114 protein-coding genes and 2 tRNA genes (2 of these 116 only partly in view) are annotated in these 112530 nt (G+C 55.5%); 41 read left to right on the top strand and 75 right to left on the bottom strand.

Translation table 11 applies throughout. The features are described 5' to 3' along the window. From V5T82_RS00875 to dapB, 4 genes are all read right to left on the bottom strand, one after another. A protein-coding gene (locus V5T82_RS00875) for a hypothetical protein (protein ID WP_332893685.1) crosses the window boundary here: on the bottom strand, positions 1 to 176 show its 5' end (the start). 358 nt of this gene lie to the left of the window's left edge; the window shows 176 of its 534 coding nt (coding positions 1–176); it begins with the start codon at positions 174 to 176; its stop codon lies off the left edge, out of view. 88 nt (positions 177 to 264) lie between these two features. Then, positions 265 to 546, bottom strand: a complete 282-nt coding sequence (locus V5T82_RS00870; RefSeq protein WP_332893684.1) for a hypothetical protein — start codon at positions 544 to 546, stop codon at positions 265 to 267. Between the two features lie 15 nt (positions 547 to 561). Next, positions 562 to 894 (bottom strand): hypothetical protein, encoded by a 333-nt coding sequence (locus tag V5T82_RS00865; RefSeq protein WP_332893683.1) that lies wholly within the window; start codon positions 892 to 894, stop codon positions 562 to 564. Positions 895 to 896: 2 nt separating this feature from the next. Then, positions 897 to 1694, bottom strand: a complete 798-nt coding sequence (dapB, locus tag V5T82_RS00860; protein WP_332893682.1) for a 4-hydroxy-tetrahydrodipicolinate reductase — start codon at positions 1692 to 1694, stop codon at positions 897 to 899. A gap of 222 nt (positions 1695 to 1916) precedes the next feature. Here dapB and V5T82_RS00855 point away from each other — a divergent pair, with 222 nt between their 5' ends. Beyond that, positions 1917 to 2576 carry a hypothetical protein gene (locus V5T82_RS00855; protein WP_332893681.1) on the top strand — a complete coding sequence of 220 codons (660 nt, stop codon included), beginning with the start codon at positions 1917 to 1919 and terminating at the stop codon, positions 2574 to 2576. Between the two features lie 100 nt (positions 2577 to 2676). Here V5T82_RS00855 and dnaJ read toward each other — a convergent pair whose 3' ends face one another. The 4 genes from dnaJ to hrcA form a co-directional block, all read right to left on the bottom strand. Next, entirely contained in the window at positions 2677 to 3843 is a 1167-nt protein-coding gene (dnaJ, locus tag V5T82_RS00850) for a molecular chaperone DnaJ (RefSeq protein WP_332893680.1), read from the bottom strand. A gap of 133 nt (positions 3844 to 3976) precedes the next feature. Continuing rightward, positions 3977 to 5920, bottom strand: a complete 1944-nt coding sequence (gene dnaK, locus V5T82_RS00845) for a molecular chaperone DnaK (protein WP_332893679.1) — start codon at positions 5918 to 5920, stop codon at positions 3977 to 3979. A 204-nt stretch (positions 5921 to 6124) separates the two neighbouring features. Continuing rightward, positions 6125 to 6862 (bottom strand): nucleotide exchange factor GrpE, encoded by a 738-nt coding sequence (locus V5T82_RS00840; protein WP_332893678.1) that lies wholly within the window; start codon positions 6860 to 6862, stop codon positions 6125 to 6127. 121 nt (positions 6863 to 6983) lie between these two features. Next, positions 6984 to 8018, bottom strand: coding sequence for a heat-inducible transcriptional repressor HrcA (hrcA, locus tag V5T82_RS00835; RefSeq protein ID WP_332893677.1), 1035 nt, complete (start codon positions 8016 to 8018; stop codon positions 6984 to 6986). Positions 8019 to 8129: 111 nt separating this feature from the next. Between hrcA and rph the strand changes: the two genes are divergently transcribed. Further along, on the top strand, positions 8130 to 8849 hold the full coding sequence (gene rph / locus V5T82_RS00830; RefSeq protein WP_332893676.1) for a ribonuclease PH: 720 nt from the start codon (positions 8130 to 8132) through the stop codon (positions 8847 to 8849). A 5-nt stretch (positions 8850 to 8854) separates the two neighbouring features. Then, positions 8855 to 9463, top strand: coding sequence for an RdgB/HAM1 family non-canonical purine NTP pyrophosphatase (rdgB, locus tag V5T82_RS00825; protein WP_332893675.1), 609 nt, complete (start codon positions 8855 to 8857; stop codon positions 9461 to 9463). On the opposite strand, the gene V5T82_RS00820 is transcribed toward rdgB, so the two are convergent. Beyond that, positions 9460 to 9948 carry a hypothetical protein gene (locus V5T82_RS00820; RefSeq protein WP_332893674.1) on the bottom strand — a complete coding sequence of 163 codons (489 nt, stop codon included), beginning with the start codon at positions 9946 to 9948 and terminating at the stop codon, positions 9460 to 9462. The two genes, rdgB and V5T82_RS00820, sit on opposite strands and share 4 nt — an antisense overlap. 134 nt (positions 9949 to 10082) lie before the next feature. Here V5T82_RS00820 and hemW point away from each other — a divergent pair, with 134 nt between their 5' ends. Next, a complete protein-coding gene (hemW, locus tag V5T82_RS00815; protein ID WP_332893673.1) occupies positions 10083 to 11327 on the top strand; it encodes a radical SAM family heme chaperone HemW in 1245 nt (414 codons plus the stop codon). A 21-nt stretch (positions 11328 to 11348) separates the two neighbouring features. On the opposite strand, the gene V5T82_RS00810 is transcribed toward hemW, so the two are convergent. Continuing rightward, positions 11349 to 12776 (bottom strand): penicillin-binding protein activator, encoded by a 1428-nt coding sequence (locus V5T82_RS00810; protein ID WP_332893672.1) that lies wholly within the window; start codon positions 12774 to 12776, stop codon positions 11349 to 11351. 95 nt (positions 12777 to 12871) lie between these two features. Here V5T82_RS00810 and V5T82_RS00805 point away from each other — a divergent pair, with 95 nt between their 5' ends. From V5T82_RS00805 to V5T82_RS00780, 6 genes are all read left to right on the top strand, one after another. Then, positions 12872 to 13264, top strand: coding sequence for a YraN family protein (locus V5T82_RS00805; RefSeq protein WP_332893671.1), 393 nt, complete (start codon positions 12872 to 12874; stop codon positions 13262 to 13264). An 86-nt stretch (positions 13265 to 13350) separates the two neighbouring features. Continuing rightward, positions 13351 to 13995: a BON domain-containing protein gene (locus tag V5T82_RS00800; RefSeq protein ID WP_332893670.1), complete on the top strand. Its 645-nt coding sequence runs from the start codon at positions 13351 to 13353 to the stop codon at positions 13993 to 13995. Beyond that, on the top strand, positions 13992 to 14825 hold the full coding sequence (locus V5T82_RS00795; protein WP_332893669.1) for a transglutaminase family protein: 834 nt from the start codon (positions 13992 to 13994) through the stop codon (positions 14823 to 14825). Before V5T82_RS00800 ends, V5T82_RS00795 begins: the two co-directional genes overlap by 4 nt. Then, on the top strand, positions 14822 to 15772 hold the full coding sequence (gene gshB / locus V5T82_RS00790; RefSeq protein WP_332893668.1) for a glutathione synthase: 951 nt from the start codon (positions 14822 to 14824) through the stop codon (positions 15770 to 15772). The genes V5T82_RS00795 and gshB overlap by 4 nt, the downstream gene beginning before the upstream one ends. Before the next feature lie 23 nt (positions 15773 to 15795). Next, positions 15796 to 16407 (top strand): LysE family translocator, encoded by a 612-nt coding sequence (locus V5T82_RS00785; RefSeq protein WP_332893667.1) that lies wholly within the window; start codon positions 15796 to 15798, stop codon positions 16405 to 16407. Positions 16408 to 16483: 76 nt separating this feature from the next. After that, positions 16484 to 18034, top strand: coding sequence for a YifB family Mg chelatase-like AAA ATPase (locus V5T82_RS00780; protein ID WP_332893666.1), 1551 nt, complete (start codon positions 16484 to 16486; stop codon positions 18032 to 18034). Positions 18035 to 18055: 21 nt separating this feature from the next. Here V5T82_RS00780 and V5T82_RS00775 read toward each other — a convergent pair whose 3' ends face one another. The 8 genes from V5T82_RS00775 to hisB are packed head-to-tail and all read right to left on the bottom strand — an operon-like array spanning position 18056 to position 22464. After that, complete coding sequence (locus tag V5T82_RS00775) at positions 18056 to 18574, bottom strand: GNAT family N-acetyltransferase (protein WP_332893665.1); 519 nt, start codon at positions 18572 to 18574, stop codon at positions 18056 to 18058. 2 nt (positions 18575 to 18576) lie between these two features. After that, complete coding sequence (locus V5T82_RS00770) at positions 18577 to 18939, bottom strand: histidine triad nucleotide-binding protein (RefSeq protein ID WP_332893664.1); 363 nt, start codon at positions 18937 to 18939, stop codon at positions 18577 to 18579. Positions 18940 to 18953: 14 nt separating this feature from the next. Further along, positions 18954 to 19286, bottom strand: coding sequence for a phosphoribosyl-ATP diphosphatase (locus V5T82_RS00765; RefSeq protein ID WP_332893663.1), 333 nt, complete (start codon positions 19284 to 19286; stop codon positions 18954 to 18956). 20 nt (positions 19287 to 19306) lie between these two features. Continuing rightward, the gene (gene hisF / locus V5T82_RS00760; RefSeq protein ID WP_332893662.1) at positions 19307 to 20086 is read right to left on the bottom strand and encodes an imidazole glycerol phosphate synthase subunit HisF; all 780 of its coding nucleotides are present in this window, start codon (positions 20084 to 20086) and stop codon (positions 19307 to 19309) included. Positions 20087 to 20089: 3 nt separating this feature from the next. Continuing rightward, positions 20090 to 20815 carry a 1-(5-phosphoribosyl)-5-[(5-phosphoribosylamino)methylideneamino]imidazole-4-carboxamide isomerase gene (gene hisA, locus V5T82_RS00755; RefSeq protein WP_332893661.1) on the bottom strand — a complete coding sequence of 242 codons (726 nt, stop codon included), beginning with the start codon at positions 20813 to 20815 and terminating at the stop codon, positions 20090 to 20092. Between the two features lie 3 nt (positions 20816 to 20818). Beyond that, a complete protein-coding gene (gene hisH / locus V5T82_RS00750; protein WP_332893660.1) occupies positions 20819 to 21460 on the bottom strand; it encodes an imidazole glycerol phosphate synthase subunit HisH in 642 nt (213 codons plus the stop codon). After that, complete coding sequence (locus tag V5T82_RS00745; RefSeq protein WP_332893659.1) at positions 21454 to 21849, bottom strand: DUF2628 domain-containing protein; 396 nt, start codon at positions 21847 to 21849, stop codon at positions 21454 to 21456. Before V5T82_RS00745 ends, hisH begins: the two co-directional genes overlap by 7 nt. Before the next feature lie 15 nt (positions 21850 to 21864). After that, entirely contained in the window at positions 21865 to 22464 is a 600-nt protein-coding gene (hisB, locus tag V5T82_RS00740) for an imidazoleglycerol-phosphate dehydratase HisB (protein ID WP_332893658.1), read from the bottom strand. A 158-nt stretch (positions 22465 to 22622) separates the two neighbouring features. On the opposite strand from hisB, the gene hslV reads away from it, so the two are divergent. Both hslV and hslU read left to right on the top strand, forming a co-directional pair. Further along, positions 22623 to 23171: an ATP-dependent protease subunit HslV gene (gene hslV / locus V5T82_RS00735; protein WP_332893657.1), complete on the top strand. Its 549-nt coding sequence runs from the start codon at positions 22623 to 22625 to the stop codon at positions 23169 to 23171. 2 nt (positions 23172 to 23173) lie between these two features. After that, positions 23174 to 24484, top strand: a complete 1311-nt coding sequence (hslU, locus tag V5T82_RS00730) for an ATP-dependent protease ATPase subunit HslU (RefSeq protein WP_332893656.1) — start codon at positions 23174 to 23176, stop codon at positions 24482 to 24484. On the opposite strand, the gene V5T82_RS00725 is transcribed toward hslU, so the two are convergent. The 11 genes from V5T82_RS00725 to V5T82_RS00675 form a co-directional block, all read right to left on the bottom strand. After that, entirely contained in the window at positions 24481 to 24888 is a 408-nt protein-coding gene (locus V5T82_RS00725) for a hypothetical protein (protein WP_332893655.1), read from the bottom strand. The two genes, hslU and V5T82_RS00725, sit on opposite strands and share 4 nt — an antisense overlap. A gap of 99 nt (positions 24889 to 24987) precedes the next feature. Beyond that, positions 24988 to 25488 carry a hypothetical protein gene (locus V5T82_RS00720; RefSeq protein WP_332893654.1) on the bottom strand — a complete coding sequence of 167 codons (501 nt, stop codon included), beginning with the start codon at positions 25486 to 25488 and terminating at the stop codon, positions 24988 to 24990. 489 nt (positions 25489 to 25977) lie between these two features. Next, the gene (locus V5T82_RS00715) at positions 25978 to 26925 is read right to left on the bottom strand and encodes a class I SAM-dependent methyltransferase (protein WP_332893653.1); all 948 of its coding nucleotides are present in this window, start codon (positions 26923 to 26925) and stop codon (positions 25978 to 25980) included. Between the two features lie 124 nt (positions 26926 to 27049). After that, positions 27050 to 27433, bottom strand: a complete 384-nt coding sequence (locus tag V5T82_RS00710) for a helix-turn-helix domain-containing protein (RefSeq protein WP_332893652.1) — start codon at positions 27431 to 27433, stop codon at positions 27050 to 27052. Between the two features lie 33 nt (positions 27434 to 27466). Further along, entirely contained in the window at positions 27467 to 27796 is a 330-nt protein-coding gene (locus V5T82_RS00705; RefSeq protein ID WP_332893651.1) for a DMT family transporter, read from the bottom strand. An 18-nt stretch (positions 27797 to 27814) separates the two neighbouring features. Beyond that, positions 27815 to 28387 (bottom strand): Smr/MutS family protein, encoded by a 573-nt coding sequence (locus tag V5T82_RS00700; RefSeq protein ID WP_332893650.1) that lies wholly within the window; start codon positions 28385 to 28387, stop codon positions 27815 to 27817. After that, positions 28356 to 29066 carry a LutC/YkgG family protein gene (locus V5T82_RS00695; protein WP_332893649.1) on the bottom strand — a complete coding sequence of 237 codons (711 nt, stop codon included), beginning with the start codon at positions 29064 to 29066 and terminating at the stop codon, positions 28356 to 28358. Before V5T82_RS00695 ends, V5T82_RS00700 begins: the two co-directional genes overlap by 32 nt. Then, positions 29067 to 30491 (bottom strand): LutB/LldF family L-lactate oxidation iron-sulfur protein, encoded by a 1425-nt coding sequence (locus V5T82_RS00690; RefSeq protein ID WP_332893648.1) that lies wholly within the window; start codon positions 30489 to 30491, stop codon positions 29067 to 29069. Continuing rightward, positions 30488 to 31255: a (Fe-S)-binding protein gene (locus V5T82_RS00685; RefSeq protein WP_332893647.1), complete on the bottom strand. Its 768-nt coding sequence runs from the start codon at positions 31253 to 31255 to the stop codon at positions 30488 to 30490. Before V5T82_RS00685 ends, V5T82_RS00690 begins: the two co-directional genes overlap by 4 nt. Positions 31256 to 31303: 48 nt before the next feature. Further along, positions 31304 to 32500, bottom strand: a complete 1197-nt coding sequence (mltA, locus tag V5T82_RS00680; protein WP_332893646.1) for a murein transglycosylase A — start codon at positions 32498 to 32500, stop codon at positions 31304 to 31306. 11 nt (positions 32501 to 32511) lie between these two features. After that, on the bottom strand, positions 32512 to 33219 hold the full coding sequence (locus V5T82_RS00675; RefSeq protein ID WP_332893645.1) for a Tim44/TimA family putative adaptor protein: 708 nt from the start codon (positions 33217 to 33219) through the stop codon (positions 32512 to 32514). 197 nt (positions 33220 to 33416) lie between these two features. Between V5T82_RS00675 and V5T82_RS00670 the strand changes: the two genes are divergently transcribed. Continuing rightward, positions 33417 to 33992, top strand: a complete 576-nt coding sequence (locus V5T82_RS00670; protein WP_332893644.1) for an FxsA family protein — start codon at positions 33417 to 33419, stop codon at positions 33990 to 33992. A gap of 100 nt (positions 33993 to 34092) precedes the next feature. After that, on the top strand, positions 34093 to 34614 hold the full coding sequence (secB, locus tag V5T82_RS00665) for a protein-export chaperone SecB (RefSeq protein WP_332893643.1): 522 nt from the start codon (positions 34093 to 34095) through the stop codon (positions 34612 to 34614). Between the two features lie 57 nt (positions 34615 to 34671). Here secB and V5T82_RS00660 read toward each other — a convergent pair whose 3' ends face one another. The 6 genes from V5T82_RS00660 to V5T82_RS00635 form a co-directional block, all read right to left on the bottom strand. Continuing rightward, positions 34672 to 35121 (bottom strand): ligand-binding protein SH3, encoded by a 450-nt coding sequence (locus tag V5T82_RS00660; protein ID WP_332893642.1) that lies wholly within the window; start codon positions 35119 to 35121, stop codon positions 34672 to 34674. A gap of 120 nt (positions 35122 to 35241) precedes the next feature. Then, positions 35242 to 35931, bottom strand: coding sequence for a DNA polymerase III subunit epsilon (gene dnaQ / locus V5T82_RS00655; RefSeq protein ID WP_332893641.1), 690 nt, complete (start codon positions 35929 to 35931; stop codon positions 35242 to 35244). A 13-nt stretch (positions 35932 to 35944) separates the two neighbouring features. Continuing rightward, positions 35945 to 36568, bottom strand: a complete 624-nt coding sequence (gene coaE, locus V5T82_RS00650; RefSeq protein ID WP_332893640.1) for a dephospho-CoA kinase — start codon at positions 36566 to 36568, stop codon at positions 35945 to 35947. Positions 36569 to 36571: 3 nt separating this feature from the next. Next, a complete protein-coding gene (locus tag V5T82_RS00645) occupies positions 36572 to 37444 on the bottom strand; it encodes a shikimate dehydrogenase (protein ID WP_332893639.1) in 873 nt (290 codons plus the stop codon). 18 nt (positions 37445 to 37462) lie between these two features. Continuing rightward, positions 37463 to 38053, bottom strand: coding sequence for a Maf family protein (locus V5T82_RS00640; RefSeq protein ID WP_332893638.1), 591 nt, complete (start codon positions 38051 to 38053; stop codon positions 37463 to 37465). Beyond that, positions 38053 to 38871: a pyruvate, water dikinase regulatory protein gene (locus V5T82_RS00635; protein ID WP_332893637.1), complete on the bottom strand. Its 819-nt coding sequence runs from the start codon at positions 38869 to 38871 to the stop codon at positions 38053 to 38055. The genes V5T82_RS00640 and V5T82_RS00635 overlap by 1 nt, the downstream gene beginning before the upstream one ends. A gap of 441 nt (positions 38872 to 39312) precedes the next feature. Here V5T82_RS00635 and hemE point away from each other — a divergent pair, with 441 nt between their 5' ends. The 4 genes from hemE (at position 39313) to rho (ending at position 43486) form a co-directional block, all read left to right on the top strand. Further along, positions 39313 to 40374, top strand: coding sequence for a uroporphyrinogen decarboxylase (hemE, locus tag V5T82_RS00630; RefSeq protein WP_442917127.1), 1062 nt, complete (start codon positions 39313 to 39315; stop codon positions 40372 to 40374). Between the two features lie 28 nt (positions 40375 to 40402). Beyond that, positions 40403 to 41470, top strand: a complete 1068-nt coding sequence (hemH, locus tag V5T82_RS00625) for a ferrochelatase (RefSeq protein ID WP_332893635.1) — start codon at positions 40403 to 40405, stop codon at positions 41468 to 41470. Positions 41471 to 41530: 60 nt separating this feature from the next. Next, positions 41531 to 41983 (top strand): protoporphyrinogen oxidase HemJ, encoded by a 453-nt coding sequence (gene hemJ / locus V5T82_RS00620; RefSeq protein ID WP_332893634.1) that lies wholly within the window; start codon positions 41531 to 41533, stop codon positions 41981 to 41983. A gap of 246 nt (positions 41984 to 42229) precedes the next feature. Beyond that, positions 42230 to 43486: a transcription termination factor Rho gene (gene rho, locus V5T82_RS00615; protein ID WP_332893633.1), complete on the top strand. Its 1257-nt coding sequence runs from the start codon at positions 42230 to 42232 to the stop codon at positions 43484 to 43486. 73 nt (positions 43487 to 43559) lie between these two features. On the opposite strand, the gene V5T82_RS00610 is transcribed toward rho, so the two are convergent. The 3 genes from V5T82_RS00610 to V5T82_RS00600 are packed head-to-tail and all read right to left on the bottom strand — an operon-like array spanning position 43560 to position 47060. Continuing rightward, positions 43560 to 44540, bottom strand: a complete 981-nt coding sequence (locus tag V5T82_RS00610; protein WP_332893981.1) for a quinone oxidoreductase family protein — start codon at positions 44538 to 44540, stop codon at positions 43560 to 43562. Further along, positions 44540 to 44998 (bottom strand): methylated-DNA--[protein]-cysteine S-methyltransferase, encoded by a 459-nt coding sequence (locus tag V5T82_RS00605; protein WP_332893632.1) that lies wholly within the window; start codon positions 44996 to 44998, stop codon positions 44540 to 44542. The genes V5T82_RS00610 and V5T82_RS00605 overlap by 1 nt, the downstream gene beginning before the upstream one ends. Before the next feature lie 10 nt (positions 44999 to 45008). Continuing rightward, positions 45009 to 47060, bottom strand: a complete 2052-nt coding sequence (locus V5T82_RS00600) for a thioredoxin domain-containing protein (RefSeq protein ID WP_332893631.1) — start codon at positions 47058 to 47060, stop codon at positions 45009 to 45011. Between the two features lie 176 nt (positions 47061 to 47236). Between V5T82_RS00600 and V5T82_RS00595 the strand changes: the two genes are divergently transcribed. The 6 genes from V5T82_RS00595 to V5T82_RS00570 all read left to right on the top strand — a co-directional run bounded on the left by V5T82_RS00595 (position 47237) and on the right by V5T82_RS00570 (position 53513). Further along, positions 47237 to 47581 (top strand): (2Fe-2S) ferredoxin domain-containing protein, encoded by a 345-nt coding sequence (locus V5T82_RS00595; protein WP_332893630.1) that lies wholly within the window; start codon positions 47237 to 47239, stop codon positions 47579 to 47581. Beyond that, positions 47578 to 48936: a tRNA uridine-5-carboxymethylaminomethyl(34) synthesis GTPase MnmE gene (gene mnmE / locus V5T82_RS00590; protein ID WP_332893980.1), complete on the top strand. Its 1359-nt coding sequence runs from the start codon at positions 47578 to 47580 to the stop codon at positions 48934 to 48936. The genes V5T82_RS00595 and mnmE overlap by 4 nt, the downstream gene beginning before the upstream one ends. Before the next feature lie 165 nt (positions 48937 to 49101). Next, positions 49102 to 50985, top strand: a complete 1884-nt coding sequence (mnmG, locus tag V5T82_RS00585; RefSeq protein ID WP_332893629.1) for a tRNA uridine-5-carboxymethylaminomethyl(34) synthesis enzyme MnmG — start codon at positions 49102 to 49104, stop codon at positions 50983 to 50985. Between the two features lie 102 nt (positions 50986 to 51087). Continuing rightward, on the top strand, positions 51088 to 51711 hold the full coding sequence (gene rsmG / locus V5T82_RS00580; RefSeq protein ID WP_332893628.1) for a 16S rRNA (guanine(527)-N(7))-methyltransferase RsmG: 624 nt from the start codon (positions 51088 to 51090) through the stop codon (positions 51709 to 51711). Positions 51712 to 51793: 82 nt separating this feature from the next. After that, complete coding sequence (locus V5T82_RS00575; protein ID WP_332893979.1) at positions 51794 to 52588, top strand: ParA family protein; 795 nt, start codon at positions 51794 to 51796, stop codon at positions 52586 to 52588. A gap of 34 nt (positions 52589 to 52622) precedes the next feature. Continuing rightward, positions 52623 to 53513, top strand: coding sequence for a ParB/RepB/Spo0J family partition protein (locus V5T82_RS00570; protein ID WP_332893627.1), 891 nt, complete (start codon positions 52623 to 52625; stop codon positions 53511 to 53513). Between the two features lie 161 nt (positions 53514 to 53674). Here V5T82_RS00570 and holA read toward each other — a convergent pair whose 3' ends face one another. The 4 genes from holA to V5T82_RS00550 all read right to left on the bottom strand — a co-directional run bounded on the left by holA (position 53675) and on the right by V5T82_RS00550 (position 58431). Next, positions 53675 to 54727 (bottom strand): DNA polymerase III subunit delta, encoded by a 1053-nt coding sequence (gene holA, locus V5T82_RS00565; protein ID WP_332893626.1) that lies wholly within the window; start codon positions 54725 to 54727, stop codon positions 53675 to 53677. Further along, positions 54724 to 55197, bottom strand: a complete 474-nt coding sequence (gene lptE / locus V5T82_RS00560; RefSeq protein ID WP_332893625.1) for an LPS assembly lipoprotein LptE — start codon at positions 55195 to 55197, stop codon at positions 54724 to 54726. Before lptE ends, holA begins: the two co-directional genes overlap by 4 nt. Before the next feature lie 82 nt (positions 55198 to 55279). Further along, complete coding sequence (gene leuS, locus V5T82_RS00555; RefSeq protein WP_332893624.1) at positions 55280 to 57844, bottom strand: leucine--tRNA ligase; 2565 nt, start codon at positions 57842 to 57844, stop codon at positions 55280 to 55282. Positions 57845 to 57879: 35 nt separating this feature from the next. Further along, on the bottom strand, positions 57880 to 58431 hold the full coding sequence (locus V5T82_RS00550) for a DUF3576 domain-containing protein (protein WP_332893623.1): 552 nt from the start codon (positions 58429 to 58431) through the stop codon (positions 57880 to 57882). A 380-nt stretch (positions 58432 to 58811) separates the two neighbouring features. Here V5T82_RS00550 and V5T82_RS00545 point away from each other — a divergent pair, with 380 nt between their 5' ends. Then, entirely contained in the window at positions 58812 to 59933 is a 1122-nt protein-coding gene (locus V5T82_RS00545; protein WP_332893622.1) for a porin, read from the top strand. A 111-nt stretch (positions 59934 to 60044) separates the two neighbouring features. Here V5T82_RS00545 and V5T82_RS00540 read toward each other — a convergent pair whose 3' ends face one another. Continuing rightward, positions 60045 to 60650 (bottom strand): thiamine phosphate synthase, encoded by a 606-nt coding sequence (locus tag V5T82_RS00540; RefSeq protein WP_332893621.1) that lies wholly within the window; start codon positions 60648 to 60650, stop codon positions 60045 to 60047. Positions 60651 to 60702: 52 nt separating this feature from the next. On the opposite strand from V5T82_RS00540, the gene V5T82_RS00535 reads away from it, so the two are divergent. Continuing rightward, positions 60703 to 61404, top strand: a complete 702-nt coding sequence (locus V5T82_RS00535; protein WP_332893620.1) for a YggS family pyridoxal phosphate-dependent enzyme — start codon at positions 60703 to 60705, stop codon at positions 61402 to 61404. Here the strand turns inward: V5T82_RS00535 and V5T82_RS00530 are convergent. The 3 genes from V5T82_RS00530 to ribA form a co-directional block, all read right to left on the bottom strand. Further along, the gene (locus tag V5T82_RS00530; protein WP_332893619.1) at positions 61401 to 61913 is read right to left on the bottom strand and encodes a L,D-transpeptidase family protein; all 513 of its coding nucleotides are present in this window, start codon (positions 61911 to 61913) and stop codon (positions 61401 to 61403) included. The two genes, V5T82_RS00535 and V5T82_RS00530, sit on opposite strands and share 4 nt — an antisense overlap. A gap of 26 nt (positions 61914 to 61939) precedes the next feature. Beyond that, the gene (locus V5T82_RS00525) at positions 61940 to 62593 is read right to left on the bottom strand and encodes a hypothetical protein (protein ID WP_332893618.1); all 654 of its coding nucleotides are present in this window, start codon (positions 62591 to 62593) and stop codon (positions 61940 to 61942) included. A 210-nt stretch (positions 62594 to 62803) separates the two neighbouring features. Then, positions 62804 to 63943, bottom strand: coding sequence for a GTP cyclohydrolase II (gene ribA / locus V5T82_RS00520; RefSeq protein WP_332893617.1), 1140 nt, complete (start codon positions 63941 to 63943; stop codon positions 62804 to 62806). Between the two features lie 259 nt (positions 63944 to 64202). Between ribA and V5T82_RS00515 the strand changes: the two genes are divergently transcribed. Then, a complete protein-coding gene (locus V5T82_RS00515) occupies positions 64203 to 64907 on the top strand; it encodes a response regulator transcription factor (protein WP_332893616.1) in 705 nt (234 codons plus the stop codon). A 38-nt stretch (positions 64908 to 64945) separates the two neighbouring features. On the opposite strand, the gene V5T82_RS00510 is transcribed toward V5T82_RS00515, so the two are convergent. The 3 genes from V5T82_RS00510 to V5T82_RS00500 all read right to left on the bottom strand — a co-directional run bounded on the left by V5T82_RS00510 (position 64946) and on the right by V5T82_RS00500 (position 69401). Continuing rightward, entirely contained in the window at positions 64946 to 65629 is a 684-nt protein-coding gene (locus V5T82_RS00510) for a LolA family protein (protein ID WP_332893615.1), read from the bottom strand. Positions 65630 to 65663: 34 nt separating this feature from the next. Continuing rightward, positions 65664 to 68054 carry a DNA translocase FtsK gene (locus V5T82_RS00505; RefSeq protein WP_332893614.1) on the bottom strand — a complete coding sequence of 797 codons (2391 nt, stop codon included), beginning with the start codon at positions 68052 to 68054 and terminating at the stop codon, positions 65664 to 65666. Between the two features lie 129 nt (positions 68055 to 68183). Continuing rightward, positions 68184 to 69401 carry an ammonium transporter gene (locus V5T82_RS00500; protein WP_332893613.1) on the bottom strand — a complete coding sequence of 406 codons (1218 nt, stop codon included), beginning with the start codon at positions 69399 to 69401 and terminating at the stop codon, positions 68184 to 68186. Positions 69402 to 70062: 661 nt separating this feature from the next. Between V5T82_RS00500 and V5T82_RS00495 the strand changes: the two genes are divergently transcribed. After that, positions 70063 to 71337: a UbiH/UbiF/VisC/COQ6 family ubiquinone biosynthesis hydroxylase gene (locus V5T82_RS00495; protein WP_332893612.1), complete on the top strand. Its 1275-nt coding sequence runs from the start codon at positions 70063 to 70065 to the stop codon at positions 71335 to 71337. Between the two features lie 2 nt (positions 71338 to 71339). Here the strand turns inward: V5T82_RS00495 and V5T82_RS00490 are convergent, their stop codons facing one another. The 5 genes from V5T82_RS00490 to V5T82_RS00470 form a co-directional block, all read right to left on the bottom strand. Continuing rightward, positions 71340 to 71723 carry a gamma-butyrobetaine hydroxylase family protein gene (locus V5T82_RS00490; RefSeq protein WP_332893611.1) on the bottom strand — a complete coding sequence of 128 codons (384 nt, stop codon included), beginning with the start codon at positions 71721 to 71723 and terminating at the stop codon, positions 71340 to 71342. 44 nt (positions 71724 to 71767) lie between these two features. Further along, positions 71768 to 71953, bottom strand: coding sequence for a Trm112 family protein (locus tag V5T82_RS00485; protein WP_332893610.1), 186 nt, complete (start codon positions 71951 to 71953; stop codon positions 71768 to 71770). A 17-nt stretch (positions 71954 to 71970) separates the two neighbouring features. Beyond that, on the bottom strand, positions 71971 to 72639 hold the full coding sequence (locus tag V5T82_RS00480) for an LON peptidase substrate-binding domain-containing protein (protein WP_332893609.1): 669 nt from the start codon (positions 72637 to 72639) through the stop codon (positions 71971 to 71973). Between the two features lie 16 nt (positions 72640 to 72655). Continuing rightward, positions 72656 to 73642 (bottom strand): thioredoxin, encoded by a 987-nt coding sequence (gene trxA, locus V5T82_RS00475; protein WP_332893608.1) that lies wholly within the window; start codon positions 73640 to 73642, stop codon positions 72656 to 72658. Positions 73643 to 73732: 90 nt separating this feature from the next. Next, positions 73733 to 74251: a prolyl-tRNA synthetase associated domain-containing protein gene (locus V5T82_RS00470; protein ID WP_332893607.1), complete on the bottom strand. Its 519-nt coding sequence runs from the start codon at positions 74249 to 74251 to the stop codon at positions 73733 to 73735. A gap of 122 nt (positions 74252 to 74373) precedes the next feature. Here V5T82_RS00470 and V5T82_RS00465 point away from each other — a divergent pair. Next, a tRNA-Gly gene (locus tag V5T82_RS00465) sits at positions 74374 to 74448 on the top strand. Between the two features lie 70 nt (positions 74449 to 74518). Here the strand turns inward: V5T82_RS00465 and V5T82_RS00460 are convergent. Beyond that, entirely contained in the window at positions 74519 to 74818 is a 300-nt protein-coding gene (locus tag V5T82_RS00460; RefSeq protein ID WP_332893606.1) for a hypothetical protein, read from the bottom strand. 188 nt (positions 74819 to 75006) lie between these two features. Here V5T82_RS00460 and V5T82_RS00455 point away from each other — a divergent pair, with 188 nt between their 5' ends. Then, positions 75007 to 79881, top strand: coding sequence for an NAD-glutamate dehydrogenase (locus V5T82_RS00455; RefSeq protein ID WP_332893605.1), 4875 nt, complete (start codon positions 75007 to 75009; stop codon positions 79879 to 79881). Positions 79882 to 80002: 121 nt separating this feature from the next. Here the strand turns inward: V5T82_RS00455 and V5T82_RS00450 are convergent, their stop codons facing one another. Continuing rightward, entirely contained in the window at positions 80003 to 80398 is a 396-nt protein-coding gene (locus V5T82_RS00450; protein WP_332893604.1) for a response regulator, read from the bottom strand. A 142-nt stretch (positions 80399 to 80540) separates the two neighbouring features. On the opposite strand from V5T82_RS00450, the gene V5T82_RS00445 reads away from it, so the two are divergent. Together V5T82_RS00445 and V5T82_RS00440 are read left to right on the top strand one after the other, a co-directional pair. After that, the gene (locus tag V5T82_RS00445) at positions 80541 to 81287 is read left to right on the top strand and encodes an ABC transporter ATP-binding protein (protein ID WP_332893603.1); all 747 of its coding nucleotides are present in this window, start codon (positions 80541 to 80543) and stop codon (positions 81285 to 81287) included. Then, complete coding sequence (locus V5T82_RS00440) at positions 81284 to 82483, top strand: ABC transporter permease (RefSeq protein WP_332893602.1); 1200 nt, start codon at positions 81284 to 81286, stop codon at positions 82481 to 82483. Before V5T82_RS00445 ends, V5T82_RS00440 begins: the two co-directional genes overlap by 4 nt. Here the strand turns inward: V5T82_RS00440 and V5T82_RS00435 are convergent. The 6 genes from V5T82_RS00435 to rsmB all read right to left on the bottom strand — a co-directional run bounded on the left by V5T82_RS00435 (position 82480) and on the right by rsmB (position 90877). Further along, positions 82480 to 83343, bottom strand: coding sequence for a DMT family transporter (locus V5T82_RS00435; protein ID WP_332893601.1), 864 nt, complete (start codon positions 83341 to 83343; stop codon positions 82480 to 82482). The two genes, V5T82_RS00440 and V5T82_RS00435, sit on opposite strands and share 4 nt — an antisense overlap. Positions 83344 to 83458: 115 nt before the next feature. Further along, the gene (gene purH, locus V5T82_RS00430) at positions 83459 to 85027 is read right to left on the bottom strand and encodes a bifunctional phosphoribosylaminoimidazolecarboxamide formyltransferase/IMP cyclohydrolase (protein WP_332893600.1); all 1569 of its coding nucleotides are present in this window, start codon (positions 85025 to 85027) and stop codon (positions 83459 to 83461) included. Positions 85028 to 85147: 120 nt separating this feature from the next. After that, positions 85148 to 87001: a polysaccharide biosynthesis protein gene (locus tag V5T82_RS00425; RefSeq protein WP_332893599.1), complete on the bottom strand. Its 1854-nt coding sequence runs from the start codon at positions 86999 to 87001 to the stop codon at positions 85148 to 85150. A 114-nt stretch (positions 87002 to 87115) separates the two neighbouring features. Further along, entirely contained in the window at positions 87116 to 87829 is a 714-nt protein-coding gene (locus V5T82_RS00420) for a glycosyltransferase family 2 protein (protein WP_332893598.1), read from the bottom strand. Positions 87830 to 87842: 13 nt separating this feature from the next. Further along, entirely contained in the window at positions 87843 to 89498 is a 1656-nt protein-coding gene (locus tag V5T82_RS00415; RefSeq protein WP_332893597.1) for a heparinase II/III family protein, read from the bottom strand. Between the two features lie 101 nt (positions 89499 to 89599). After that, positions 89600 to 90877 carry a 16S rRNA (cytosine(967)-C(5))-methyltransferase RsmB gene (gene rsmB, locus V5T82_RS00410; RefSeq protein WP_332893596.1) on the bottom strand — a complete coding sequence of 426 codons (1278 nt, stop codon included), beginning with the start codon at positions 90875 to 90877 and terminating at the stop codon, positions 89600 to 89602. 167 nt (positions 90878 to 91044) lie between these two features. Here rsmB and V5T82_RS00405 point away from each other — a divergent pair, with 167 nt between their 5' ends. Then, on the top strand, positions 91045 to 91278 hold the full coding sequence (locus tag V5T82_RS00405; protein ID WP_332893595.1) for a DUF1674 domain-containing protein: 234 nt from the start codon (positions 91045 to 91047) through the stop codon (positions 91276 to 91278). Positions 91279 to 92248: 970 nt separating this feature from the next. Here the strand turns inward: V5T82_RS00405 and acs are convergent. From acs to tsaD, 7 genes are all read right to left on the bottom strand, one after another. Beyond that, complete coding sequence (acs, locus tag V5T82_RS00400) at positions 92249 to 94189, bottom strand: acetate--CoA ligase (RefSeq protein WP_332893594.1); 1941 nt, start codon at positions 94187 to 94189, stop codon at positions 92249 to 92251. Between the two features lie 197 nt (positions 94190 to 94386). Continuing rightward, positions 94387 to 94716: a Rieske (2Fe-2S) protein gene (locus V5T82_RS00395; protein ID WP_332893593.1), complete on the bottom strand. Its 330-nt coding sequence runs from the start codon at positions 94714 to 94716 to the stop codon at positions 94387 to 94389. After that, entirely contained in the window at positions 94713 to 95129 is a 417-nt protein-coding gene (locus tag V5T82_RS00390; RefSeq protein ID WP_332893592.1) for an EVE domain-containing protein, read from the bottom strand. The genes V5T82_RS00395 and V5T82_RS00390 overlap by 4 nt, the downstream gene beginning before the upstream one ends. A 12-nt stretch (positions 95130 to 95141) precedes the next feature. Further along, positions 95142 to 95426, bottom strand: coding sequence for a YciI family protein (locus tag V5T82_RS00385; RefSeq protein ID WP_332893591.1), 285 nt, complete (start codon positions 95424 to 95426; stop codon positions 95142 to 95144). Then, positions 95426 to 95704, bottom strand: coding sequence for a YciI family protein (locus V5T82_RS00380; protein ID WP_332893590.1), 279 nt, complete (start codon positions 95702 to 95704; stop codon positions 95426 to 95428). Before V5T82_RS00380 ends, V5T82_RS00385 begins: the two co-directional genes overlap by 1 nt. A gap of 38 nt (positions 95705 to 95742) precedes the next feature. After that, positions 95743 to 96732 (bottom strand): NAD(P)H-dependent glycerol-3-phosphate dehydrogenase, encoded by a 990-nt coding sequence (locus tag V5T82_RS00375; RefSeq protein WP_442917027.1) that lies wholly within the window; start codon positions 96730 to 96732, stop codon positions 95743 to 95745. 65 nt (positions 96733 to 96797) lie between these two features. Continuing rightward, on the bottom strand, positions 96798 to 97868 hold the full coding sequence (gene tsaD / locus V5T82_RS00370) for a tRNA (adenosine(37)-N6)-threonylcarbamoyltransferase complex transferase subunit TsaD (protein ID WP_332893588.1): 1071 nt from the start codon (positions 97866 to 97868) through the stop codon (positions 96798 to 96800). Positions 97869 to 97964: 96 nt separating this feature from the next. Between tsaD and hemC the strand changes: the two genes are divergently transcribed. The 6 genes from hemC (at position 97965) to V5T82_RS00340 (ending at position 104546) form a co-directional block, all read left to right on the top strand. Further along, entirely contained in the window at positions 97965 to 98963 is a 999-nt protein-coding gene (gene hemC, locus V5T82_RS00365) for a hydroxymethylbilane synthase (protein WP_332893587.1), read from the top strand. Between the two features lie 9 nt (positions 98964 to 98972). Beyond that, the gene (locus tag V5T82_RS00360) at positions 98973 to 99677 is read left to right on the top strand and encodes a uroporphyrinogen-III synthase (RefSeq protein WP_332893586.1); all 705 of its coding nucleotides are present in this window, start codon (positions 98973 to 98975) and stop codon (positions 99675 to 99677) included. A gap of 48 nt (positions 99678 to 99725) precedes the next feature. Beyond that, a complete protein-coding gene (locus V5T82_RS00355; RefSeq protein WP_332893585.1) occupies positions 99726 to 101003 on the top strand; it encodes a COG4223 family protein in 1278 nt (425 codons plus the stop codon). A gap of 20 nt (positions 101004 to 101023) precedes the next feature. Beyond that, entirely contained in the window at positions 101024 to 102370 is a 1347-nt protein-coding gene (locus tag V5T82_RS00350) for a heme biosynthesis protein HemY (RefSeq protein WP_332893584.1), read from the top strand. 71 nt (positions 102371 to 102441) lie between these two features. After that, positions 102442 to 102517, top strand: a tRNA-Thr gene (locus tag V5T82_RS00345). 187 nt (positions 102518 to 102704) lie between these two features. Continuing rightward, a complete protein-coding gene (locus V5T82_RS00340; RefSeq protein WP_332893583.1) occupies positions 102705 to 104546 on the top strand; it encodes an ATP-binding protein in 1842 nt (613 codons plus the stop codon). A gap of 12 nt (positions 104547 to 104558) precedes the next feature. On the opposite strand, the gene V5T82_RS00335 is transcribed toward V5T82_RS00340, so the two are convergent. The 4 genes from V5T82_RS00335 to V5T82_RS00320 all read right to left on the bottom strand — a co-directional run bounded on the left by V5T82_RS00335 (position 104559) and on the right by V5T82_RS00320 (position 108608). After that, on the bottom strand, positions 104559 to 105395 hold the full coding sequence (locus V5T82_RS00335; protein WP_332893582.1) for a UDP-2,3-diacylglucosamine diphosphatase: 837 nt from the start codon (positions 105393 to 105395) through the stop codon (positions 104559 to 104561). Between the two features lie 112 nt (positions 105396 to 105507). Continuing rightward, complete coding sequence (gene fabF / locus V5T82_RS00330) at positions 105508 to 106785, bottom strand: beta-ketoacyl-ACP synthase II (RefSeq protein WP_332893978.1); 1278 nt, start codon at positions 106783 to 106785, stop codon at positions 105508 to 105510. A gap of 160 nt (positions 106786 to 106945) precedes the next feature. Further along, the gene (locus tag V5T82_RS00325; RefSeq protein WP_332893581.1) at positions 106946 to 108289 is read right to left on the bottom strand and encodes a (Fe-S)-binding protein; all 1344 of its coding nucleotides are present in this window, start codon (positions 108287 to 108289) and stop codon (positions 106946 to 106948) included. 133 nt (positions 108290 to 108422) lie between these two features. After that, complete coding sequence (locus V5T82_RS00320) at positions 108423 to 108608, bottom strand: Flp family type IVb pilin (RefSeq protein WP_332893580.1); 186 nt, start codon at positions 108606 to 108608, stop codon at positions 108423 to 108425. Positions 108609 to 108729: 121 nt separating this feature from the next. Between V5T82_RS00320 and rarD the strand changes: the two genes are divergently transcribed. Both rarD and V5T82_RS00310 read left to right on the top strand, forming a co-directional pair. After that, the gene (gene rarD, locus V5T82_RS00315; protein ID WP_332893579.1) at positions 108730 to 109656 is read left to right on the top strand and encodes an EamA family transporter RarD; all 927 of its coding nucleotides are present in this window, start codon (positions 108730 to 108732) and stop codon (positions 109654 to 109656) included. 1067 nt (positions 109657 to 110723) lie between these two features. Then, positions 110724 to 111425 carry a J domain-containing protein gene (locus tag V5T82_RS00310; protein WP_332893578.1) on the top strand — a complete coding sequence of 234 codons (702 nt, stop codon included), beginning with the start codon at positions 110724 to 110726 and terminating at the stop codon, positions 111423 to 111425. A gap of 68 nt (positions 111426 to 111493) precedes the next feature. Here V5T82_RS00310 and V5T82_RS00305 read toward each other — a convergent pair whose 3' ends face one another. Continuing rightward, positions 111494 to 112216, bottom strand: a complete 723-nt coding sequence (locus V5T82_RS00305) for a Bax inhibitor-1/YccA family protein (RefSeq protein ID WP_332893577.1) — start codon at positions 112214 to 112216, stop codon at positions 111494 to 111496. A 98-nt stretch (positions 112217 to 112314) separates the two neighbouring features. Next, positions 112315 to 112530, bottom strand: the 3' end of a protein-coding gene (locus V5T82_RS00300) for an ABC transporter permease (RefSeq protein ID WP_332893576.1). The gene runs 2334 nt beyond the window's last position; 216 of the gene's 2550 nt are visible here — the last part of the coding sequence; the start codon falls outside the window, past its right edge; it ends in the stop codon at positions 112315 to 112317.

Below are 112530 nucleotides of genomic sequence, written 5' to 3'. Positions count from 1 at the left end.
CGAGTGCCATCCATGGAAACGGCAAAAACGGTTGGGTGGCTTTCAGCCATATATTTTTCCAACCCACGAACCGTGCTTCCCGCCAGCCGGAGTTCACCCTGGCCATAGTTCGATTGGCACGCGGATAGAAGAATGGCCGTTACAGCGATCAGCACGGATGACCTGAAGTTCAACATATAAATCCCCCCCGGTAGACACCCTTAATACTACTCATAAGTTGAGACGAAAATTAACGCACCCTTTTGCTCTTTACAAGGAAACCTCTTAGTCAAAAATCCACGGCATAAATATAAAATGCAAGCTCAACACAATTTCGGGCAACAGCGCGATAGATAACAAGACCGCTATGGTGCGGTTGAGCTTACGTTCGATAAAGCGCATCATCGGCAACACGATCAACCCCGCAAGCCCCAACGTCGCCACCACGCGAAACCAATACAAAAACACATCTGTGTTGAAGCCGGACAGCCACCACGGCACACCCACCACCACACACGCGATGAAGCCGAGACCCCAAATATTTTCTGTGTTGTTTTGGTTTTTCATACAAAGGGATAGGACTTAAGTGTGTTTCGGTAAAATGCCTTCGTCACGCAGCCGTGCCTTAAACGCTTTCATGATCGGGCGCGAAATCATCGTCTCAGCCAACACGCGTTTTTCATAAATCGCCAAGCGCATGTCTTCGTCCAGATCCTCTTGGGCCTTGGCAATCACGTCATGTAAAGCGGGGTCAAGCACCTCTCCCGATTGACCCAAAACGGCGTGATAAAGCGCGGACATGACGTCTTTTTCCGCCGCGCCCATTTTGCACTTACCGTCCAAAATCTTCAGCATCACCGACGTGATGCAATCGATTTCAACGGGGGCAAAGTCTGGCAACGGACGGGGCAGCATGTCTAGAGACCCAACACATCTTTCATATCGTACTTGCCGGGTTGTTGCGAACAGCCCCAAATCGCCGCGCGCACCGCGCCGTTGGCGAAGACTTCACGGCTTGACGCTTTGTGCGTGATCTCAAGACGCTCGCCAGGGCCGGCGAACATGGTGGTGTGATCGCCGACCACATCACCGCCGCGCAGGGTGGCGAAGCCAATTTCACCTTTGGGGCGGGCCCCGACGATGCCATCGCGCGCTTTGCACGCCACATCGTCCAAGTTGACTTCACGACCCGCCGCCGCCGCGTGGCCCAGCGCCAAAGCGGTGCCGGACGGAGCGTCAACCTTGTGATAGTGGTGCATTTCGACGATTTCAATGTCATAAGATTCGGGCAAGATGGCAGCCGTTTTTTCAACCAATCCGAGCAACACGTTGACACCAACCGAAAAATTCGCCGCCTGAACAACAGCTGCTTTTTGCGCCGCTGCATCGACCGCGCCTTGTTGGGCCTCGTCCATGCCGGTTGTGCCGACCACCAAAACCGTGCCGGTCTCAGCCGCCAAAGCCGCATGCGCCGCCGTGGCCGTCGGTATGGTGAAATCGATGACCGCATCACTGACGTCAAACAGCGCACGCGGATCGGTTGAAAGCTCAACGCCTGCCGCTTCTCCACCGGCCAACAGACCTAAGTCCTCACCCCTATTGGGATGGGAGGCAAACTCCGTTCCGCCGGCCAACGAAGCCCCGTCTGCAGCCTGAACAGCCGCCACCAACATTCGACCCATGCGCCCGGCCGCGCCCACTATTCCGATCTTCATCAATCGTCTCACTTTTCACGTTCCAACTGAGCCGGGTTCTGCGACCCGCCCAAGATTTTCAGATGTAACATTATCCTCAGCCAAACACCACAATCTTGCCCAATACCCGTATTAGTCGTGTATAAAGTACACCAACAATAATAAAGGGTGATTTTTGGTACATCTTTTGATACTAATGCTGCTCTCGCTACAACCATATGTCTAAACAAGGGTGGAACATAAATGAGAGGTATACCGAAACAAGAACTGATCCGGGCTGCATTCTCAGGATTGGATTTGGCGGAAAAGAAATTCAGCAAGCTGACGTCCAATACTTTGCATTTTAACCAAGCACCGGAATATCTTTTAACCGTTAGTGTTGCAGAACGTCTCAATCGTTCCGCGCCCAATCATCTCACATGGCTGGAATTCCAGTTGTCACAGGCGCGCTCGGCCGCACGGGGCAAACAGCCGCCCATTGACCAGAAAATGGGGCGTGGGCGCTGCGACATCTTGATGTGTTGGGCGTCCAGCAAAGAGCCGCAGGCGGCCTTTGAAATCAAACGCGACGTGCAGTTCTTCAGCACCGTTCAATCGGATTTGGAGCGCATTTTGTATTTGATGAACGATGGCGTCGACGGCAACACGTTACAGTTTGGCGCGGTGATGTTTTCCACCATGGCCGAAAGTATCCATGGCCGCCAAGTGATCCGGTCGCGCACAGACGATTTTCGCGAACGCTTGATGACGTGGCAGAACGATATGGGGCTCAAAAAAAATCGCCTCAATATCATTCGCGGCAAAATCAAAAAACGACGTGCGGGGGATTATTGGGCCCCCATGGCGGTGATTGCGGAGCGCGAAACACGTACCCAACCCAAACGCATGGCGGCGGCGGAGTGAGAAATCCACCGCCAAGACATCATGATTTTGCCGCCCTACGTTTTACAATATTCTAGCATCAGGAGAGAAATACGGGGCACCAATTAAGTGGTGTCCCCGTTTAATCCTTCAAGTCTTCCCACAGCTCTTTGACTTTGGAGAAGAAGCCGCCGGATTCGGGGGAGTGTTTGTTTTCATCTCCACCTTCGGCGCGGAATTGGTCCATCAATTCTTTTTGCTTCTTAGTAAGGTTCACCGGTGTTTCAACGCTGAGTTCCACAAACATGTCGCCAAAAGCAGGGGAGCGCAGAACGCTCATACCTTTGCCGCGCAGGCGGAACTGTTGGCCCGACTGGGTGCCTTCGGGAATGTTGATGCGTGCGCGCGAACCGCCCACCGTGGGGACTTCCAAAGACCCGCCCAAGGCCGCTGTGGTCATGGGCACCGGTACACGTACATAAATGTTGGCACCCTCGCGTTGGAAGATGTTGTGCGAACGAATGTTCAAGAAAATATAGAGATCACCTGACGGAGCGCCGCGCAGGCCAGCTTCGCCTTCGCCGGACAAGCGGATGCGTGTGCCGTCTTCGACGCCGGCGGGAATGTTGACGGACAAGGTTTTTTCTTTGTGCACACGGCCAGAGCCCGAGCAATTGCGGCACGGCTCTTTGATCATTTTGCCTTGGCCGTGACACGTGGGGCACGTGCGCTCAACCGTGAAGAAACCTTGTTGCGCGCGAATGCGGCCATGGCCCCCACACGACGAACATGTGGTCGGTTCGGTGCCTTTTTTCGCACCCGTGCCGCCGCAGTCGTCACATTGTGCAGAACCGGGGACACGAATTTCCGTGGACTTGCCCTCAAAGGCTTCTTCCAAGGTTATGTCCATGTTAAAGCGCAGGTCCGACCCACGGCCGGATTGTTCCGCGCCGCCGCGACCGCGTCCACCGCCAAAACCGCCGCCGCCACCGCCGAACATTTCTTCGAAGATGTCGGCAAAACCGCCGCCGAAGCCGCCTTCGAAACCACCGCCAAAACCACCGGGGCCACCGGGGCCGCCTTGTTCGAAGGCCGCATGACCAAAGCGGTCGTAAGCCGCGCGCTTCTCATCGTCTTTGAGGATTTCATAGGCCTCGTTAACGTCTTTGAAGCTTTGCTCAGCGCTTTTGTCATCCGGATTGCGGTCCGGGTGATACTTCATGGCAAGTTTACGGTATGCCTTTTTGATCTCGTCGCCGTCGGCGTCTTTCGAGACTCCCAGCAGATCGTAATAGTCTTGCTTCGACATAGGTCTTGTCCCAGTTACATCTAACCCGCTTCGTCATTGCGAGGAGCAAAGTGACGAAGCAATCCATGTATCAACATTCTGGATTGCTTCGCTTTGCTCGCAATGACGGCTGGGGTCATTCAGTCGTTACGACTTACTTCTTGTCTTGGTCGGGGTCGACTTCTTCAAAGTCGGCATCGACCACATTGTCGTCAGCGGGTGCCTCTGCACCCCCGTCGCCACCCGGCGCCGCGCCCATATCCGGACCTGCTTCACCGGCTTCGGCTTGCTGGTCTTTATACATGGCTTCGCCCAGTTTCATGGCGGCTTGCATCAAAGTGTCGGCCTTGCCATTGATGGCTTCGGCGTCCGCACCTTCGTCTTCCAACACCGCTTTGGTGTCGGCGATGGCGCTTTCGATGGCAGCTTTATCGTCCGGGCTGACTTTATCGCCATGCTCAGCGACGTTTTTCTCGGTGTCGTGCACCAAGCTTTCGGCCTTGTTTTTCGCGTCCACCAATTCGCGACGCGTTTTGTCTTCTTCCGCGTGGCTTTCGGCGTCTTGGACCATTTTTTCGATGTCGTCGTCGGACAGACCACCGGAAGCCTGAATGGCAACTTGCTGTTCTTTGCCCGTCGCTTTGTCTTTGGCCGACACGTTGACGATACCGTTGGTGTCGATGTCAAAGGTGACTTCGATTTGCGGCATGCCGCGCGGAGACGGGGGAATACCGATCAGATCGAACTGACCCAGATGTTTGTTGTCCGCCGCCATTTCGCGTTCCCCTTGGAACACGCGGATGGTCACAGCCGACTGGTTGTCTTCTGCGGTGGAGAAGACTTGAGACTTGCGGGTCGGGATCGTGGTGTTGCGATCGATCAAGCGGGTGAACACACCGCCCAGGGTTTCGATGCCCAGCGACAACGGCGTCACGTCCAACAGCAAAACGTCTTTGACGTCGCCTTTCAACACACCGCCTTGGATGGCAGCACCGATGGCCACAACTTCGTCGGGGTTCACACCTTTGTGCGGCTCGCGACCGAAGATGTCTTTGACGACCTCTTGGACTTTCGGCATGCGGGTCATGCCACCAACCAATATCACTTCGTCGATTTCGGACGCTTTGAGGCCGGCGTCTTTCAACGCGGCTTCACAAGGGGCAACCGTGCGTTTGATCAGATCGCCCACCAACGCTTCCAACTTGGCGCGGGTCATTTTCACGTTCAAGTGTTTCGGGCCGGAGGCATCTGCCGTGATGAACGGCAGGTTGACTTCGGTTTGCGTGGAAGACGACAGTTCGATCTTGGCTTTTTCCGCAGCTTCTTTCAGACGCTGCAGGGCCAAGCGGTCTTCGCGCAAGTCGATGCCGTTTTCTTTTTTGAATTCGTCGGCCAAGTATTCGACGATGGAGTGGTCAAAGTCTTCACCGCCCAGGAACGTATCGCCGTTGGTGGACTTCACTTCGAAGACACCGTCGCCGATTTCCAAAATAGAAACGTCAAACGTACCACCGCCCAAGTCATAAACAGCAACCACACCGCCGTCTTTTTTCTCAAGGCCATAAGCCAGAGCCGCAGCGGTCGGTTCGTTGATGATGCGCAGCACTTCCAAACCGGCAATCTTACCGGCGTCTTTGGTGGCTTGGCGCTGGCTGTCGTTGAAGTAAGCCGGAACGGTGATCACGGCTTGCGTGACTTCTGCGCCCAAGTAGCTTTCCGCCGTTTCTTTCATTTTTTGCAAAATGAACGCGGAGACTTCAGACGGGCTGTAATCTTTGCCCTGAGCTTCCACCCATGCGTCACCATTTTTGCCTTCGGTGATGTGATACGGCACCAAACCTTTGTCTTTTTCGGTCAGCGGGTCGTTGTAGCGACGGCCGATCAAACGTTTGATGGCGAACAGGGTGTCCGTGGGGTTGGTGACGGCTTGGCGTTTGGCGGGCTGACCCACCAGGCGTTCACCATCATCTGTGAAGGCGACCATGGACGGCGTGGTGCGCGCGCCCTCGGCATTTTCGATCACTTTCGGATCGGAGCCTTCCATCAAGGACAAACACGAGTTCGTGGTGCCCAAGTCAATACCGATAACTTTGCTCATGTCTTTCAATCTCCGTCTCAGGCGGACTTTAGCGGCCTTATCCTCAAGCTCCGCGTCGGTCCCCTCGGGTTAAAGAGGCTGTCGCCTCAATGGTTAATGTTCAAATGCCCCGTTAAGGGCTTTGGTTGCGAGGTATATAAGCCTGGGATTTGGCCCCCGCAACGCTTGAAATGGCGAAAAACCGGACTAAAGGTCGGGTTTTTCTTAGGTTTCTTGGTCCACTTGCTGACCGGGCTCGGCACCGTCGCCTTCATAAGCCTTTTGGGCATCGTCCGGGGCTTGGTCCAAAGTGTCCGCCTCTGACGCCGCATCCGGGTTTTCCGGTTTCGGGCCACCGGTGGCGACAACCACCTGGGCGGGACGCAACAAACGGTCTTTCAAGGTAAACCCACCGCGCTGAGCGCGCAGGATGGTGCCTTTGGGCACGTCCGGGTTTTCTTCTTGGCTGATCGCTTCGTGCAGATTGTGGTCGAACGTCACGCCATCGGTCTTAATCGGCTTGATGCCGTGGCCTTCAAAGACGTTCAACAGTTCCTTCATGGTCATGTCGATGCCGACACACAGGTTGTTGAGGTTGGAATCCGCATCGCGGGCTTCCTGGGTCACCGCCATGGTCGCCATGGACAAATAATCCGCCACACGCAGCATATCGCGGCCAAAGTTGGTGACCGCGTACTTTTGCGCGTCGGTTTTTTCACGCGCGGCAATGCGGCGCGTGTTTTCGGCTTCCGCCATGGCGCGCAGCAGCTGGTCTTTCAGCTTGGCGATTTCACCTTCCAAATCAAGCTCTTCGGGCTGTTCGGCGGCAGCCTCTTCTTGCGCGTCGGCGATTTCGATCTCGATTTCGCGCGCGGCTTCGGCTTGGGCATCGGCTTGAGCAGCCGCGACCTCTTCCGGCGTTTCCGGAACGTCTTCGGCTGGCACTTCGTGTTCTGTGTTCATCGGGTGTGTTTTCCCACTGATCCTCGGTTGGGAGGTATGTAACCGATTTGACGCACGAATCAACCCGCGAAACGCGGAAAAGTCGTTCTTTTGATATGGAAATGTGACATTCGCCGAGCTTTTAGCCGATCAAGCGGCCCACCATCTTCGCTGTGTAGTCCACCATGGGAATGATTCGGGCGTAATTCATACGCGTCGGACCGATCACGCCGATGGTGCCGATGATGCGTTCTTGGGTGTCGCGATAGGGCCCCACCACCATGGAGCAGCCCGACATGCCAAACAGGTTGTTTTCCGCACCGATAAAAATTTGCACACCGTCGGCGATGTCGGCACTTTCGATGAGCCGCGCCATGGATTCCTTGGTTTCCAGCGCTTCGAACAAAGACCGGATGTGCTCCAAATCCGCAGCGGCGTCCATGTCTTCCAACAAATTCGCCTGTCCGCGCACGATCAGAGAGCTATCCCCGTCCCCGCCCGCCCAAACGGCCAAGCCTTCTTCCACCACTTTGGCGGTGAGCGCGTCCAATTGCGCCTTGTGAGACGTGAGTTCGGCTTGGATCGCCCCAAAGGCTTCGTTCAAGGTCCGCCCCACCAAGCGCGCCGACAAATAATTGGTCGCTTCCACCAAGGCGCTCGGCAAGATGTTGGCGGGCACTTCTATAATGCGGTTTTCCACCACCCCGTTTTCGGTGACCAAGACCACCAAGGCCCGACCCGGCGACAGGCTGACGAATTCAATGTGCTTCAAGGGGGCCTGGGTTTTGGGCGCAACCACCAAGCCCGTCAAATGCGACAGGCCCGACAAGGCTTGGGTGGCATTTTCCAACATCCCCTCGACCGAGGTGCCGGACGCTTTGCACTCCCCCTCGATGGATTGGCGCTCGTCCTTCGTCAGATTGCCCACCTCCAAAATGCCGTCCACATAAAGCTTCAGCCCCAACTCGGTCGGCAGGCGGCCTGCAGATGTGTGCGGTGAACACAACAAGCCCGCGTCTTCCAAGTCCGCCATGACGTTGCGGATGGTCGCGGGCGAGATATCCAGCCCCGACTGACGGCTCAGCGTGCGCGAGCCCACCGGTGCTCCTGTGTCCAGGTAACCGTCGACAATGCGGCGAAAGATTTCGCGGGAGCGTTCGTTGAGTTCGGTGATCATGAACTCCAAGGTAATCACGTGGGCAAATTCCGTCAATTGCGCGCTTGTTCTACGCTCCCAGCCCGTTTAGCTTGGGGGCCAATACATTTTAAAGACTTGAGGATAATTCATATGAGACCCAGCGGCCGCGACTTGGACCAAATGCGCACCGTCACCATTGAACCCGGCTTCGCCAAACACGCCGAAGGTTCGTGCCTGATCAAGTTCGGCGACACCCACGTGTTGTGTGCCGCCACCTTGGAAGAGCGCGTGCCGCCGTGGATCCGGGGTCAGGGCAAAGGCTGGGTCACGGCGGAATACGGCATGCTGCCGCGTGCCACCAATTCGCGCATGAACCGCGAAGCCGCACGCGGCAAACAGTCGGGCCGTACTCAAGAAATTCAACGCCTGATCGGCCGCTCACTGCGCGCCATCACCGATTTGGAAGCCATGGGCGAAATGCAAATCACCGTGGACTGCGACGTCATCCAAGCCGACGGCGGCACGCGCACGGCATCCATCACCGGGGCCTATGTGGCGCTCCACTTGGCGCTGCGCCAAGCGGTGGAACGCGAACTGATTGAAAGTGTGCCCCTGGTCGATCAAGTCGCCGCCGTTTCGTGCGGACTTTACCAAGGCGCGGCTGTTTTGGATCTGGACTATTTGGAAGACAGCGCAGCGGAAGCCGACACCAACTTCGTGCTGACGGGGGCCCAAGGCATCGTCGAAATTCAAGGCACGGCGGAAGACTATCCGTTCTCCGAAGACCAGTTCATGGAGCTCATGAGCCTCGCCAAAAAAGGGGTGAGCGAACTGGTTGAGCTGCAACGCGACGTTTTGGAGCTGGAGTAACCGCAATGCCCCGTAAGTTTGAAGGCGGTAAGCTGGTCATCGCCAGCCACAATCCCGGCAAAGTGCGCGAAATCGGCGAATTGTTGGAACCGTTCGGCGCGGATGTCGTCTCGGTCGGCGAACTGGGCTTGCCCGAACCTGTCGAAGACGGGGAAACCTTCATCGATAACGCACAAATCAAAGCCCTGGCCGCCGCCACCGCTTCGGGTCACGTGGCCTTGGCCGATGACAGCGGGCTTTGCGTGCATGCCCTGGGCGACAACCCCGGTGTCTATTCCGCGCGCTGGGCCGGGCCGGACAAAGATTTTTCCGTCGCCATGGAAAAGGTCGAAACCGCCATCATCGATGCCGGCGCCGAAGACCGCTCCGCCCACTTCGCCTGCGCTTTAACGCTCGCATGGCCGGACGGACACACGGAAAGCTTCGAAGGCCAAGTGCACGGCCACATGACCTGGCCGCCCCGGGGCGAGAAAGGGTTCGGCTACGACCCAACCTTCATCCCCGACGGCTTCGAGACCACATTCGCAGAAATGGAGCCCCAAGCCAAACACGCCATGAGCCACCGCGCCAATGCGTTCAAACTGCTGGTCGCCGCGTGTTTTGAGGACGCTTAACCCCCCGCTGCAGCGACGGCACATTGTCGAATAAAAACGGCGCGCTTAGACCCCGTCATATAGTTGACCGCTTGGCCGCCGCGGCCGCGGCCGACTTGGGACACTTCGTTGGTGATGACACGTAAATCATAGCTGCTGATGCGAAAACGCCGCACCATGTCTTTGGCCCCTTGGCAATCGGCCTGTTGCTCTTTGGTCGCTCGCGCCTGAGCCTTTTGTCCGGTAAAATGGCCGAGCTTTTGATGCGCACATTCGTGGGACAGCCAAAACAGCTGGGTTTGGGTCGAAAACTTTTTCAACACGGTCCTGTTAAACACAATCACCGGACCGTTGATGGTCGTGCGAGCCACGGCGATGTTGTTCAGTGTGACATCTTGCACCAGGCGCACGGTCGTTCCGTTCACAAGGGTGCACGAAAACGACACCGCCTGCGCGCGGCCCGGTGCAAATATGACAAACGCCGTGACACCCAACAAAACAGACAAGGTCCACAAAATCTTCACAGGCCGTGTTTTCTTCCTCTGTTGTGCAATGAAGCAAATGGATCAATACTGTTTTAAAGACGGGGCGTGCCCGCGCCTGTGTCACACGAATTTGATCTGCAAACGTGAAAGTCCATATGGCCAAACGTCCTCCCCCTTTGGTGAGCCCGCCGACAGCTGACAGCTTAGCGCTTTATGTGCACTGGCCCTGGTGCTTGTCCAAATGTCCGTACTGCGATTTCAACTCCCGCGCAAACGTGCCGTCCAGCGTCGATCAGGACCACTATCGCACCGCAATTTTGCAGGATTTAAAACATTACGCAAGCCAAACAAGTAGCCGCACGCTCACATCCGTGTTCTTCGGCGGCGGCACGCCCAGCCTCTTGGACCCCGACACCGTGCACGCAATTTTAGAGACTGCCAGCGATCAATGGGCGGTTGATCCCAGCTGTGAAATCACTTTGGAAGCTAACCCCACATCCGTCGAAGCCGCCAAGTTCCGCGCCTTTCGCGATGCCGGCGTCAATCGCGTTTCGGTTGGGGTACAAGCTCTAAATGATGAAGATTTACAACGCCTTGGCCGCGAACACAGCGTCGAGGAGGCGCTTGGCGCCGTGGATATCGCCCAAGCGGTTTTTGACCGTTACTCTATCGATTTAATCTATGCCCGCCCCGGTCAGGGCGAAGGCGATTGGGCCGATGAGTTGGAGTACGCTTTGGGTTTGGTGACCGATCACATTTCGCTTTATCAACTGACCGTCGAACCCGGAACGGATTTTTTCCGTCAAAACGTTTCGGAAGCGGAAGAAGATATGGCCGCCGACCTTTATCAACTCACCCAAGAGATGTGCGACGCCGACGGTTTGCCGGCCTATGAAGTGTCCAATCACGCCCGTCCGGGTGCAGAAAGCCGCCATAATTTAAGCTATTGGCAAGGTGGTGATTACATCGGTATCGGCCCCGGCGCACACGGTCGGATCACGCAAAATGGCACAACCCATGCCACCCACCAAATCGCCGACCCAGCGCGCTGGCTTGCCAAAGTCGACAGCCAAGGTCACGGCACGGCAAAATCGAGCGAGCTGACACGCTCCGAGCGTGAAGAAGAGCTGATCTTAACCGGCTTGCGCCTATCTGAAGGCCTCAATTCTGAGCAGTTCGAAGCGCAAACCGGAACCCCGTTAATGCAGTGCCTCAATGGCCGCTCTGTCGAAAACCTCAGCAACGCGGGACTTTTGGAGATTTCCAAGCACGGCATTTGCACCACAGATGCCGGCCGCTTGATGCTGAACGGCATCATAGCACAACTGCTGGACGACGGACGCACGGACGATCCCGAACCCGATCCGTTTGCGGGCTTTAGCGGCGGCAAAATGAACTAATTCGATGCCTAACACCCCGCCTTAAAACGCCGTCGGTGCGGGATCGATAATCTTTGCGTCTTTGCGCCGCACCTCCATCACCGCCAGACCGCGCTCGGCCTCGCCGTTTTGATTGAAGCGGAACAAGCCGTCTTTGCCGGAAAATCCACCCACGTCCGCCAACACGTTCGCATCGTATTTGTGCGGGCCCAACAAAACCGCCAAAGCGGTCGCGTCATAGGCCAACGTCGCCAAGCGGTGCGGGCGGTTGCCATACGCGCTGAGATATTCGTCGGAAAATTTCTGGCGGGTGTCGGGATTGGGGGCGGCGTACCAACTGCCCACCAATGCGGGCTCGGCGCCCAGACCTGGCTCGTCAAACTGCCCCGTGCCCATAATTTGCACTTTGTTGGGGTCGATGTCGTAAAACGGCAGCATCGCCGACACCGCGATCAAACGCCGGCCACCGTCGGCCACCAGCAAAGCGTCATAGGGCAGCTCACCGATGGTTTGCAGATTGCCCAAACGCTTCAACGCCAGCTGAGAGACCTCGTCCCCCTTGGCTTTCAAGGCGTTGCGCTGCGCCACCAAAGCGCCGCGGCGTTCGTTATAGTGGGCAATGCGTTTGACCGGCTCGGAAAAGTCCGACAGGTTGGGATCGTAAAACTGGCTTTCAACCACAACGCCGCCCGCTTGCCACACCGCCGCGTTGAACGTCGCCGAAACCTTTTCGCCGTAAGGCCCTTCCGGCGCCAACAAAGCAAACCGTTTCAAGCCCTTGGCGGTGGCGTATTGGACCACGCGTGAAACTTCGTCGCCCGGGAAAAAACCCATGGTGTAAACCCCAGGGCCGACCACGGAACGATCGGATGAAAACGCCATCACCGGCACATTGGCCAGTTGTGCAAGCTCCGTCACCGCGCGCACCGACGGGGCCAACAAGGGCCCGACGATCAGCTGTGCGCCATCGCCAATGGCCAAACGCGCGGCTTCGCGCGCCCCGTCGGGTGTGCCTTGGGTGTCGTGCACCAAGACTTCGAAATCGGTGCCGGCAAAATCGAACAGCGCCATTTGCGCCGCGTTCAACATGGCCGCGCCAACCCGTTGATTAGCACCTGAAAGCGGCAACAACACAGCCACACGCAGCCCGCGCGCCAGGGGCACGGGCGGTGGCTCGACACTTTGGCTCGGTTGAGCCGTGTGCGGGCTCGCGGTCGGCAAGCGCCCAATCAAGTCTTCCAAAGACGGCAGCACCGGCGGGCGGGGATGTGGTTTGGGCTGCTGGGCGCGCGCCACAATTTGCGGGCCGGTGCCCCCAGACGCCGCATATGTTCCGTTCGAAGACGGTGCAGTTTCGGGTTTTGTATTGGCCAGTTGCGGATCGGACCCAGTGGTCTGCTGACACGCCACCAACAGCAGTGCGCTGGCGGCGGCCATCAAAGACGTGCGGAAAACTGTGCGAATGGTCATATGCGGGGCTGATGCCTTCTGAAAAATCGGATACGCTCTGAAATATAGCCACGAAAAACGGCCAAAGTTTGATGAAGAGTAGCGAGACCGTCGCCTTGAGTAAACCGTCCTCATCCCCCAAAGCCCAACCCAGCACTGCCCGGGTGCGCGCGCAAAAACGTGGGCGCTGGGCAGAAACCCTGGTGGCGTGGGGATTGCGGCTGCAAGGGTGGCGTATCGTTGGGCGCAATTACAAAACCCATGTGGGGGAACTAGACCTGGCCGCCAAACGCGGCAAACTGTTGGTTTTTGTCGAAGTCAAAGCCCGGTCCGACGTGCAAACGGCCCTAGACGCCATCACCCCCAAACAGCGCGGGCGTATTGAGCGCGCGGCGCAGCAGTTTTTAATCCATCACCCCCCGCTCCAAGCTTGCGACATTCGTTTTGACGTTGCAATGGTTACGGGTTTTCTGCGATTTAAATACCTTAAAGACGCATGGCGCCCGTAAAAGGCTTGTTCTCGCCACCCTTTGTTAACCATCTGGGGTTAGAGTTAATCTTCATGTTTTGAAGAATTTTGGCAGGACGTATGGTGATGTTTTCCGGTTCGCGCACCCTTTTGGTTTTGATCACTGTTTTGGGCTTAGGCCTTGGCGTTTCGGCGTGCACGCCTGTGGGTTTGGTCTTGGGCGGAGCCGCTGGTGTCGGCGTGTCGGCCTATTCCGAACGCGGCGTTGACGGCGTGGCGCGGGACTTGGCGCTCACCAGCCGGGTGTTGGAAAAACTCAGCAGCCATGATCACACCTTCATCGCCAAAGTCGGTGTCGATGTTTATGAGAGCCGGGCCTTGCTGACCGGGCAACTGGACAGCGAAGACCAACGCGCCGACGCCGTACGCCTGGCTTGGCAAGTGGACGGCATTGTCGACGTGATCAACGAAATTCACGTCACCACCGAAGGCGGCATTTTAAACACCGCACGCGACGCCTGGATTTCCACACAGCTGGAAGCCAAATTAACCTTCGACAAAAAAGTTTTGGCCATCAACTATATGATCGAAACCACAGGGGCCACGGTATATCTCATGGGCATTGCCCAGTCCGATACAGAATTACAGCGGGTCCGCGATCATGCACGATCCATCGATTATGTGCGCCGCATTGTTTCACATGTGCGTGTCAAACAACCCCTACCGGATTACGACCCAAATACAGCACCCAACACAGCTAGCGTAAAATGAGCGGGCCGGGTGCTCGCGAACGTCTCCGCGCCTATGGTCAGCATGAGGACGCCGACATTCCTTTGGCGACGGCCGCGCTTGATCTTGCGCAATGGAGCGAACCCCATCTGAATTTGGCGCCCTACCACCGTCATTTGCAGCTGTTGTCTTCCGACGTGCGGGCCTACATCGGCGCGGATGAGGGCGACAGCGCCTTGGCCATAGAAGCCGCCCGACAAATCTTGGCGCGGCGCTATGGCTATTGTTACCTCGACGATGCTGTGGTTCAGGTTAACCAGGTGCGCACCATCGACCGGCGGTGCGGCGGGGCAGAAACCTTAGCGATTTTGTACGCCCATGTGTTGTCTGAACACGTTCACAACCTTGAGCTTTTGGCCTTTTCCACACGCATATTGTTAGGCATCCCCGTCGGCGGCGAGCGGCTTTTGATCGACCCCCTGTCCGATGGCCGCCCCGTTTCCGCCCGACACATGCGCCAGATGCTCAGCTCAGCCAAAGACGGGCCCCAAGACCTGACACTGTTGGATCTCAAACCCCTGAGTTCGCGCCAAATTTTGCTGCGTCTTCAAGACGGCGTCAAAACCCACCAGCTGCGCCACGCCGCACCGGAGGCAGCTACCCAAGCCCTTGAAGCGTCAATCCTTTTGGCCCCAAACGAACCGCGGTTGTGGCGGGAGCTGGGTGTTTTGTACGCCCGCCAAGACCAATTGTTGGACGCGGCACGTGCGCTGGAACGGTTTTTAACGTTGCCGGGCAACGACGCACAGCGCTATACAGCTTCCCAACTGCTGCAAGAGCTCACGCACCGCATCAACAAAGGTGATCTATGACCCGCCCCCTTAAAGTCGCCCTGCAAATGGACCCCATTCAAGACGTCGATATCGACGCTGACAGTACGTTCGCCATCGGTTTGGAGGCGAAACGACGCGGTCACGAGCTGTATTATTACCACCCGGATGATCTTATTTTCGAAGACGGCCAAGTGCTCGCGAAGATGCAAAAAATCGAGCTGCGCCGTGAAGCCGGAAACCACGTTTCCCTTGATGATGTACGACTAGTGGATTTGAGCACCCTAGATGTGGTGTGGCTGCGCCAAGACCCGCCCTTTGACATGGCCTACATCACGACCACCTATTTGTTGGATATGCTGCCCTCAACGACAATGGTAGTTAACAACCCGACCGAGGTGCGCAACAACCCCGAAAAACTCTACATCGCGCGCTTCCCAGAGCTTGTCCCGCCGACCCTGATCACGCGCAATGTGGAGCAAATCAAAGCGTTCCGCGCCAAGCACGAAGACATCATCGTCAAGCCGCTCTACGGCAACGGCGGTGCCGGGGTGTTTCACGTCAAACCGGACGATGAAAATTTAGGTTCCCTGCTGGAAATGTTTTTGGAAGGCCTGCGCGAACCGTTGGTGGTTCAGGCGTATCTCAAAGACGTGCGCCAAGGCGACAAACGCATCATTTTGGTCGACGGCGAACCCGTGGGCGCCATCAATCGGGTACCGCAAGCAGGCGAAGCGCGCTCCAACATGCATGCGGGCGGGCGACCGGAACAAACCGACCTCAACCCACGGGACTTGGAAATCTGCGCCACCATCGGCGAAGATTTAAGGCAACGCGGCCTGTTGTTTGTCGGCATTGATGTCATCGGCGGCTATCTCACCGAAATCAACGTCACCTCGCCCACCGGCCTGCAGGAAATCCGCCGTTTTGACGGTGTAGCGCTGGAAGAAAAAATCTGGGATGCTATTGAGGCTAAAGTCTCCACCTGACGGCCACCTGACGGAATGACGCCATGTCCCCAGAATTTTTGCTGACCTCTCTCATCGTCGTGATCATGCCCGGCACCGGGGTGATTTATACACTGGCCCAAGGCTTAAGTGGTGGCAAACGCGCAGCCTTGGCCGCGACGGTGGGCTGCACATTTGGGATTGTGCCGCACATGGCCGCAAGCATCTTTGGCCTCGCCGCCATTTTGCACACCAGCGCGGTGGCGTTCCAAGTGGTGAAATTCGCCGGCGTGGCCTATCTGTTTTATCTGGCGTGGAGCAGCCTCAAAGACGGTGGCGCGCTGGACATCCCTAAGGATCAGCCGCAAAAACGCGCGCTGAAAATCGCCAGCCACGGTTTTCTGATCAACATCTTGAATCCAAAACTTTCGATCTTCTTTTTGGCGTTCCTGCCCCAGTTCGTGCCCACTGCATCCGACACCGCGCTGTGGGATATGATGGGCCTGTCTGCCGTATTCATGGCGCTAACCGCCATCGTGTTCGCAATCTACGGTTTGGCCGCCGCGCACATGCAGGTGCTGATGTTGAACCGCCCGGCGGTGCTCAAATGGCTCAAGCGCGGATTTGCCGGAGCCTTTGGCGCGCTGGGTGTGCGCTTGGCATTGGCGGACAGATAAAGTTCCAATATCGCGTTGCGCGTATCTCGCAGATCGTTACACTCATATAGAAGTATTTCGGGTATGAGGGTTCTTTATGGTCGCACGCATCAACACCGTCGCCTTTCAAGGCATTGAAGTTCTGCCCGTGGACGTTCAGGTCCACATGGCCCAAGGGCTGCCGGCGTTTACCCTTGTGGGCTTGCCCAACAAAGCGGTGTCGGAGGCCAAAGAACGCGTGCGTGCGGCGCTGTCGGCTTTGGGTCTGGCGCTGCCGCCCAAACGCATCACGGTGAACTTATCGCCGGCCGATACACTCAAAGAAGGCAGCCATTTTGACCTGCCTATTGCGCTGGGATTGCTCACCGCCATGGATGTGCTGCCCGCCGACCAAATCGACCAGTTCGTTGCACTTGGGGAACTAGCTTTGGACGGAACACTCACATCCGTAAACGGCGTTTTGCCCAGCGCCATTCACGCGCAAAGCCGCGATTTGGGCCTGATTTGCCCGGCTAGTCAGGGGGGTGAAGCCGTGTGGGCCGGGGACCTGAGTGTCTTGGCGGCCCGTTCCATCATGGATTTGGTTAATCATTTCAAGGGCACACAGGTTTTGAGCAATCCGGAGCCCTTAATTCATCATACTGATTCAGGGACCTCTGATGGGCTCGATTCTTTGGACCTAGTAGATATCAAGGGCCAAGAATCGGCCAAACGGGCCCTGGAAATCGCTGCGGCAGGGGGTCACAACCTGCTCATGAGCGGTCCGCCCGGATCGGGCAAATCTTTGCTCGCGCGGCGCCTTTCGACCATTTTACCCCCCCTCACCCCCACCGAAGCGCTGGATGTGTCGATGATTCATTCATTGGCCGGAATGTTGCCCGAAGGGGGGCTCATGAAAGACCGTCCTTTTCGCGATCCCCACCACTCTGCTTCCCAAGCCGCCTTGGTCGGTGGCGGGGTGCAAGTGCGCCCCGGTGAAGTGTCGTTGGCCCACTTAGGCGTGTTGTTCTTGGACGAATTGCCCGAGTTCCAGCGCCCCGCATTGGAGGCCCTGCGCCAACCTATTGAGTCTGGAAGTGCCGTAATTTCAAGGGCTTCTGCACACGTTACGTATCCGGCACGTTTTCAATTGGTGGCCGCAATGAACCCGTGCCGGTGCGGCTATCTGGACGATCCGGCACAAGCCTGTTCACGCGCACCGAAGTGTGCGGAGGAATATCAGAACAAATTATCCGGACCATTGTTAGACCGAATTGATTTGCATGTGGAAGTCCCCATGGTGTCCGCCAGCGACCTGTCCCTGCCGCCCCCGTCCGAAACGTCTGCCGACGTGCGTGCACGCGTTTTGGCCGCCCGCGATTTGCAGGCGCGCCGCTTCGCCGCCATCGGTGTGAACACCCGCATCAACTCAGAAGCCGATGGCAAAGTCCTGGAAAAAGTCGCCCTGATGGACGACGCTGCCAAAGCGTTGTTGGCGGACGCGGCAAGTCGCATGCGCTTATCGGCCCGGGGCTTTCACCGGGTGCAACGCGTATCGCGCACCATCGCCGATTTAGAAGGCCAAAAAACCATCACCAAAGTTCACGTGGCCGAAGCCCTGTCGTATCGCCGCCGCATGCCGGGACGCCAAACGGCCATGAGCGCCTAACGCCGGAAAAACCCCTGGGCCTTAACCTTCGGACCAATATTTTGCCTGTTGCCACGGGGCGGGCACATCGAGCTTGCCTTTTGGCTTCGGTGCATCGCTCAGCACAACCGACTGCCACGCGCCCAGCTCTTGATACGCTTTCGGCAAAGGGTACGGTGGGGCTACATCACCGTCGGCTTCAAAGCCAAAGCGGCCATAATAGTTGGGGGAGCCCAACACATAGACCCAGGCGACACCGGCACTTTTCAGACGATCAAACCCGCCCTGAACCAAAGCCGTGCCGATGCCCTGTTTGTGCAAAGCCGGTGCGGCACACAGCGGCGCCAGCATGGAGACCTTCTGTTCGCCAACCCGGCAATCGCAAAAAATCACATGGCCGACAATGATGTTTTCTTTCACAGCCACCAACGACAAGACCCCTGGGCCAAAATCCAGCAATTCGCGCACGACAGGGAGGAGGTCTTCGTCGGGAAAGGCGTCTGCATATACGCGCTCAATCCCAGCTAAGTCTTTGGAATGACTGGTGCGGATATGCACCACGATCAGCCGGGCACCATGCGGCCTATGGGTTTTCCACCCAAGATATGCACGTGATAGTGCGGGACCTCTTGGCCACCGTCGGATCCGGTGTTTTGGATGGTGCGATAGCCGCCGTCTGCCAAGTCCAGCACGTCGCGGGCGATGTAGCCCACCGCGCGCCACAGGCCCGTGATCTCTTCATCACTTGCGTTATTCGTAAAATCGTCTTGGGAAACGTATGCGCCCTTAGGAATCACCAAGACGTGCGTTGGTGCCTGGGGGCCAATGTCGTTGAACGCCAAAACGTATTCGTTTTCATAGACTTTGTCGCACGGGATTTCTCCACGCAGGATTTTGGCGAAAATGTTTTCTTTATCGTAACTCATCCCAAACGACCTTTTTAGAGTTCGCCGCGCGCACGTTTTTCTTCAATGCCGGACAGGCCTTCGCGCTTTAGCAACTCGTCCCAAACGTGTTCCGGCGTGATGCCGCTGTCGGCCCACAAAACCATCAGGTGATAGATCAAATCCGCACTTTCCGCAGCCAAAGCGTCCGGGCCCTCAGCCAAGGCGGCAATGTTCACTTCGACGGCTTCTTCGCCGACTTTTTGAGCGATGGCGGTGCGTCCGCGCGAAAACAGTTTGGCGGTATAGGATGTTTCCGCATCCGCGCCACGGCGGCTTTCGATGGTTTCAAACAGGCGTGTCAAAACGCCAATGTGACTCTCAGACATGAATTTGGCTTCCCTGCGTTTTAAGCTTTTTCAATATTGTCGAGGCGCACATCAACCCCGTGCGCCTGCATATAACGTTTGGTTTCCCCAATGGTATACGTCCCGAAGTGAAAAATCGAGGCCGCAAGCACCGCCGAAGCGTGGCCTTCCAAAACACCCTCAACCATATGGTCCAGCGTACCCACACCACCCGAGGCAATCACGGGGATGTCCACCGCATCCGCGATGGCACGGGTGAGGTCGATGTTAAAGCCCTGTTTGGTGCCGTCGCGATCCATGGAGGTCAACAAAATTTCGCCCGCGCCGTATGCGGCCATGCGCTTGGACCATTCCACCGCATCAATACCCGTGGGCTCGCGCCCGCCGTGGGTGAAGATTTCAAATTTACCGGGAGACACCGTCTTGGCGTCCACCGCCACGACAATGCATTGGCTGCCGAACTTTTCCGCAGCCTCTTTCACGAACTCCGGGTTTTTCACCGCCGCCGTGTTGATGGACGCTTTGTCCGCACCGGCCAACAACAATTTGCGAATGTCATCCGTGGTGCGCACACCGCCGCCGACGGTTAAGGGCATAAAGCACTGTTCCGCCGTGCGGTTCACCACATCAAAAATAGTGTCCCTGTTTTCGTGGCTTGCCGTGATGTCCAGGAACGTGAGCTCGTCCGCACCTGCGGCGTCATAAACCCGCGCTTGTTCCACCGGATCGCCGGCGTCGATCAAATCGACGAAGTTGACACCTTTGACAACACGTCCGCCTTCGACGTCCAGACAGGGGATGATGCGTGCTTTTAAACTCATCGCTTAAGCTCCCAACAACTCGACGGCTTCTTTGACGCCGATTTTACCGTCATAGACCGCGCGACCCGAAATCACGCCGTCGAACAAATCACCGCCTGCGTCTTTCACGGCTTTGAGATCGTCCATAGACGACACACCGCCCGACACGATGACCGGAGTGGAGATGGCTTTGGCCAATTCCAAGGTTGAGGCCACATTGGGGCCTTGCATCAAACCGTCGCGGCCAATATCGGTGAAGATGATCACGGCCACGCCGGCATCTTCGAACTTTTGGGCCAACTCAACGGCTGAAATATCTGAGACTTCCGCCCAGCCTTCCACCGCCACCATGCCGTCTTTGGCATCCACACCCACCGCAATGCGACCGGGAAATGCTTTGCAGGCTTCGATAACCAAGTCCGGATCGCGCAAGGCAACGGTGCCCAAGATCACGCGTTTGACGCCCTTGTCCAACCAAAAGCGGATGGTGTCCATATGGCGGATGCCGCCACCCAGCTCGATGGGCACGTCCACCGCGTCCAAGATCGCTTGCACCGCGTCGGCGTTCACAGGCTTGCCTTCGAAGGCCCCGTTGAGATCGACCACATGAATCCATTCGCACCCTTGGTCCACAAAGGCTTTCGCCTGTGCGCCCGCGTCGTCGTTGAACACGGTGGCTTGATCCATTTCGCCGCGCAGCAAACGCACGCACTGGCCGTCTTTCAAATCGATGGCAGGGTAAAAGATCATCGTTTACGGATTCCACTTCAAGAAATTCGAAATAATGTGCAGGCCCAGCTTTTGGCTTTTTTCCGGGTGGAATTGCGTGCCGACCAAGTTGTCGCGCCCGATGGCCGCCGTCACGGGCCCACCGTAGTCCACCGTCGCCAAGACGTGCGCGGGATCGATGGTTTTGAACTGAAAGCTGTGCACAAAGTACGCGTGCTCACCCGTGTTCACCCCGTCAAACACCGGGTGGTCCGTTTCCAAGTGCAGATCGTTCCAGCCCATGTGCGGGATTTTGAGGTTTGCATCACTGGGGGCCAGCGCCACAACGTCGCCCGCGATCCAGCCCAAGCCCGGGGTGTCGCCGAACTCGTGACCCACATCGCTCATCAACTGCATGCCCACGCACACGCCCAAAAACGGACGCGCTTTATGGATAACGGCTTCGGTGAGGGCGTCGTGCAAACCGTCCACACTTTCCAAACCATTTTTGCAATCGGCAAACGCGCCGACACCCGGCAGCACGATCCGGTCAGCTTTCAACACGTCGTCGGGGTTTGGCGTCACCAGAACTTCGGCGTTGAGGCCTTGTTCGTGAGCTGCGCGCTCAAAAGACTTCGCAACAGAGCGCAGGTTCCCTGAACCATAATCGATGATGGAAATTAACATTCGTCTCTCAATAACTTTGCCGTCATGTACGGATTGGCATCCAGATACCGACGTTCCGCTTCTTCTTTATTGTTGGCCGTCACCACCGCGTCTTCATAAAGCCCGCGCTTTTCCAAGTGCCAGCGGCGCAGTTCGTTGGCAACCAAGCCGATCACCACGGCCAAGCCGATTTGCACCACGGCCAGAGCACTGGGGTCGCTGATGAGCAGCTCCAACACGAAGCCCACACCGATCTGCACGCCGAACAGCATCAGCGCCACTTCCCAAGCCCCCACGACCAGGGCCCAAATGAACCCAAAAACCGCAGCTGGCCAGGAAAAGCCGTCCTTGACCACAGCCAAGGTAGGCTGAATACCCGTGTCGCGAACGTGAACCGTGTAGATGCTCATCCGCTGCTTCCTTTTTTAGAGCGAGCCACCCAAAACGCCTTTGGTGGACGGCACTTGATCGGCTTTGCGCGGATCGATTTCGACCGCTTGGCGCAGCGCGCGGGCCGTGCCCTTGAAGATGCTTTCAATGATGTGGTGGTTGTTTTCACCATACAAAGTTTCGACGTGCAGCGTCAGGCCGGCGGCTTGGCCGAAGCCCGCGAACCATTCCTTAAACAGCTCAGTATCCATATCGCCCAATTTATCGCGCACAAATTCGACCTTCCACACCAAAAACGGGCGGTTTGATGCGTCCAAGACGATACGGCTCAAGGCCTCATCCATGGGCGACAGGGCCGAGCCATAACGCCCAATGCCCTTGCGATCGCCAAGGGCCTGCGTAAACGCTTCGCCAATGGCAATGCCCACGTCTTCGGTGGTGTGGTGGAAATCGATGTGGAGATCACCCGTCGCTTTGACCGTCAAATCAATGAGCGCGTGGCGCGACAGCTGTTCCAGCATGTGATCGAGAAACCCGATCCCGGTGGAAATGTCGTACTTGCCCTCGCCGTCGAGGTTCAGCTCGACAGAGATTTGGGTCTCATGGGTGTTACGGTCTACGCTTGCGGTGCGCATCTGGGGAACTCCAATTGAGTAAATGTAAATAATGAGCTTTCTTTTATCAGGTCCCAAGGGCGCACACCAGCAAGAATAAAGGGATTTCGATGCTTGACCGCACGCAAATTGGGGCTTACATCCGTGTGCAATCCTGTGGTCCAAACGAAAGATATTTCATGTCTGACAATGATTTTCCCGGCTGGCATTCCACCACCATCTTAAACGTGCGCAAAGACGGCGAGGTGGTGATGATCGGTGACGGTCAAGTGAGCCTGGGTGACACGGTTCTTAAGGGCTCGGCTAAAAAAGTCCGCCGCTTGGCCGACGGCAAGGTCATCGCCGGATTTGCAGGCGCAACAGCGGACGCGTTTACCCTGTTCGAACGCCTAGAAGCCAAGCTGGAACAATACCCAAACCAGCTGACCCGGGCCTGTGTGGAACTGGCCAAGGACTGGCGCACGGACCGCTATTTGCGCAAGCTCGAAGCCATGATGTTGGTGTCCGACAAGGACGTCTCGCTGGTTTTGACCGGCACCGGCGATGTGTTGGAGCCCGACCACGGCGTGGTTGCTATTGGATCGGGCGGAAACTACGCCTTGTCCGCCGCACGGGCACTGGAACACCAAAACGGTGTCAGCGCCGAAGAGGTCGCCACCCGCGCCATGGAAATCGCCGCCGATATTTGCGTTTACACCAACGCCAACTTTACGATTGAGAAATTATAAGCATGAGTAGCTTCACCCCCCGCGAAATCGTTTCCGAACTGGACCGCTTCATCGTCGGCCAAGACGACGCCAAACGTGCCGTGGCTGTGGCGCTACGCAACCGCTGGCGCCGCCAACAAATCGATGACGATCTGCGTGAAGAAATCGTGCCCAAAAACATCCTCATGATTGGGCCCACGGGTGTGGGCAAAACGGAAATTGCACGGCGTTTGGCGAAACTGGCCGACGCGCCCTTCATCAAAGTCGAAGCCACCAAATTCACCGAAGTGGGCTATGTGGGACGCGATGTGGAGCAAATTGTGCGCGATCTGGTCGAAACCGCCAGCCACATGGTGCGCGAACGCCACAAAAAACAAGTCCACGCCAAAGCGGAGCTCGCCGCCGAAGAACGCGTTTTAGACGTGTTGGTGGGCGACAGTGCCGGGGACTCCACCCGCCAAAAATTCCGCAAGATGTTGCGTGAAGGCGAATTGGACGACAAAGAAATCGAAATCGATGTGCGCGACGCCGGTCAGGGCGGTGCACCGCAGTTCGACATCCCCGGCATGCCCGGTGGCCAGATTTCCATGATCAACTTGACCGACATGTTCGGTGGTGCCTTTGGCGCACCCACCAAGCCGAAAAAGATGTCGGTTTCGGCCAGCTACGACATCTTAGTCGCCGAAGAAGCCGACAAGCTGGTGGACGAAGAAGCGCTCACCAAAGAAGCCATCGAAAAGGTTGAGACCGGCGGCATTGTGTTCTTGGACGAAATCGACAAAATCGCCGCGCGCCAAGAAACCCGCGGCGGTGATGTGTCCCGCGAAGGGGTGCAGCGCGATCTCTTGCCTTTGATCGAAGGCACCACCGTGTCCACAAAACGCGGTCCGGTGAAAACCGACCACATCCTCTTCATCGCTTCCGGCGCATTCCACGTGGCGATACCCAGCGACCTTTTGCCCGAACTGCAAGGCCGCCTGCCCATCCGTGTGGAGCTGTCGGCTCTGACACGCGACGATTTGGTGCGCATTTTGAAAGAACCCGAAAGCAGCCTGATCCGCCAATACGTGGCGTTGATGGGGGTGGAGGAGGTCACACTCGACATCACCGACGACGCCATCGAAGAGCTGGCGACCCTGGCCGCCGACATCAACTCAAGTGTGGAAAACATCGGCGCCCGGCGTTTGCACACGGTGATGGAAAAACTGTTGGAAACCATCAGCTTCGAAGCGTCTGAGCGCTCCGGCGAAACGGTGGTCATCGACGACGATTTCGTCCGTGAGACGGTTTCAAGCTTGGCCCAAGACGCGGATTTGAAGAAGTTTATTCTTTAAACCACCATAACATTTTGAATTACTGCACCGTGCCAGTATAATTTTTTTTGCTTCTTTTCTATCATACGTACAGCGCGGTTTGACAAAACAAGCAGTTCATTATCTAGATCACCAGCTTGCCTTAGCTCCATGAGTTCTTCTTGCAATTTCATTCTAAGCTGGGGCTGGGTACTTGGCTCAGGATCAAATTCTGTAACAAAGTATACGAACCAACCTGTACTTAACTGCGACTTGTTAAAGTCTTCAGCTTTTACAATGCAGTCTAACCGATCTATTCGTAGGCCTTTTCGGTCCCTTAATGAATACCTGTCTGTTGTTAAAGACCATATCCGACGGGTGTCATCTGACCATCTATTATGTGCTGTGGATAAGGTATGATTGTTTAGTCTCGTAATTGAGGCCATAATAGTGGTCCTTTCAACATGAGTTTGCGCTTGTGGTGAAAGTCTGGCGTCCGTTGAGTTTTGCTTCCAGGCTGCTCAACGGGCGCTGTCTCTTTTTGCTCATTCAGAATTGACATCTTTTAGCTCTACACCCCTTCTCTTCTCTACAAGATTGACGTCATTAATTAACGATTCAGCGAGATCGAAATTCGGTTTCGCTGCAATTATCGGTTTGATTTCGACGAAGTCTTCCAAGAAATATACCCGTAGCTTCAATTCAGCATCAGGTATTTTACCTAGGTGCTCCAATAACTCTGGTGCGAGGGTCAGTCTACGATCTGCTGGGATTTTGTGCCGAATAAACAACTCTTCAAGTTCAAGAGCTGAAGCGATGTCGTTTTCAGCGTAATAACCTCGATACCGTTCAAAGACTGTCTGAGCTGTAGGAGTTTGAACTCCATACAATCTCACTGATGGCCCTTCCAGCAAAACGGCCAAACATTCGTAAGGACCAGGCTGGTCCCACATAACAATATTCAGGTTGCGTGGTGCGAGATGGAAGCGGCCACGGTCATCCACGACCTCCGTGGCTTGGGCGCCACGTGGTTGCATATCGGGCATGAAACGGTGCCCTGTTGGACGGCCAGAAGTGGGCATGATCCCCTCTTGATAGAAATAGCTTTCACCACACGAATATGTTCACAACTTTCAAACTCTACGACAAACTAACCTCTATAGACGCCCTATTGCAACAAAATTATGGCAAGACCTGGCAAAATCTTTTTAATTCGTTAAGGTTATTAATCGTTTTATTTTAGGTACATATACACAAAAACCACTATATATAGTAGGTCATATGGTTAATTTAGTGTTAATACCACTAAAGCTGTGAACGTAAGGTATTTATCGAGAAAAGTGATCTGGCAGATCCGGGTAGAAAGATTTCTCGTATTACAGCGTAAATCAGAGATAAAATATCTATGGGTTGTAGATGCCCGGATCTATTTTCAGTGGACTTAGATATTTTGGAATTAAACGAACAAACGCTACCCCTTTTGAAACACTAATAATCAAGGTGCGAAAAATTCAACTGAGCTAATGCGGCGTGGCCTAAGCCTGCGCCATCAGCTCTTCCACCGACTTGCGGCGTTCGGCGATGCGGATGCAGTTGAATTTGAGGATTTTGAGCTCGCCCGCATCGATGGCCGTGATCATATCGGCCCAGCGTTCGCATTCGCCGACCACGTCTGCCGCTTTGCTTAACAGCTCTTTGCGGTCCATGGTGGAGAGGAAATTCACCCATGCTTTCAACACGCAGTTGCGAAAATCCCGCGTCACGTCGTCGGGCGGGCGCACTTCCAAATCCATCTGGCCCAGCATGCCCATCATCGCCTGGGCGGGCCAAAGGTGTACGGGCAGGCTTTGGTGCTTGGCCCAGATTTCGACCTTTTTGCTGGGCGGGTTGGTGTCGGGCAAAACAAATGTCACGAACAGCATTTCAGCATTGAGCCGCAACGACGCGGTGACGGATTCAAACAGGGCTTTTTTGTCTTGAACGTACTGTATTCCGTCCAGCGCCAGCATGGCGTCGAAAGATTTGGGTTTGAGCTGCAAGGCCTCCAGATCGCTGTGGCGGATCGGGGCTTTGCGCTTGTGGCCCGCGCGCGCCATGCTTTCGTGACCCATTTTGGCAAGCTCGGGATCAGGTTCCAGCCCTGTAATCCACACGCCTGTGTCTTCGATCAAGGTTTCGGAAATGCCGCCCAGGCCCGCACCCAACAACAACAGGCTTTTCTTTTCATCCAGCTCCAACAACGGCGCGAACTGCTTTACCCGCACAGCCCCACCAGGGGTGGTATAGCCTTCGCCCCAAAGCTGTTCAATCACGTTTAAGCGATTGGCAGGCCAGGCTTTTTTCTCCGCTTTTGGCGCAGCCTTGGCCGCATCCGCTGCGACTTGGTCCGCAGCAGGGGCTTTCGGCTTGTCATCCGCTTTTTTCTTGCGGAACGAGCCGGTAATCTTGCCGATTAAACCCGAAGCCTTCTTCGGTGAAGCCATCCAATAGCACCCTTACCTTGCACGTAACGGGGGGTTAGGTACGTCGTTTTCTTCTGTTATATGGTCATTGTGGGCCAGATTAGTCGCAAAACCTAAACAAAACCTTGGGATACAACTTTTTACCTCAATAAGGCGGGCCTTTAATTTTAGTCACTTTGTGGGCGCGGATTTCATCCAAAATCCATTGCAGGTTCTGATCGTCCAAATCTTGGATGGAGTTGGCGAGCTCATTGGCAAGCTCCGTCGCCTTGGGGCTGAGGCCTGCAGTGTCGATGGTGACCCGCGGATGCGACACGCTGGCTAGGCGTTTAATGTCTTCACTGTCGTCCCAAATTAAGTCAAAGAAATCACAGATTTGCATAATCATTCCGGGTGCTGGACGACCCCGATTGCCGTGTTCCAGCGCCGATAAATAGGCCGCAGACACGCCCAGTGCCTTCGCCATATTTTTTTGCGAGACGTTCTTTTGGGCGCGCAGTTCGCGCATCTTTTCGCCAAACGGTGTCATAATCTCAAAACCATAGGGCGTGAGCGTTAAAGTTTAGTGTGCACCGGAGCCCGAGATTTGTAGTACCGCCACACCCCCAATGATCATCGAAATGCCCGCGACGCCGCCCCAACTCAATGGCTCCTCAAACCAAAACACACCGATCACTGCAATGGCCGCCACACCGATCCCCGTCCATACCGCATAAACAAAACCGATGGGCAAGGTTTTCAACGTCACCGACAACAGCCAAAACGACAGGGCATATCCCACCACCACGACCAAACTAGGCCAAAGCTTGGTCATGCCGTCCGACAACTTCAACGACGACGTCGCCACCACTTCGGAAACGATGGCGACGGCCAAAAGAACATAAGGATGCATGATTTTTCCTTTAGCGGATTAGCGGCCCCGGCGTTTGAGACGAATGTACAAAGCCCCTTCGCCGCCGTCTTTGGGCGCCGCGTGGGAAAACGCCACCACGCGGCCACGATTGGGATAGTCGTTCAACCAGCGCGGCACCTGTTGGCGCAACACCCCGATGGAGCCGTCCCGACCGGTGCCTTTTCCCGTAATCACCAAAACTTCGCGCCGCCCCGCAATCCAAGAAGCCTCGATAAAGGCCTCCAACGCGCGGTGGGCCTGGGTTTGGGACATGCCGTGAAGATCGATACGCCCTTGGATTTGCATTTGCCCGCGCCGCATCCGTTTGGCCGTGGCTTTGTCCAGACCCGGGCCTGTGCCGTGACTAAGTTCGGGCAGGGGGCGCACGTGGGCTTGAGACGTTTCGGTTTGCACCGCGTATTTCGGTGTCGGCGCAAGGCGGACGGGCTTATCACCCAGCGGGTTTTTGAGTGTTTCGCGGCCTTTGAGCGGCTTGACCGACTGGGTGACGGCATACCACACCAGTTCATCATCCCCGCTTAAATGCGGCGATCCAGATTTATGCGGTCGTGACTTGCGGGTTTTGCTCATCGATCAAAACTATGACTAACTTGCGCGGTCCGTGTGCGCCCAACAATAAGGTCTGTTCAATATCTGCCGTACGCGAGGGCCCGGTGATCCAGTTGACCGTGCGCGGCAAAACGGGTGTGTCCGTTGTACGCGTTTTGGCCTCAATGCGCAAACGCGACCAAACCTCTTCATAGTTGGGCGCAATATCTTCTTCGCAGAGCACCACCACATGCACATCGGGCAAGAAGTTCAAGGTGGTTGGACTTTCAGGACTGGACGCCAACACCAAGGTCCCGGTTTCCGCCACCGCGCCCAAGGCCCAAGACACGCTAATTTGATCGTCCCCAACGGCGCGGCCATAGGCCACGTCCAAACCGGACCAGTCCAAAGCTTTGAGCTGTGCGCCCGGAGCCACTTTCACACTCACGCCCCCCATCGCGGCCACAAGCTGTTGAACCACCCCCACCACTTTGTCCAACGTGGACACACGGTAGACTTCGGCGCTAGCGGTTTCAGCCTCGCTTACAAAGAGTTCCGTGCGGGCCTTGCCCTCAGCACGGCCACGTTTGGGAATGATGTTCAAGGGCGCTTCATGCATGCGCTGATCCGCCCCGGACAGGCGCACCGTCGGATTGTGCACGCGGTCCAAAGTTTCTTTTAAGCGGCCAAAAATCGCTTTGCGGGCAGCATCGGATGACATTTAACGCTCCCCTTTTTGTCGGCGCGATTGGAACGTGCCGCCTTGTGGTGCAGGCAAGTCACGGGTCTTGGTCCAACCACCCGCGCCGATCATGCTTTTAAAGCGTCCCCGTTTTCCAGCAAGAAGCTTCATGCCCCAGATTTTTATCGGGGTTATGGCGTGATACAGCGTTGGGCGCTTCGCCAACCAGGCCCATACTTTCAAACCCATACGCTGTAGCCCGCCGGGCTTGCCCGCGTTAAACGCGTGGCCGCGCCAGTTACGCAACAGGTCGGGCAGGGGAATGCGCACCGGACAGACTTCGCCGCACCGCCCACACATGGTGCAGGCGCTGGGCAGCAAGTGAGCTTCTTTGATGCCGACAAAATGCGGTGTTAAAACCGAACCCATGGGACCGGGGTAGACCCAGCCATAGGCATGACCGCTGGTCACACCGTAAACCGGGCAGTGGTTGATGCACGCCCCGCAACGTATGCAGCGTAAAATGTCCCTAAATTCAGAGCCCAGCAATTCGGTGCGGCGATTGTCCAGCAGCACCATATGGAATTCTTCAGGTCCGTCCAAATCGCCATCGCGTTTTGGGCCCGTAAAGAACGTGTTGTAGACACTTTGTTCCTGACCCGTCGCGGTGCGCGCCAACAAACGCAAAAATAGTGTGGCGTCTTCTAAGGTCGGCACCACTTTTTCGATGGAGCTCAATGCAATGTGCACGCGTGGCAGGCTTTGGGTGAGGTCCCCATTGCCTTCATTGGTGACAATCATGGCCGTTCCGGTTTCGGCAATCAAAAAGTTCGCGCCTGTAATGCCCACATCGGCTTGAATGAATTTTTCGCGAAGTTCTTTGCGCGCTTCTTTCAGCAACGACGTCGGCTCGACCATGTCGCGGTCGGGATCCAAGTGCGTGTGATGCTCTTTAAAAGTTTCCGCCACTTGGGTTTTGGACAGATGAAACGCCGGGGCGATGATGTGGCTGGGCAGTTCTTCGCGCAGCTGAATGATGTATTCGCCCAAGTCCGTTTCAATGGGGACCAAGCCTGCGTCTTGCAAATAATCGTTAAGATCAATTTCCTCGGCGATCATCGATTTGCCCTTGGTGACGGTCTTGGCCCCGGCGTTTTGGCAAATCTTTAAGATAATCTCGCGCGCTTGTTCAGCGTCTTGAGCCCAGTGCACATGACCACCGGCCTTTTTGACTTGGAGCTCAAAACGTTCCAAGTACGCGTCCAAGTGATCCAAGATATGATTTTTCACATCACGTGCTTGATCGCGCAGCTGATCGTATTCGGGCAGACGGGCCATACTCATAAGACGTTTTTTCTGAAACCCGCTTTTGAGCGTGCGGTTCAGCAGTTCTTGAAGTTGGTCATCCTTCAATGCTTTTTCAGACGCTTTGAGAAAGTCTTGGCAGTGGGGTTCGTGGGTCATGTCTCCGCATCCCCAACACCTGGCTGGTCGGTCATGCCCGCCAAAATTTCGGCAATGTGATAAACCCGCACGTTGGAGCCGCGGCGTTTCAATTTACCCGCCACGTTCATCAAGCAGCCCAAATCGCCGCCCGACAACATGTCGGTCTTCTGAGCTTCGACGTTGTCCGCCTTTTTGTCGACGATGGCGCCGGAGACGTCCGGGTACTTGATGGAAAACAAACCGCCAAAGCCGCAGCAGCTTTCGGTGTCGTCCATCTCTTTCAGCTCCAACCCATCCACGGTGGCGAGCAATTTGCGTGGCTGGTCTTTGATGCCCAGTTCGCGCATACCCGCACAGCTGTCATGGTAAGTTACCGTGCCGTTCACAGTTGCGCTCACGTCATTGAGATCGAGATTCTCAGCCAAATACTGTGTCAGCTCTTGGGTGCGCGCCGCCAAGGTTTGGGCGCGGGTTTTCCAGGCCGGATCGTCGGCAAATAATTTGGGATAGTGTTCTTTGATCATCCCGCCGCACGAACCGGACGGAACCACAACCGTGTCATAGCCTTCAAAAACGTCGATCACCTGTTGTGCAATGGCGCGGGCATCCGCTTCATCACCGGAGTTGTAAGCCGGTTGGCCGCAGCAGGTTTGCTTTTTCGGCACCACGACTTCTGCGCCCGCACGCTCCAACAAGCGCATGGCGGCAAAACCGACGCTTGGACGCATCAGGTCCACAAGACAGGTCACGAAAAGGGCAATTTTGGGAGGTCTCTCAGTCATACACACAGAGTGAGGCTTCCGAACGGATATTTCAAGCGCGATCCCCGTTTAGGGGTTGGGCACAATCACCGAAATCGGCAACAAAATCGCGTATTGGCCGGGGCGTTTCATGTTGCCCGCGCGTTTCGCCGCGCGTTCACCTGGACCAAAGAAAATATCGCCGCGCACCACCCCCTTGATTGCCCCGCCCGTGTCTTGGGCGATCATCAGCTTTTGCAGGGGTTGGGATTTGTCCAACGGCTCGTGCGTGGTAATCCACATAGGCGCGCCCAAGGGGATAAAGCGCCGATCAATGGCGACGGAACGTTCCGGCGTCAAAGCCACCCCTTGCGCACCCAAAGGCCCGTCGCCTTTCAGCACCCGGAAAAACACAAACGTTGGGTTCTTTTTCAACAAAGCCGGACCTTCGACCGGGCGCGCATGCACCCATTTTCGAATGGCGTTCATGGTCAAACGATTTGCGGGAATTTCACCGCTGTTGATCAAAATGCGGCCCACAGACTTGTACGTTCGCCCATTTTTACCGGCAAAGCCCACATGGACGACCGTGCCGTCTTCCAATTTAACTTGTCCGGAGCCTTGAATTTGCAAGAAAAAGGCGTCCACCGCATCGTCCACCCACAGCAACGGCGTCAAGCCGGACACTTTGCCTTCTTCGATATCCGCACGGGCGGGGTAGGGGCGCAGTTTACCGTTTTCGACCCGGCCCCACAGGGTGTTGCCCCCCAGCTCGCGATCAAATGCGCCAAGCGACACCGAAACCAAATCGCGCGGGCGGGCATACAATGGCGTTTGAAATTTGCCGCCTTTTTGCCAAGACCCATTGAGCTGCGGCTCATAATAGCCCGTGAACAAACCTTCGCCATCCCCAGTATCGGACACTGCATAAGGCAAAAACCAAGTTTCGAAATAGCGGCGCGCGGCTGCGTGATCTTTGGCGGAAACGCTGTTGGCCGCTTGACACGCTCCATGCCAATGGCCAACCGTGCCCCCCGGAACTTGGCCATTGGCCCCGATTTTTCTGGATTTGGGCAAAGTCAGCAGTTTTTTGCACGATTTTTTGAACGACACCAGCGCATCGCCCAAATTGTCTTGCTGCCAACCCGCCAGGTCCGCAAAGCTTAAGGGGCTCAACTGCACGCGGCCCGGTTTTTCGGGTGCAGGCTTTTCAGGAACAGGTTCAGGCTTGGGCGCACAGGCCGCCAAGCTCAAAGCCAATACGGTGAGAGGGGCGGCCCAGCGCATGGACGTCTGCCTTAATCCAAGCTGCCGGTACCCACCAGGGTCCAGTTGGGGTTGCGCGATTTGGTGGAGCGCGCAAAGGTCCAAAAGTCTGTCGCGTCCGTCACCGCGCTGGGATCGCCTTCAATCACTTTGCCGTCGCTGTCCATCAACGCGCTGATTTGTTCGGACACAAATTTCACCGTCACATGGGCGTCGCGTCCGTCCATGTAAGCCTCAACCATTTCAGCTTTGGAAATACCGACCAAGGTTTCTTGAAGGGTTTGGCCTTCGGCTTCGCGTTGTTTAATGGCGTGCTCAAAGCCGGAATACACTTCGGGGCTGAGCAAATTTTTGAGCATTTTTGTATCGCCGTCGGCATACGCGTTCAAAATCATTTCAAAGGCCATACGCGAACCGCCCAAAAATTCGTTCATGTCGAAGCTGGCGTCATATTCACGAATAGCACGGATACCTTCGCCCAGTGGGCCTTCGGGAAGTTCTTCTTCAGGCTCCGCCTCTACAGGAGCGGGTTCGGGTATATCCATCGGTGCGCGGCTGCCCGGCATGTCGATGACATTGTCATTGTCTTGTTCGTCTAGACGCTCGCGGTTTTGATCGCGTTTGAACATATCGTCATAACCGCTGCCGTCATGGCCGTCGCGGCTGCCCAAGACATTTTTGAGCCTTAAAACCAAAAAAATGGCGATCAAGGCGAAAAGGACGATGTCGAAAAATTGCATGCCGATATCCGTTGTTATCTCTAAATCGGGCTCAAAAAGAGCCAAATTGGGCCCACGACTGTCAAGAACTTGCGCGCCCAAGGCCGTAGGCTTATGTTTCGGGCCACGACCACTTCGTTAACTATACGCAAAACCGCACGTTTTGCTATCCGATAGATAGGCCGATGCCCGCCTGAGGGCAAGCCATAAGGGCAAAAATGGGTTTAATCATCTTGGCCGCGTTCATCGCCGTGCCGCTTATCGAAATTGGACTGTTCATTCAGGTGGGTGAAACCATCGGTTTGTGGAGCACCATCGCCGTGGTCATTTTGACCGCTGTCGTCGGCACAGCCTTACTGCGCCACCAAGGGCTCAGCACCATTGTAAAGGTCCAGCGCTTCTTGGACCAAGGGGTGATGCCGGTTGACGCTTTGTTCGACGGGTTTTGCATTTTGATCGCAGGATTGCTGCTTCTCACACCCGGTTTTTTCACCGACGCCCTTGGCTTTATGTTTTTTACGCCGCCGCTGCGCAAGCTGTTGCGCGTCTTTTTGGCCCGTCACGTTCAGGTGCAAACATCCGGTCATGCAAACATGCACAGCGGTATGCACAGTGCCATGCATGGAGACACCGCAGGCGGCATGCACGGCTTCGACCCTTATGATTATCAAGGTGCGCCAGAAGGGGGGCAGCCCCAAGGTGGGGCCGGTGACGTTATCGACGGTGAGTACCAAGACGTCACGGAGCACAAAAACGCGCCAAAAATCGACCAAAGTGACGATACGCGCACCTAGAGCCGCTTGTTCGTAGGCGCAATCCATGTTAGCGAAGAGCACCAATTTTCCAAGGGTTCGGAGCACATCCGGAGCTTTTTAAACGCAAGGGGACCAACCAATGAACGAGACGCCTGCAAACGGCGGCGACAACGCCGAAGCTCAACAACCGCCTCTGGTGATCAACGGGCAATACATCAAAGATCTTTCCTTTGAATCGCCCAACAGCCCCGGCATTTTGGGAGAGCTGCAAGGCGCACAACCCGACGTCAACGTCAACGTCGACACCAAGGCCGGCAAGCTTGAAGGTGCGGACAATGTCTACGAAGTCGTTTTGGATATGCGCGCCGAACTGAAAGTTGCCGACAAAGTCGGTTTTTTGGCTGAGCTCAAATACGCCGGTGTGTTCACCATTAACGTTCCCCAAGAACACTTGGGCCCGGTGTTGCTGATCGAATGCCCGCGTATGTTGTTCCCGTTCTCACGCAATATCTTGGGCGATGTCACCCGCGACGGCGGTTTTGTTCCGCTGATGCTGCAACCAATCGATTTTGCCGCCTTGTACCAGCAAAACTTGAACCAACAAGCCAACGATGTGGCCGATCAAGTGGCCGAGATGGACAAGCCGGAAGGCAACGCTTAACGCCCCTCTCAAAGCACATGCACGAAAACGCCCGCCCTACATGGCGCGGGCGTTTTTTTATGCCGCGTGATTGAGCTTTGCCGCTTGGGCCACCTGAGCTTGTTCAGGAGAATAGGCACCGCCCGACCACAACATGGCGTACGCGGTTTCTTCGTTGCCGTTGTCGCACAACGCCAACACATCCTCAAATAACGGCTGGAAGGTTTTGCTTTTGTGTGAGGCTTCGTGTTCTTCGAACGAGCGCCAAAACGTCACCACCAGCGCCTCGCGATCTTTAAGGGGAGACGCCACCGATTGACCTGCTCGGCTGCCTTCATTTGAAATCATACCACTGTTCATGGACACAAAGCCGCCGACAAAACCCGTTTCGGAATGATAGGTTTTGACGTTTTCGCACAGCAAAGCCACGCGCTCTTGCAAATCGTCCACGTCATATTCGGGCTTTAAAATCACCCGATTTACGGTGACGACACCATCGTCGGGAAAATTCGGAATAAAACTGGCCATGGGGAAGGTCCTTTCTTTATTAGCACTTACTAATGTTAAGAAAGAGATGGTTTGACCAACTGCCCTTGTCAAGTATTCCGGGTTAATTTTCAATCCACTCGTAGGGTATTTAGAAGTCTTTTAAGTTTTCCAGATGGGGTCCGAAATCTGATCGACAAAGGCTTCATGGGCCGCAAGTTCGTCCGCTGTCGGCGCAAACACACGCGCTTCGCGGCGCTGGCGTTTTTCGACCTCAATGGTGTCATCGGCTTGGGTCGCAACACCTTGTTCTTCATCCGTGTTGAGCCCCAGGCCGGTTTGGCGGCCGCCCATGAGTTCCAGATACACATCGGCCAAAAGTTGGGCGTCCAACAAAGCGCCGTGCAGTTCCCGCGACGAGTTGTCAATGCCAAAGCGTCGACACAAAGCATCCAGGTTCGCTTGCGCTCCGGGGAATTTTTTGCGCGCAATTTGCACCGTGTCGATGGAACGGCTCATCTCCAGGGCCGGTTTGCCCAGATTTTCCAGCTCCCAGTTCAAAAAGCCCATATCAAACGCCGCGTTATGAATAACCAGCGGTGAATCACCGATGAAATCGATAAAGTCGCTGGCAACCTCTTTGAATTTGGGTTTTGAACGCAAAAACTCTTCGGACAAGCCATGCACCTTGAAGGCTTCTTCGGGCATGTCGCGTTCGGGATTGATATAGACGTGAAAATACTGGTCGGTGGCGATGTGGTTAATCATTTCCACACAGCCGATTTCCACAACCCGATGACCCGATTTGGGGTTCAGCCCTGTGGTTTCCGTATCCAGCGAAATTTCACGCATATGCTTTCCCGTTTCAAGACCAGTGCGGCGACCAGGCTTTGGCCGGCCACGTCTTCGCCACTTTGACGAGATTTGTGATTTGGCGCAAGGTTTCACCCTTCGTGCCGCCCGTGTTCACAACAAAATGGGCCAGTTGGCGTTTGAGGCTGTCAGGGGTTTGACGGTCTAAGATGGCTTCAAATTTTTGCGCCGTCATGCCGGGGCGGCGCAAAACGCGTTGGCGTTGCAGGCGTTGTGGCGCGCTCATCACCACCACCGCATCCACACGCGAACGCGCACCCGTTTCAAACAACAGCGGAATGTCCAACACCACCAACCCTGCTTGGGTGCGTTGGGCGCGAGCCAAAAACCGTTTTTGATCGGCCCGCACTTGGGGATGCAAGATGTCTTCAAGTTTTTTTAACTGAACATCGTCGTCCAGAACCCGCGCACCGAGCTTTTGGCGATCGACACCGCCTTGGGCGTTGAGAACACCGGGGAAGGCGGCAGCGACGTCTTTGACAGCCGCGCCGTTCGGACCCATGAGCCGATGCACACAGGCATCCGCGTCATGCAAAGGCACACCCAAGGTTTGAAAACAGCGCCCGCCCCAGCTCTTGCCCATACCGATGGATCCGGTGAGGCCCAAGATGACCATGGCTCAATCCTTTTGCCCGGCGGCGGCGAGCACTTTTTGACGCAGGTCCTCTGTCACGTCAGGCATCGGACCGAACCAAGATTCAAAGCCCGGACGAGCTTGGTGGAGCAACATGCCCAGCCCGTCCACCACCGGATTTCCGCGCGCCTGGGCGCGGGTGAGCAAGTCGGTCATCAACGGGGCATAGACGATGTCGTTCACCAGGGCGGTTTTGGGCAAATGGCTTAAATCCAGTTCCAAATCGCGCTGGCCTTTCATGCCCAGCGTCGTTGTGTTGGCCAAAAGATGTGCGCCCTCCAAGTAATCGGCGCGCGCGTCCCAATCGCCGACCACAATCTCACCGCTTCCAGCTTGATCGACGGCGTTGGCGATCTTTTCGGCGCGTGCGCGGGTGCGGTTTAAGATGCGCACTTCGGGTGCGCCGGCATCCAACAAAGCCGCAACCACGGCGCGCGCGGCACCGCCCGCGCCCAAAATCACTGCCGGACCACCCGTTGGGTCGAACCCTTTGTGCCCGGCTTTTAAATTTTCCAAAAATCCAAAACCGTCCGTGTTGAAGCCATAAAGCGAGCCGTCTTCAAACACCACCACCGTGTTCACCGCACCGATGCGCCGGGCCTGAGGGTGGGCGTTATCGACGGCGGCCAAGGCGGCTTCTTTATGGGGCACCGTCACGTTTGCTCCGACAAAACCGTCGGCTTTTAAATTGCGCAGCTTCGCTTCAAAGTCTTCGGGCGGTACAGGGATGTGCACGTATTCGCCGCGCACTTGCAGCTGGTCCAACCAATAGCCGTGCACCACGGGTGAAAGCGAATGATCCACGGGCCACCCCATGACCCCGGCGCGCCGGATTTGATAAGTGTCGTTTGTGCTCATGGCTCCATCTGTCTTCTTTTAAGTTTGCACAGCCCCATGCGTGCGCAAAAAATTTAGCAGGGGAACAAGGGGTAAGCCAAGGACCGTAAAATAATCCCCGTCAATACGATCAAACAATTGAGCGCCGAGACCTTCTAAGTGATACCCACCGACGCTGCTTTTCACCGCTTCACCGACACGTTCAACGTAAACATCCAAAAACGCATCGCTGAAATCACGTACAGATAAATGGGCGATATCGGTGTGTGTCCACAAAACGTCGCCATTTTGCACCACCGACACACTAGACAGCAAGCTGTGTTGTTTTCCCCGTAGATATTTGAGTTGAGCGCGCACGTTTTCAGGGGAACCGGGTTTGGTCAAGATCTCATCGCCCAGGGCTAAAACTTGATCACATCCTATAACCAAAGCATCCGCATGTTCTGGCGACACATTCAGCGCCTTGGCTTCAGCCAAAGTTTCCGCTAAACGCGCCGGGGTATCGGACCAACTATTTTGAAGGGTCGTTTCGTCAATGTTTGCCCCATGAACGATGTGTTCAAGGCCCGCGGCGCTCAGCATTTGTGTGCGAGCCTGACTGGTGGAAGCAAGAACGACCACACCCGTCATTACGACGCCATGTCGATGCGATCGTTATACAGGTTCAAAATCGTCGCCGCCGTTTCTTCCACGGATTTACGCGTGACGTCGATCATCGGCCATTTTTGATCGCCATAAAGTTTGCGGGCTTGGCGAATTTCTTCGGCGACCGCGTCCGGATCGATGTAGTCGGTTTCTTCGGTCATGCCTTGCATCTTCAAGCGCTGTTTGCGGATTTGCACCAAGCGGCGTGGGTCCTTGCTGATGCCCACCACCAAAGGCTTTTCAGCATTCAACACTTCCGGCGCCAAAGGCACGCCGGGAACAATGGGCACATTGGCGGCTTTGATGCCCCGGTTGGCGAGATAAATACACGTGGGCGTTTTGGTCGTGCGCGACACACCCACCAAAATTACATCGGCGTCTTCAATGTCGTTCATGGACTGACCGTCATCGTGGGCCAAAACAAAATGCAATGCGGCAATTTTAGAAAAATAGTCCGCGTCCATGACATGCTGAGAGCCCGGACGGCTTTCACGGGCCACGCCGATGTAATTGGCCATTTGGCCCAATACGGGATTGAGCAAATCAATGCAGGGGACTTTGAGCTTTTTACACCCCAGCGAAATTTTTTCAGACAAATCGTCGTCCACCAGGGTAAAAATCACAAAACCTGGGTTGGCTTGAATGTCTTGCAAAATTTCATCGAGCTGGGCCGCGGTGCGGACCATGGTCCAGCGCTTTTCCACCACTTCCATGTCGGGAAACTGCACCAAACACGCCCGCGCCACCACATCCAGGGTTTCACCGGTGCTGTCGGAAATTTTGTGCAGAATTAAAGTCGTCATCAAGCCAGAACCTTGAAGCTAAAAACGGCAATTTAAGCCAGGATAAAATGTGGACAAAACAGGACAAAATAAAAGCGTCTTTGTTTTACCGGGATAACCCGCGACTTCTTCTGTTGGTGATCACCAGTGTACAACATTCTCCACGTGCACAGGACATCTCCCAAACCGGGGCTGTTTTAGCACACTGCTCCCCAGGATTCACAGGTTTCATTTTGCAAAAGTTTTACATTACACCAACGACTTAAAGACAGTTGTTTTGTGCATGTGCACAATGATAGGCCCGAATGCACAACACCTTGTGTATGAAACCGGGTAAAAGCCGTGCACAAAAAGAAATCCCCGTTATCCACGCTACAACAACAACAACATCCTTTTTATTTATAAAAATATATTGTTTGTTAAGAGCGCTCGATTTCGGGATAACTTACCAAAATTCAGGATATCACTCCGTCTTTCACAGGGAACTCATACGTGACCAAACGCTTCCTCCAAGCCCTTCAAGGTGACACGCTTTCTCCGCCCCCCATGTGGCTCATGCGTCAAGCCGGGCGCTATTTGCCGGAATACCGCGAAACGCGCTCGACTGCGAAAAACTTCCTGCATTTTTGTTATACCCCCGATTTGGCGGTTGAAGTGACGCTTCAGCCCCTGCGCCGTTATAATTTCGACGCTGCCATCTTGTTTTCCGACATTTTGGTTATTCCAGATGCTTTGGGTCAAAAGGTCGAGTTCGTCACCGGACAAGGCCCACAGTTGGAGCCTATTAAAAACGAAGCCGAGTTGGACGCCACGCTGGACCCCAGCCGACTGCACGATCATTTAGATCCGGTTTACACCACGGTGCACAGGCTTTCCCAAGAGATCCCCGAAACCACCGCTCTGATCGGTTTTGCCGGCGCACCCTGGACGGTGGCGACCTACATGGTTGAGGGTAAGGGGTCTAAAACTTACGAAGAAATTCGCTCCATCGCGTATTCCGATCCTGTGTTTTTCCAGCGCTTGATCGATTTGTTGGTCGACAGCACGTCGAAATATCTCATTGAACAGGTTAACCGCGGCGCTGAATGTCTGCAGGTGTTCGACAGTTGGGCCGGTGTGTTGTCTGAAAAGCAATTTTACCAGTGGTCTATGGAGCCCATGGCCAAGATTGTCGAACGAGTTAAAGCGGTTCATCCCGACACGCCGATTATTGGTTTTCCGCGTGGAGCTGGTCCGCTGTATGAAAATTATGTGCGCGAAACCAAAGTGGACGGCGTCGGTCTGGATCACACGCTGCCACTGGAATGGGTACGCGATACGCTTCAGCCCTTAACCACGGTTCAAGGTACGCTGGACAATTTATTGTTGGTAGCTGGCGGTGACGCCATGGACGCAGAAGTGAAACGCATCCTTGATATTTTGGGTCAAGGTCCCTTTATTTTCAACTTGGGACACGGCATTGTTCCGCAAACGCCGCCGGAACATGTGGAACGTTTGTGTGCCTTGGTGCGGGGTGAAGTTTGAGGGTGAAATTTAAATTGGAGCTTTGCGCATGAAGCGTGTGGCCATTGTTTTGTTCAATTTGGGCGGTCCGGACAAATTGGAATCCGTTCAGCCTTTTTTGTTCAATCTGTTCATGGATCCGGCCATCATCGGTGCGCCGTTGCCGATCCGTTGGGTTTTGGCAAAGCTGATATCTTCGCGCCGCGCGCCCATTGCCCAAGACATCTACAAACACCTGGGCGGCAAATCACCTTTGTTGGATTTGACCAATGAACAAGCCCGTGCGCTGGAAAGGGCGCTGTCGGCATTGGATGAAGGGCTTGAGGTCAAAGCGTTTGTCTGCATGCGCTATTGGCACCCCATGAGCGCCGAGACCGCCAAGGACGTCAAAGCCTTTGCGCCTGATGAAATCGTTATGTTGCCGCTTTATCCTCAGTATTCCACCTCGACGACGGAAAGTTCGTTCGAAGATTGGGATCAGGCGGCGAAAAAAATTGGCCTCGCAGTGCCAACCAAACGCATTTGTTGTTATCCCATCGATCAAGGTTGGGTGGACGCGCAAGTCGATCTGTTGAGTAGATCCATGGAGACAGCACAAAACCAAACGGGTGGTGAGAACGTGCGAGTTCTGTTTTCCGCCCATGGCTTGCCGAAAAAGCTGGTGGAGAAAAAGGGGGATCCGTACCCTGACCAAGTGGAACTGGGCGCGGATCGGATCAAAACAGCCTATGAGCGCAAAATTGGTAAACCCATAGAAGACGGCTTGGTGTCTTACCAAAGCCGCGTGGGTCCTTTGGAATGGATCGGACCCTCTACGGACGATGAGATCGAACGCGCTGGACAAGACGGAAAAGCCTTGGTGATTTTACCCATTGCCTTTGTGTCCGAACATTCCGAAACCCTGGTTGAGCTCGATATCGAATACAAAGATCTGGCCAATGAAAAAGGTGTGAGCGTCTACGAACGCGTGCCTGCGGTTGGCACCCACCCGGCTTTCATTCAAGGTTTGGCTCAGCTGGTACAGCGTGCGCGGGGCCAGTCCCAAGGTCTGTGTCCAGGCGGCGATGTGACGCGCAAATGCGACATCAAAGCCATAGCCTGTCCCGCAACTTGCTAATGTTCAAAGAACGGGTAAACTCCCTGCCACATTGAAACGAGTGATGGACAGAAAAGCACCATGGAAGATTTCCTCATGTTGAGCGGTGATGCCTACAACTGGGTCAAAGCCTTACACGTGATTGCTGTGATTTCTTGGATGGCAGGCTTGCTGTATCTGCCGCGCCTGTTTGTCTATCACACCCAATCCCAAGTGGGTTCGACCCAATCCGAAACCTTTAAAATCATGGAACGGCGTCTTTTGCGCGCGATCATGACCCCGGCAGCTGTTGTGTCTTGGGTTTTGGGGTTGTGGATGTTTTACAGTCTGGACGCTTGGGATGAGCCATGGGTACATGCAAAATTGACCATGGTGATTTTGTTGTCGGTTTCGCACTTTTTCATGATGAAATGGCGCGTTTGGTTCGCCGTAGATGCAAACGAAAAACCGGAAGTCTTTTATCGCGTCGCCAACGAAGTGCCGACACTCTTAATGATCGGCATTGTCATTTTTGTCATCGTCAAACCGTTCTGACGTTTAGCTTAATACCAAATCTCGCTGGACTTCAAAATCGTGTTCGGGTATGTGTGGGGGACCAACCAAACAGACCGAACTTGGACGTTGTTTTAAATCGTCTCACAAAAAGCGGCTGTTTTTCCCGTCTGACAAAAAATTTCCCTTCCCAATACAGACGGTTTCTCACCTTTTCATTCGCGACAACTTGTTGAAGTTATTGTGTTTTTGAATATCCCCATCCAAGATTAAATTTAGGGTTCAGCTATGAATCTCAAAGAACTGAAAAAGAAATCACCCGCCGATCTTTTGGCTTTTGCCGAAGAATTGGAAATCGAAAACGCGAGCTCTTTGCGCAAGCAAGACATGATGTTCGCCATTTTGAAACGCTCCGCCGAACAAGGCACGTCGATTTACGGCGAAGGCGTTTTGGAAGTTTTGCAAGACGGGTTCGGTTTCTTGCGCTCACCGGAAGCCAACTATTTGGCCGGTCCGGACGATATTTATGTCTCCCCCAGCCAAGTCCGCAAATTCGGTTTGCGCACGGGCGATACGGTTGAGGGCGAAATCCGCTCTCCCAAAGATGGCGAGCGGTATTTTGCCTTGCTCAAAGTCAACACCATCAACTTCGAAGATCCAGGCGCGGTGCGTCATCGCATCAACTTCGACAACTTAACGCCGCTGTATCCGGACGAGCGTTTGATGATGGAAGTCGATAACCCGGAAAGCAAAGACTACACCGGGCGCATTATGGATTTGATCACGCCCATCGGTAAGGGCCAGCGCGCCCTGGTCGTGGCACCGCCGCGCACCGGTAAAACCGTCATGTTGCAAAACATTGCCCACGCTTTGGCGGCCAACCACCCGGAGAGCTATTTGATCGTGTTGTTGATCGATGAACGCCCCGAAGAGGTCACCGACATGGACCGCTCGGTCAAAGGCGAAGTCATCAGCTCGACCTTTGACGAACCTGCTGCGCGCCACGTGCAAGTCGCCGAAATGGTCATTCAAAAGGCCAAGCGTCTGGTCGAGCACAAACGCGACGTGATTATCTTGTTGGACTCCATCACCCGTCTGGCCCGTGCGTACAACACCGTGGTGCCGAGCTCTGGCAAAGTGCTCACCGGTGGTGTGGACGCCAACGCCTTGCAACGCCCGAAACGTTTCTTCGGTGCGGCGCGTAACATCGAAGAGGGCGGTTCCATGACCATCATCGCCACAGCTTTGATCGACACAGGTTCGCGCATGGATGAAGTGATCTTCGAAGAATTTAAAGGCACGGGTAACTCGGAAATTATCTTGGACCGCAAAGTGTCCGACAAACGCATCTTCCCGGCCATCGACATCACCAAGTCCGGTACACGGAAAGAAGAATTGCTGGTGGACAAAGGCACGTTGTCGAAAATGTGGGTGTTGCGTCGCATCTTGATGCCCATGGGTGTCACGGACGCCATGGAGTTCTTGATGAGCAAAATGCGCGAAACCAAAAACAACGACGATTTCTTCGAGACCATGAACACCTAAGCCTCAACGAAATCTTTGCTTAAAAACCCCCGGTCGGATTGGCCGGGGGTTTTTTTTGGATAACAGTGACACCTTACATCGGCAAGATGACGGTCGAACCTGTGGTCTTGCGCGCTTCTAAATCTTCGTGCGCCTTCGCAATATCGCTGAGCAAATATTCTTGATGAATTTCGATTTTTACCTTGCCCGATTGCACCACGTCGAACAGCTCGTTTGCCATGGCGTTGGTGCTGGCGGTGTCATGGGTATAAGAAAACAGGGTAGGGCGGGTTACATAGAGCGATCCTAAGGGTCCTAAGATGGCGGGTGAAAACTCATCCACCGGTCCCGACGCATTGCCGTAAGTGACCATCATGCCGCGGGGCTTCAAACATTCTAGCCCGCCCATGAAGGTGTCTTTGCCGATGGAATCATAGACCACTTCGACCCCAGCGCCGTCGGTGATGTCTTGCACCCGGTCTTTGAAATTTTCATCCCGGTACAAAATGGTGTGATTGCATCCGTGTGCTTTGGCAAGCTCGGCCTTTTCAGGTGAGCCCACGGTGCCGATCACCGTTGCACCCAAATGTTTGGCCCACTGACACACGATTAAACCGACCCCGCCGGCCGCAGCATGCATCAAAATGGTGTCGCCCGGTTTGACTTCGTAGGTTTGACGCAACAGATATTGTGCGGTCATACCCTGAAGCATCATCGCCGCCGCCGTTTTGTCGTCGATGGCGTCGGGCAGCTTAACCAGTTTTTCCGGTGAGACGTTGCGCAGCTCCGCATACGCCCCAACAGGCGGTGTGGCATAGGCCACACGATCGCCGACGTCAAAGCCTTGGACCCCTTCGCCCACATCGGCGATGAAGCCTGAACCTTCCAGCCCCAAACCGCTGGGCAATTGGGGTAGGGGGTAGAGACCCGTGCGCATATAGACGTCGATGAAGTTCAGCCCGATGGCCGTGTGACGAATTTGCACTTCACCGGGGCCGGGGTTGGGGACGTCGACCATCTCCAGCTTCATGACTTCGGGTCCACCGTATTCGTGTACTTGCACCGCTTTGCCCATCATAGCCGGGCTCCTTCCAGTCTTAACAGTGTTGCTTTGGTTTCTACGCCACCATCTGCGCTGTAGCCACCCAGTCCGTTTTGCGCCACAACGCGGTGACACGGGATCAATATAGGCATGGGGTTTGCGCCGCAGGCCATGCCGACTGCTTGGGACGAAGAGTTAATCTCTTTCGCGATGGCGCCATAAGTTTTGGTCTCCCCCGCCTCAATAGCTTGCATTGCTTTCCAAACGGCGCGCTGGTGCTCTGTGCCGCCGGGATCTAAGGGCAGAGTGCGAAAGCTTTCTTTTCCGGATTTGAAATACAGCTGCAATGCGGCAGCCACGCGGTTGAGAACAGGGTTGTCCGTTTTGCGCGGCGTGTCCAAACCGTGCCCCCAGTCGAGCGCGACGATTTGTCCTTCAACTTCAAACACGGTTAAGTCGCCCAGCGGGCTTTTGAGGCAAAGTGAATCCATGGGCTGGAGCTTACAGGTCTTTTAAAGTGCTCCGCAAGTCGTCGGGATTGGCGACGGGGGCACTGCAGGTTCCGGCGCGACAGACATAGGCTGCGGCTTTGCCATCGACCAATGTTTTACCGAACGCAACGTGGCTGGGGTCGAAGGGTTCTTGCCCATCGGTGCGCACCAAAACAAAGGGGCCGCGCGCCCCGCGATGGACGGCTTCGACCATGGGCCGCGCATCCCCGTTGGACGCGGCGATGATAACTTGGGTGCCTGAACTCAACAACTCATATGCGTTCATCAAGGTGGGCATATTGGAAATGCTGTCTGGGCTTTCGGCGGGGAAGGCGTTGATGACGTCTTCGGCGCGTTCGCGGTAATCGTCGTTGCCGGTGATGAGATAGAGCCTGGCCAACACATCGGCCATGGTGCCGTTGCCGCTGGGTTGGGCGTTGCAGGCACATTGGCGGGTGCGGGTGATGACATCGGTGACGTCGCGCGCACTTAAGCAATACCCGCCGTCGTCCGCACACCAAAATAAATCGCTGGCTTGGTGGGTCCAGGCTTCCCCTTGCGCCAGATACGTAGCAAGCCCTGTCGCTTCATAGAGCGTCAAAGCCGCCCGGGCCATTTGGGCGCAGTCGTCCAGCACCGCATTGTGCCGCGCTTCGCCACCGGCCCAGCTGCGGGACAGGCGTCCATTGCTGACCATGTATTTGGAGACGAAGCCAAAGGCGGTTTCCGCAGCTTCGACCCAGGCGTCGTTGTCAAAGATGCTTCCGGCGCGGGCTAAGGCTTGGATCATCAGACCATTGACGTCGGCTAAGACCTTGTCGTCGCGTCCGGGCTGGGCGCGGTCTTCGCGGGCGTCGAACAACTGATCCAACGCCTTTTCCAGGGCTGCTTCATGAACCGGGTTGAGCGGGTAGGGGGAGGAGCGCGCAATGACGTTGGCGCCTTTGCCGCCGTCTTCCCAATTGCCGCGTTCGGTGACGGTGTAATTGCGTTTGAACTCCAACGCCAGTTCGCCCAGTCGCTCGTCGATCTCTTCTAAGGTCCAGGTATAAAACGTGCCTTCTTTGCCTTCCGTGTCGGCGTCGAGCGCCGTGGCGAAGGCGAAGCCGCCGTCGGGATGATCCACACACATGTCGCGCAGAACCCAATCCAAGGTCTCACCGATCCGGGTTTTATATAGGGGCGATTTGGTTTCGGCCCATACCAGGCTCATCAATTCCACCAGCTGGGCGTTGTCGTAGAGCATCTTTTCAAAGTGCGGTACCAGCCAGTTTTCATCGGTGGAATAGCGCGCAAAGCCGCCGCCGATGTGATCAAAGATGCCGCCTTGGCACATGTGGTCCAAGGTGTTTGTGACGGCGTCTTTGTAGACTTGCAGCCCGGTGCGCTGCCATGCACGCCACAACAAATTGAGGATCGGGACTTGGGGGAACTTCGGCGCACCGCGAAAGCCGCCCATCATCGGGTCGATGGCGCGCAACGTTGAGCCTGCGATTTCGTCTAGCAGTTCGATGGAGACTTCTTCGCCCGGACGTGAATCGGACAGGGCCACCAATGCTTCGCGGATGACGGCAACATTACTGGTGACTTGATCGCGGTTTTCTTCCCAGGCCCCGGCGATGCCGCTCAGCACTTCACCAAAACCGGGGCGGCCATAGCGCGGTTCGGGTGGAAAGTAGGTGCCACCCCAAAAGGGTTCGCCTTCAGGGGTTAAAAACATGGTGAGCGGCCACCCGCCCGGTTGGCGCATCAAGGCCAGGGCGGACTGATAAATCACATCCAAGTCGGGCCGTTCTTCGCGGTCGACTTTGACGTTGATGTAGAGATCGTTCATCAGTTCTGCGATTTCCGCGTTTTCAAAACTTTCATGTGCCATCACGTGGCACCAATGACAGGCAGAATAGCCAATGGACAATAAAATGGGTTTGCCTGTTTTTTTCGATAACTCCAACGCTTCTTCTCCCCAGGGGAACCAATCCACAGGGTTGTCTTGGTGTTGCAAAAGGTAGGGGCTGGTTTCCAACGCAAGGCGGTTTTTGGGCGCCGATTTCTTTTGGGGCATGCTTTGGGCCTTTGAATAGAAAAGGGGGTGTGAAAAATAGGCGTCTAAAATAGGTGTGCCGAGGCCTATAAGCTCCGGCGTTGCGAAAAGTGCCGCATATGCTTACGTTGGGTTTAGCGGGGGACATAACAACCCCAAAATTCATAAGGCTTAAGGCTGTTTAGAGAAAATTAACCATGAGCACACCGGACCCCTATTTCCGCCTTCATGTCTTTTGTTGCACCAATGAACGCCCCGAAGGCCATCCGCGCGGATCGTGCGCTCAGAACAATGGCGTGAAGCTGCGCAATTATATGAAAGTGCGCGCCAAAGAATTGGGCCTGGACCGGGTGCGGGTGAATTCCGCAGGTTGTTTGGACCGTTGTGAACTGGGCCCGGTGGTGGTGATTTATCCCGAAGGGATTTGGTACAAGATGGAAACTTTTGCAGACGTGGACGCCATTTTGGCCGAACACCTGCAAAACGGAACCCCGGTCGAGCGCTTAATTTTGAAACCCGCAGACGGGCCCAAGTGGCCATGATGGGCGGGGCGGATACGATTTATGCGCTGGCCAGCGGTGCCGGGCGTTCCGGCGTTGGGGTCATTCGGGTTTCCGGGAAGCAGGCGGCCCCGGCTTTGCAAGCTCTGTCTCAAAAACCTATGCCCCAGCCTCGCTTGGCGAAACTCTGGCGTTTGTCCGATCCCCAGACGGGAGAAACCTTGGACGATGCCTTGGTGTTATGGTTTCCGGGCCCGGCGAGTTTTACCGGAGAAGATGTCGTCGAGTTGCACGTCCATGGCGGCTTGGCGGTTATCGATGGTGTGTTGAGCGCGCTCTCCCACATGGAAGGTCTACGTTTGGCGGAACCGGGGGAGTTTACCCGCCGGGCTTTTGAGAACGCCAAGCTGGATTTGACCCAGGTGGAAGGCCTCGCCGATCTGATAGAAGCTGAAACCGAGGCCCAGCGCAAACAGGCGCTGCGCCAATCGGAAGGGGAACTGGGTGCCATCTATGACGGCTGGCGCGATCAATTGGTCCGCGCCATGGCGCACTTTGAGGCCGAGCTGGATTTCAGCGATGAAGAATTGCCTGAAGATTTGCATCTGGCGGTGGTCGACAGTGTCAAAGATTTGCGTGCGGCCATTTCTGGGCATCTTCAAGACGGACGGCGAGGGGAGCGGCTGCGCACAGGCGTGCGCCTTGCCATCATCGGCCCCCCCAACGCCGGGAAGTCTTCACTGATGAACGCTTTGGCCCAGCGCGAAGCGGCCATTGTGTCGGACATTGCCGGGACCACGCGTGACGTGGTTGAGGTGCATTTGAACTTGGGCGGTTATCCCTTGTTAGTGGCCGACACGGCCGGTTTGCGTGAAACGGGCGATGTCATTGAACAAGAAGGTGTGCGCCGGGCCAAGGGCTGGGCGGACACGGCGGACATTAAGCTCGCGGTTTTTGACGGAACGTCTTTGCCGGACCTGGATCCTGTCACCCGGGGCTTGTTGGAAACAGACACTTTGGTCGCGGTGAACAAGGCCGAGCTGGCGGGCGAAAGTGTGCCGGAGACCATTGATGATCACCCGGTCTGGCCGTTGTCTGTGAAGACCGGGCAGGGGATGGACGCCCTGTTGGCCCGATTGACGGATTTGGTCGCCGACAAGTGCCGCACTCAATCCGATGGCCCGGCGCCAACGCGTCTGCGTCATACCGAAGCTCTGCAACGGACCCTGGAGGCTTTGGACCGATTTATTCTGCGCGATAATCCGGATCATTTGGGCGCCGAGTTGGAAGCAGAAGATTTGCGTCTGGCGGCGCGGGAGCTGGGGCGCATCACCGGCCGGGTGGACGTCGAAGATTTGCTCGACGTGATTTTCCATGATTTCTGTATTGGAAAATGACGGAAAATAAGGAGTAAACAAGGCCTTAACGCCCCTCTGTATCCCTTGGCCTATAAGCCCTGTTTCAAAGCCGCAATGTTTCACGTGAAACATTTCACGCGCTCGTGACCGGGTTTGGCGCGATAGTCCTTGACCCGGGCGGCGCGCGTCCATAAGTTCCGCGCCATGAAGAACCAGAACCAACGCACATATGATGTCGCCGTCATCGGCGGCGGACACGCGGGCGCGGAGGCCGCCGCTGCCGCCGCGCGCATGGGTGCGTCTACGGTTCTGATCACGCACAAGATTTCCACCATCGGTGAAATGTCCTGCAATCCGGCCATCGGCGGATTGGCGAAGGGTCAGTTGGTCAAAGAGGTCGACGCCCTGGACGGGATCATGGGCCGGGCCATTGACCGGGGCGGCATACAATTCCGTATGCTCAATCGCTCCAAGGGTCCAGCGGTCCGGGGGCCCCGGGCTCAAGCCGACCGCAAGCTGTATCGCCAAGCGGTTCAAGATCTTTTGGCGGAACAAGACGGTTTGTCCATCTGGGAAGGGGCTGTCGAAGATATCAAACTAAACCGCAGCGGCGCCGTGACCAACCTGGTCTTGGACGATGGCACCAATTTGAAAGTTGGCGCCGTGGTTCTGACCACAGGCACATTTTTGCGCGGCCTGATTCATTTGGGCGAACAGACTTTTCCGGCAGGACGTGTGGGCGATCCGCGTGCCGTGGGCTTGGCGTATACCTTGCGCCGGGTGGGGTTGACCACAGGTCGTCTGAAAACCGGGACGCCGCCGCGCTTGGACGGCGACACCATTGATTGGGCGGGGCTCAAACCGCAGCCTGGAGATGAAGCGCCGGAACCGTTTTCGTTCTTGAATGACAAGATCGAGCAGCGCCAGATCGCGTGTTATGTCACCCAAACGACGCCGCAAGGGCATGCCATTCTTCAGGCCAACCTGGAGCGCTCGCCCATGTATTCTGGGCAGATCGAGAGTACGGGTCCGCGCTATTGTCCGTCTATCGAAGACAAAATTGTGCGTTTTGCCGAACGCACCAGCCATCAGATTTTCTTGGAGCCCGAGGGTTACGACGATCCTACGGTTTATCCCAATGGCATTTCAACATCTCTGCCCAAAGACGTGCAGCTGGCTTTGTTGAAAACCATTCCCGGTTTGGAAAAAACCCGGATGCTCCAGCCCGGCTACGCCATTGAATATGATTTTGTTGATCCGCGTGAATTGAATCCGTCCTTGGAAACGCGCAAAGTTCCGCGCTTGTTTTTGGCGGGGCAGATTAACGGCACCACGGGTTATGAAGAAGCTGCCGCCCAGGGTCTTATGGCCGGGGTCAATGCGGCCATTCGGGCCAGCGGCGGGGAAGAGCCGTTTATCCTGGATCGATCAGAAGCCTACATCGGCGTGATGATTGACGATCTGGTGACCTTGGGCACGCAAGAGCCTTATCGCATGTTCACGTCGCGCGCTGAGTATCGTTTGCGGTTGCGTGCCGATAATGCGGATCGCCGTTTGACGGAGCGGGGCGGGGCTGTGGGGTGTGTCGCTCGAAACCGTCTCGATGTGTTTCGCGCGAAAGAAGCCCAAGTTCAGGCTGCTTTGCACACCATTAAAAACCTCAAGGCCACACCGGCTGCATTGTCTAAACATGGCTTGAAAATTAATCAAGACGGCCAGCGGCGCAGTGCCAAACAGTTGCTCGCTTATCCCAACATCACGTGGGATGATTTGATCGGTGTCTGGCCGGAATTGGTGGATATCCAAGGCAAAGTCCGTGAGCAGGCGGACATCGAAGCCAGCTATTCTGGATATTTGGTCAGACAAGAAGCGGACGTGCACGCGTTTCGCAAAGATGAAGCCTTGCGACTGGACGCCAATCTGGACTACGCAGCCATCACCGGGTTGTCCAATGAAGTCCGCGCCAAGCTCCAAGCCGTGCGGCCGACCACTTTGGGTCAAGCCGCCCGGATCTCCGGGGTGACGCCGTCGGCTTTGACGCTGTTGTTGTCCCACGTGCGCAAACAATCTAAACAAAAGTCCGCATAACGCGATTAACCATTCATTTACCATGGAAAGCTAGGCTATCCGTCTGTGGTTCTGAACGGGGAATGTTTCACGTGAAACATTCGCCCATCGAAAGGGTCTCTGATGACGGAAAAAGGGCTAACCGCAACCGATGTGAAGCAGGCGTTCGACCTCGATGACGAGGTGATGGAGCGTCTGCAGATCTATGCGGACCTTTTAGTGAAGTGGCAGCAGAAAATAAATCTGGTGGGCCCAGATACTGTCCCGGATCTGTGGCGCCGTCATATGTTGGACAGTGCCCAATTGGCCCCCTTAATCGCGGATGGAAAAAAAGTTGTGGATTTCGGCAGCGGCGCTGGTTTTCCCGCTTTGGTGCTGGCTTGTCTGAAGCCGCGTTTGGACATACATCTCATTGAGAGCGACCAGCGCAAATGTGCGTTCATGCGCGAAGTCAAGCGGGCTGCGGGTTTGAGCGTCACCATCCATACGGAGCGCATCGAAAAGGTCGAAAACCTTGAGGCCGATATTGTGACGTCACGCGCCTTGGCTCCCTTGGACAAACTTCTGAGCTTTGCCGACATGCACAGCTTATCCACAGGGATATACCTGTTTTTAAAGGGTCGGCGCTGGCAGGACGAATTGACCGCAGCCCAAAAAGACTGGAATATGCAGGTTCATCGTCACCCTAGCCGATCCGACTCGGCGGGCATGATTCTAGAGATTTCAGACTGTCGGCCAAAACACTAGGCCGCGCCGTCGAGCAAGAGTGGATACCGTCATGAGCAACTGGTCAGATTTGCCAACCACCACCGTAGGGGACATCATGAACATGCCCGAACCCGAAAAAGGCCCGCGCATCATCGCGGTTGCGAACCAGAAGGGCGGGGTGGGCAAAACCACAACGGCCATCAATCTGGCCACCGCCTTAGCCGCTGTGAAACAAAAGGTCTTGATCATCGATCTGGATCCGCAAGGCAACGCGTCCACGGGATTGGGGATTGACCGGGGCAACCGTAAGCTCGACACGTACCGCATGTTGATCGCAGGCGTGAAGATGAGCGACGCTATTCAGACCTCCAACGTGCCGGGGCTCGACATCGTGCCCGCAGGCGTCGATTTGTCGGCGGCTGAATTGGAGCTGGTGGACATGGAAGACCGTGAGCATCAGTTGAAAAAAGCCATTGGCGATGGGGCATTGGGATATGATTATGTCCTGATCGATTGCCCGCCGGCTTTGGGCCTGTTGACTTTGAACGCCCTGGCTGCGGCGCAAGCCATCTTGGTGCCGCTGCAATGTGAATTTTTTGCACTGGAAGGCTTGAGCCACTTGCTCAAAACCGTGGAGCGGGTCAAATCCGCCTTCAATCCGGACCTGGAAATCCAGGGCATCGTGCTGACCATGTTCGACAAACGCAACAACCTGTCCGACCAAGTGGCGGCGGATGTGCGCGAATATTTTGGTGACAAGGTTTACAAAACCGTGATCCCGCGCAACGTTAAGGTTTCCGAGGCGCCGTCCCATGGCCGCCCGGTGCTGATGTACGACATGAAGTGCGCCGGTTCACAAGCTTACTTGCATTTGGCGGGCGAAGTTCTGCGCCGCGAAGGTCACGTCAGCGTTTAAGACCAAATAGATAAAAGCCTAAGGAATTTGAAGAATGGCCGAAAAGAAACTGGGCATGGGTCTGTCCGCTTTATTGGGCGGGGGGGAGTCGGTAGAAAAGGTCGTCGCCGATCTGGACACGGGCGAAACCACTAAGACTTTGCCTGTTGCAAACCTACATGCGGGCAAATATCAGCCGCGCCATAACTTCAGCGACGACATGTTGGAAGATCTAAGCCAGTCGATCCGCGAAAAGGGTGTGCTGCAACCGCTTCTTGTGCGTCCGCACCCCGACGTTGCCGGTGAGTTTGAGATCATCGCGGGTGAACGCCGCTGGCGCGCGGCGCAAAAAGCCCAGGTCCACGACGTGCCGGTGATCATCCGCGACTTCGATGACAAAGAAACCTTGGAAGTCGCACTTGTTGAAAACCTGCAACGACAAGACTTGTCCCCCTTGGAAGAAGCCGAGGGCTTTCATCGTTTGATGCATGAATTCAGTCACACCCAAGAGCAGCTGGCCCAAGCCTTGGGCAAGAGCCGTTCCCACGTTGCCAACACCTTGCGTTTGCTGACTTTGCCCGGTGATGTCAAAGACTTGTTGGACAGTGGTGACATCTCTGCCGGTCATGCGCGCTGTCTGGTTGGCGCCCCCAATGCCGCAGACTTGGCCAAGGCTGTGGTGGCCCAAGGTTTGAATGTTCGCCAAACGGAACAACTGGTCAAAGGCGCTGATAATGCGCCTCAAGCCTCAGGTCCCAGTGCCAAAACCGCCAAAGATGCGGACACGGTGGCACTGGAAACAGATCTGGCAAATATGCTCGGCTTGAAAGTCGATATCCGCGATAAGGGCGGCAAGGGGCAAGTGGTTATCACGTACAAATCCCTCGAACAGCTCGATGGCTTGCTGGCGCGCCTGAGCCATGGCCCGTCCAGCAGTGATGACTGATCCATCCGGCGCAAAATCCCCGGTTAAACACTCAGGTTTTGAACATCATTGTGTGTGAGTGACGGTATTTTCCCGCATATTAAGATGTAATTCTATGAATAATAGATTGCACAAGAATAACATTAGGCGATAAAAGTTTGATATTGTTGGCGATTTAGAGCCTATCGGCGCCTTTGGCCCGCCCGAGCGGCCTGGGCAAGGGTGAGCAGCGCACGGGAACAAACTGCATTTGCAGGTAAACCGGTCGTTTTGCAATCGATTTCAGCTTGGGTCAAAATCTCAAAAGCCCGAGAAAGTTTCGATTCCGGCCAAGTTGCCAATTGCGCCCGAAACGCATCGGCACGTTTAAAGATGATCGGTGGTCGCATGGATTTTGTGGCCTGGTCGGCGTTCATGCCGTTAGATATTTGACCGCGCGCCCAATGCAGTTTTTGAAAGTGGCGTTCGGTGGCGCGTACCAAGGCGACGGCGCTGGTCCCGTCGGCGATCACTTGGCTGAGTGAGGTTTCCAATTTTTGGGTGTCACCACTGGCGGTGGCATAAACCACGTCGTCCACGGCGCTGGCCGCCGTGTCACCCATGGTCGCGCGCACGTCGGCTTCGGTGATTTGCTTGGCGCCATCGGCGTCGGGTCCGGTCATGTACAGGGCGAGCTTTTCCAGCTCGCCACGGGTGACGGATCGATCAGAGCCCAACGATTGCAACAACAACGCCATGGCGTCGCGATCAACACTCAGTCCGTACTGGTTCAAGGTGTTGCGAATGACATCGGGAAGCGAGCGCATGTCGTCTGCATAACAGGCGATGGAAGCTGCGTTTTTGGCGGTTTCAAACATTTTGCGCAATTTGGAGCGGGGCGTGAGATCGCCGGCATCAATCACCACCAAGGCATCGGCCGGTGTATCCATGTCCAAAAAGGATTGGCAGGCGGCGACACATTGTTCGTTGGCTTGGCGCAAACGCACGACCCGATCGCCGCCGCCAAAGGACATGGACGCGGCTTCGTCCGTCAGGCGCGCCGGATCGGCTTTGAGATCAGCGGGGCTAAGCTCGACCACGCGAAAGGGGTCGGAAAGATCTTCGACGGCGGTTTTCGCCAATTGCACGGCGCGTTCGCGGACCAGGCCTTCGTCTGGACCAAACACCAAAATGGCGCGCGCATTGGGGTCTGGGACGCGCAAAAAACCTTCGATTTTGGCGCCTGTGATTTTCACTGGATTGCCCGCACCTTGCCGAGGGGGGGTTGCTTTTGACCCGGTCCGTTGAAGTAAACGGTGATTTGGGTTTTCAGCTGATCGGCGATGGAGTCGACCGCGTGTTTGCGCGCGTTCTTTTTGGCGGCTTGGGTGGCGAAGTGCGACGTCAAATTGTTATAGCTGGCCACACCGCGCACGGATCCACTGTGTAGGACCTGCTGGTCGGCGATCCGAACCAGTGTGAATGTGGCAAAAAGCTTCAGATTGGCGCGGGTGGTCGAGGCATCTTTTTCGACGGCCAATTCTGAAATGCTTTCGGTGGTGCTGATTTGCAGGGAATATTGATAGGCCGCATTCGTGCGCGTCGGATGAAAACGCCTTTTTAGGGCGGTGCGCATCATTTGACCGACGCGCTCATCGATTTGATCGATGAAAACAGCACGCAAATAAGCATTTGCGCCAACCGTGCCCGGTGACGTTGCGTACATGGGCTTGAAGCCGCAAGCACTTAAAGCAAAACACAAACCCAAGATGGCCAAAGGGCTGCGCAAAAGGGTGGGGGTGTTAAGGTTAGACCACGACATTGACGATCCTGTTTGGCACCACGATGATTTTGCGTGGATCTTTGCCATCCATGGCTTTTTTAACGGTATCCAAAGCCAGCGCAGCGGCTTGGGCTTGATCTTGGGGGCAATCTTTCGCCAGTTCAATGGTGCCGCGCATTTTTCCCATAACCTGAACGGCGACCGTGACCGTGTCGTCTACCAACAAACGGTCATCAACCACTGGCCACGGCGCATTGGCCACGAGGTCGCCGTGACCCAGCTGTGACCAAATTTCTTCCGCCAAGTGCGGCATCATCGGGTTGATAATGACGGCCAGCATTTGAAAGGCTTCGCGGCGCACGCCGTTGGAAGCCGCGTCGGTGTCTTTGAAACTTTCCAAGGCATTGGTGAGTTCGCGAATGCGCGCCACGGCTTTGTTAAAGCGGAAGGCGTCAAAATCTTTGGCCACGGCGTCCGTGGTCTTGTGCACCAGGGCGCGTATTTTGGCGGCGGCGTCCGGCAGATCGCTCGCTTGCCCATCACTTAAGTCGCCCAAAGCGTCTGTTTGTTCAGCAATCATGCGCCACACGCGCCCGACATAACGCCAAGCCCCTTCGACGCCGCTGTCGGTCCAATCTAAATCGCGATCCGGTGGGCTGTCGGACAGCATAAATAAACGCGCTGTATCGGCCCCATAGGTTCCGATGATCAGTTCCGGGTCGACCACATTCTTTTTGGATTTCGACATTTTTTCCGAACGGCCGATGTTGACCGATTGGGCATCTAAAGTTTCGGCTTCTTCAGGTGTCAGCCATTTGCCGTCTTGGTCTTGATACGTTTCATGACAGATCATGCCTTGGGTCATCAAACCATCGAAGGGCTCTTTCAGTTCCAGGTAGCCACAGTCTTTGAGCGCGCGGGTGAAAAACCGCGAATACAGCAAGTGCAGAACGGCGTGCTCAATGCCGCCAATGTATTGATCGACCGGAAGCCAGTAATCGACTTCTTCTTTGCCAAAAGCGGTGTCGGCTTGGGCGTCGGTGAAGCGCGCATAATACCAGCTGGATTCAAAAAACGTGTCAAAGGTGTCCGTTTCGCGCAGGGCGTCTTTGCCACAGAGAGGACACGTGGTGTGTTTCCAGGTCGGGTGTGCATCCAAAGGATTGCCCGCGCCGCCCAAAGTGACGTCTTCGGGCAAGGTGACGGGGAGCTGGTCGTGCGGCACGGGGACTTCACCACAATCGCCGCAGTGAATAATGGGGATCGGACAGCCCCAATAGCGTTGGCGTGAAACGCCCCAATCGCGCAGGCGGTATTGAACCGTGCCTTGGCCTTGACCCGTTTCTTCAAGTTGTTTGATGACGGTGGATTTGGCGTCGGCGGAAGTCATGCCGTTCAAGAAATCGGAATTCACGGCAATGCCTTCATCCGTGAAGGCTTCGGTCGCGTTAGCAGCAAAGTCTTCAAGCCAGGCTTGTTCTTCTGCGGTGCCGGCAATGTCTTTCGGCGCGACCACAGGGATGACCGGCAGGTTGTACTTGCGGGCAAAATCCAAGTCCCGCTGGTCGCCTGCGGGGCAGGCGAAGATGGCCCCAGTGCCGTATTCCATCAAAACGAAGTTGGCGACATAAATCGGTAGGGTTGCGCCGTCAATGAACGGATGTTTGACGCTGAGCCCGGTATTGAACCCTTGTTTTTCCGCACTTTCGATGGCGGCCTCAGACGTGCCAAGGGCATTGCAGTCGTCAATAAACGTTTGCAGTTGCGCGTTGTCTTTGGCCAGATCCAACGCAATGGGGTGGTTTGCGGCAATGGCCATGAACGATGCCCCATATAACGTGTCGGGGCGAGTGGTGTAGATTTCTAGCTTCTCGCCGTTGTCGGTGCGTTCAAAGAACACCTGTGACCCTTCGGACCGCCCAATCCAGTTTTCCTGCATAATGCGGACTTTTTCGGGCCAGCGTTCTAACTTTTTGATTTCGTCCAGCAAATCATCGCCGTATTGGGTGATTTTCAAGAACCACTGGGACAGCTGTCTTTTTTCAACAGGTGCGCCAGAGCGCCAACCTTTGCCGTCAATGACCTGTTCATTGGCGAGAACCGTATTTTCAACCGGGTCCCAGTTAACCCAGGATTCCTTTTTATAAGCCAAGCCCGCTTTTAAGAAGTCCAGGAACATCTTTTGTTCGTGCTTATAGTAGTCCGGCGTACAGGTCGCGAGCTCGCGGCTCCAATCGTACGACAACCCCATGGTTTTAAGTTGCGCTTTCATGGTGTCGATGTTTTGCATCGTCCAGGTCGCGGGGTGGCTGTCGTTTTGGATGGCCGCATTTTCAGCCGGAAGCCCAAAGGCATCCCAGCCCATGGGGTGTAAGACGTTAAACCCTTGCGCCTTTTTATAGCGCGCAACGACGTCCCCTAAGGTGTAGTTGCGCACGTGTCCCATGTGGATGCGTCCCGAAGGGTAGGGAAACATTTCCAACACATAGTATTTTTCTTTGGAGCGATCGACCGAAACGGCAAATGTATTGTGGTCTTCCCAAGCTTTTTGCCATTTAGCTTCGGTTTCTTTGAAATTGTAACGCGACATGGTCGTCAAGGTCCTGAAATAGAGGCGCGAGGGTGTTATTGGTGATCTTGCATGCGCGTTTCATTGCGCAATTGGCGGGCTCGGGTCAAGATAGCGTCTTCCATTTGGCGTGCCGTTTCGGCATCCACCGGAGCGTCTCTCCAGTTTCCGTTTTGGTCATAGATTTGGCGGAAAACGGAAACCCGTACACCATCGGCACGCAAAGCTTTATCCAAAACAATGATATTCAGTTTAAAGCGCTCCGCAGGGGTTTCCGGCGGGGAATACCAATCGGTGATGATCACACCGCCAAACGGATCGGCGCTGTTCATGGGCATAAAAGCGATGGTGTCGAGCGTTGCTCGCCAAAGATACGTGTTGACGCCGAGCGCGCCGCCAGCCGAGCCGCCGCGGGATTTGGAATCATTTCCAAAAACGCTTTCGCCACCGAAGATGGTCTCGCGTGGGTTGGTTTCTTCATATTGTTTGCCGATTTCGCCCGCGCGATTTTTACGAACGGTCATGACCTTGCCACCTTCACAAGCTCCAAGAATAAGCGTGCAGATGGTCGCAAGTAAGAGTGTGCGTTTAAAATTCTGATTGGTCATGAAATGTCTCCGTAGGCCAGGGTGGCAATGTGTAACATCCCCAACAGATACGCAATAGAATAAGTGAAGCAAAACAGCTGAGATCGGGGGTTTTGATGAACTTTACGGGGGCATTGAGCTGGGTGTGACCGAGAAATCACACGTGATCGGAGGAAAGATTATGACAGTTGGTTGAAATTTGATAAGAGCTATTGGTTAACAAGGTGTTCCCGGTTCTGTTGCAAAATTATCACGCCCTTGGGTTTTCTACATCACAGCAGATGAGAATTGATTGATTTTGAAGAAGCCTCGGTAGAATATGCATCATCCAATTATTCGGGAGTTCTATCGCGCGTCTTTTTGGGGAGCGGTAGACGTTGAAAAAACACTTAGGAGAAACCATGAAAAAGATCCTTCTCGGTACCACGGCAGTCATCGCCCTGGGCACCCTGTCCACCGAAGCTTTCGCTGCTGACAAAATCAAACTCGAACTGGGCGGCTTCATGCGCCAGTACGTTGGCTTCAGCAACTCTGATGAAGTTGCTACCGTTTCCACGAACGACGTTGTCAACCGCGACACCGGCCTGGGCCAACAAGGTAACAGCGAAGTTTACTTCACTGGTTCCACGACCCTGGACAACGGCTTGAAAGTTGCTGCAACGATGCAACTGGAAGCTAACGCTGTTGGTACGCGTAACATGGACGAATCCTACGTGACCGTCAGCTCCGACGCTATGGGTGCTGTGTCCTTGGGTGCACGTCCGCACGCTGCTGCTGCTCTGGACGTTCGCGCTCCGAACGCTGGTAACCACGACTGGAACGACGTCAACGACTGGATCGCCGGTTCGCGCGCTGCTACCGCTTCTGCTACCGCTGCGACCATCGGCCTGCAAGCCAACGACATGGACGGCAACTGGACGGACGACACCATCAAAGCCGTTTACATCTCTCCGAGCTTTGCTGGCGTCACCGTTGGTGCTTCCTGGTCCGCAGCTGAAGGCTCCGGCGCTGGTGAATCTGGTCAGCTGATCACCTCCAACCTGCGTGACGGCTACTCCTTCGGTGTTGCTTACGCTGGTGACTTCGACGGCGTTACCGTTGATGCATCCATCGTTCACGGCCGCACCTCCGCTCTGTACGACCAAACCGGTCTGGGCTTGAGCGTTGGCGTTGCTGGCTTCACCGTTGGTGGTGCATACTACGACTTTGACGGCAAGCCGACGTCTGGTGTGAACACCGACTCTGCTGACGGCAAAGGCTACGAAATCGGCGTTGCATACGCAACCGGTCCGTACAGCCTGTCTGCTACCTACATGAACTCCGAAGACAAAGGCACGACCGCTACCGCAGGTGACGACGAAGACACCATGTGGCAGTTGTCCGCTACCTACGACTTGGGTGCTGGCGTTGCTCTGACCGCGACCTACTTCGACGTTGAATCCGATCCGGAAGGCGACGTTGCTGGTACGTCCAACGGCTTGGACGGCAACGGCCTGATCACCGGTATCGAAGTTGGCTTCTAAGTTGAAGTAAACTTCGGATCGAAAGATCTAGGGGAAGGGCGGTCTTCGGACCGCCCTTTCTTTTTGTGTAAATGGTTTTGTTCGATTGATGAACGCCGTGCGAGATCAGCCTTAAAGCCAAGCACCAATGGCGGCAATTCCAAAAAGACCACTGCCTTTTAAACGCCCCACATTTTTAGCCGTGATTCCCCCCAAACCTATGACAGGTTTGGGGCTTTGTTTAACCATGTGCACGCAGCGCATAATTCCCATGGGTTTGGTCTTTGGGTGACTTTTGGTGAAAAAAACCGGGGACAACAGATAAGCATCGATGTCGGTCTTGGGAAATTGGCGAAAGCCGTGATGGGCGGCTGTGATTAAAAAACCAGGACGAAACCCTGCACGTTGGCGGCGCCACAAGCCCAAACGCAGCGCGGCTTGTGAGAGATGCACACCGTCCGCGCCCAGGCGCAGGGCTAAGTGGACATGATTGCTGATCAAAACCTTAAAACCCTGTTTGCGCGCTTTTGGCAAGATGGTGCGCGCCAAGTGCTCCAGCTGTGCCGGGTCGGTATGGCGCAAAACGACCGCGCTGCCTTTGGGCAGGTGGCCAAAAACGACGCTGGGATTGGGTAGACGCAGGATGTCGCTCATCACGAAAAACTGCGGAATACGTGACGTTTTGCGGGTTTTATCCCCCCACAGGCGGGAGCAGGCAAGCGCGGCTGGCTTCTTCATAATGTTCTATGTATCATCCAGCGCAGGATGCGCCTAGACGGAGTTTTCACTCATGACTGCAACTCATAACCCCGATTTTAATTCGGTCCAAGGGCTTAAAACGGTTCAAGACCAAATTGACGCAGCAAGCGCCGCCGCGGGGCGGGAAAAAGCCGGAGTTCACTTGGTCGCAGTGTCGAAAGTGCACGGACTTGAGCGCATTCGTCCGGTATTAGAGGCCGGACAGCGGGTTTTTGGCGAAAATCGCGTGCAAGAAGCTGTTGGGAAGTGGCCACAGTTGCGCGCGGAGTATCCAGATCTCACTTTGCACCTCATCGGGCCGCTGCAAACCAATAAAATTAAGCAGGCGGTTGAGGTGTTCGACGTGATCGAAACCGTCGATCGGGAAAAATTGGCGCGCGGTTTGGCGAAGGAATTTGTGCGGGCGGACAAGCGGCTACCGATTTTCGTGCAAATCAACACGGGCGAAGAGGCGCAAAAGGCCGGAATATCGCCCAAAGACGCCGATGCCTTCATAACCCTGTGTCGCGATGAACTGGATCTCGAGATCAAAGGTTTGATGTGCATCCCCCCCGTTAACGAAGAGCCCGCGTTGCATTTTGCGCTGCTGGCTAAAATCGCCGAGCGTAACGGTCTGGTGAATTTGAGTATGGGGATGAGCAGCGATTTCGAAACCGCCATCGCGTTTGGGGCAACACACGTGCGTGTGGGCACCGCCATCTTTGGCACGCGCCCCAAACCCGGTGAGGCTTAAGGCGCGGACACCTCGATCTCTGTGCTTTCATTGCAATTTAGTAATAACTGCAATAAATCTTTTTTATCCAAGGCTATACAGCCTTCCGTTCCGGAAAAATCTGGCTTGGCGATGTGCATGAAAATGGCACTGCCTCGCCCAGATTCAACAGGATGGGTGTTGTGGTCCAGAACCACGACAACATCATACAGGCTGTCCTCGCGCCACAATTTTTCATGACGGGCGGGGTGGGGCAGTGTCACCAGTTGATTATAGTCCCCATGGTCGGGATCGTCGCACCACCCCATGTCGGGTTCGATTTCGTCCACGGGCAAGGATGTGATCGGCGGACCGACCATGCGGTCCGCGCGATAATAAACTCGCTCCATATGCAAAAGGCCCGCAGGGGTCGCCAGATCACCTTCCACCTTGGCGTTGGTGATGCCCGCTTTGCCCAAGGCGCAGCGCAGCCGCCGTTCGCCGGCGACGATCCAGCCTTGCGGATCAACAGTGATGCGTTCAAGCACCATGGCTGAGCTGCTCCCTGTGTCCAGGCCTAAACGATGGCGTCATCCATGCGTTTTTGATGTTCGCCCAGTTGCTGGTTGGTCTCATAGATACCCGTGGCGTCTTTTAGCGCGTGGGATGTCCAAATGTTGGACGTCCAGTTGACATCTTGGGATTGGGCGCCCGTGCCGATGTTCTGTTGGGCTTGAGCTTGGGCAAAAGCTTGATAGTTTTCAAGGCTTAAAGGTGAACCCGTTGGGCGTATGAGAGATTCCAGCGCGCCGGGATCGGCCTTTGAAGCCAGTTCCGTTAAGCCACCTTCCGGCTGTGGAACTTCTTCCTCGCCGAACAGCGACGCCACGTGGCCCATGACGCTGTCGCCCGTGATCATTTCAAAAAAAGACGACGCAGCGCCGGCCGCAAGTCCGATGGGTCCGCCAAACAAAAATCCGCCCGCCATGGAGGCGATGGGATTGGTTTCGTCTCCGGTGGCGGCTTGATAGACGCTGGAGACACCGGGTATATGCTGTAGCGGATTGACCGTATCGACCAACGTGTCGAAGAAGATGTTGCCGTCTTCTTCGCCGCTTTGCGATCCTTGTCCGCCAATACCCGATATTTCGGTGACGGGCGGACGCTCAACTATCCGGGATTTTTCCCGTTGTCCAAGTAGAGCGTCAGCCTGATAGGGACTGATGTCCATGGTTCTTTCCAATGCTTATCGTTTGCCAAAGTCCAAAACGGACCTCTGGCGTCACGATGACAGTGCAAAGGGAGTGCCAAAGTTATTATTGTTATTTAACAGTATGTTATAATCATTGCATAAAGGTAATTATCAAAAGAACGGCACGGAATGCCGGACGAAATTGACCCATAGGGCAGGACTTGCCGGGTGGTTCGCAAGCTCCGGCTTTTAGAACAAATGACCACCTTTAACCTTTTTGGTTTCCAGGTAGTGTTCATTGTGTTTGTTGGACGGAAAGGCATGCTCGACACGTTCTTTGACATCGACGCCAAAGCGCGCGAGGGCGTCGACTTTATCGGGGTTGTTGGTGAGCAAGCGCACCGATTTGAGGCCTAAGTCTTTCAGCATTTCTGCGGCTGGCAGGTAAACCCGTTCATCGGCGTCATAACCCAACATTTCGTTGGCATCCAGCGTATCCAAACCCCGGTCTTGTAAAGTGTAAGCGCGCAGTTTGTTGACCAAACCGATGCCGCGGCCTTCTTGGGCCAAATATAACAAAACGCCCGCGCCATTTTTAGAGATTTCCTGTATCGCGCCGCGCAATTGATCGCCGCAATCACAGCGCAAAGACCCCAGCAAATCACCCGTAAAACATTCGGAATGGATGCGCACCAAAGGGTCGGGCGCGGCGTTGGGATCGCCAATGACGATGGCCAAGTGTTCCAACCCGCCGTCTTGGGGCCGGTAGGCAATAATCTGTGTGTTTTCAGCATCTTCCAGTGGCACACGGGCATCCGAGATGCGGCCCAAAGTGCGTGCGGCGGTGCGCTCGTATTGGAACACGTCGCCAGCGTCGACCATCACCAGATTGCGCCGGGAAATCCAGCCTGCGAAATCGGCACTGTCGGGATCGTCAACCATGGCGACGACGGTGGCCGGCAGCAAACGGGCGATTTTGGCCAAACCGATGGCGGCGGTGTGAACACCGTGGGTCTGAACATGGCTGGCTGTGGCGCGGGCTAAGGCGGCTTTGGACCCTTCGGACAAGGGGTCGGCCAGCTGCACAACGGCGTCTTCATCGAGGCCGCCGTCCATATGGATGGACAAAACAGTGACGTCGTGCACCGCTTCGTCGTCAGGGGCTTGAATGCCCAAGACTTCTGCACGCTTGTCGGTGATCGCCATGGTGGGCGCGCATTGGGCAAGTTTTTCAATGTCTTCTAGGGCTTCGGCGGAACAACCTTCCGCAGCCATAACCAAAGCTTTGGCTCCGCCACCTGCCGCTATACCCACGGCCCGACCCCGGCGCAGCTCAAAAACAGCGCGATCGACAGCCAGCAACGAAGCCGGCTCACGCGTGGCGGGCATGGGTAAAAGACTTTGGCGATGGGGCATAGGCTAGATGTTACCTTCTGTATATCCTGGTGCCGTTCTCCCCCCCTGAGCTTACAAAACAGCATCTCACAGAGAACATTACACAGGCTTTTTCGGACATTACCCAAGCCGGGCCAGTAAGAAAAGAGCGAAAACGCGAATCTCCGATATTGTCGTCAGCGCACTAAGTTCCGATATAGTATCTAAGAGGTTGATTTTGACTTGGGCACGGGGCAGGGAAAGAGACACCACCATGAGCGAAGGCAAACGCATATTGATCGTCGACAGTGATGGGGTGCTGACGGACATGTTGAGCGAGCAGCTGTCCCAGATGGAGCAATTCGTCTGCACAGTGGCAAAGGGTGGCTCGGACGGATTGGATGAGGCGCTTAAGGGATATTTTGATCTGATCGTGTTGAGTGTGGAGCTCCCCGATTTGGGCGGGCGCGAAGTGTGTCGGCGGATGCGCGCCGGAGGTGTCAACGCGCCGATCATTATGCTGACGAGTTCAGACAGCGATGCAGACACCATCCGTGGGCTTGATGCAGGAGCGACGGACTATGTGATTAAGCCCTTTAAGTTGGGCGTTCTGATCGCCCGCATCCGCGCTCACATTCGCCAGTTTGAACACAGTGATGAAGCCATTTTGGGCATAGGGGACTTTGCCTTTCGCCCCGGTGCGAAGGTTTTAGAAGCCCCCGACCCCGGCGACAACGGTGGCGGCAAACAAATCCGTCTGACGGACAAGGAATCTCAAATTCTCAAGTTTTTGTATCTCCACGGCGATCGTGTGGTCAGCCGTGATGAATTGTTGGGTGAGGTGTGGGGCTACAATGCAGGTGTGACCACGCATACGCTGGAAACTCACGTCTACCGTTTGCGCCAAAAAATGGAACACGACCCGTCCCACGCCGAGCTGTTGATCACCGAACCGGGCGGTTATCGGTTGGTCCCTTAAATATTGTGGAATAACGAAAGGCGCAGCCTTGGCAGGGCTTAATTGTCAGGCCCGCTCATGCGCTGGGTTTCGACCTTGAATAGATCCTGATCAAAGCTTTCACCAAATCTTGGCGCAACTAAGGACACCGTGGTGTTGATGCCTTGTGCGTCGATCACGGTCCATTTTTTCAACGCCAAAGGCTGGTCTTCAAACACCAATGTCAAACTGCCGTCCAGCGGGTCGTCGCTGCGTTGGAGCGTTAAACGGATCACGCCGTCTTCGTGGATAAAGTCGGTGATCAGAAGATCGTCGCCGAAAAAATCCACATTGTCGCCGATGAACATAGACGCCGGAATGGTTGCCAGCGGCGCATGGCTCAACTGATCGAGCTCTTTATCCTTGTACATGACCAATAAACCGTTGGAGATCACCAGCACGGGCACGGGCGGATCGTAATCGATGCGCATTTTTCCGGGACGTTGCAAACGGAACGTGCCTTTGGCAAATCCACCTTCAGAGGTGATCTGCATAAAGCGCGATTGCATGGTGGAAATGGCGTTTAGGTTATCTTGGATGCCAAGAATTGTTTTTTTTTGAGCCGTGTCCAAACCGATGGCGTCTTTGGCGTCCGCCGATTTGGGCAGGACCACGGCAGCGGCCGCAAAGGCAATGGCAACGGCAAGCAAGCCGCCGACGACACGGTTCAGCGGAAACGCGCGGTTAGGGATGGGCGCGAGCACGGGCTCGTCACTTGTGGTGGGGCTTGTGGTGGCACTAGGCTGCACTGACATCGCCGATCAAAACCTCTCTGCGTCCGACGCGGTTGGCTTTGCTGACCACGCCTTCGGCTTCCATACGTTCAATAATGCGCGCCGCCCGGTTGTAACCGATTTGCAGGTGACGCTGCACAAAACTGGTGGACGCTTTGCCTTCACGTGCGACCAAAGCCACGGCTTGGTCGTAAAGGGCGTCGTCCTTGGTACCGCCACCGGCTGCAGGTAACTCACCCAATTCGGGCTCCTGCTCTTCGGTGACGGATTCGATATAAGCCGGTTGGCCCTGGGTCTTCAAGTGACGGACCACGTCTTCGACTTCTTCGTCCGAAACAAACGGGGCGTGTACGCGGGTAATGCGTCCGCCGCCCGCCATATACAACATATCGCCCTGCCCGAGAAGCTGTTCTGCACCTTGTTCGCCTAAAATCGTACGGCTATCGATTTTGGAGGTCACTTGGAAGCTGATCCGGGTGGGGAAGTTGGCTTTAATTGTACCGGTAATTACGTCAACACTAGGGCGTTGGGTGGCCATAACCAAGTGGATGCCAGCCGCGCGCGCCATTTGCGCCAGGCGCTGGATGGCGGCTTCAACGTCTTTACCCGCCACCAACATCAAATCCGCCATTTCATCAACAATCACAACGATATAAGGCAGCGGATCCATGCTTAAGGGCTGGTCTTCATGGACTGGTTTGCCAGCTTCGTCAAACCCGGTTTGCACACGACGTGTCAAAACTTCGCCTTTTTTCGCCGCGTCGCCAAGGCGTTGGTTGTAGCCTGTAATGTTGCGCACGCCCATCTGGCTCATGAGACGGTAGCGGTCTTCCATTTCGCGCACCGCCCATTTCAACGCCACCACCGCTTTGCCGGGGTCGGTAACCACGGGGCTTAGCAAATGGGGGATGTCGTCGTAGACGCTGAGCTCCAACATCTTTGGATCAATCATGATAAAGCGGCACTGATCAGGGGTGTATTGATATAAAAGCGAGCAAATCATCGCGTTCACACCGACCGATTTACCCGAACCCGTGGTGCCCGATACCAACAAGTGCGGCATGCGCGCCAAATCGACGATCACGGGGTTTCCGCCAATGTCTTTGCCCAAAGCTAAGTTTAAGCCACCTTTTGCTTTTTCGAAGTCTTGGGACGCGATGAGTTCGTGCAGGTGAACCATTTCGCGGGTTTGGTTGGGCAGTTCGATGCCAATCACGTTGCGGCCCGGTACCGTGGCAACACGCACTGAAACGGCGCTCATAGACCGGGCAATGTCGTCCGACAAACCGATCACGCGCGATGTTTTTGTGCCCGGTGCGGGTTCAAGTTCGTAGAGCGTGACCACTGGACCCGGGCGGACTTTGACGATTTCGCCTTTGACGCCAAAATCGCCCAAAACGCTGGACAGCATTTCTGCGTTTTGCGCCAAGGCGTCTTTGCTCATTTGTGTGCCGCCCTTAGCATCGGGGGCGTCCAAAATGTCCAGGGGGGGCAGTTCATAATTGCCGTCCACACCCAAATCCAAGGTGCGCTGGCGTTGGGCTTTGGCCTTGCGGCCCGGTTTCATCGGTGCAGGCGTGTCTTCGACCACCGCTTTGGGCTTGGCTTTTTGCGCCGTGGCTTTTTTGGGGGTGCGTTTGGGTTTTGTGACCGCGGCTTGGCCGTCCTCGGAAAGTTCCAAATCGTCGAAGTCGTCTTCGTCTTCATCAATTGCCTCTTGGCGGCGCGACCTTGCGCGCAGAACGGCGTTGATCAGCACACGGCCCAAGGCGTGGTTTAAGGCCAAAACCATACGGCCTGCGGCTTGCCAGTCCGAACGGGGCAACGCCAGGGAATAGATAAACGCCGCCATGGCGGGCACGGCGATCACCAGGGCTGCGATTAAGGCGGTGAGCTTTAAGTCCGTTGCGCCCACCAACATGAACACCCCGGCCAGGCGTTCCAACAAGATCGCCCCGCTGACACCGCCTAAGCCGACGGCTAAGGGCCAGCTCGACCAGATGGGTGCGGCGGCTAAGCTCATGGCGGCCAAAACAGGGGCCAAAATCATCAAGGTTGCGGACAGCCAAAGTTGGCGAACGGCCAATTTTCGCAGCAACAAAACACCCCACGCCAAGAGTGTCAGCGCCGGGAACACGGCGGCTAAACCGAAGGCTTGAATGCCTAAGTCGGCGATCAACGCTCCGGGTGTGCCAAGCCAGTTGGCGACGTGGCCACTACTTGCCGAATTGAACGACGGATCACTGGGTGCATAACTCAAAAGCGCTGCGGTATAGCCGCCTGCCAGTGCAATGAGCCCTGCGCCGGAGAACTCGCTCAAACGGCGCGCGAAAAAGGCCTGGCTGCCAGTGGGCAGCAAAGGGCCTGAACCAATTTTTTCCGATAGCCATGACATGGTCCCATTTTTACGCGCTGAGGCTTACCAACTCCTTAATAACTGCGGGGTTTGGCCGTTTTGGTGCAGACAAAATGGGCCGGACGCGGACGTCCGGCCCTGAAACGCGAAAAGATGAAAGCCCAGTGTTTAAGCGTGGGTGTCTTCTTCGGGGTACGCGCTGATGTGGTGCAGCGACAAATCCGCACCGCGGTATTCGTCTTCTTCGTGCAGACGAATGCCCATCACGGCTTTTAAGACGCCGTAAACAATGAAGCCGCCAACGGTGGCGAAAATGACACCCGCTGCCGAGCCCACCAATTGCGAGATGAACGTCACGCCGCCCAGGCCGCCCAAGGCTTCCAAGCCAAAGACGCCAGCGGCAATGCCGCCCCAAAGTCCGCACATGCCGTGCAGGGGCCAAACCCCCAGAACATCATCGATTTTCCATTTTTCTTGGCACTGGTTGAAGCCCCAGACAAACAACCCACCTGCGACGGTACCGACCGCCAAAGCGCCCAAGGGATGCATGATGTCTGAACCGGCGCACACCGCGACCAAGCCCGCCAGAGCGCCGTTGTGAATAAAGCCCGGATCGTTCTTGCCGACAACCACGGCTGCCAAAATGCCGCCGGCCAACGCCATCAAAGAGTTGATGGCGACCAGGCCCGTTACACCTTCGACCGATTGGGCACTCATGACGTTGAAGCCGAACCAGCCCACCACCAGGATCCAAGAGCCCAGCGCCAAAAATGGAATGTTGGACGGTGGAATGCCGACCAGGGATCCGTCTTTTTTATAACGCCCCTGGCGTGCCCCCAACATGATAACAGCCCCCAAAGCCAGCCAACCGCCGACCGCGTGAACCACGATGGAGCCGGCAAAGTCATGGAACGGGGCGCCGCCGATGCTCTCAATGATGTCTTGGAAGCCTAGGCGTGAACCCCACACCATGCCTTCGAAGGTGGGGTAGATCACAGCCACCAAGATACCCGTCGCCACCAGTTGCGGCCAAAACTTGGCGCGCTCGGCGATGCCGCCGGAAATGATCGCGGGAATGGCGGCGGCAAACGTCAAAAGGAAAAAGAATTTGACCAGATCATAACCGCTGGGTGCAAAGGCGGAGCCTTCAGCAGCACCCGTAATTACGCTGGCCGACGCAAAAAAATTCACCCCGTAGGCCACGGAATATCCGACAAAGAAATACGCCACCGTCGACATGGCGAAATCGGTGATGATTTTGACCAGCGCGTTGACTTGGTTCTTGCGGCGAACCGTACCCACTTCCAAAAAAGCGAAACCCGCGTGCATGGCGAGCACCATGGCCGCACCCATAAGCACAAAAAAGACGTCCATACCGACTTGCATGGCGAAATACCCCAACTCTCAATTTCTAAAGCACATCAAAGTCTTGCCGGACCCACAGCAAAGGCAGGCAGACCCCGGGCTCAGTGACTGAGCCGCTGAGACAATCTCAAGTTTCGTGCCAGTTTGTGGGTTTTAAGACAAGGCTTTGGAATCGAAAGGGGAATGTCGGGAATAGAACATTTCCAGACACAAATATGCCGCCCAATTTCTGTGCAGAAAAAAGGCAGATGCAAATATATGAGGCACTGTGCTGGGTCACAGTCGGGCCGGAAGCGGGAGCTTCCGGCCCTCTGTGTCTGAACGGGGTGGTTGGGGAATCAGATGCTGTGGGCGCCCCGTCCAAACTTATCGATCTCTTCATCCAATTTTGGGTAACAGAAAAAGCGAACGAAAAAACGATGTGCAAATTGTTCTTTTCAATCTTCGTGCCAGTTCGGAGAGATCCACACACTTGTTGTTCTTTCAATGGCTTAGGGGCATCCTTATGGTTAGTGTGCTATCCATAAGGACCCTTCTATTGCCTATATTTTATACAGGTTAATTTTTCTGCATATTAATTATGCACAGAAGCGCTCAAAAGCGCATCAAGGCTGGACAAATGAGTTCGGGAAGCCGATGCTGTGAGCCGAAAAAATCAACCCGCGTTTAAGGGACCTTTGCCATGGCGTCTACCGATACATCCACATCTGTCAACACCGTCGATATTTTGGTGATCGGCGGCGGCTTGGCGGGCGGCACGTTGTCTTTGGCTTTGGCCCAAGCTGGCTTCAGCGTTGCCACCATCGACAAAGAAGACATGGCCGGTTGGACCGACCGGGGGTTTGACGGCCGGGCCTCTGCCATTGCCTTGTCGTCCCAGCGCGTCTTGGAAGGTGTGGGCATTTGGGATGTGATCGCGCACGAAACGGCGCCGATGAAAGACATCCGCATTTCCGACGGTCATTCGCCGCTGTTTTTGCACTATGACCATGAAGAACTGGTGGATGCAGGTGGCGATGAAAAGCCCGACCCGTTCGGCTACATGGTGGAAAACCGCTCCATCCGCAAGGCCTTGAACGTATTGGTGCCCAAGACCGAAAACCTCACGTACTTCGCGCCCAACATGGTGGAAACGCTGGAGCGTTCAGCGGATGGTGTACACGCTGTGTTACAAGACGGGACAGAGGTACAGGCGCGCCTGGTCGTCGCATGCGAAGGCCGGGTTTCTCCCACCCGCGAAGCCGCAGGCATCCAGCTCACCAAATGGAGCTATCATCAGGCCGGGATCGTTTGCACGGTCGAACACGAACGCCCACACAATTTCTGTGCGCAAGAACACTTTCTGCCGACCGGTCCGTTTGCCATCTTGCCGCTACCGGGCAGTACAGAAAAACCCATGTGCCGCTCGTCCATCGTGTGGACCGAACGCGAAGACATCTGGCCCATCATTATGGAGCTGAACGACGAAGACTTCTTAGAAGAGTTGGAAGTGCGCTTTGGCGACTTTTTGGGCGAGATCGAAGTCATCGGCCCCAAATTCGCCTATCCGTTTTCCTTGCAATTTGCCCAAAGTTACACCGCCGAGCGTTTGGCTTTGGTGGCAGACAGCGCGCACGGCATGCACCCGATTGCGGGCCAAGGTCTTAACATGGGATTGCGCGATGTGGCGGCGTTGGCGGAAGTTCTGGTCGAAGCCCGGCGCGCGGGCCAGGATATTGGCGGTGCTCAGGCTCTGGAAAATTACGAGCGCTGGCGCCGTTTCGACAACAACTTGATGCTGGGCGTGACCGATGCGCTGGTGAAGCTGTTCTCCAACGACATTGAACCGGTGCAGCTGGCCCGCGATTTGGGCATGGCGGCGGTCAATGAAATGCCGGACCTCAAACGTTTCTTCATGAAGCACGCCATGGGCACCGTGGGCGAACTGCCGCGCCTGATGCGGCGCGAACCGCTTTAGACTTAGGGTTCGCGGCTTAAGCCTGCGGCCTCAATGGCTTTTAAATAATCGCCCCAAATTTGGTCTTGGTTTTCGCCCATGTTGTGGAGGAAATCCCAAGTGTAGATGCCGCTGTCGTGCAGATCGTCAAATTTCAGCGAAACGGCGTAATTGCCGACCATGTCGATTTTCATGATGGTGACGTGTTTGCGGCCGGCCACCAGGGTCTTTTGTTCGGGGCTGTGGCCTTGGACTTCGGCGGACGGGCTCTCCACGCGCAGCAACTCGGCGGGAATGGAAAACGACGTGCCGTCGGAAAAATCCACCTCTAGGGCGTTGGTTTCTTTGTTGTTGCGGATCTCTGTGGGCGTGTGCAGTTGGCCGAATTGGCGGTTGGCTTCGATCATCTTCAGTCCTTTTAGGGGCGCTATATTAGAAATTGCTGTTAGACTTAGAGCGCGCGCGCTTCACTTTCAAGCATAATGGGGATTCCATCGCGAATGGGGTAGGCCAGACCCGCTTGTTCACTGATCAATTCTTGGGTTTCAGAATCAAACTTCAGCGGCCCTTTGGTCAGCGGGCATACCAAGATTTCCAAAAGTTTGCGGTCCACATTGTGGGGTACGTCATCGGTCATGGGGGTATCTATTCCGGTTAATGCTTGAGCATGGGTTGATCATGCGCGCCATCGGAACTCATTTCAAACAAAGAAATCAGCATGGCGGCGCGGTCTTCTTGATCTGGGCATTCCAACAGGGCTTGCTTTTCTTCGGGTGCAAATGGGCACGTCATGGACAGCGAAGCCACCAAAGCTTCGTAGGGAGCCGTCGAAACGGCGTCCCAATCGGCTTCGATTTCATTGTCGCCGAAATAGGTGCGGGTGAGTTCCAACAAACGATCACGTCCCGGCCCGTCGTCGTTTTCAATGGGGCTTAAGTCCTGTTCAAACCCGCCGTAGAGCGCATCCACCGTGCGATAGCCGCTCCGGGGTTCCGGCGCATGCAGACCTTCGATGCGAAAGCGCATGAGGCCTTCTAGGGTGATGATGTAACGGCCATCGCCTGTGTCGGAAAACTGAATAATGCGCCCGACCGTGCCAATATCGTATAGCGCGGCGTCATCGGGGACGGGGTCGCCCTGGGTTTTGCGCGGTTGGATCATGCCGATGGTGCGCCCTTGGCCCAAGGCGTCGTCAATCATGTGGATGTAACGGGGCTCAAAAATTTGCAGCGGCAAATGGCCGAACGGCATCAACACCGCACCGCTCAAAGGAAAGATCGGCAGGCGGCGGGGCAGGTCGAAAGGGATGCGGGAGCTGACCATAAATCGCTTTCGTGTGTTAAGAGAACAAAATGGCAGACAGGCGTTTGCGGGCGTCCACCGTCACCGGGTCCATGGCCCCGATAGTGTCGAAAATTTTCAAAAGCTGCTTGCGCCCGGCTTCTTCGTTCCAAGCGCGGTCTATGGACACGATCTCTAACAGATTGTCGATGGCGGGCTCGGTCTGGCCTGCGGCGAATTGGGCTTGGGCCAACTCAAAGCGCGCATCCAAATCTTTGGGATTGTCAGCGACGCGTTGTTCCAGTTCAGCCGTGGCCGCACTGTCTGTGTTTTGGGACTCTTCTGCCAAATCCAGCGCGGAAATCGCTTGTTGAACATCAGAGCTTGCCAAGGTTTTGGCATCCAGTGCGTCCAACATATCACGGGCGCGGTCAACGTCACCTTGAAGGGCGATGGCCCGCAAAATTCCAGCGAACGCAGGGATCATAGTTGGGTCTTGGCTCAAGACCCCCGTATAAAGCTGTTCGGCGGTGAGACCGTCGCCGGATTTCAGCGCGTCTTGGGCCTGCTCCATTAAATCGTCCACCGGCGATTTGGCGTCGCCCAACAATTTATCGATAAACGCTTTGATTTGGCTTTCAGGCAGGGCACCGGCAAAAGCGTCGACTGGTTGACCGTCTTTAAAGGCAAAAACGGTGGGTACGGACTGAACGCGAAGCTGTCCGGCCAGGCCTTGGTTTTCATCAACATTGATTTTAACCATCTTCACCAAACCGCCCGCGCGTTTGACCATTTTTTCGAGCATCGGGCCCAAAGTTTTGCAAGGTCCACACCACGGTGCCCAGAAATCGACGATCACCGGGGTCACGGCGGATGCTTCGATGACATCGCGCGCAAAATTTTGGGTATCGGTGTCTTTGATTAAATCAGCTGGGTTCACAGCTTGCAGAGACGCGGGCTGACCCGGGCCTAAATCCAAAGCGGGTTTGGCTGCGGCTTCGTTTTGCGGCTCGGGCGCATTTTGATCAAGGATCAGATCGCTCATGGTGCGTCTCGCTGTTTGGGGGTCAAAGGTGACCCATAAATGGCGGGAAAACCGTCAAATCGCAAGCTCTGTGCGGCATTTTTTCAGAAATTAGGCACAATTGATCGTGTCAAAGTTCAAAACCAGCGGTTTGTGGCCCGTGTGATCGAAAAAACGTAATAAATCAGGACCGGATAGTGTCGTGGAACGGGTGTTGATCAGTGGATGGAAATTGACCTTATCGGCCTTTGCCAAGGTCTCGTCCAAAATCACGTGCACTTGAAGATCGGTGTCGTTGATGGTGCCAAACGGTGTGACGGATCCGGGTGTGACACCCAAATGCTGCATCAACAAATCTGCATTGGCGAACGACCAGTTTCCGGCTTTGAGGTGTTTGCGCAACGGGTTTAGTTGTATGTCTTGTTGTTCTTCAGCGACAATCAGCCACAACGCTCCCTTTTTGTTTTTCAAAAATAGGTTTTTGGAATGCAGACCGGGGATCGAGCCCCGCAGCGCCTGACTTTGCTCCACCGTCATGAGCGCCTCGTGTTCGTGGGTGAGGTGGGCAATGCCTAGGTTTGTGAGGACTTGCAGAAGCTCGTCAGAGGTTGATGGCGTGATTTGCGTCATGAATTGCTTGGCCTTAGGTGTGGGGAGGGATGAATTGTCATTTTTCCGAAAAAAAGTGAAAAGAGGGCTTGCAAAGGCTGAGTGGCTGGGTATTATCCGCCTCGCCTTTCGGAAGGCGGTGCGCGGGTGTAGCTCAGGGGTAGAGCGAAACCTTGCCAAGGTTTAGGTCGTGAGTTCGAATCTCATCACCCGCTCCATCTTTCCGAATGTGTGCAAAAGAGACCGGGCAGGAGCCTGGTTTTTTTGTGCCCGCATTCTGTGTTTCGTTTATTCAATGATTGAGCTCTGAGCGATAAACGTGACCAACGCAGCAAGCATGGCAATTGTGGTTAAGCCCATGGCAAAAAAGGCATTCCCCCAGGTGAGCAGCGGGTGATCAGTGCGATCTTCATGTCGGCGCTCGTGGGTCCGGCGTTCACGTCCGGCGACCAGGGTGAAATAAAAGCGCGACCCGACAAACGGGACCGAAAAACGGATGTTGATCGGGTGATGGTTCCACGGCTGGGCCATACGGGCCTCAACGGCCGTGTCGGCGGCGCTGTCCGGGCTGATGATATCTTGGCTCATAACGAACGACTTCTCCTCAAAAGCACTGGTGCGTCTTAACGCGCCCTTAAAGAGTCTCACACCACCATAGTCTGGTCAATATGAGGGATGGCGCCACCAACGAACCCGTAATTTCTTTTGTAATTTCTAGGATGTGCACTAGTTGTAAAAGAATGAGGGATCCAGGCGCAGGGCAGGAGAATGGGCCAATGGCACTCGATGCTGATCACAAACGCCGCATGAAGGTGGTGGACAAGGTCGTCAAAGGATCTTGTAAACACCTCGCGAAGTCTGACCGGGGAAATCTTGAGAACTTCGCCACACAGTATTTTCAACATTTAGCCATAGACGACCTGGAAAGTATGGAGGCCGACGCCATTTGTGGGCTGGCCGTGCATCATCTGCAAGCCGCGAAAAAAAGACGGCCCGGTGACGTGGTCGTCAATATATACAATCCGTCCATTGAAAAAGAAGGCTGGACTATTGGTCACACGGTGGTTGAAATCATCACCGACGACATGCCGTTTCTGGTCGACAGTATCACAGCCGAAATCAACCGCCGGGGTTTAGGCGTTCATCTGGCTATACACCCGGTGTTGCGTATGCGCCGCACCAAGGCGGGCACGCTTTCAGAAGTTCTGGAACACGGCATACTTGGCGCGGACAAGGGGGTGATGGGCGAAAGCTTCGTGCATTTGCAGATCAACGAACAGCCCTTGATCATGCATGAAGAAATTGAAAATGCCTTACGTGACGTGTTGAGCGACGTGGAATTGGCGGTCAAAGGCTGGCGGCCCATGCGCACTGCGCTGGCGGATTTGATCGATGAGTTGGAAACCCTGACGGTCAATCTGCCAATCGAAGAGGTCAGCGAAGTGCGCGATTTCTTGCGCTGGCTGCATGACGACAACTTTACGTTCTTAGGACACCGCGAATACGAATTTTCCGGCAGAGGCACCAAAGCCAAAGTCAACATCGCCAAGGGTAGCGGCCTGGGCGTGTTGAAAGACAAATCGCGCGTGGTTTTTCAGGAACTGCGCGAGCTCGCCAAAATGCCCGCCGAAGTGCGCAGCTTCGTCAATCGCCAAGATTTGCTGTTGGTGACCAAAACCGAAATGCGATCACGCGTGCACCGTCCGGTGCAAATGGATTCTATCGGCATTAAGCGTCTGGATGCCAAAGGCCGTGTGGTCGGCATGCGTATTTTTGTCGGCTTGTTTACAGCCGCCGCCTACAATCGCAGTGCACGCGATATTCCACTGCTCAAGCGCAAAATCCAAGGCACCTTCGATCGCGCAGGCCTGCCCGCCAACAGCCACAACGGCAAAACGTTGCTCAATATTTTGGAAACGTTCCCGCGTGATGAATTGTTCCAAATCAACATCGACCAGCTTTTGGATACGGCACTGGGTATTTTGCGTCTACAAGATCGTCAAAAGGTGTCCCTATTTTTGCGGCGTGACGATTTTGATCGGTTCATGAGCTGCTTGTTGTTTGTGCCGCGCGATCGTTACAGCACGGATCTACGCGAAAAAATTCAAACGCGTTTGGAGCAAGCTTTTGACGGTGCTACCATTGCGCACTATGCCCACTTGGGCGATCAGGCCTTGGCCCGTTTGCATGTGGTGGTGAAAACCAAACCGGGCGCAATTCCGAAATTCGACACCAAGCGCATTGAAGCCGACATCGCCGAATTGGCGCATTCTTGGGGCGATCGTTTGGGTCGGGCCTTGATCCAAAAATATGGCGAGATGCAGGGCATGCGCCTGTTGGATACGTATCGCACGTCGTTCAACCGCAGCTATGAAGAAAATTTTTCCACCATCGATGCCATCGATGACATCAAGCGCATTGAACTGACGTATGTGTTTGAGCGCTTAGGTCTGTATCTGTACGAACTCAATGCGCCGTCCGGCCCACCTTTGCGCTTTAAGGTTTACAATCCCAAAGGCCCAGTGGCGCTGTCCGACATTTTGCCGGTCTTGGAAAACCTCGGCCTGCGCGTGATGGAAGAGATTCCCTACAAAGCCCAGCCCGATGGCGCGGCTTACAAAATCATCATTCATGATTTTGGTTTGGAACCGCGCGGCAAGTTAATGGGATCGGGCGACGATGTGCGTTCGCGTTTTCACGCGGCCTTCGATCAAGTGTGGGCCGGCAACATGGAAAGCGATGCGCTGAACGCTTTGATTCTGTCGGCCGGTCTGGATTGGCGGGAAGTCACGGTGCTGCGCGCATACACCAAGTATTTGCGTCAAGCGGGCATTACGTTCTCCGAAGAGTATATGGCTACCACGCTGGTGGAAAATGCTGCCATTACCCGTGGTATTGTCGACATGTTCGTGGCACGTTTTGCGCTGTTGGAGGATCCGGCCGATGCCAAAGCCCGCACGCAGCAACGCACCAAAGTCAAACGCCTGCACACCAAAATGATGGGGCTGCTGGAAGACGTGTCCAGCGCCGACCAAGACCGCATTTTGCGCCGTTACATCAACCTGGTCGAAGCCACCTTGCGCACCAACTTCTTCCAGCTGGACGAAGAGGACCATCCGAAAAAATGGTTGTCGTTCAAGCTGTCGTCGCGCGATGTGGACGAATTGCCGCTGCCGACACCAAAGTTCGAAGTCTTCGTTTATTCGCCCCGGGTCGAAGGCGTGCATTTGCGCTTTGGCAATGTGGCGCGCGGTGGGTTGCGTTGGTCGGACCGGCGCGAAGATTTCCGCACTGAAATTTTAGGCTTGGTCAAAGCCCAACAGGTTAAAAACGCGGTCATTGTTCCGGTGGGCTCAAAGGGCGGTTTTGTGGTGAAAAACCCGCCCACCGAAGGCGGTCGCCAAGCGTTCATGGACGAAGGTATTGAGTGTTACAAAACCTTTATTCGCGGGCTGTTGGATTTGACCGACAACTTAGACGAAAGCGGCAACGTTTTGCCGCCGCTTCAAGTCACCCGCCACGACCCGGACGATCCGTATTTGGTGGTTGCGGCGGACAAAGGCACGGCGACGTTCTCCGACATTGCCAACGGTGTGTCCGAGGACTACGGCTTTTGGCTGGGCGATGCGTTTGCGTCGGGGGGTTCGGTTGGGTACGACCACAAAAAAATGGGCATCACCGCGCGCGGTGCGTGGGAATCGGTCAAACGCCATTTCCGCGAAATGAACATCGACACCCAAACCCAGGATTTTACCTGCATTGGTGTGGGCGATATGTCGGGCGACGTGTTTGGCAATGGCATGTTGCTGTCCGAACACATTTGCTTGCGCGCAGCTTTCAACCATCTGCACATATTTATTGACCCGAACCCCGATGCGGCCAAGACGTTCAAAGAACGCAAGCGCCTGTTCAATCTGCCGCGTTCCAGCTGGACGGATTACGACACCAAGCTGTTTTCCAAAGGCGGCGGCATTTTTGATCGCTCGGCCAAATCCATTGCGCTGAGCAAAGAAATCAAAACCATGTTGGGCACCACGGCCGATAAACTTGCGCCCAACGAATTGATCAAGCTGATCTTAAAAATGGAAACAGACCTGTTGTGGTTCGGCGGCATCGGCACGTATATCAAAGCCAGCACAGAAAGCCACTTGGATGCAGGTGACCGCACCAACGATGCTTTGCGCGTCAACGCCGAAGACGTTAACGCCAAAGTTATCGGCGAAGGTGCCAATCTTGGCTGTACCCAACGCGCACGGGTCGAATATGCGTTGGGTGGGGGCCGTTTGAATACGGATTCCATCGATAACTCCGCCGGCGTGGATTGCTCGGATCACGAGGTCAACATCAAGATCTTGCTCGACACCTTGGTGGCACAGAACAAATTGGGGGCCAAAGCACGCAACAGCTTGTTGGAGCGTATGACCGACGAAGTCGGCGATTTGGTGTTGTGGGACAATTACGAACAAACCCAGGCGATCTCTATCGTTTCGGCGCGCAGCTTCGATCTGGTCGATCACCACATGCGTTTGATGCGCATGTTGGAAAAATCCGACCGCTTGAACCGCGGTGTGGAGTTCTTGCCCGACGACGAAACCCTCAACGAGCGCGCCTTGGGCGGGCGGGGTTTGACCCGGCCTGAAATCTCGGTGCTGATGTCGTATTCGAAAATTTGGCTCTATGACGAAATGCTGGCTTCAAGCTTGCCCGATGAGCCCTATTTGAACCGCGATTTGCTGCGCTATTTCCCCACACCGCTGCAAAAAAAGCATGCCGAGGCCATTGGTGAGCATCGATTGCGCCGTGAAATCGTCGCCACACGGGTGACGAATTCCATGGTCAACCGGGTGGGCGGAACGTTCGTCAGCCAGTTGATGGAAAAAACCGGCATGAAGCCGATGGAAATCGCGCGCGCTTTTATCATTGCCCGTGAAGTGTTTTCGGCGCGTGAAATGTGGAAACCCATTGAGGCGTTGGACAATGTCGTTGGCGCGGATGTGCAAACCACCATGCTGTTGGATGTGAACAAACTGTTGGATCGCGGCACCGTATGGTTCTTGCGCAATGGATCTACCGAGGAAGACTTGGAACAGACCGTCGCCCGCTTTGTGGACGGCGTTTCGACGCTATCGGACTGCCTGTTCGATGTGCTGCCGGAGCATTACCGCGAAGACCAAACCTTCCGCGCCCGGCTGTATCTGGACCGGGGCGCGCCCGAAGATTTGTCCATGACCATTGCCGGACTGGTGAACTTGGCGTCCGCGCCCGATATCGTCAAATTGGCCATCGAGCGCAATTTGGACGTTTGCAAAGTTGCCGAGCTTTACTTCGCAGTCGGCTCCCAGTTCCGCTTGGGCCGTCTGCGCGCGGCGTGCGAACAGGTCGCGGGCGAAAGCCACTGGCAAAAATTGGCGGTGGCGGCCTTGGTCGAAGAGGTCTTTGCCCATCAGCTCAATTTGACCGCACATGTGTTGGATGTGTCCAAAAACGTTACCGATCCGGCGCGCGCCATCAAAGCGTGGTCAACGGCACACCAAAATGCCATCGAGCGGACCGAGCAGTTGCTCACCGAACTCTGGACCGGAGACATCACCGATATCTCCATGATCGCGGTGGCCAGCCGGGCGCTGAAATCTCTGACGGAAGGACGTTAAGCTTTTGAAATGAAGCAAAACGCCTCGCAATTTGCGAAGCAAAATGGAAAAAAAGGGGTTGGAGCTAGGCTCCAACCCCGAAGTAAACGTCTAGGGTAACCCCTGGACGAGAGTGGACTGTTCAAAGGTGTGGCTGGGTGTATGCCACCCCGCCTGCCTTAAGCCTTTCATCGATCGTTTGTTGGAGATGGTCCATATCAAACGGCTTGGTGATGTAGTCCGTACATCCAGCGTTCTCGCAATCGGAACGCAAATCGGCGTCGGTCTTTGCGGTCAGGACCACCACCGGAACCTGAGGGATTCTGCGGGAATGGCGCAGGATGTTGAGAGTCGAATAACCATCCAAAACCGGCATTTCCATATCCAAAATCACCACATCGGGATGGCTCGTCGTCGCCAGTCCAATGCCATGTGCACCGTCTTCGGCCTCCATCACGAGATGGCCCTTTACGGTGAAAAATTTTGACAACAAGCTCCGGATATCCGGGTCGTCGTCGATGACCAAAATGCGTCCCATCTGCATTTACCCCCCAGGTCCCCCAAAGGAACCCCTTGCAAATTCTCTTACGCTCTAAGCTCAGCCTAGAAAGAGCAAACCGCGTGCCATTTTATAAAATGATCATATGGATTTGATTTCGTTCTGGGGTTAACCTTTCAACATGATCGAAATGCGCGCTTTGAAAAAACGTTTTGATACCGTTCAGGCTTTAAATGGGCTGAGTCTAACGGCCAATGATGGTGAGGTGACCGGATTGATCGGTCCCAACGGTGCGGGCAAGACCACAGCATTTCGGATTGTCTATGGATTGTTGCAAGCGGACGCGGGCGCGGCGCTGGTGGATGGCGTCGATGTGGCCCAAGACCGCATGTTGGCGCAACGCCAGTTGGGCGTTTTGCCGGATGTGCGGGGTCTGTATCCACGCCTGACGGCACGCGAACACATTCACTATTTCGGCACCCTGCACGGTGCTCGGGGCCGGGATTTGGATAATGATATTGAAGAGCTGGTTGAGCGTCTCGGTATGCAAGACTTCGCAGATCGCTTGGCCAAAGGCTATTCGCGTGGGCAAGAGCTCAAGGTCGCGTTGGGTCGCGCCATGGTTCACCGGCCTAAAAATCTGATTTTGGATGAGCCCACCAATGGCTTGGACGTGATGAGCTCACGCGCTGTGCGCGGGTTGATCGGCGAGATGAAAGACCAAGGGCATTGCATCCTCTTGTCCAGCCACATCATGAGCGAGGTCTCTGCGTTGTGCGATCGCTTGGTCATTGTGGCGGGTGGGGCGGTGGTGTGCGAAGGCACGCCCGACCAGCTTTGCCAAGACAATCGGGTTGATAACATCGAAGATTTGTTTGTTCAGGTCTTGGCCGAACACGCGGCCCAAGAGCAGGAGGCCGCGCCATGAAGGATACGACGGCTTCCGGATGGTTCTGGCGCTGGTGGGGTGTCTTTAAAAAAGAACTGATCGACCACACCCGCGACCGCCGCTCGATTATGTTGGCGCTGATTTACCCTATGCTGGGCCCCTTATTGGTGGGGGGCGCCATGTATTTTGCGGGCAAAACCTTGCAGGGCGATTTTCGCGAAAAGTTTATCGAAGTGCCCGTGGCGGGTCTGGAGTTCGCACCGGGTTTGAAAACGTATATGGAATCGCAAAACGTTCGCTTTAAGCCCGTGACCGCGTCTCGTGAGCTTCAAGAGAAACACGTGCGCGAAGGCCGCTTGCCCGTGGTTTTGGTGATCCCCAAAGCCGCTCAGGGACAAGAGCACTTTGACGTGGAGTTCATCACCAACACGGGCCGCGTGGACAATCTGAAGGTCACCATTCGGCTTGGAAACATCATCCGCGGTTACAACAGAAAACAAGCTGAAACCATTGCTTTAGCCGCGGGGCTGGATGCGGGGTATGCGTCGTCCGTTGAAATCATCCGCACCAACGTGGCGCGCGACGCCAATGTGGCGGTGTTTTTTTACAACATGATGCCGCCCTTGATGATCTTCATGATCTTTTTGGGCGGCGTGCATTTGGCCATCGACACCACGGTGGGCGAGCGTGAGCGGGGCTCGCTAGAGCCGTTGTTGTTGGCGCCTGTCGAGCGCTGGGTGTTGTTGTTGGCGAAATCCGGCGCGGCGTTTGTGTTTACCGCCGTGACAGCCCTGGTCAACGTGGTGGCATTTCGTTTGTTCATGGGCTGGGCGGTGATGAGTTCCGACAAATTGGTGCCGCCGCCCGATTGGTTGGTGTTTATTGAGCTGTTTGTCATCGCAGCCCCCTTAATGCTGATCGCGGTGGCGCTGCAGATGTCCATCGCCGTGATCACCCGGTCCATGAAAGAGGCGCAGATTTATTTGGGCCTTTTGCCCCTGGTGCCCGCACTGCCGGGCATGGTCATGGTGTTTTCGCCGGTCGATCCCTCGGCGGTGACGTCACTGGTGCCGATTTTGGGGCAGATGTTGTTGCTGACACAGCTGGTCTCTGGGCAAGAGCTGGACGCGCTTCAGGTCTTAAGTGCGACGGCTTCAACGACGCTGAGCGCAGGTTTGATTTTTCTGCTCGCCGCGAAATGGTTCCGCCGTGAAAAGATGTTTGTATTGGGCTAAGCGCGCTTGGCCCGAAGGCCCAAGACCGTGTGCACGGCCAACACTGTAATCAAAATCGCCCCGCCGATGAGCGTCAGTTCCGGCGGTTCTTCGCCGATCACCAGCCATACCCAAAAAGGGCCTAAGACGGTCTCCAACAAAAAGATCAGGCTGACTTCCGCAGACGGTACATATTTTGGTGCTTCGGTGGTTAAGCCGAACGATACCGGGATGACCACGCCGCCCAGGATGACCATGTACACCCAATCCAGACCGACCAGTGAAAATGGCGCAGCGAAAGCCACCATCATCGAGGCTGTCATTAAACCGCCCAACGCAACGATGGGGGTGGTGTCCAAATCACCCCGTCGCAATAGCGTCAAGATCGCGGCCAGGAACAAGGCGACACCCACGGCTGCACCATCCCCAATGAAGGTGGAGCGCTGAAGGCCTTCACCCATGATCGCAGCGATGCAGACAACACCAATGACGGCGGTGAACCAGGTACGCATCGGTGCGTGTTCCCGCAAAAAAAGGGATGACATGGCGGCGGCGAAGATCGGGGCTGTGGACAGGATCACTAAGGTATTGGCCACCGATGTGTGGCGGATAGACACCACAAACAGGCATGTGTTCACGGCAAACAAAAAGGCCACCAGCACGCCTTTGCGTGACAGTCTGGTGAAGGCCTGAACGGGATTTGTGCGCCGGTGTGCGGTGATGAACAGCGTAAGCGCACCAAACGTGAAAAGACCCCGCCAAAACAGCAGGGTCCATTCGTCAGCAGAAATCAGGCGGATCAACAGCGCATCCGGTGTCAGCACCAAAATACCAACTATGGCAAGCCACAGGCCTTTGGCGTGATCGGACCGATTGTGCATTTAAACCTCGCTGTGCACCGGGAGGGCCTTCGGCCCGACGAGCGTACAAGTGTGCGCCGCGCGCATGCGCGAGCCCAAGCAAGCTGGGCTTGCGCCCGGCGCTTGAGGGCCAATATCAGTGCCGGAAGTGACGCATGCCGGTGAAGACCATGGCGATGCCCGCTTTGTTGGCGGCTTCGATGACTTCTTCGTCACGCATGGACCCGCCCGGCTGAATAGCCGCCACGGCACCTGCATCCACGGCTTCTAACAAACCGTCGGCAAACGGGAAGAACGCGTCCGATGCGACGACCGAGCCGATGGCCCAGCTGGTGTCTTCGCCTTGAGCTTTGGCGGCCTGCTCGGCGCGAAAGGCGGCGATGCGGCAGCTGTTCACACGGCTCATCTGGCCAGCACCCACACCAACGGTGCGTCCGTCTTTGCAATACACAATGGCATTGGATTTGACGTGCTTGCCAACCGTGTAGGCGAATTTCATGTCCGTGAGTTGTGCGTCGGTCGGGGCTTTTTCGGTGACGACTTTGAGATCATCGATGATGGCGTTGTCGCGGCCCTGAACCAGCAAGCCACCGGCGAGCATTTTCACCGTGCGCCCACCCGCCGTCGGGTCGGGCATGCCGCCCGTGGTCAGCACGCGCAGGTTCTTTTTACCGGCCAGAATTTTCAAAGCGTCTTCGTCCACATCCGGGGCGATGATGACTTCGGTGAAGATTTTTGTGATTTCTTCCGCCGTTTCGCCGTCCAAGGTACGGTTCAAGGCGACGATGCCGCCGAACGCGCTTTCCATGTCCGTGACGTAAGCTTTTTTGTAGGCGTCGACCAAGCTGTCACCCAGCGCCACACCGCAAGGGTTGGCGTGTTTGATAATCGCACAGGCCGTTTGGTCGAACTCTGCAACCAGTTCAAACGCGGCGTCGGTGTCGTTTAAGTTGTTGTAGCTGAGCTCTTTGCCTTGGAGCTGGGTGGCGGTCGCCACGCCTGGACGTTGGTCGCCGTTGACGTAGAACGCGGCCGCTTGGTGGGGGTTTTCACCATAGCGCATGGTTTGTTTGATCTCACCGGCGAAGCTCAAACGCTTCGGCCAAGTCTGATCCGTTTCATCCGCCAGCCAGGTAGAGATCGCAGCGTCATATGCAGCGGTGCGGGCATAGGCGCGTTGGGCGAGGAATTTGCGGGTTTCCAGGGAGGTTGCCCCGGAGTTGTCAGCCATTTCGTCCATGACACGCTGGTAGTCTTCAGGTTCGACCACCACGGTAACGTCGCCGTGGTTTTTGGCCGCCGCGCGGATCATCGCCGGGCCACCGATGTCGATGTTTTCGACACAGTCGTCATAGGCCGCGCCACGGGCCAGGGTTTCTTCAAACGGGTAGAGGTTCACGCACAACAAATCGATGGGGGCGATGTTGTGGTCTTCCATGGCCTTCAGGTGCTCGGCATTGTCGCGCACCGCCAGAAGGCCGCCGTGGATGGACGGTTGCAGCGTTTTGACGCGACCGTCCATAATTTCAGGAAAGCCCGTGTGCTCGGAAACTTCGGTCACCGGAACACCGGCGTCCGCCAGCATTTTGGCGGTGCCGCCGGTGGACAAGACCTCTGCGCCTTGGTCGGCGAGAAATTGGCCAAATTCGACAATTCCGGTTTTATCGGAAACGGATAAAAGTGCGCGGCGGATGGGTTCGGACATAAACGGATTCCCCAGATTTGGATGGCGAGAAAGTGGTGCTCGCCATATACCAGTCCGAGCGCGCGAACGCTAGCCCCGCCGCGTCACAAAAGCGCAATTTTCTGGGGATGGGCGGGGATTTTATTCGTTTGCGCGTCGATCTTGTGGCGGCGGTGCATATTCCGGCACCAAGACTTTGAGCGCATTCATCAAATCGTCCAAATTTTCAGCGCGGGCGGCGGTGTCCAATGTATCCAAGACGGCGCGGACATGATCCACGTCCTGGGTGCGCGGCGAAGCCAGCAAGATGCCCGGTGCGTCCGTGGGTACCGGGGGCTCTGCGCCATGGAAAATTTCTTCGAACAGCTTTTCGCCGGGCCGGGTCCCGGTGAACTGGATCTCAATATCAAGATCGGGTTCCAGCCCGGCCAAGCGGATCATTTGGCGCGCCAGCTCGACGATCTTGACCGGCTCGCCCATGTCCAAGACAAACAGCTTGCCGTCTGTCGCGTGGCTCGATCCGCCCATGGCGGAGGCTTGTAAAATCAGTTCGACCGCTTCGTGAATGGTCATGAAATAGCGTGTCATGTCCGGGTGCGTGACGGTGAGGGGCCCACCGGCTTCCAGCTGTTTTTTAAACAGCGGCACCACGGACCCGGTCGAGCCCAAGACATTGCCAAACCGCACGGTGACAAACCGTGTTCCTGTATCCCTGCCCCGGCGCAAGTCCAAAGCCTGTACGTACGTTTCGGCGATGCGCTTGGTCGCCCCCATGATGTTGGTGGGATTGACCGCTTTGTCGGTCGAAATCATCACCATCATGTGGACCCCGGCGGTTTCGCAAGCGTCTGCGACAATGCGCGAGCCTTGGGCATTGGTTAAAATGCCTTCGAAAGGATTGTCTTCTACCAGCGGCACATGCTTGAGCGCAGCGGCATGAAACACCAATTCGGGTTTGTAGCGTTCGAACACATGATCTATGCGCTCACGTTCGCGCACATCGGCGATCACGGCATGGCGGGTGAGCTCAGCATGGGCTTTGCCCACCTCTTGATCGATCAAATAGAGCGCGTATTCTGAATTTTCCACCAACACCAATTCGGTAGGGCCGATGGCGGCGACTTGGCGTACCAGTTCAGAACCGATGGAGCCGCCCGCACCGGTGATCAAGACCCGCTTGTTTTTCACCAATGCGGCCATGGCGTCGCGATCCAGCGGTTGTTGGGGGCGGCCTAAGAGATCCTCAATGGCAATGGGGCGCAGCCGCATCTGTTGTTCTTCGCCCGAGTGTAAATCATCCACACGCGGGATGCGCCCGATGGTTAAGCCGCGCTGTTGTGCGACATCCATCAGTTCGCGCACGCTGGCACCCTTGATGTTGTCTTTGGAAAGAACCAAACGTTGCGGGCGGTCTTCATCTTTGAGCTGATCCACAACGTTTTCAAGATCATGGACCGTGCCCAGCACTTCGACGTTGTGCATGAAGCGCCCGACACGGTTTTGGGATTCGGAAACAATGCCCACCGGACGATAGGAGAAATTTTCCGAGCGTTGCGCGGTGCGAATAAAGACTTCAGCCGCATCGCCCGCACCCACCAACAAAACGGGAATTTTGCGAGTGGCATTGAGATTGAGATGCCAGTCATAGCGCCGGTCTTTGAGGGTCCGGTATAAAAAACGCGGCCCCCCCAGCAGCGCCAACAACACGAACCAGTTGATCACCGGAACAGAGCGCGGCACACCTTCGAGCCGGAAGAACAAAAACATCTCGACGGAAAAAATGATGATCAGCAGCGTCACCGCGCGCGACATATTGAACAGATCGTTCATGGACGCATAGCGCCAAATACCGCGGTACATGCGCAGGCTTAAAAAAACCAGAGCGGCGGTGACGGAGAAGATAACTGTACCGGGAATCAGCGTGTGGCTGGCCAAAACGCTATCAACATCGCCCAAACGCAAAACCATGGAAATGCCAAACGATACAGCTGCCATAATGACATCGTGTACGAAGACGACAATGTTGCGTGACTTGGTTGGCAGGTACCTGTTCAGAAAAGACATTGGGGCCGTAAATTTCAAATGTTTAAGGAATGCGACGCGAGACTATCACGATTTGGAAAACAAATTGTATTGAAGAATACAGCGAATGGCGCTGACGCCGTCTTTCCAGCCGATTTTCTTGCCGTCTTCGTACGAGCGGTTTTGATAAGAAATGGGGCGTTCGACAAAACGGGGTTTAGGGGACAAGTGTGCAAGCTTGGCGGTCATTTCCGGCTCAATTCCAAATCGGTTTTCACGGGTTTCGATCTGATCGAGGTAAGCTTTGGGGATCAGCTTATAGCAGGTCTCCATATCCGTGAGTTTTAAGCGTGTCATCAGATTGGAAAAGCCTGTCAAAAAACGATTGGCGAGGCCGTGGGCCAAATAGTGGGCCTCAGTGGCGGAGCGTTCCAAAAAGCGCGAGCCGTAGACGATATCGGCTTGTCCATCCAAAATCGGTTTTAACAATTGGGCGTAGTCGTTGGGATCGTATTCCATGTCGGCGTCTTGGACAATAATCAGTTCTCCCGTGGCGGACGCGAATCCGGTGCGCAATGCGGCCCCTTTGCCTTGGTTGACGGGGTGATGGAACACTTGAATACGGGAATCGGCCTCGGCGAGAGCTTGGGCAATGGCGAGCGAGCCGTCCGACGAACAGTCATCCACAATGACAATTTCCATCTCCAGCCCAGCCGTATCGGCGGGGGAGACTTGAGCAACAACCTCAGCCAAGGTGGCTTCTTCGTTGTAACACGGGATGATCACACTCAGTTTATTCATGAAAATTTAGTCCTTAAATCCCCTCGCGCGTGATGGCCCATTTGATCAGCGCGCCGTTTCCCGATAAAGGCCCGGTTAAAACGATTTGCTCGCTGCGCCGTTGGGCGCCCAAGGTGCCTGCGTAAACACTGCTTTCCAATTTGACGTCTTGCGCCGATGTGCGCAACCGCCAGACGTTGTCGTCCGCCAAACGCAACATAACACCTTGTCCGTCGCCTAAAAGTGATGCCTTGACGTCCGGGTGCAAATGAAAGCGCAAGGTGAAATAGTCGCCCCCTGTGCCAATCAAGCGATCTTCGCCGCGCACGTCCGTGCCATGGGCGGCGATGAATATGGCACGTTGGTGGGTGAGCCCGAATGTGTCCAAATAGCCATCATGCGCTGTTTCGACGAACGCGCCTTGGTCGATGTCTTGGCGGTCGCACATGATGGACTTGGGTCCGCGTTTCAGCGTTCCGTCCAAATGAAAGGTGGACGACGAACTGTCGTTGACGGCCAGGCACGAATGCGCCGCCGTGGCGGCCAGCGCGGTGCGCCAAGGATCGTTCAGGCCTTTGCGCGCACCGCAGTTCACGATCAGACGCAGCTTGGCGATGGACAGTTCAAAGCCTGACGTGCCGGCGTGTTGCAGGTAACCGACCGGATTGGGCTTTTGACAATCCATCATCAAACACACGTCGCCGGCTTGCAGTTTTTGATACCCCATATGGGGGGCTGTGACCGGGGCTTTGGCTTGGGAATCAGTGTGCGCCAGAAGCTGGTCGAGCCACACGGGATCGCCTTCCAGCCCGCCGTTAAATACGGCCAGGCCACCATCGGGGTAGCGCAACAAGCGCAACATCGGCGCCGCGCGGTCAATGCCATTTTGCACAAATCGCGGGACATCCCCCGTTGCCGCGTGCAACAGGGCTTTCAGTTCCAAAAGGTCGCGCAAAACGTCGCTTAAGCGTTCCGGGCTGCGTTCAATGTGTCCGCCGTCCGGCAAGACTTGGGCGTTGATTTCGTCTTCCAACAGGCGCAGGGCGCGGGACATCCGGCCGTCGCCGCCCAACAGGGCAAACGCCGCAAACACTTGGCCTTTGATGGCTAAAAGGCGGCGGTAGCCCGCTTGCTTGGGCGGTGTCGAGCGCATCAAATGGCGGGCATCCCTCCCAGCGATTTGGCGTAGGTGTGTGTGCAGCGCGTCGTGCGGATCGCCCGCCAAAACCGACCAATGCTGACACCATTGGATCAGGCGTGTCGCCACAACATCGGCGCGCCAGGCGATGGGCGACCAGTCGGTGTGGGTGTCAATCCAGGCGGACATGTGTTCGCGAACAAAACTGTTGGCTTCGTTCCCGCCCAAGGCGCGGATATCTTTCAACCAGCTATGGCCGTGGAACCAGGCTTGCCAGTGCGAGCTGGCGTTTTGGTGCATGTGCCCGTCAGCGGACAGGGTGTGCACTTCGTCCTCGAAGCGAAACGCACCGGAGAGGAGCGCGCGGCCTGCTTGGGGGTCGCCCGGCCAAAGTTCGGGCACGCTAAACTTGACGCCTTTGGGTGTCGACCCCCGCAAGGTGAAACGGTAGAGCGCCGTGCTTTGAAATCCGCCGCGGCGCAATCGCGCCAAAAAGCCACTGGAAGCCAGCGGTGATAAGGCCGTTTGAGGGGGTTGGGCACGTGAGCTCATGCACCGATGCGTAACAGCTTCCCCAGAAGAGAGCAAGTTGCAAGGCGCGGGTTATTGTTAATCTTCAGAAACAATCAAATTTAAACTGAAACCTCAGGTGGTTAGGTCCGTCTTAAGCGTGCGGCAAAAAAGCCGTCCATGCCGCCTTGATCGCTGAGATAATGGGGCAAGGTGCGCAGATATCCCGCTTCGGTGACGCTTTGGGTGAGCGTTCCGGCTTCAGCCGGGGTGATGGGGGCCAGTTCGACAGGGGCGTCGGTGGCAATAAAGGCCTCGATTTGGTCTTCGCCCTCTGAGCGTTGCAGAGAGCACGTGCAGTAAACGATCAATCCGCCCGGGCGCACCATCTCAACGGCTGCTTCGAGCAGCCTGCGTTGCAGGTTGGCAAGTTTATCGACGTCCTCGCTTTGTTTCAGATGCAAAACATCTGGGTGGCGTCGGGCTGTACCCGTGGCCGAGCAGGGTGCGTCCAGCAACAGGGCGTCGGCCAGAACTTTGGGCCGCCACTGAGCAGCATCCGCAGTGATAAGTTCTGCGGTGAGGTCCGTACGGTTGAGGTTCTCCTGAACCCTCATAAGCCGCTTTGCAGATCGATCCACTGCCGTAACGTTTGCCCCAAAAGACGCCAATTCCATTGTCTTTCCACCGGGTGCCGCACACAAATCGATCACATCCATGCCCGCAACGTTGCCCAAAAGGCGGGCCGGTATACTGGCCGCCATGTCTTGCACCCACCACGCGCCGTCGTCAAACCCTTCCAGTTTCGTAATGGTTCCCTTGTGCTTCATCAAACGCACAGAACCGGTGGGCATGACGGTGCCCTCTAAGTGCTCGGCCCACATGGCAGGGTCTGTTTTGACGGTTAAGTCCAGGGGGGCTTCGATTTGGTGTTGGGCAGCGATGGCACGGGCAACCTCTTCCCCATAGGTCCCAACCCAATCGGCCCACAGCCAATGGGGGGTGTTGAGCGCAGCCGTGTCGAGGTCGGGAATCATGTCACGACCTTCGCGCTGGGTGCGGCGCAAGATGGCGTTGACCAGCTTGCGATAAGGCGACAGCTGCCCGCCTTTGCACAGATCAACGGCTGTATCGATGGCGGCATGGTCCGGAATGTCCAAAAACAACAGCTGCGCCATACCCAGCCGAATCACGTTGAGCGCAGATTGTCCCTTTTTCCCCAGGGGTTTGTCGAGATATTCAGAAATAAGGAAATCGATCTGACCTAAATGACGCAATACGGTGCGGGTGATTTGCTGCGCCAGAGCCCGGTCGCGGTCGCTGAGTTTGGAAAGGGCCGTGCATTGAAGCACGGCTTCGTCCAGCAACAGGCGCTGGTGTAAGACGCGGTCCAAAAGGTCGAGGGTGGCGGCGCGGGGCATGGAGCGGTCAGTCCTTGTGTTGGGCCTTCAATCAAGCTCATTGCGTGTACGGGCGGATCAGAGCAGCGGGTGTTCTCACCCTATACCATGCTCGCTCCTTGGGTTACACTGAAAGCTGATGTTTGGGCGTTAACGGCGCCGATTTTTTTCGAGAGGACTTTACGCACATGGCTGGCAACGACACCATAACGCCCACGAATCAAGCCCAGTTCTGGGATCCGAAAAGCCTGCCGACGAGCAATAATCCGCCGGAACACTATGCCCAGCAAAATGTTAAATATTCCGAAGACGTAACGATTACAGAACATACTGAAAATCCGAAAGAAATTGGTGGCCGTGACGGTGCCGAACCTACCCGTTTTGGGGACTGGGAAAAGAACGGTCGCTGTGTTGATTTCTAAATGAGAGCGCGTCTTTCACAAGCCATATTACCCATGCCAACTCCAGTTGAAGCCCCCAGCAAATCATACCGTTACGAATCCGTAATTAAAAATATAAGAAACAGGGCGAACGTTATGCGACTTCATGTGAAACCTTAGCCCCGGTATCGAAATGATTGAACCAAGGGACCTTATGGACCTGGTTTGCCCTGAAAAGCGCAGCAAAAATGGGCAAAGTACAACATTTTCCTTGTCAAAGCGGTTCGAAAAAATCAGACAAATAGCCCAGAACAACTTCCTTTGCAGTTAAACATCCCTATAGAATGGGCGAAAAGGCTTCTCCAGAGAGGTTCGCAACCGCCAAACCGGCTGTTAAAATAAGAAACCCATCCAAATTGCCAAGCTTACCAAAAGGAAGGCAAGGGGTTTCGCTAAGTTATGACCTCTGTTGCGAAGACTTACCGGGTTCTAGGGGCTCTGATCCTAATTGTCTTCATGTCAGTAGTGATCAAAGTGAAAAGAAGTAGGAAGAAGCATTTGTAACAGCTTGAAAATTAGAACTAATTGGAGGCTAAGAGGCGAATTGTGCCTGTACGGACGTCTGTTGAAAGAAAAAGGTAAATACGAATATCTTATTTGAGTACTCCATAACCCCTAAATTTATTTGGGGAGCTGGTTTTGACTATTTAGTCAGTGTGGGGTTTTGGGTGTAACCCGCACCGCTAAGGGTGACAAAATAAGATTAATAGAAATTCACGGACAGATTATTGCCTATCTTAAGATAGGTTTTGAACTCTAGGGCATTCCAGCCTGTGTGATCTCGTGATTTATGGTTAATTGTTTATGGAGGAGTAGAGACTGAACATGCGAGTTTGGTCTAAAGACGGCCAAAGGGTATGAAGGTTCTATTTTGACGGCGTGTTTAGCGCGAAAGCACAAAAAAAGCGGCGAAGCCTAAGCTTCGCCGCTTTGATCTTATTTGAAACCGGGTTTAGCGGTTTTGGCGGTTGTCGATCAAATCGTCAACAACACTAGGATCCGCAAGAGTTGAGGTGTCGCCCAAGCTGCCGTAGTCGTTTTCAGCAATTTTGCGCAAAATACGGCGCATGATCTTACCGGAACGGGTTTTGGGCAGGCCCGGAGACCATTGCAGCCAATCCGGTGTTGCAATTGGTCCAATTTCAGAACGGACCCATTTGACCAGATCTTTCTTCAACTCGTCAGACGGTTCCTCACCGGCGTTCAAGGTGACATAGGCGTAGATGCCTTGGCCTTTGATGTCGTGCGGTGCACCGACAACAGCAGCTTCCGCAACTTTTTCATGTGCAACCAAAGCACTTTCCACTTCGGCCGTCCCCATGCGGTGTCCGGAAACGTTAATCACGTCATCGACACGACCCGTAATCCAGTAGTAACCGTCTTCATCGCGGCGACACCCGTCACCGGTGAAGTATTTACCAGGGTATGTGGAGAAGTAAGTTTGTTCGAAGCGTTCGTGATCGCCATAAACCGTGCGCATCATGCCCGGCCAAGCGTCGGTCATGCAGAGGTTACCTTCCGTGGCACCTTCTAGCGGATTGCCATCGTTATCAACGATTTGGGGCTGAACACCGAAGAACGGACGGGTTGCAGAACCCGGCTTCAACGCGGTTGCACCCGGCAGCGGCGTAATCAAGATGCCGCCCGTTTCGGTTTGCCACCAAGTATCAACAATGGGGCAACGGCCCTCACCAACAACTTCGTGGTACCATTTCCAAGCTTCCGGGTTGATGGGCTCACCCACAGAACCCAGCAAACGCAAGGATTTACGAGACGTTTTCTTAACTGGCTCATCACCGTCACGCATCAAAGCGCGAATGGCGGTTGGCGCGGTGTAGAAGATGTTGACGTTGTGTTTGTCAACAACTTGCCAAAACCGCGAAGCGTCGGGATAGCTCGGCACACCTTCAAACATCAGGGTCGTCGCGCCATTGGCGAGCGGACCATAGACGATGTAGCTGTGGCCAGTGACCCAACCTACGTCAGCCGTACACCAGTAAACTTCGCCATCGTGATAATCAAACACGTATTGGTGCGTCATAGAGGCATAAACAAGGTAGCCGCCGGTGGTGTGTTGAACACCTTTGGGCGCGCCCGTAGAGCCAGACGTGTAAAGAATAAACAGCGGATCTTCGGCGTTCATTTCTTCCGGCTCGCACGTGGTGGCTTGACCCGCAACCGCGTCGTCGTACCAGATGTCACGACCTTCAACCCACTCAACGTCGCCGCCGGTGCGCTTAACCACGATCATGGATTTAACAGACGGGCAATCTTTTAAAGCAACATCAGCATTGGTTTTCAAGGGGATAGCTTTTTTGCCGCGCAGGCTGTAATCCGCCGTGATGACACAGTTGGAAGATGAACCTTGGATCCGGCCTGCTAATGCGTCTGGTGAGAAACCACCAAAGACGATGGAGTGGATCGCACCGATGCGCGTACAGGCCAACATGGCATAAGCGGCTTCGGGGATCATCGGCATATAAAGGGTAACAACGTCACCTTTTTTAACGCCTTGAGCTTTCATGGCGTTGGCGAGTTTACAGACTTCGTCGTGTAGCTCTTGATAGGTGATGTTTTTGGATTCTTCGGGATCGTCGCCTTCCCAGATGATCGCCGTTTGATCGGCGCGGGTCGCGAGGTGACGGTCAATACAGTTCGCCGACACGTTCAGCGTGCCGTCTTCGAACCATTTGATGGATACACCGGGAATGTTGAAGTCGGTGCTTTTCACCTTGGTGTAAGGCTTGATCCAGTCCAAGCGTTTGCCTTGCTCGCCCCAGAACCCTTCGGGATCCTCGACGGACTGTTTATACATTTCAAGGTACTTGTCGTTATCCGCCCAAGCGTTCTTGGCTACGTCGTCCGGCACAGGAAAAACGTGGGATTCAGTCATTTTTTATAGTCCCTCCCTGGGAATGAGGTGTTGTTTTGGGTATTACCACTTCGACTTTGGCCTTAAGACCATTGTTGTTATTGAGACGAAGCAGGTCCGCTCGCGCTCACCACAAATATTGTGCAGTGCAGCGTGGATCGCGATTATTGAGGAATTCTAAGCCTTACGCAAGGCAGAAAACCACAAAATTGTGTATGTCAGTCGATCCACACAGAATCTTCGGATATCTGACATGGAACAGATTCCAACGACTGACCTTGGCAGGGGCCAGACACGCCCAACCCGTCTTCGATCTGAAACAGAGCGCCGTGGGTGGAGCACATAATAAAGTTGCGTTCTGCATTTAAGAACTGTCCAGGCGTGAAGTCCAAAGGGGCGCCGATATGTGGACAAATATTCTTATACGCATAAACGAGACCGTCTTTGCGGATCAGCATCAGCTGCGCAGGCTCACCGTTGACAGTGGCTTCAATCGCGATGGAGCCGTCTTCTTCTATGTCGTCATAGGCGCAAAGGCGTTGGTTCATGTTTCTAGCCCCCCGGCCATGGTGAGGATTTCGTCCCACTCGTCATCTGCAACCGGCATGACCGATAGCCGCGATTGGCGCAACAGGGTCATGTTTTCCAGCTGTGGATTGGCCTTGATATCAGCTAAGCTCACCGGTATTTTGACGCGTTCGCGGGCTTTAAAATCGACGCAGACGAACTTTCCCTTTGCATCGGTGGGGTCGATGTAGGCTTCCTTCATCACTTCTAAAATACCCACCACGGACTTTTCATTGACCGAATGATAAAAGAACGCCAGATGACCGATGGCCATGTCTTTCATATAGTTAGCGGCTTGGTGGTTGCGCACGCCGTCCCATTGTGCCGTTCCGGCTTTCACGTGGTCGGCCCACGACCAACACCCGGGTTCAGATTTCACCAACCATTTACGCATGAGAACGCGACCTTAAGATTTCGGGATGACTTTTTTATAAGGGCGGATGACGACGGACTCAAAAATACCAGCTTGGCTAAAGGGGTCTGTGTTGGTGAAGGCTTCAGCGGACGCGCGGTCGTTAAATTCTACGATCAGCAAGGAGCCCACGGAATGTGAGCCGTCTTCAGCCAACAAAGGGCCGGCTTCAATAATTTGGTCTGCATAGGCGTCCAGGTGCGCAAAATGGGCTTCGCGGTGCTGGGCACGGGTGTCCGCTTGGTTGGGTTTGTCGGTGCAAACGATGGCGAACCGCATCAACCAAAGACCTTTTTCCAGGGGCGGATGTCTACGGTGGCAAACAAGCCGTGACGATTGTATGGATCGTCTTTAGCGAAGGCTTCAGCATCTGCGCGGGTGTCCATGTCGATAACAATGACGCCGCCGTTCATGGTTTCTTCGTCGTCGGCAAACGTTGGTCCGGCAAAGATCAACTTATCGCCTAGAGCTTTGAGGTACTCTAAGTGATCCGCGCGATTGTCCAGGCGAACATCTAAATGGTCTTCTTTATCGGTGCAATAAAGGGCGTAAAGCATAGCCGTCTCCGTCGTCGTTTGTACTTAAATGTAAATGATTATTCAGTATTCAAGGGGCGGCTGAGGAGGCCGGAAATGATCGCATCTAAATCGACCCCGTGGTTGAGCACACCATCGACCGCTTGGCATATGGGCATATCGACATTTTGGCGCCGCGCCAACTCGGCAGCGGCTTGGGCGGTGAACACACCTTCGGTCACGGCATTGCGTTCGGCCAAAATGTCTTCCAATGTTCGGCCCTGGCCCAGTTGCACGCCCAATGAAAAGTTCCGCGATTGCATAGCGTTACATGTCAGTGTGAGATCCCCCAAACCAGACAAGCCCATCAGTGTGTGTTCGTCCGCACCCAGTAATAGGCCCAGACGTGCAATTTCAGCCAACCCACGTGTAATCAAGGCTGCACGCGCGTTGTCGCCGAGTTTCCGGCCTTCAACAATGCCGCACGCAATGGCCATGACGTTTTTAAGCGCACCGCCCAGTTGCGCCCCCACGATATCATAAGAATAATAAGGGCGAAAGCAGCGGCTCGACAGCGCTTCGCAGAGGTTTAGGCCCATGGGTTCGTCGACGCAGGCCATGGTGACGGCGGTCGGCATGTCTTTTGCGACTTCGATGGCGAACGTCGGACCGGACAAAATAGCGACGGATGCTACATCGCCTAAGGTCTCTTCAACCACGTCACTCATCAGTTTGAAGGTGCCTTGTTCGATGCCCTTGGCGCAAATCACGGCGGGCACACCCTTGGGCCAGTCGGGCTTTGCGTTTTGGCAAACTTGACGCAGGAATTGGGCCGGGGCGACCAGCAGCACAGCGTCAGCTTGAACAGCTTCGCTGAGTTCCGTGGTGGCGCGGATGGCGGGATCTAACTGTACACCAGGCAAATAGGCCGTGTTTTGATGGGTTTCGTTGATGGCTTGCGCCACTTCGGCTTCGTGGGCTTGAATAATAACGTCGCGTCCTGCGCGCGCAGCCGCGATGGCCAAAGCCGTTCCCCAAGCACCCGCTCCGATGACACCGATTTTTTGCACGTTCAAGTCTCCCGTATGTCCTGCATTGTTTTAAGCACACTCCGTTGGCTGGAAACAAGTGCCGCTTAGGCTTTAACACCTGCACCTGTGGCTTTCGGTGCGTCGGGGTCCAAGGGCCAGCGGGGTCGGGGTGCAAAATCAAGCCCGTCTTGATCGCCCTGCAACAGGCGTTCAGCCCCGGCCCAAGCGATCATCGCGCCGTTGTCCGTGCAGTGTTTCATGGGCGGGGCAGCGAGTTCGAGACCATTTTGTTGGGCGACATCTTCTAAACGCGTGCGCAAAGCTTTGTTGGCCGCGACACCCCCGGCGACCACCAAGTGCCGGCCCTCAGGGCATTGGGATTTAAATTCGGCAATGGCGCGTTTGGTGCGGTCAGCCATCACGTCGGCGACGGCGGCTTGAAAACTGGCGGCCATATCGGCCACGTCTTTATCCAAAAGTTCGCCCGGCGGCAAAGCATCAACTTTACGCCGCACAGCGGCTTTGAGCCCGGAAAACGAAAAATGACAGCCGGGCTTGCCGCGCATGGGGCGGGGCAGGTCGAAACGGGTGGCGTCGCCTTTGGCAGCTGCAGCCTCCATGGGCGGTCCGCCGGGGTAGCCCAGGCCCAAAAGTTTGGCCGATTTGTCGAACGCTTCGCCCACGGCATCGTCAATGGTGGTGCCCAGACGGGTGTAATCGCCCACGCCACGCACGATCAACAGCTGACTGTGCCCACCGGACACCAACAAAAGAAGGTAGGGAAACGCAACATCATTGGTGAGCCGCGCCGTTAGGGCATGGCCTTCTAGGTGGTTCACGGCGACAAACGGAATGGAATGGGCCGAAGCAATGGCTTTGGCCGTCATGACGCCGACAATGACGCCGCCGATCAGCCCAGGTCCGCCCGTGGCGGCGACGGCGTCGAGCTCCGAAAAGCTCAAACCAGCCTCCTCAACCGCTTGTTTGACCACATGATCGGCAAATTCCATGTGCGCGCGGGCGGCGACTTCGGGCACAATGCCGCCGAACGGGCGGTGGGCTTCGATCTGGGACAACACCACGTCGGACAAGATCGTGCCTTGACCGTTTTCATCAATTTTGATGACGGCGGCAGCGGTTTCATCACAACTGGTTTCGATCCCCAGAACGATCATGTATAAAGCCTTTGGCGTTTATGAATTTAGGGCGCTGGCGGGACTTTATGCCAGGCAGCCCTCAAAAAACCACTACATTTTAAGCTAGGACCGAATATGACCGCGACCCCCACTTCAAACGACACGCCTTTTCGCATCGGCACCCGGGGCAGCCCTTTGGCGCTGGCCCAGGCCTATGAGACCCGCGACAAGCTGATCGCCGCGTTTCCTGAACTGGGTCAAGAGGGCGCGATTGAAATCGTGAAGGTCAAAACCACCGGCGACAAAATCCAAGACCGCGCCTTGATGGAAGCGGGCGGCAAGGGCTTGTTCACCAAAGAAATCGACGACGCCATGCTGGACGGTGAAATCGATATTGCGGTGCATTCCATGAAAGACGTGCCGACCTATTTGCCCGACGGTATACACCTGCCGTGTATGTTGGAGCGCGAAGATGTGCGCGATGCGTTTATTTCGCTCAAAGCCAAAAGCTTTGAAGATTTGCCCCAAGGTGCGGTGGTGGGCAGTGCTTCTTTGCGCCGCCAATCGCAAATCCAGGCGCGCCGTCCGGATTTGAAGGTCGTGACCTTTCGCGGCACCGTTCAGACGCGCTTGAAAAAACTGGAAGCCGAAGACGTGGACGCCACCATGTTGGCGTGTGCGGGGCTCAACCGCATGGAGATGCAGGCCCACATCACCCAGGCCATGAACCCAGAAGACTTTGTGCCCGCCGTCGGCCAAGGGGCCATTGGCATCACGTGTATGGAAAACGACGTCCGCGCCAATGACGTGTTGGCCGCGCTCAATCACCAAGAAACGTTCATTCGCGTCACAGCCGAGCGCGCTTTTTTGGCGGTGTTGGACGGGTCGTGCCGCACGCCGATTGCCGCCCATGCGCAACTGAGTGCGGACGGTCAAATGACGTTTTTGGGCTTTGTCGGCAAACCCGACGGTTCTGAAGTCCACCGGGTTGAGCGCGCGGGCCAAGGGGATTTGGCCTCCGCCGAAGCCCTGGGCCGGGACGCGGGCGCAGAGCTGAAAGCCAAAATCGGTCCGGACTTTTTGGTCACGCAGGCGTTGGAAAACGCCCCGACCACAGCCCCGACGCAGTCATAAGGGACGTCCATGCGCGTATTGGTTACCCGTCCCGCCGCCGACAATCCTGGCTTGCTGGCTCAGTTGAAGCGATTGGGTCATGACGGCCTGTCCGCACCGCTGTTGGACATCGAACTGTATCCGGGTGATGAGCTGGACCTGAACGGGGTTCAAGCTTTGCTGTTCACGTCGGCCAATGGTGCGCGCGCATTTGCGGGGCGTTCGGCGGAGCGGTTCTTGCCCGCTCTCTGTGTTGGTAATGCCACCGCGCGCGAAGCCTTTGCGTTGGGGTTTGACACGGTCAAAAGTGCCTCTGGCGATGTGGAGGCCTTGGCGGCTTTGACGGAGGCCGAATGCTCGCCCGACGGCGGTGCCCTGCTGCATCCCGCTGGCACCAAAGTCGCGGGCGATTTGGCTGGGTGTTTGGAACAGAAGGGTTATACGTACCGTCGCGAAGTGCTGTATCAGGCCATTAAAGCAAACGAATTGCCGCAAGTGGCGCAAGACGCCCTAAAAGCGGGGTCTTTGGACGGGGTCTTGTTGTATTCCCCACGCACAGGTGCCGCTTTTGCGCGTTTGGTCAAAGCTGCGGGCTTGGCCCAACATCTGGCATCCGTGAGCGCGTATTGTTTGAGTTTAGCCGTCGCGGATGAAATTCAGGAGCTCGACTGGCAAAATATCCACATTGCCGATGAGCCCGATCAAACTTCGCTTTTGGCGTTACTCGAAACATAATGTACTAATATAAAATCGTGGTTAGAAAATGTGGGGGACACAGCGTCCATGACCGACAATACCGATAAGACCGTGGTTGATATCGAAGCCGACGCGCCCGAAGTCAGCGAAAGCCCAGCACCCGCTGAGGATGTGACCGCCGAGGCTGAAGAAAAGCCCAAAGGGGCTGGCTTTGTGTGGCTGTTGGCGCTGGTGTTGGTGGTAGCCTACGGGGGCTATGCCGCGTGGCCGTACCTGGGGGACGACGTTCATAAAACGGCAGAACCTTATATCCAAAAAGCCAAATCATTCATGGGCTTAGAACGCCGCCCGACGCAGCCGACCCTGCCGCGTGAAACGGCAGACACAAGGGTGGAACAGCCGAAGGCAGCGCCGCAACCTGTCCCACAATCGGTCCCCCAACCGGCCCCCACTTATGCGCCGCAAGAACCGCCTGTTCCGGCCCCGGCACCCGTCGAGCCCGTGGTGAGTGCACCCGCGCCTCAAACGCCAGCCGAAACCGAAGCCCTCGCCCAGCGTTTGCAGGAATTGGAGTCCCAAGTTCAAAACCAACCATCCGCCCCTGTGGGTGAAGACATCCAACCGATGATGCAAGGCCTTACGGATCGTCTGAACATGTTGGAACAGCAACTCAGCACGCAGGCCCAATCGGGTGATGACGGCGCAAAGCTGTCCAATGAAGCGACGGCCCACATTTCCGCTCTGATCGCGGATCTGCGCGCCGACATGGCGACCTTAAAAACGCGGGTCTCCACGGTGGAAACACAGCCCCGCGCGATTGATCCGACGGCGTCGTCACAAGCCTTAATCTTGTCCGTGACACAATTGGACAGTGCGATTGACCGCGCCGCGCCGTTTGCCCAACAGTTGATGGCTTTGGAGCGCATTGCCGGCGCAGACCCGGTGGTTGCGACGGCGAGTGCACGGCTCAAACCTTTCGCTGACCGGGGCGTTCCGACCCAAGCTGAGTTGGTGGATGGCTTTAAGCCCGTGGCCGTGGCGGTGATGAAGGCGCACAACGCTGAAGAACGAGACGGCTGGTTGGATGAAGTGACGGGCACGCTGTCAAATTTGGTTGTGGTGCGCCAAACCGATCCGGCGCGCATTGACGATCCGGTGGAACGCGCCTTGGCGATTGCCGAGCTGGCGCTGAGCAAACGCGATATGCCAACAGCGGTGGCGGCGTTGAACGAACTCCATGGCGCAGAAGCCCAAGCCGCCCAAGGCTGGCTGCAGATGGCCAACGCCCGGGCTGAAGCCCTGGATGCGCTGGCTGTACTGCACAGCCATGCCCTTGCCGCTCTGGCCGCAACTGGGGCGAGGTGAGCGCCATGAGGAGCCCGCATATGCTGCGCATCATTTTGTTTATCATTGCCGTAGGCGCTTTGGCTTGGGGTGTGATTTGGGTTGCCGACAATCCCGGCGAAGTCTCGCTCAATTGGGGTGGGTGGCGCGTGGACACGTCAGCAGGCGTCTTGGGCGGCGCGGTTTTGGGATTTGCCGTGATCACGGCCTTGGTTTATCGCTTTTGGCTGTTTATCACCCGCGCGCCTGGACAAATCAGTGCTGCCATGCGCGAACGGCGCTCGCGCAAGGGCTATAAAGCGCTCACCAAAGGGATGGTGGCCGTGGCGGCAGGTGACGCTGAAGAGGCTCGCAAAGAGGTTATTCGGGCTGACGGTTTGCTGCGCGAACCGCCGCTCACACTGTTGCTCAAAGCCCAATCGGCCCAATTGAACGGGGATGAACAAGCGGCGGAAACGTTCTTTACGTTGATGTTGGAAGACCCGGAAATGGAGTTTTTGGGTCTGCGCGGTTTGCTCAACCAAGCTATGAAGCGCGGTGACGATGAAACGGCTCTTAAATTGACCCGCCGGGCGCGCGAGCTCAAACCCAAAAGCCAATGGGTGGCCGAAACCTTGTTCGAGCTTGAAGCGCGCGCGGGCAGTTGGGTTGAAGCCGGGGAAGCGCTCAAACAGCTGGGCAAATTGAGCGCGCCGACCCAAGGCGAAACCAAACACGCCCAAGCCATCGTCGCCTACGGCCAAAGCCTGGAAGCCGAAAAGCTGGGGGATCAGGGCAAGGCACTGAAGATGGTGGAAAAGGCCGTGTCCTTGGACACGTCATTTACGGCGGCGGCCAAACGCTTAGCGATTGTCTACATCGATAAAGGCAGCCGCAACAAAGCCCAAGGTGTGCTTGAAAAAGCCTGGAGCTTGGCCCCCCACCCGGATTTGGTGCGCTTGTATTTCTCTGCCAAGCGGGCCGAGGATGCGTTTGAAAAAGTCAAAGCGCTGGAGGCGCTGACCGCCCACAAACCCGGCCATCCCGAAGGCTACATCGCTTTGGCCGAAGCGGCTTTGGAAGCGGGGCTTTGGGGGCAGGTGCGCACGCATTTGGGCGCCGCCATGGAAGTGGGGCGTGAAACCCGCAAAGTCTTCCGTTTGATGGCGGAGCTGGAAGAAAAAGACCGGGGTAATGCCGACCAAGTGCGCCATTGGTTGGCCCGCGCGGCAACGGCTGAGGATGACCCGGCCTGGGTCTGCAGAGATTGCGGCCATGTGGAGGCAGACTGGACGGCGCATTGTCCGAAATGTCATGGCTTCGACACCTTAGATTGGACCACGCCTCAGGGTCTTCATATGCTGGCGGCGCCAGTGGAACAAACGCTGCTGTTGACGACAGAGAGCTAATTTTCTAGCAAACATCGTTGACGGCAGCGATTTCGGGGATTAAAAGAGCCCGTCTTAAAGACACCTCTTAGGCCGATGTAGCTCAGTTGGTAGAGCAACGCATTCGTAATGCGTAGGTCAGCAGTTCAAGTCTGCTCATCGGCACCATTTTTTTGCACCATCGTGTGCTCATCAGGCTCCCTCGACAGGGGGCCTGATGCATTTTTGCTCCTCTTTTCCGAAGCTTGCGCCATAAACAGTTTCCCCACGTGGTGATCTGTGAGAGAATTTAAAGAAGGAGCAATTGTTTACAATTGCACTTGGGGAAGTCCGTGGGGACGAAAGATCAGCACTTATGATTCAACACTTGCTGAAAAAACTTGACCCGACCGCGCATTTTTCCGGCGCGATCGCACACCGCCTGACGGCGGCGCTGCTGATTCTTGGCATTTCGGCGACCTTGATCACCACCACGGTACAGACGTTTCTTCAATATCACAATGAAATGGCGCTGCTGGAAGAACGGTTCGAAAACATCCGCGTCACCCACGGGCCGAGCTTGGCGGCCAGTATTTGGAGCTTTTCGCAAAAACAAATCGAAATTGAGCTCGAAGGCCTGCTCAACACCCCAGGCATTGATTTTGCCGCCATTGAAACCCCGGAAGGGGACCGCTGGGCGGTGGGCAAAGAAAGCCCCGAAGACGTCGTTATCGAATACATCCCCTTGATCTATTCCACCAAAGGTCGGGACATCCAGTTAGGTTTGTTGACGGTTTCGGCGGGTAAACAGGTCATTTACGACCGGGTGATATGGGCCGCCTTGGAATCGCTGTTGGCCTTCGGTCTGTGGACGTTCTTGTTGGCTGTGGCTTTGTTTTTGATTTTCCGCGAACTGGTGACGCGCCACTTGGTCACCTTGGCCGATCATACACGGTCTATTTCGTTCGACACCCATGTCGCACCTGTGGTTTTGGACCGCGAGCATTCCAGCGAAGAGATGGTGGACGAGCTGGACGAAGTGGCCAATGCGCTCAACACCATGCAGACAAAGCTGGCCGATTCCGTTGAACAATTGCAAAAGAACGAGCGTCTGTTCCGCGCCGTGTTTGATCAAAGTTTTCAGTTTATCGGTCTGATGTTGCCCGACGGCACATTGATCGAAGCCAACCAAACGGCCTTGGATTTTGCCGACGTCGGGGCCGACGATGTGTTGGGCAAACCCTTTTGGGAAGGGCCCTGGTGGGCACATTCTCGCGAAACACAAGAAAAGCTGAAACAAGCCGCCGCGCGGGCCCGGCGTGGTGAATTTGTGCGCTTTGAAACGCTTCATCCCAATCCAAGCGGCTCATTGTCGCATATCGATTTTTCCATGAAGCCCATGCTGGACGACAACGGTGAGGTTGAGCTTCTCATCCCCGAAGGCCGGGACATCACGGAACGCAAAATTGCGGAGAAACAATTGCAAGCCGCCTTGGTGGAGGCCGAGCGTGCCAACCAAGCGAAATCTGAATTCTTGGCCACGATGAGCCACGAATTCCGCACGCCGCTTAACGCTATTTTGGGCTTTAGTGAGATGTTGCGCGGTCAGTATTTTGGACCGCTCGGTGCCAACAAATACACCGATTATGCAGACGATATTCATTCCAGTGGGCAGCACATGTTAGCGCTGGTGAACGATATGTTGGATATCGCCGCCATCGAAGCGGGCAAGCGGCCCATGACCAACGAAGACATCAACGTTGGCGAAATCGTGCAGGAATGCCTGCGCAATGTGGAGACTGCGGCACGAGACAATCAAATTAAAATCCACAGTGACATCGCTAAACCGTGCCCGACTTTGTATGCTGACCGGCGTTCGATCACGCAGATTATTTTGAACATTATGTCCAACTCGGTGAAATTCACGGGTCCGGGTGGTGAGATCAGCGTGCGTGTGATGGACCAAAGTAAACTGGTGGTTATACAGATCTCCGACACCGGGGTGGGGATTCCGGCGGACAAGGTCGACACGGTGACCGATCCGTTTGCGCAAACCCATACAGACCCGCACATCGCTCAACAGGGCACGGGGTTGGGTCTGTCCATCGTCAAATCCTTGGTCGAAGCGCACCACGGGACTTTGGATATCACCAGCGAACTGGGTGTCGGGACAACGGTAACCGTTGCCATTCCGGTGAAAACCGTGGTGATTGAATAATTTTTTGGAATTTTACTCAGCAGCCATGTTGATGGGCTGAGTCTGGGTGGTTGTGTCGCAACCGGCGCGCACCTCGTCATTCCAGTGCAAAATCTCCAAGTGGCCATCGTCGTGTTCAACCAACGCCGAGCAGCTTTCGACCCAATCGCCGGTGTTGCAATACAAGACGCCGGCAATCTCGCGCATTTCGGCGTGGTGGATGTGACCGCAAACGATGCCGTCGTGGCCCCGGTGTTTTACCAATGTGGCGACGGCTTCTTCATATTGGGCAATGAAGTTGACGGCATTTTTGACTTTGTATTTGAGATACGCCGACAGGGACCAATAGGGAAATCCAAGCCGTCTGCGCACGCGGTTGAGGAATTGATTGAGAACCAACGTAAATAAATAAGCACTGTCCCCAATTTTAGCGAGCCACTTGGCATAGTGAATGACGGAATCAAATTCATCGCCGTGTGTGACCAGAAGCTTGCGCCCATCGACCGTTTCGTAGATGGGGTTTTCGACCACCTCGACGCCCCCGAAGCTGTGGGAAATGAATTCACGGGCAAATTCATCGTGGTTGCCGGGGATGAAATAGACATGCGTTCCCTTGCGGACCTTGCGCAAAATTTTCTGCACAACGTCGTTATGGGCTTGAGGCCAATACCAAGACCGCTTCAGCCGCCACCCATCGATTATGTCACCCACCAGATACAGCTTTTCACAGTCGTGCACGCGCAAAAAATCCAGCAACATTTCGGCCTGACAGCCGAGACTGCCCAGATGAATATCAGAAAGAAATATGGTGCGGTAACGACGTGAGTCGGTCGGAAGTACAGAAACGTGGTTATGTGCGGTGTCATCCATGACCGAATGCCCTTGCCCGAAAGCCATCAGCGAATCGCTTGGCAAACCATAACATTGGCAATGTGACTGTTCGGTGGCAGACGGGCAAAAGATTGATGACAAAGATGACGGTTTAAAAACGCTGCACGATTAAGGACGCGTTTGCCCCACCAAACCCGAACGAGTTGGTCATGGCGGCGTCGACCTTGCGCTCTTGGGCCTCATGGGCAACCAAGTCCATGGTCGTGTCTTCGGGATTATCGAGGTTCAACGTGGGCGGCACGACGTTGTCGCGGATGGCCAGCAGGGCGAAGATCGTTTCCAACGCGCCGCCTGCACCCCACAGGTGACCAATGGCTGATTTTGTCGAAGACATGGGCACACTAGACACGGCGTCACCCAAGACATTCTGCACGGCGGCGAGTTCAATGGAATCGGCGGCGCTGGATGTGCCGTGGGCGTTAATGTAGCCTAGGTCATTTGGGTTTAGATGGGCTTTTTTCAACGCGGCGCGCATGCACCGCTCTGCGCCCACGGATGTTGGCGTGGTGGACGGGTCGGCATCGCCGGTGATGCCATAGCCAACAATTTCCCCATAAATCTGAGCACCGCGCGCTTTGGCGTGCTCCAGCTCTTCTAGGACAACAACGCCTGCACCCTCGCCCAAAACAAAGCCATCGCGTGCGCGGTCCCAAGGGCGCGACGCGGCCTGAGGGTCGTCATTAAAATGCGTGCTCAATGCTTTGGTGCGGGAAAACCCAGCCAAGCCTTGGCGACAGCAAATGGCTTCGGCAGCGCCGGCAATCATGACATCGGCGTCGCCCCACTGGATCAGGCGCGCCGCATCACCAATCGCGTTTGTGCCCGTGGCGTCTGCTGTGGCGATGGCATGATTAGGGCCTTGAAAGCCGTATTGGATGGAGACTTGCCCGGAAATGAGATTGATCAAGCTTGCGGGGATGAAAAAGGGGCTGAGTTTGCGCACACCTTCATCGACGATGTGGGTGCCGCGCGAAATTTCGTTTAAGCCGCCGATGCCGGAGCCGAGCAAGACACCCGTGCGCAGACACGCTTCACCGTCGGGGGACCAGCCGCTGTCTTCGATGGCCTGCTTGGCGGCCGCCATGCCGAACATGATGAACTTGCCCGTGCGCCGCTGGTCTTTGGCGGACATATAATCGTCTGCGATGAAAGCATGCTCATCGTGCTCGGTCGGGACTTGTGCGCCAATTTTGCACGGAATGTCGTCGACATCGAACCCTTCGATGCGGCGCACAGCCGAACGGCCATTGAGCAGGCGTTTCCAGGAGGGCTCGACGCCGTCGGCCAGCGGGGACACCATACCAAGACCGGTGATGACAACACGGCGGGTGAACGCTTCGCGGCCGCTGTGCGGGTTGGCGGCGCTCATATAATCGACGGAACCGATCGGCGGGTTGCTTAACCTGTTCACGGGAAACCCCCAGCGTTGTGATCTGTGCAAAATGCGCGAATCTCTAACGATCAAGCATGTCGGCACGCCAAGTCACGACCATGACAGTCGTGTTATGATTTGATGACGCGGGTTTGAGCTATGATTTAGGGGCCAGCCGTTCGGCAATGATTTCGACGATGTGGCGGGGGCGATCATCGCCCAAGGCTTTGATTTGTTGGCGGCAGGAAAACCCATTGGCGATGACGATGGCGTCCGGGTCTTGAGCAAGGGTCGGCATCAGCGCTTGGTTTGCCATCTGTTGAGACATTTCCGCATGCTCCGCTTCCAGCCCAAAAGTCCCCGCCATACCGCAACAGCTGGCGTCGATCATGTCGAAGTCCAGTTCGGGCACGGTTTTTAAAACCCGGCGCACGGACTTCATCGCGCCAACGGCCTTTTGGTGGCAATGGCCGTGGATCAAGGCGTTGGCGGGCATGTCCGCAAGATCCAAATCCAAACGTTTGGCTTTGATTTCTTTGGCGAGAAATTCTTCAAATAACAAAACGGATTTGCCCAAGACCTTCACGTCATCGTCAAGCCCCAAGGCTTGGGCATCGTCGCGCAGGCCCAACACGCAAGACGCTTCTAACCCCACAACGATGCGCCCGGCGTCGATGTGGGGTTTGAGCGCCTTGAACAAGCGCCTAGCCTCGGTGCGGGCTTGATCGATCAAGCCCTGGGCCAAAAACGTTCGCCCGCAACACAAGGCACGTGTAGGTTCAAGATCAATGTCCAAAGGTTCCAACACTTCAAAGCCGTAACCGCCATGGCGCAAAATGTCGATAGCGGCTTGGGCGATGTGTGGTTCAAAATGGCGGGTGAAGGTATCGGCCAGCAAAACGACGTGGGGTTTGTCGTCTAAGCCCATTTGGGGTTTCGGCGATGAAAAGGCTTTGGCGGCAGGCTCGGGCAGGGGGCGGTCGGCCAAACCGAAAACCGCCAAGGCGATACGCGACAGCCAAGCCTGTTGGTTTTTCAGCCGCACCCAGGGTTTCAGCCATGCATGACGCTCCAGCCAGTGCGGCGCGTAGGCAAACAGGCGTGCGCGCAGGCTTAAGCCATCTCGCGCGACTTTGTGAGCGAGGTATTCGGCTTTGATCAACGGCATGTCGATGTTGTTTTCGCATTCGCGCTTGCAGCCTTTGCACGAAACACAAAGCTCCATGGCCTCAATCAGGTCGGGGTCGGCCAAGGCGGTGTCGACGTTTTCGGCGTTGAGGGCCGATTTGAGAAGTTTCACCCGCCCGCCCGTGGACAGAAGCGGATTTTCACTGACCTTATAGCTGGGGCACATGACCTGTTTGCCCAGCTGTTCGCATTGGCGGCTGTTGATGCACGCGGCAACGGCTTTGGCAAAATCGCCGCCGTGTTTGGGGATATCGGCATAGGCATCGCCCATACCGGCGTCTTCATACGCCGACCAGTCGAGAAAGGTTTTCATCGTCGTCCGCTCTACAATTTTGGCTACAGATGAAGAGAGACAAGCAAAAGACGCACCAGTTCAAAAGGCGCTCAAAACGGCGACTTTGGGTTGGTTTTGAGGGAGAAAGGCTGTTGCAAAGACGACAAGACGGCTAGTTTGCGTTTTCCACAGCGTTGGAAATGGAGTTGAACATGTTGCCCATACTATCCGCAAACAAGTTCAGCGCGCCGACGATGGCGACGCAGATCAGCACAGCAATCAAGGAATATTCGATGGCGGTGGCCCCTTGTTCAGAAGACAAAAATGCCCGCACCTTCGAGACATAAAATTTAAACATCGAAAATCCCTCTGCGGCCCCTAAGATATATCCAGCAAGTGGACAGAGTGTACTGGATTCATCCCACGGTGAACACCCTTTGGTCACAGGCAATCGTATTGGCTCAATGGATTGATTTGTCATGGATAACAGCCCTGTTCCAGCCTCCCAGCGTGTGGACAGTGCGCTCAGCGCTTCGCCGGGAGAGGGCGTATTGTTGGGTGTCGGCTCGACACTGATTTGGGGCATGTTCCCCTTGGTATTCAAACAAGTCGCGCATATCCCAGCGTTGGAGGTGCTGGCGCACCGCTCGGCGTGGTCGTTGGTCTTCGTGATTGTCCTGATGGTTTTGGTCGGGCGGGGGCGGGAGCTATCTTCAAAATCATTTTATCAGCCGAAAACGCTCAGAATCATGGCGCTCTCAGGGGCCGCCGTGGCCTGCAACTGGGGCATTTTCATTTGGGCCGTCGCCAACGACGTGGTTCTGCAATCCAGCCTGGGTTATTACATCTCGCCGCTGATGAGCGTCGTGCTGGGGGTGGTGATCTTGCGCGAACGCTTGCGTACGACGGCTTGGGCGGCGGTCGGCCTTGCTGGATTTGGGGTTGGGTTTTTGGTCATGAGTCTTGGCCTTTTTCCCTGGGTGTCGTTTGGCTTGGCTGTGAGCTGGGCCATCTATGGATTGGTGCGGAAAACCGCGCCGGTGGGCTCGCTGCCCGGTTTGTATCTTGAAACCTTGCTGTTGCTGCCTTGGGCGATGGCCTACATCGTGTGGCTGTCTGCCTTTTCCGGGACCGCTGTGTTTTTCAACAGTTTGACAGACGCCGCGCTGTTGATTGTGACGGGGTTTGTGACCGCTCTGCCGTTGCTGTTGTTCGCCCGGGCCGCCCGAATCTTGCGGCTGTCGTCCCTTGGGCTGCTGATGTACATCGTGCCCACGGGACAATTTGTCTTGGCGGTGTTTGTGTTCGATGAACCGTTCACACTGGAACACCTCATCGCTTTCGCCTGCATTTGGCTTGCGCTGGGCATTTACGGCTGGGGGTCGTCGCGTGAAGTCCGCCCGTAGATGTTCGGGGGTGCGATCCATACCGTTTGCGAAGCAATTTTGGAGCGGCCCAAATACACCCATCCTGGCATTGAATAACAAAGCGTCACGACCTCGCTTTGAGCGGCTCAACACCGGACGCCGGCGATGCCGGTCTTATGGTTAATGTGACCTTAAGCCAATTGTTTGCGTCGGTGCGCACCCGAAATGCGTTGAACACGTTCTCAATCGGTAATAATAGCGCCCCTGGATGTCGCCTGCGGTGTTGGGCGCAAGAACGTTAGCCGCGAGACAACAGCAGGCGGGCAACCTTCACCGCGTGATCAAGGCGTACTTTGCGTAACAGCATCTGACGATCTCTTTGAAAATAAAATAAAAATCTAAACCATTACGAAATCGAAACGCTGGGTTGTGCGACAATTTGACGCGCAGTGCTAAGGCCTGTGAGGACAGACCTCTCTCAGTCGAAGACCGACGCCGGATCAGTCTGCGGGCATATGCACAGCCCTGTCGGAGCCCGGATGCGATCTGGATTGGAGCCGACGGGTTATGGTTAATGAAATATAAACGCCCGCCTCATGGCCGCGGCCTTGTGGATGCTGCACACCGACCTCTGCCAAGACAAAAATCCTGCGCCAGAGGGGTCTTAACCCGGCGCTGTTGTGGAAAATCTGCGTTGGACGGGATTGCCCCGAAAGTTTGAGGACGAGCAGCCAACTTCTTTTGCAGTTAACGGGTAGGGAAAGGTGCAAAGGAGGGGGCCGTGACAGGATAAATGGCTCAAGTTTCATGTTTTTAATGAGAGCTCTAGCCCCGAACTGGGCCTCCACGCAGTTTTCCTAAAAATGAATTAAGTGAATATAATTGCTTGATTTGTTTATAGTTAGAGTATTTTCTTAAACCAATACATTAACTTAACCGTCTAACTTGCAACGCTTTATTAACCAAACCGCGTAAATTTCGACAAAATAACTGCATTTGCAGTTGATTGGTTGCGGTAGTGTCTTAAACTGGTGGGGTGTGATGCGCTTACAAAGGAATCTGCGCATCGGTATGTACGTTACATGACGGATGGTGAGCAAGAGCGAATGGAAAACGGCACAGCACGTGAGAACAGGCCGCCGGCCCGCACCAATAAACATTCCTATACGGTGCCGTGCTCCAGCCGGTTTCGTGATGAGGTTTTGGCTTTGGCAGAACGCAAAGGGTGCAACGTGGCGGACTTGGCGCGCTCTGTGGTCCTGATGGTGTCCCAAGAGGCCATTGCGCGGGCACCAGACCCGGGTGATCCGGCACGTGACGACCGCGAAACGGTTATTCTTCAATCTGGGCGCTCTGCGGGTAAACCGTGGCGGCGTAAGCCGCGTCTTCAGGTTCGCATGAGCCCGGGGTTCGACATCGAAACTGTGCGCAAGGCCCTAAGCCTGGCCATGGCCATTGACCGGGGTCACATGAACATTGGTGTCGAAAGCCAGGCAACGCTGGATGACCAACGCATGGAACACGAGGCGCAGCAAAAGCTTTTGCGCGAAACCCATGATGAATTGGAACGCTTGCGAGCCGTTGTGCAGTCGCTCTACTTCGAGCCCCTGGAAGACGGTGTCCTGTCGCGTGAACAGGCGCTCTATGTTTTGGGTTTTCAGCCGGGCACCTATCCCAATGCTGCAGAGGTGCGCAGTCGTTTTCGGCGTTTGGCGACGATTTACCACCCAGATAGCCAAGACGGTTCCCACCAACGCATGAGCCAACTCAACGCCGCCATGGAGCGCCTGCGCGGGCCTGTGGGGTAACTCTGAAATCAGGCACAAAAAAACCGCCCAGATCGCTGGGCGGTTTTTGTGATGTTTATGGTCTCAGTTTATTCGCGATTACCCAGCAATTGTAGCAACATCATGAACAGGTTGATGAAGTCTAAATACAAGCGCAGGGCACCGTTGATGGCTTTTTTCTTAGCCACTTCCGGGCTGTCGGCTTCGCTGTAGATGGCTTTGATTTGTTGCGTATCCCATGCGGTCAGGCCGGTGAAGACCAATACACCAACGCCGGATATCACAAATTGCAGAGCCGTGGATTCCAAGAAGATGTTGACGATCGAAGCAATGATAATGCCGATCAATCCCATGAACAGGAATGAGCCAAAGCCGGACAGGTCACGCTTGGTGGTGTAGCCGTACAAGCTCATACCCGCAAACATACCTGCCGTGATGAAGAAGACGCGTGCGACCGAAGCGCCGGTAAAGACCAAGAAGATCCAGGCCATGGACAGGCCCATGACGGCAGCGAAGGCCCAAAACAGGGCCTGAGCAGTGGCAGCGCTCATTTTGTGGATGCCGAAAGACATAAACAGGATAAAGCCGAGAGGAGCCAGCATGACCACCCATTGCAGCGGCGTACCATAAATCGCTTGGATCATGGTTTCAGAGCTGGCGGTGAACATGGCGACGATGCCAGTCAAAGCCAGGCCGGACGCCATGTAGTTGTAGACCTTCAGCATGTAGCTGCGCAGGCCTTGGTCGATTTCCATGGTTCCTGCGCGGGTGTCTGTCCGCAGGATGGTTTGGTTTTGCGGTTCGAAAGCCATCTGGCGTTCACTCCATCAGTTAAATTACGTTAAATGTAATATGTCAGGATTTTGAGGCAATTCAAGGGCAACTGGATGAAATCGGTGTGAAATACGTACTATTCGTTGCGCAGGTGACCGCTGGCCTTTTGGCCGAGCGCGCGCCACGTGCCGAAAAAGCCCATCAAAAGGGTGAGCAAGATAGCGCCAAACACGGTGATGAGGGCGTCTTGGGGGATAAACGACCACTTCATGCCCATGATTTGTACAATCACGGCCCAGCTGATCAACGTGCCGACGCCAGCCCCAACAATTCCCGTAAACAGACCCAAAAG

It is taken from the genome of Magnetovibrio sp. PR-2 (assembly GCF_036689815.1).
Taxonomy (GTDB): Bacteria; Pseudomonadota; Alphaproteobacteria; order Rhodospirillales; family Magnetovibrionaceae; genus Magnetovibrio.
Note: the sequence above shows the minus strand (reverse complement) of the source record. Positions and strands in the feature narration are given on the sequence as shown.

Excerpts from the sequence above, each read along its gene's own strand:
- V5T82_RS00515 (WP_332893616.1), top strand. The coding sequence starts at position 64,203 with ATGAGCGAAGGCAAACGCATATTGATCGTCGACAGTGATGGGGTGCTG.
- V5T82_RS00310 (WP_332893578.1), top strand. The coding sequence starts at position 110,724 with ATGGAAAACGGCACAGCACGTGAGAACAGGCCGCCGGCCCGCACCAAT.
- hemC (WP_332893587.1), top strand. The coding sequence starts at position 97,965 with ATGACCGCGACCCCCACTTCAAACGACACGCCTTTTCGCATCGGCACC.
- V5T82_RS00795 (WP_332893669.1), top strand. The coding sequence starts at position 13,992 with ATGAGCGGGCCGGGTGCTCGCGAACGTCTCCGCGCCTATGGTCAGCAT.
- hemJ (WP_332893634.1), top strand. The coding sequence starts at position 41,531 with ATGGAAGATTTCCTCATGTTGAGCGGTGATGCCTACAACTGGGTCAAA.
- V5T82_RS00385 (WP_332893591.1), bottom strand. The coding sequence starts at position 95,426 with ATGCGGTTCGCCATCGTTTGCACCGACAAACCCAACCAAGCGGACACC.
- fabF (WP_332893978.1), bottom strand. The coding sequence starts at position 106,785 with ATGAGCGCCGCCAACCCGCACAGCGGCCGCGAAGCGTTCACCCGCCGT.
- V5T82_RS00485 (WP_332893610.1), bottom strand. The coding sequence starts at position 71,953 with ATGACCGATGACGTACCCCACAATGTGGACCGCAAACTTTTGGAAATC.
- tsaD (WP_332893588.1), bottom strand. The coding sequence starts at position 97,868 with ATGATCGTTCTGGGGATCGAAACCAGTTGTGATGAAACCGCTGCCGCC.
- V5T82_RS00610 (WP_332893981.1), bottom strand. The coding sequence starts at position 44,540 with ATGGGCAAAGCGGTGCAAGTACACGAATACGGTGGACCCGAAGTCATG.
- coaE (WP_332893640.1), bottom strand. The coding sequence starts at position 36,568 with ATGGTCATCTTGGGCCTCACCGGATCCATCGGTATGGGCAAGAGCTGG.
- V5T82_RS00690 (WP_332893648.1), bottom strand. The coding sequence starts at position 30,491 with ATGACCCACGAACCCCACTGCCAAGACTTTCTCAAAGCGTCTGAAAAA.
- V5T82_RS00695 (WP_332893649.1), bottom strand. The coding sequence starts at position 29,066 with ATGTCATCCGATGCTGCCCGCAAAGCGATTTTTGGCCGCTTAAAAGAA.
- V5T82_RS00570 (WP_332893627.1), top strand. The coding sequence starts at position 52,623 with ATGGCCGAAAAGAAACTGGGCATGGGTCTGTCCGCTTTATTGGGCGGG.
- V5T82_RS00600 (WP_332893631.1), bottom strand. The coding sequence starts at position 47,060 with ATGCCCCAAAAGAAATCGGCGCCCAAAAACCGCCTTGCGTTGGAAACC.
- V5T82_RS00530 (WP_332893619.1), bottom strand. The coding sequence starts at position 61,913 with ATGGTGCTTGAACGCATCACTGTTGATCCGCAAGGCTGGATCGTCGCC.
- hslU (WP_332893656.1), top strand. The coding sequence starts at position 23,174 with ATGAGTAGCTTCACCCCCCGCGAAATCGTTTCCGAACTGGACCGCTTC.
- V5T82_RS00390 (WP_332893592.1), bottom strand. The coding sequence starts at position 95,129 with ATGCGTAAATGGTTGGTGAAATCTGAACCCGGGTGTTGGTCGTGGGCC.
- V5T82_RS00705 (WP_332893651.1), bottom strand. The coding sequence starts at position 27,796 with ATGCATCCTTATGTTCTTTTGGCCGTCGCCATCGTTTCCGAAGTGGTG.
- V5T82_RS00675 (WP_332893645.1), bottom strand. The coding sequence starts at position 33,219 with ATGCAATTTTTCGACATCGTCCTTTTCGCCTTGATCGCCATTTTTTTG.
- acs (WP_332893594.1), bottom strand. The coding sequence starts at position 94,189 with ATGACTGAATCCCACGTTTTTCCTGTGCCGGACGACGTAGCCAAGAAC.
- V5T82_RS00605 (WP_332893632.1), bottom strand. The coding sequence starts at position 44,998 with ATGGATTCACTTTGCCTCAAAAGCCCGCTGGGCGACTTAACCGTGTTT.
- V5T82_RS00405 (WP_332893595.1), top strand. The coding sequence starts at position 91,045 with ATGGCTGGCAACGACACCATAACGCCCACGAATCAAGCCCAGTTCTGG.
- mltA (WP_332893646.1), bottom strand. The coding sequence starts at position 32,500 with ATGCGCTGGGCCGCCCCTCTCACCGTATTGGCTTTGAGCTTGGCGGCC.
- V5T82_RS00540 (WP_332893621.1), bottom strand. The coding sequence starts at position 60,650 with ATGAAGAAGCCAGCCGCGCTTGCCTGCTCCCGCCTGTGGGGGGATAAA.
- V5T82_RS00575 (WP_332893979.1), top strand. The coding sequence starts at position 51,794 with ATGCCCGAACCCGAAAAAGGCCCGCGCATCATCGCGGTTGCGAACCAG.
- hemW (WP_332893673.1), top strand. The coding sequence starts at position 10,083 with ATGGCCAAACGTCCTCCCCCTTTGGTGAGCCCGCCGACAGCTGACAGC.
- V5T82_RS00445 (WP_332893603.1), top strand. The coding sequence starts at position 80,541 with ATGATCGAAATGCGCGCTTTGAAAAAACGTTTTGATACCGTTCAGGCT.
- V5T82_RS00395 (WP_332893593.1), bottom strand. The coding sequence starts at position 94,716 with ATGAACCAACGCCTTTGCGCCTATGACGACATAGAAGAAGACGGCTCC.
- V5T82_RS00545 (WP_332893622.1), top strand. The coding sequence starts at position 58,812 with ATGAAAAAGATCCTTCTCGGTACCACGGCAGTCATCGCCCTGGGCACC.
- V5T82_RS00710 (WP_332893652.1), bottom strand. The coding sequence starts at position 27,433 with ATGACACCGTTTGGCGAAAAGATGCGCGAACTGCGCGCCCAAAAGAAC.
- hisF (WP_332893662.1), bottom strand. The coding sequence starts at position 20,086 with ATGAGTTTAAAAGCACGCATCATCCCCTGTCTGGACGTCGAAGGCGGA.
- rsmG (WP_332893628.1), top strand. The coding sequence starts at position 51,088 with ATGACGGAAAAAGGGCTAACCGCAACCGATGTGAAGCAGGCGTTCGAC.
- V5T82_RS00785 (WP_332893667.1), top strand. The coding sequence starts at position 15,796 with ATGTCCCCAGAATTTTTGCTGACCTCTCTCATCGTCGTGATCATGCCC.
- rho (WP_332893633.1), top strand. The coding sequence starts at position 42,230 with ATGAATCTCAAAGAACTGAAAAAGAAATCACCCGCCGATCTTTTGGCT.
- hisA (WP_332893661.1), bottom strand. The coding sequence starts at position 20,815 with ATGATCTTTTACCCTGCCATCGATTTGAAAGACGGCCAGTGCGTGCGT.
- V5T82_RS00420 (WP_332893598.1), bottom strand. The coding sequence starts at position 87,829 with ATGAATAAACTGAGTGTGATCATCCCGTGTTACAACGAAGAAGCCACC.
- V5T82_RS00415 (WP_332893597.1), bottom strand. The coding sequence starts at position 89,498 with ATGAGCTCACGTGCCCAACCCCCTCAAACGGCCTTATCACCGCTGGCT.
- dnaK (WP_332893679.1), bottom strand. The coding sequence starts at position 5,920 with ATGAGCAAAGTTATCGGTATTGACTTGGGCACCACGAACTCGTGTTTG.
- V5T82_RS00350 (WP_332893584.1), top strand. The coding sequence starts at position 101,024 with ATGCTGCGCATCATTTTGTTTATCATTGCCGTAGGCGCTTTGGCTTGG.
- secB (WP_332893643.1), top strand. The coding sequence starts at position 34,093 with ATGAACGAGACGCCTGCAAACGGCGGCGACAACGCCGAAGCTCAACAA.
- V5T82_RS00360 (WP_332893586.1), top strand. The coding sequence starts at position 98,973 with ATGCGCGTATTGGTTACCCGTCCCGCCGCCGACAATCCTGGCTTGCTG.
- V5T82_RS00780 (WP_332893666.1), top strand. The coding sequence starts at position 16,484 with ATGGTCGCACGCATCAACACCGTCGCCTTTCAAGGCATTGAAGTTCTG.
- V5T82_RS00670 (WP_332893644.1), top strand. The coding sequence starts at position 33,417 with ATGGGTTTAATCATCTTGGCCGCGTTCATCGCCGTGCCGCTTATCGAA.
- hisH (WP_332893660.1), bottom strand. The coding sequence starts at position 21,460 with ATGTTAATTTCCATCATCGATTATGGTTCAGGGAACCTGCGCTCTGTT.
- hemH (WP_332893635.1), top strand. The coding sequence starts at position 40,403 with ATGAAGCGTGTGGCCATTGTTTTGTTCAATTTGGGCGGTCCGGACAAA.
- hslV (WP_332893657.1), top strand. The coding sequence starts at position 22,623 with ATGTCTGACAATGATTTTCCCGGCTGGCATTCCACCACCATCTTAAAC.
- V5T82_RS00525 (WP_332893618.1), bottom strand. The coding sequence starts at position 62,593 with ATGGACATCAGTCCCTATCAGGCTGACGCTCTACTTGGACAACGGGAA.
- V5T82_RS00700 (WP_332893650.1), bottom strand. The coding sequence starts at position 28,387 with ATGAGCAAAACCCGCAAGTCACGACCGCATAAATCTGGATCGCCGCAT.
- V5T82_RS00715 (WP_332893653.1), bottom strand. The coding sequence starts at position 26,925 with ATGGCTTCACCGAAGAAGGCTTCGGGTTTAATCGGCAAGATTACCGGC.
- V5T82_RS00640 (WP_332893638.1), bottom strand. The coding sequence starts at position 38,053 with ATGACGGGTGTGGTCGTTCTTGCTTCCACCAGTCAGGCTCGCACACAA.
- V5T82_RS00500 (WP_332893613.1), bottom strand. The coding sequence starts at position 69,401 with ATGCAAGTCGGTATGGACGTCTTTTTTGTGCTTATGGGTGCGGCCATG.
- V5T82_RS00490 (WP_332893611.1), bottom strand. The coding sequence starts at position 71,723 with ATGATCGAAGCCAACCGCCAATTCGGCCAACTGCACACGCCCACAGAG.
- V5T82_RS00685 (WP_332893647.1), bottom strand. The coding sequence starts at position 31,255 with ATGACTGAGAGACCTCCCAAAATTGCCCTTTTCGTGACCTGTCTTGTG.
- leuS (WP_332893624.1), bottom strand. The coding sequence starts at position 57,844 with ATGTCGCGTTACAATTTCAAAGAAACCGAAGCTAAATGGCAAAAAGCT.
- V5T82_RS00810 (WP_332893672.1), bottom strand. The coding sequence starts at position 12,776 with ATGACCATTCGCACAGTTTTCCGCACGTCTTTGATGGCCGCCGCCAGC.
- trxA (WP_332893608.1), bottom strand. The coding sequence starts at position 73,642 with ATGAGCGATCTGATCCTTGATCAAAATGCGCCCGAGCCGCAAAACGAA.
- V5T82_RS00470 (WP_332893607.1), bottom strand. The coding sequence starts at position 74,251 with ATGACGCAAATCACGCCATCAACCTCTGACGAGCTTCTGCAAGTCCTC.
- V5T82_RS00325 (WP_332893581.1), bottom strand. The coding sequence starts at position 108,289 with ATGAAAACCTTTCTCGACTGGTCGGCGTATGAAGACGCCGGTATGGGC.
- purH (WP_332893600.1), bottom strand. The coding sequence starts at position 85,027 with ATGTCCGAACCCATCCGCCGCGCACTTTTATCCGTTTCCGATAAAACC.
- V5T82_RS00495 (WP_332893612.1), top strand. The coding sequence starts at position 70,063 with ATGGCGTCTACCGATACATCCACATCTGTCAACACCGTCGATATTTTG.
- dnaJ (WP_332893680.1), bottom strand. The coding sequence starts at position 3,843 with ATGTCGAAGCAAGACTATTACGATCTGCTGGGAGTCTCGAAAGACGCC.
- dapB (WP_332893682.1), bottom strand. The coding sequence starts at position 1,694 with ATGAAGATCGGAATAGTGGGCGCGGCCGGGCGCATGGGTCGAATGTTG.
- rdgB (WP_332893675.1), top strand. The coding sequence starts at position 8,855 with ATGCCCCGTAAGTTTGAAGGCGGTAAGCTGGTCATCGCCAGCCACAAT.
- V5T82_RS00865 (WP_332893683.1), bottom strand. The coding sequence starts at position 894 with ATGCTGCCCCGTCCGTTGCCAGACTTTGCCCCCGTTGAAATCGATTGC.
- V5T82_RS00425 (WP_332893599.1), bottom strand. The coding sequence starts at position 87,001 with ATGGCAGCTGTATCGTTTGGCATTTCCATGGTTTTGCGTTTGGGCGAT.
- V5T82_RS00305 (WP_332893577.1), bottom strand. The coding sequence starts at position 112,216 with ATGGCTTTCGAACCGCAAAACCAAACCATCCTGCGGACAGACACCCGC.
- V5T82_RS00340 (WP_332893583.1), top strand. The coding sequence starts at position 102,705 with ATGATTCAACACTTGCTGAAAAAACTTGACCCGACCGCGCATTTTTCC.
- V5T82_RS00765 (WP_332893663.1), bottom strand. The coding sequence starts at position 19,286 with ATGTCTGAGAGTCACATTGGCGTTTTGACACGCCTGTTTGAAACCATC.
- V5T82_RS00460 (WP_332893606.1), bottom strand. The coding sequence starts at position 74,818 with ATGAGCCAAGATATCATCAGCCCGGACAGCGCCGCCGACACGGCCGTT.
- V5T82_RS00435 (WP_332893601.1), bottom strand. The coding sequence starts at position 83,343 with ATGCACAATCGGTCCGATCACGCCAAAGGCCTGTGGCTTGCCATAGTT.
- V5T82_RS00550 (WP_332893623.1), bottom strand. The coding sequence starts at position 58,431 with ATGACCAATCAGAATTTTAAACGCACACTCTTACTTGCGACCATCTGC.
- rsmB (WP_332893596.1), bottom strand. The coding sequence starts at position 90,877 with ATGCCCCGCGCCGCCACCCTCGACCTTTTGGACCGCGTCTTACACCAG.
- V5T82_RS00770 (WP_332893664.1), bottom strand. The coding sequence starts at position 18,939 with ATGAGTTACGATAAAGAAAACATTTTCGCCAAAATCCTGCGTGGAGAA.
- V5T82_RS00725 (WP_332893655.1), bottom strand. The coding sequence starts at position 24,888 with ATGGCCTCAATTACGAGACTAAACAATCATACCTTATCCACAGCACAT.
- V5T82_RS00800 (WP_332893670.1), top strand. The coding sequence starts at position 13,351 with ATGTTTTCCGGTTCGCGCACCCTTTTGGTTTTGATCACTGTTTTGGGC.
- V5T82_RS00720 (WP_332893654.1), bottom strand. The coding sequence starts at position 25,488 with ATGCCCGATATGCAACCACGTGGCGCCCAAGCCACGGAGGTCGTGGAT.
- V5T82_RS00320 (WP_332893580.1), bottom strand. The coding sequence starts at position 108,608 with ATGTTTAAATTTTATGTCTCGAAGGTGCGGGCATTTTTGTCTTCTGAA.
- rph (WP_332893676.1), top strand. The coding sequence starts at position 8,130 with ATGAGACCCAGCGGCCGCGACTTGGACCAAATGCGCACCGTCACCATT.
- V5T82_RS00380 (WP_332893590.1), bottom strand. The coding sequence starts at position 95,704 with ATGCTTTACGCCCTTTATTGCACCGATAAAGAAGACCATTTAGATGTT.
- V5T82_RS00355 (WP_332893585.1), top strand. The coding sequence starts at position 99,726 with ATGACCGACAATACCGATAAGACCGTGGTTGATATCGAAGCCGACGCG.
- mnmE (WP_332893980.1), top strand. The coding sequence starts at position 47,578 with ATGATGGGCGGGGCGGATACGATTTATGCGCTGGCCAGCGGTGCCGGG.
- V5T82_RS00660 (WP_332893642.1), bottom strand. The coding sequence starts at position 35,121 with ATGGCCAGTTTTATTCCGAATTTTCCCGACGATGGTGTCGTCACCGTA.
- V5T82_RS00745 (WP_332893659.1), bottom strand. The coding sequence starts at position 21,849 with ATGAGCATCTACACGGTTCACGTTCGCGACACGGGTATTCAGCCTACC.
- V5T82_RS00335 (WP_332893582.1), bottom strand. The coding sequence starts at position 105,395 with ATGGATGACACCGCACATAACCACGTTTCTGTACTTCCGACCGACTCA.
- V5T82_RS00440 (WP_332893602.1), top strand. The coding sequence starts at position 81,284 with ATGAAGGATACGACGGCTTCCGGATGGTTCTGGCGCTGGTGGGGTGTC.
- lptE (WP_332893625.1), bottom strand. The coding sequence starts at position 55,197 with ATGTACGCAACGTCACCGGGCACGGTTGGCGCAAATGCTTATTTGCGT.
- rarD (WP_332893579.1), top strand. The coding sequence starts at position 108,730 with ATGGATAACAGCCCTGTTCCAGCCTCCCAGCGTGTGGACAGTGCGCTC.
- V5T82_RS00505 (WP_332893614.1), bottom strand. The coding sequence starts at position 68,054 with ATGTCATGGCTATCGGAAAAAATTGGTTCAGGCCCTTTGCTGCCCACT.
- V5T82_RS00455 (WP_332893605.1), top strand. The coding sequence starts at position 75,007 with ATGGCACTCGATGCTGATCACAAACGCCGCATGAAGGTGGTGGACAAG.
- V5T82_RS00450 (WP_332893604.1), bottom strand. The coding sequence starts at position 80,398 with ATGGGACGCATTTTGGTCATCGACGACGACCCGGATATCCGGAGCTTG.
- dnaQ (WP_332893641.1), bottom strand. The coding sequence starts at position 35,931 with ATGCGTGAAATTTCGCTGGATACGGAAACCACAGGGCTGAACCCCAAA.
- V5T82_RS00535 (WP_332893620.1), top strand. The coding sequence starts at position 60,703 with ATGACTGCAACTCATAACCCCGATTTTAATTCGGTCCAAGGGCTTAAA.
- V5T82_RS00840 (WP_332893678.1), bottom strand. The coding sequence starts at position 6,862 with ATGAACACAGAACACGAAGTGCCAGCCGAAGACGTTCCGGAAACGCCG.
- hisB (WP_332893658.1), bottom strand. The coding sequence starts at position 22,464 with ATGCGCACCGCAAGCGTAGACCGTAACACCCATGAGACCCAAATCTCT.
- V5T82_RS00480 (WP_332893609.1), bottom strand. The coding sequence starts at position 72,639 with ATGGTCAGCTCCCGCATCCCTTTCGACCTGCCCCGCCGCCTGCCGATC.
- V5T82_RS00855 (WP_332893681.1), top strand. The coding sequence starts at position 1,917 with ATGAGAGGTATACCGAAACAAGAACTGATCCGGGCTGCATTCTCAGGA.
- V5T82_RS00870 (WP_332893684.1), bottom strand. The coding sequence starts at position 546 with ATGAAAAACCAAAACAACACAGAAAATATTTGGGGTCTCGGCTTCATC.
- hrcA (WP_332893677.1), bottom strand. The coding sequence starts at position 8,018 with ATGATCACCGAACTCAACGAACGCTCCCGCGAAATCTTTCGCCGCATT.
- V5T82_RS00645 (WP_332893639.1), bottom strand. The coding sequence starts at position 37,444 with ATGAGCACAAACGACACTTATCAAATCCGGCGCGCCGGGGTCATGGGG.
- ribA (WP_332893617.1), bottom strand. The coding sequence starts at position 63,943 with ATGCCCGCCACGCGTGAGCCGGCTTCGTTGCTGGCTGTCGATCGCGCT.
- V5T82_RS00635 (WP_332893637.1), bottom strand. The coding sequence starts at position 38,871 with ATGACGACTTTAATTCTGCACAAAATTTCCGACAGCACCGGTGAAACC.
- V5T82_RS00595 (WP_332893630.1), top strand. The coding sequence starts at position 47,237 with ATGAGCACACCGGACCCCTATTTCCGCCTTCATGTCTTTTGTTGCACC.
- gshB (WP_332893668.1), top strand. The coding sequence starts at position 14,822 with ATGACCCGCCCCCTTAAAGTCGCCCTGCAAATGGACCCCATTCAAGAC.
- mnmG (WP_332893629.1), top strand. The coding sequence starts at position 49,102 with ATGAAGAACCAGAACCAACGCACATATGATGTCGCCGTCATCGGCGGC.